117 protein-coding genes, 1 other RNA gene, 1 pseudogene and 3 other annotated features (1 of these 122 running past the window's edge) are annotated in these 115,343 nt (G+C 53.4%); of the genes and pseudogenes, 95 read left to right on the top strand and 24 right to left on the bottom strand.

Annotated elements, in window-relative coordinates:
- Window positions 1-39: 39 nt before the first annotated feature.
- Window positions 40-585, top strand: coding sequence for a hypothetical protein (locus KNP71_RS00005; protein ID WP_214829745.1), 546 nt, complete (start codon window positions 40-42; stop codon window positions 583-585).
- Window positions 586-677: 92 nt separating this feature from the next.
- On the opposite strand, the gene KNP71_RS00010 is transcribed toward KNP71_RS00005, so the two are convergent.
- From KNP71_RS00010 to KNP71_RS00025, 4 genes are all read right to left on the bottom strand, one after another.
- A complete protein-coding gene (locus KNP71_RS00010) occupies window positions 678-962 on the bottom strand; it encodes a putative quinol monooxygenase (RefSeq protein ID WP_214829748.1) in 285 nt (94 codons plus the stop codon).
- Between the two features lie 15 nt (window positions 963-977).
- Window positions 978-1,616, bottom strand: a complete 639-nt coding sequence (locus KNP71_RS00015; RefSeq protein ID WP_214829751.1) for a nitroreductase family protein — start codon at window positions 1,614-1,616, stop codon at window positions 978-980.
- A 23-nt stretch (window positions 1,617-1,639) separates the two neighbouring features.
- Window positions 1,640-2,050: a MarR family winged helix-turn-helix transcriptional regulator gene (locus KNP71_RS00020; RefSeq protein ID WP_214829753.1), complete on the bottom strand. Its 411-nt coding sequence runs from the start codon at window positions 2,048-2,050 to the stop codon at window positions 1,640-1,642.
- Window positions 2,051-2,169: 119 nt separating this feature from the next.
- On the bottom strand, window positions 2,170-2,922 hold the full coding sequence (locus KNP71_RS00025) for a hypothetical protein (protein WP_214829756.1): 753 nt from the start codon (window positions 2,920-2,922) through the stop codon (window positions 2,170-2,172).
- Between the two features lie 179 nt (window positions 2,923-3,101).
- Here KNP71_RS00025 and KNP71_RS00030 point away from each other — a divergent pair, with 179 nt between their 5' ends.
- The 16 genes from KNP71_RS00030 to mnhG all read left to right on the top strand — a co-directional run bounded on the left by KNP71_RS00030 (window position 3,102) and on the right by mnhG (window position 16,771).
- Window positions 3,102-3,503, top strand: a complete 402-nt coding sequence (locus KNP71_RS00030; protein ID WP_021066814.1) for a GntR family transcriptional regulator — start codon at window positions 3,102-3,104, stop codon at window positions 3,501-3,503.
- The gene (locus tag KNP71_RS00035) at window positions 3,478-4,359 is read left to right on the top strand and encodes an ABC transporter ATP-binding protein (protein ID WP_021066815.1); all 882 of its coding nucleotides are present in this window, start codon (window positions 3,478-3,480) and stop codon (window positions 4,357-4,359) included. Before KNP71_RS00030 ends, KNP71_RS00035 begins: the two co-directional genes overlap by 26 nt.
- Window positions 4,349-5,482 carry an ABC transporter permease subunit gene (locus KNP71_RS00040; protein WP_131471057.1) on the top strand — a complete coding sequence of 378 codons (1,134 nt, stop codon included), beginning with the start codon at window positions 4,349-4,351 and terminating at the stop codon, window positions 5,480-5,482. Before KNP71_RS00035 ends, KNP71_RS00040 begins: the two co-directional genes overlap by 11 nt.
- Window positions 5,483-5,493: 11 nt before the next feature.
- A complete protein-coding gene (locus KNP71_RS00045; protein WP_029595873.1) occupies window positions 5,494-5,961 on the top strand; it encodes a DUF4825 domain-containing protein in 468 nt (155 codons plus the stop codon).
- Between the two features lie 137 nt (window positions 5,962-6,098).
- Window positions 6,099-7,772: an AMP-binding protein gene (locus KNP71_RS00050; protein ID WP_214755724.1), complete on the top strand. Its 1,674-nt coding sequence runs from the start codon at window positions 6,099-6,101 to the stop codon at window positions 7,770-7,772.
- 80 nt (window positions 7,773-7,852) lie between these two features.
- On the top strand, window positions 7,853-8,431 hold the full coding sequence (locus KNP71_RS00055; RefSeq protein ID WP_021066819.1) for a fatty acid metabolism transcriptional regulator FadR: 579 nt from the start codon (window positions 7,853-7,855) through the stop codon (window positions 8,429-8,431).
- Between the two features lie 80 nt (window positions 8,432-8,511).
- Window positions 8,512-9,285, top strand: a complete 774-nt coding sequence (locus tag KNP71_RS00060; RefSeq protein ID WP_021066820.1) for an electron transfer flavoprotein subunit beta/FixA family protein — start codon at window positions 8,512-8,514, stop codon at window positions 9,283-9,285.
- 13 nt (window positions 9,286-9,298) lie between these two features.
- Window positions 9,299-10,264, top strand: coding sequence for an electron transfer flavoprotein subunit alpha/FixB family protein (locus KNP71_RS00065; protein ID WP_131471059.1), 966 nt, complete (start codon window positions 9,299-9,301; stop codon window positions 10,262-10,264).
- A 107-nt stretch (window positions 10,265-10,371) separates the two neighbouring features.
- Entirely contained in the window at window positions 10,372-10,686 is a 315-nt protein-coding gene (gene trxA, locus KNP71_RS00070) for a thioredoxin (RefSeq protein ID WP_021066822.1), read from the top strand.
- 278 nt (window positions 10,687-10,964) lie between these two features.
- Complete coding sequence (locus tag KNP71_RS00075) at window positions 10,965-13,403, top strand: Na+/H+ antiporter subunit A (protein ID WP_131471060.1); 2,439 nt, start codon at window positions 10,965-10,967, stop codon at window positions 13,401-13,403.
- On the top strand, window positions 13,387-13,827 hold the full coding sequence (locus KNP71_RS00080; protein ID WP_131471061.1) for a Na(+)/H(+) antiporter subunit B: 441 nt from the start codon (window positions 13,387-13,389) through the stop codon (window positions 13,825-13,827). The genes KNP71_RS00075 and KNP71_RS00080 overlap by 17 nt, the downstream gene beginning before the upstream one ends.
- Window positions 13,827-14,168, top strand: a complete 342-nt coding sequence (locus tag KNP71_RS00085; protein ID WP_131471062.1) for a Na(+)/H(+) antiporter subunit C — start codon at window positions 13,827-13,829, stop codon at window positions 14,166-14,168. The genes KNP71_RS00080 and KNP71_RS00085 overlap by 1 nt, the downstream gene beginning before the upstream one ends.
- The gene (locus KNP71_RS00090) at window positions 14,161-15,645 is read left to right on the top strand and encodes a Na+/H+ antiporter subunit D (protein ID WP_131471063.1); all 1,485 of its coding nucleotides are present in this window, start codon (window positions 14,161-14,163) and stop codon (window positions 15,643-15,645) included. The genes KNP71_RS00085 and KNP71_RS00090 overlap by 8 nt, the downstream gene beginning before the upstream one ends.
- A 7-nt stretch (window positions 15,646-15,652) precedes the next feature.
- Window positions 15,653-16,138, top strand: a complete 486-nt coding sequence (locus KNP71_RS00095) for a Na+/H+ antiporter subunit E (RefSeq protein ID WP_131471064.1) — start codon at window positions 15,653-15,655, stop codon at window positions 16,136-16,138.
- The gene (locus KNP71_RS00100) at window positions 16,135-16,434 is read left to right on the top strand and encodes a Na(+)/H(+) antiporter subunit F1 (protein ID WP_131471065.1); all 300 of its coding nucleotides are present in this window, start codon (window positions 16,135-16,137) and stop codon (window positions 16,432-16,434) included. Before KNP71_RS00095 ends, KNP71_RS00100 begins: the two co-directional genes overlap by 4 nt.
- The gene (mnhG, locus tag KNP71_RS00105; protein ID WP_131471066.1) at window positions 16,412-16,771 is read left to right on the top strand and encodes a monovalent cation/H(+) antiporter subunit G; all 360 of its coding nucleotides are present in this window, start codon (window positions 16,412-16,414) and stop codon (window positions 16,769-16,771) included. The genes KNP71_RS00100 and mnhG overlap by 23 nt, the downstream gene beginning before the upstream one ends.
- A gap of 108 nt (window positions 16,772-16,879) precedes the next feature.
- Here the strand turns inward: mnhG and KNP71_RS00110 are convergent, their stop codons facing one another.
- Window positions 16,880-18,193 carry a dihydrolipoyl dehydrogenase family protein gene (locus KNP71_RS00110; protein ID WP_131471067.1) on the bottom strand — a complete coding sequence of 438 codons (1,314 nt, stop codon included), beginning with the start codon at window positions 18,191-18,193 and terminating at the stop codon, window positions 16,880-16,882.
- A gap of 72 nt (window positions 18,194-18,265) precedes the next feature.
- Here KNP71_RS00110 and uvrC point away from each other — a divergent pair, with 72 nt between their 5' ends.
- Together uvrC and KNP71_RS00120 are read left to right on the top strand one after the other, a co-directional pair.
- Window positions 18,266-20,050 carry an excinuclease ABC subunit UvrC gene (gene uvrC / locus KNP71_RS00115; RefSeq protein WP_029595863.1) on the top strand — a complete coding sequence of 595 codons (1,785 nt, stop codon included), beginning with the start codon at window positions 18,266-18,268 and terminating at the stop codon, window positions 20,048-20,050.
- On the top strand, window positions 20,047-20,853 hold the full coding sequence (locus KNP71_RS00120; protein WP_214755727.1) for an aminoglycoside adenylyltransferase domain-containing protein: 807 nt from the start codon (window positions 20,047-20,049) through the stop codon (window positions 20,851-20,853). Before uvrC ends, KNP71_RS00120 begins: the two co-directional genes overlap by 4 nt.
- Before the next feature lie 48 nt (window positions 20,854-20,901).
- Here KNP71_RS00120 and KNP71_RS00125 read toward each other — a convergent pair whose 3' ends face one another.
- A complete protein-coding gene (locus KNP71_RS00125) occupies window positions 20,902-21,294 on the bottom strand; it encodes a YslB family protein (RefSeq protein ID WP_235045180.1) in 393 nt (130 codons plus the stop codon).
- 223 nt (window positions 21,295-21,517) lie between these two features.
- On the opposite strand from KNP71_RS00125, the gene KNP71_RS00130 reads away from it, so the two are divergent.
- From KNP71_RS00130 to hemB, 19 genes are all read left to right on the top strand, one after another.
- Entirely contained in the window at window positions 21,518-22,135 is a 618-nt protein-coding gene (locus KNP71_RS00130) for a succinate dehydrogenase cytochrome b558 subunit (protein ID WP_021066834.1), read from the top strand.
- A 15-nt stretch (window positions 22,136-22,150) separates the two neighbouring features.
- A complete protein-coding gene (gene sdhA / locus KNP71_RS00135; RefSeq protein ID WP_131471070.1) occupies window positions 22,151-23,908 on the top strand; it encodes a succinate dehydrogenase flavoprotein subunit in 1,758 nt (585 codons plus the stop codon).
- 8 nt (window positions 23,909-23,916) lie between these two features.
- A complete protein-coding gene (sdhB, locus tag KNP71_RS00140) occupies window positions 23,917-24,705 on the top strand; it encodes a succinate dehydrogenase iron-sulfur subunit (protein ID WP_207391685.1) in 789 nt (262 codons plus the stop codon).
- 9 nt (window positions 24,706-24,714) lie between these two features.
- Window positions 24,715-25,155, top strand: coding sequence for an acyl-CoA thioesterase (locus KNP71_RS00145; protein ID WP_131471072.1), 441 nt, complete (start codon window positions 24,715-24,717; stop codon window positions 25,153-25,155).
- A 71-nt stretch (window positions 25,156-25,226) separates the two neighbouring features.
- A complete protein-coding gene (locus tag KNP71_RS00150; RefSeq protein WP_021066838.1) occupies window positions 25,227-25,490 on the top strand; it encodes a phosphocarrier protein HPr in 264 nt (87 codons plus the stop codon).
- Between the two features lie 116 nt (window positions 25,491-25,606).
- On the top strand, window positions 25,607-26,413 hold the full coding sequence (gene racE / locus KNP71_RS00155; RefSeq protein ID WP_031200117.1) for a glutamate racemase: 807 nt from the start codon (window positions 25,607-25,609) through the stop codon (window positions 26,411-26,413).
- Window positions 26,406-27,155 (top strand): ribonuclease PH, encoded by a 750-nt coding sequence (gene rph / locus KNP71_RS00160; protein ID WP_131471073.1) that lies wholly within the window; start codon window positions 26,406-26,408, stop codon window positions 27,153-27,155. Before racE ends, rph begins: the two co-directional genes overlap by 8 nt.
- A complete protein-coding gene (locus tag KNP71_RS00165) occupies window positions 27,152-27,742 on the top strand; it encodes an XTP/dITP diphosphatase (RefSeq protein ID WP_131471074.1) in 591 nt (196 codons plus the stop codon). The genes rph and KNP71_RS00165 overlap by 4 nt, the downstream gene beginning before the upstream one ends.
- A 5-nt stretch (window positions 27,743-27,747) precedes the next feature.
- Window positions 27,748-28,260 (top strand): metallophosphoesterase family protein, encoded by a 513-nt coding sequence (locus tag KNP71_RS00170; protein WP_131471075.1) that lies wholly within the window; start codon window positions 27,748-27,750, stop codon window positions 28,258-28,260.
- Between the two features lie 541 nt (window positions 28,261-28,801).
- Entirely contained in the window at window positions 28,802-29,707 is a 906-nt protein-coding gene (locus KNP71_RS00175; RefSeq protein ID WP_131471076.1) for a hypothetical protein, read from the top strand.
- Between the two features lie 88 nt (window positions 29,708-29,795).
- Window positions 29,796-31,088: a trigger factor gene (gene tig, locus KNP71_RS00180; RefSeq protein WP_021066844.1), complete on the top strand. Its 1,293-nt coding sequence runs from the start codon at window positions 29,796-29,798 to the stop codon at window positions 31,086-31,088.
- 210 nt (window positions 31,089-31,298) lie between these two features.
- Entirely contained in the window at window positions 31,299-32,567 is a 1,269-nt protein-coding gene (clpX, locus tag KNP71_RS00185) for an ATP-dependent protease ATP-binding subunit ClpX (protein ID WP_021066845.1), read from the top strand.
- A gap of 70 nt (window positions 32,568-32,637) precedes the next feature.
- On the top strand, window positions 32,638-34,938 hold the full coding sequence (gene lon / locus KNP71_RS00190) for an endopeptidase La (protein WP_214829759.1): 2,301 nt from the start codon (window positions 32,638-32,640) through the stop codon (window positions 34,936-34,938).
- A gap of 3 nt (window positions 34,939-34,941) precedes the next feature.
- Complete coding sequence (gene yihA, locus KNP71_RS00195) at window positions 34,942-35,538, top strand: ribosome biogenesis GTP-binding protein YihA/YsxC (RefSeq protein WP_021066847.1); 597 nt, start codon at window positions 34,942-34,944, stop codon at window positions 35,536-35,538.
- Window positions 35,539-35,652: 114 nt separating this feature from the next.
- Window positions 35,653-36,831, top strand: coding sequence for an AI-2E family transporter (locus KNP71_RS00200; protein WP_021066848.1), 1,179 nt, complete (start codon window positions 35,653-35,655; stop codon window positions 36,829-36,831).
- Window positions 36,832-37,016: 185 nt separating this feature from the next.
- Window positions 37,017-38,360: a glutamyl-tRNA reductase gene (hemA, locus tag KNP71_RS00205; RefSeq protein ID WP_021066849.1), complete on the top strand. Its 1,344-nt coding sequence runs from the start codon at window positions 37,017-37,019 to the stop codon at window positions 38,358-38,360.
- A gap of 60 nt (window positions 38,361-38,420) precedes the next feature.
- The gene (gene hemC, locus KNP71_RS00210) at window positions 38,421-39,338 is read left to right on the top strand and encodes a hydroxymethylbilane synthase (protein ID WP_029595855.1); all 918 of its coding nucleotides are present in this window, start codon (window positions 38,421-38,423) and stop codon (window positions 39,336-39,338) included.
- Complete coding sequence (locus tag KNP71_RS00215; RefSeq protein WP_029595854.1) at window positions 39,331-39,996, top strand: uroporphyrinogen-III synthase; 666 nt, start codon at window positions 39,331-39,333, stop codon at window positions 39,994-39,996. The genes hemC and KNP71_RS00215 overlap by 8 nt, the downstream gene beginning before the upstream one ends.
- Window positions 39,993-40,997, top strand: coding sequence for a porphobilinogen synthase (gene hemB / locus KNP71_RS00220; protein WP_214829762.1), 1,005 nt, complete (start codon window positions 39,993-39,995; stop codon window positions 40,995-40,997). Before KNP71_RS00215 ends, hemB begins: the two co-directional genes overlap by 4 nt.
- Window positions 40,998-41,164: 167 nt before the next feature.
- Here hemB and KNP71_RS00225 read toward each other — a convergent pair whose 3' ends face one another.
- Window positions 41,165-42,280 (bottom strand): RNA-guided endonuclease InsQ/TnpB family protein, encoded by a 1,116-nt coding sequence (locus KNP71_RS00225; protein WP_214829765.1) that lies wholly within the window; start codon window positions 42,278-42,280, stop codon window positions 41,165-41,167.
- A gap of 228 nt (window positions 42,281-42,508) precedes the next feature.
- Between KNP71_RS00225 and hemL the strand changes: the two genes are divergently transcribed.
- The 5 genes from hemL to KNP71_RS00250 all read left to right on the top strand — a co-directional run bounded on the left by hemL (window position 42,509) and on the right by KNP71_RS00250 (window position 48,510).
- Window positions 42,509-43,813, top strand: a complete 1,305-nt coding sequence (gene hemL / locus KNP71_RS00230; protein ID WP_058763202.1) for a glutamate-1-semialdehyde 2,1-aminomutase — start codon at window positions 42,509-42,511, stop codon at window positions 43,811-43,813.
- Between the two features lie 47 nt (window positions 43,814-43,860).
- Window positions 43,861-44,080, top strand: a binding site (T-box leader).
- Window positions 44,081-44,135: 55 nt separating this feature from the next.
- The gene (locus tag KNP71_RS00235; protein WP_029595851.1) at window positions 44,136-46,787 is read left to right on the top strand and encodes a valine--tRNA ligase; all 2,652 of its coding nucleotides are present in this window, start codon (window positions 44,136-44,138) and stop codon (window positions 46,785-46,787) included.
- 94 nt (window positions 46,788-46,881) lie between these two features.
- A complete protein-coding gene (locus KNP71_RS00240; RefSeq protein ID WP_214755729.1) occupies window positions 46,882-47,658 on the top strand; it encodes a hypothetical protein in 777 nt (258 codons plus the stop codon).
- Window positions 47,659-47,676: 18 nt separating this feature from the next.
- Window positions 47,677-48,024: a short-chain dehydrogenase gene (locus KNP71_RS00245; RefSeq protein WP_214829768.1), complete on the top strand. Its 348-nt coding sequence runs from the start codon at window positions 47,677-47,679 to the stop codon at window positions 48,022-48,024.
- Between the two features lie 138 nt (window positions 48,025-48,162).
- Entirely contained in the window at window positions 48,163-48,510 is a 348-nt protein-coding gene (locus KNP71_RS00250) for a hypothetical protein (RefSeq protein ID WP_029595848.1), read from the top strand.
- Between the two features lie 200 nt (window positions 48,511-48,710).
- On the opposite strand, the gene KNP71_RS00255 is transcribed toward KNP71_RS00250, so the two are convergent.
- The 3 genes from KNP71_RS00255 to KNP71_RS00265 form a co-directional block, all read right to left on the bottom strand.
- Window positions 48,711-48,911 (bottom strand): hypothetical protein, encoded by a 201-nt coding sequence (locus tag KNP71_RS00255; protein WP_029595847.1) that lies wholly within the window; start codon window positions 48,909-48,911, stop codon window positions 48,711-48,713.
- Window positions 48,908-49,084, bottom strand: coding sequence for a hypothetical protein (locus KNP71_RS00260; RefSeq protein WP_158001045.1), 177 nt, complete (start codon window positions 49,082-49,084; stop codon window positions 48,908-48,910). The genes KNP71_RS00255 and KNP71_RS00260 overlap by 4 nt, the downstream gene beginning before the upstream one ends.
- 88 nt (window positions 49,085-49,172) lie before the next feature.
- Window positions 49,173-50,609 carry a protein adenylyltransferase SelO gene (locus KNP71_RS00265; RefSeq protein WP_214829772.1) on the bottom strand — a complete coding sequence of 479 codons (1,437 nt, stop codon included), beginning with the start codon at window positions 50,607-50,609 and terminating at the stop codon, window positions 49,173-49,175.
- Window positions 50,610-50,717: 108 nt separating this feature from the next.
- Here KNP71_RS00265 and KNP71_RS00270 point away from each other — a divergent pair, with 108 nt between their 5' ends.
- Both KNP71_RS00270 and KNP71_RS00275 read left to right on the top strand, forming a co-directional pair.
- Entirely contained in the window at window positions 50,718-51,962 is a 1,245-nt protein-coding gene (locus KNP71_RS00270) for a bifunctional folylpolyglutamate synthase/dihydrofolate synthase (RefSeq protein ID WP_214829775.1), read from the top strand.
- Window positions 51,963-52,006: 44 nt separating this feature from the next.
- Window positions 52,007-53,590, top strand: a complete 1,584-nt coding sequence (locus KNP71_RS00275) for a hypothetical protein (RefSeq protein ID WP_214829777.1) — start codon at window positions 52,007-52,009, stop codon at window positions 53,588-53,590.
- A 44-nt stretch (window positions 53,591-53,634) separates the two neighbouring features.
- On the opposite strand, the gene KNP71_RS00280 is transcribed toward KNP71_RS00275, so the two are convergent.
- The 3 genes from KNP71_RS00280 to KNP71_RS00290 are packed head-to-tail and all read right to left on the bottom strand — an operon-like array spanning window position 53,635 to window position 56,271.
- A complete protein-coding gene (locus KNP71_RS00280; RefSeq protein ID WP_131471083.1) occupies window positions 53,635-55,296 on the bottom strand; it encodes a hypothetical protein in 1,662 nt (553 codons plus the stop codon).
- A 14-nt stretch (window positions 55,297-55,310) separates the two neighbouring features.
- On the bottom strand, window positions 55,311-55,874 hold the full coding sequence (locus KNP71_RS00285) for a PilW family protein (protein WP_214752524.1): 564 nt from the start codon (window positions 55,872-55,874) through the stop codon (window positions 55,311-55,313).
- Window positions 55,822-56,271 (bottom strand): prepilin-type N-terminal cleavage/methylation domain-containing protein, encoded by a 450-nt coding sequence (locus KNP71_RS00290; protein ID WP_214752526.1) that lies wholly within the window; start codon window positions 56,269-56,271, stop codon window positions 55,822-55,824. Before KNP71_RS00290 ends, KNP71_RS00285 begins: the two co-directional genes overlap by 53 nt.
- A 163-nt stretch (window positions 56,272-56,434) precedes the next feature.
- Here KNP71_RS00290 and KNP71_RS00295 point away from each other — a divergent pair, with 163 nt between their 5' ends.
- The 11 genes from KNP71_RS00295 (at window position 56,435) to radC (ending at window position 67,079) form a co-directional block, all read left to right on the top strand.
- Entirely contained in the window at window positions 56,435-57,661 is a 1,227-nt protein-coding gene (locus KNP71_RS00295; RefSeq protein ID WP_214829781.1) for a G5 domain-containing protein, read from the top strand.
- Window positions 57,658-57,939, top strand: coding sequence for a hypothetical protein (locus tag KNP71_RS00300; protein WP_214829785.1), 282 nt, complete (start codon window positions 57,658-57,660; stop codon window positions 57,937-57,939). Before KNP71_RS00295 ends, KNP71_RS00300 begins: the two co-directional genes overlap by 4 nt.
- Window positions 57,940-57,949: 10 nt before the next feature.
- A complete protein-coding gene (locus KNP71_RS00305) occupies window positions 57,950-59,599 on the top strand; it encodes a GspE/PulE family protein (protein WP_251132731.1) in 1,650 nt (549 codons plus the stop codon).
- 4 nt (window positions 59,600-59,603) lie between these two features.
- Entirely contained in the window at window positions 59,604-60,638 is a 1,035-nt protein-coding gene (locus KNP71_RS00310; RefSeq protein ID WP_021066866.1) for a type IV pilus twitching motility protein PilT, read from the top strand.
- 4 nt (window positions 60,639-60,642) lie between these two features.
- Entirely contained in the window at window positions 60,643-61,860 is a 1,218-nt protein-coding gene (locus KNP71_RS00315) for a type II secretion system F family protein (protein WP_214829791.1), read from the top strand.
- 142 nt (window positions 61,861-62,002) lie between these two features.
- The gene (locus KNP71_RS00320) at window positions 62,003-62,500 is read left to right on the top strand and encodes a prepilin-type N-terminal cleavage/methylation domain-containing protein (RefSeq protein WP_214829794.1); all 498 of its coding nucleotides are present in this window, start codon (window positions 62,003-62,005) and stop codon (window positions 62,498-62,500) included.
- A gap of 86 nt (window positions 62,501-62,586) precedes the next feature.
- Window positions 62,587-63,339, top strand: a complete 753-nt coding sequence (locus KNP71_RS00325; protein WP_214829796.1) for a prepilin peptidase — start codon at window positions 62,587-62,589, stop codon at window positions 63,337-63,339.
- A 12-nt stretch (window positions 63,340-63,351) separates the two neighbouring features.
- A complete protein-coding gene (pilM, locus tag KNP71_RS00330) occupies window positions 63,352-64,995 on the top strand; it encodes a pilus assembly protein PilM (protein WP_214829798.1) in 1,644 nt (547 codons plus the stop codon).
- Window positions 64,992-65,699 (top strand): hypothetical protein, encoded by a 708-nt coding sequence (locus tag KNP71_RS00335; protein ID WP_058763221.1) that lies wholly within the window; start codon window positions 64,992-64,994, stop codon window positions 65,697-65,699. The genes pilM and KNP71_RS00335 overlap by 4 nt, the downstream gene beginning before the upstream one ends.
- A 139-nt stretch (window positions 65,700-65,838) precedes the next feature.
- Entirely contained in the window at window positions 65,839-66,426 is a 588-nt protein-coding gene (locus KNP71_RS00340; protein ID WP_251132723.1) for a Maf family protein, read from the top strand.
- 29 nt (window positions 66,427-66,455) lie between these two features.
- On the top strand, window positions 66,456-67,079 hold the full coding sequence (radC, locus tag KNP71_RS00345; protein ID WP_251126235.1) for a RadC family protein: 624 nt from the start codon (window positions 66,456-66,458) through the stop codon (window positions 67,077-67,079).
- A gap of 135 nt (window positions 67,080-67,214) precedes the next feature.
- On the opposite strand, the gene KNP71_RS00350 is transcribed toward radC, so the two are convergent.
- A complete protein-coding gene (locus KNP71_RS00350; protein ID WP_029595829.1) occupies window positions 67,215-67,532 on the bottom strand; it encodes a recombinase family protein in 318 nt (105 codons plus the stop codon).
- Between the two features lie 591 nt (window positions 67,533-68,123).
- On the opposite strand from KNP71_RS00350, the gene KNP71_RS00355 reads away from it, so the two are divergent.
- The 17 genes and pseudogenes from KNP71_RS00355 (at window position 68,124) to KNP71_RS00435 (ending at window position 80,875) form a co-directional block, all read left to right on the top strand.
- On the top strand, window positions 68,124-68,801 hold the full coding sequence (locus KNP71_RS00355) for a hypothetical protein (protein ID WP_029595827.1): 678 nt from the start codon (window positions 68,124-68,126) through the stop codon (window positions 68,799-68,801).
- A 46-nt stretch (window positions 68,802-68,847) separates the two neighbouring features.
- Window positions 68,848-69,036, top strand: coding sequence for a hypothetical protein (locus KNP71_RS00360; RefSeq protein ID WP_029595826.1), 189 nt, complete (start codon window positions 68,848-68,850; stop codon window positions 69,034-69,036).
- Between the two features lie 326 nt (window positions 69,037-69,362).
- A pseudogene (locus KNP71_RS00365) lies at window positions 69,363-69,665 on the top strand (JAB domain-containing protein); the annotation flags it as partial.
- Between the two features lie 53 nt (window positions 69,666-69,718).
- The gene (locus KNP71_RS00370) at window positions 69,719-70,171 is read left to right on the top strand and encodes a hypothetical protein (protein ID WP_353049130.1); all 453 of its coding nucleotides are present in this window, start codon (window positions 69,719-69,721) and stop codon (window positions 70,169-70,171) included.
- Between the two features lie 127 nt (window positions 70,172-70,298).
- Window positions 70,299-71,135, top strand: a complete 837-nt coding sequence (locus KNP71_RS00375; RefSeq protein ID WP_029595824.1) for a DUF2785 domain-containing protein — start codon at window positions 70,299-70,301, stop codon at window positions 71,133-71,135.
- Window positions 71,136-71,339: 204 nt separating this feature from the next.
- Complete coding sequence (locus KNP71_RS00380) at window positions 71,340-72,377, top strand: rod shape-determining protein (protein ID WP_021066877.1); 1,038 nt, start codon at window positions 71,340-71,342, stop codon at window positions 72,375-72,377.
- 13 nt (window positions 72,378-72,390) lie between these two features.
- On the top strand, window positions 72,391-73,281 hold the full coding sequence (gene mreC, locus KNP71_RS00385) for a rod shape-determining protein MreC (protein WP_021066878.1): 891 nt from the start codon (window positions 72,391-72,393) through the stop codon (window positions 73,279-73,281).
- A gap of 1 nt (window position 73,282) precedes the next feature.
- Window positions 73,283-73,777 carry a rod shape-determining protein MreD gene (gene mreD, locus KNP71_RS00390; RefSeq protein WP_052013683.1) on the top strand — a complete coding sequence of 165 codons (495 nt, stop codon included), beginning with the start codon at window positions 73,283-73,285 and terminating at the stop codon, window positions 73,775-73,777.
- Between the two features lie 5 nt (window positions 73,778-73,782).
- On the top strand, window positions 73,783-74,451 hold the full coding sequence (locus KNP71_RS00395) for a septum site-determining protein MinC (protein WP_021066880.1): 669 nt from the start codon (window positions 73,783-73,785) through the stop codon (window positions 74,449-74,451).
- Between the two features lie 5 nt (window positions 74,452-74,456).
- Entirely contained in the window at window positions 74,457-75,314 is an 858-nt protein-coding gene (minD, locus tag KNP71_RS00400) for a septum site-determining protein MinD (protein WP_021066881.1), read from the top strand.
- A 42-nt stretch (window positions 75,315-75,356) separates the two neighbouring features.
- Entirely contained in the window at window positions 75,357-76,682 is a 1,326-nt protein-coding gene (locus KNP71_RS00405; RefSeq protein ID WP_214829802.1) for a ribonuclease E/G, read from the top strand.
- 55 nt (window positions 76,683-76,737) lie between these two features.
- Window positions 76,738-76,809: a sequence feature (ribosomal protein L21 leader region), on the top strand.
- 15 nt (window positions 76,810-76,824) lie between these two features.
- The gene (rplU, locus tag KNP71_RS00410; protein WP_016508528.1) at window positions 76,825-77,133 is read left to right on the top strand and encodes a 50S ribosomal protein L21; all 309 of its coding nucleotides are present in this window, start codon (window positions 76,825-76,827) and stop codon (window positions 77,131-77,133) included.
- 3 nt (window positions 77,134-77,136) lie between these two features.
- Window positions 77,137-77,472 (top strand): ribosomal-processing cysteine protease Prp, encoded by a 336-nt coding sequence (locus KNP71_RS00415; RefSeq protein WP_031200131.1) that lies wholly within the window; start codon window positions 77,137-77,139, stop codon window positions 77,470-77,472.
- Between the two features lie 12 nt (window positions 77,473-77,484).
- A complete protein-coding gene (rpmA, locus tag KNP71_RS00420; RefSeq protein WP_016508537.1) occupies window positions 77,485-77,766 on the top strand; it encodes a 50S ribosomal protein L27 in 282 nt (93 codons plus the stop codon).
- A 75-nt stretch (window positions 77,767-77,841) separates the two neighbouring features.
- On the top strand, window positions 77,842-78,282 hold the full coding sequence (locus KNP71_RS00425; protein ID WP_021066884.1) for a Spo0B domain-containing protein: 441 nt from the start codon (window positions 77,842-77,844) through the stop codon (window positions 78,280-78,282).
- On the top strand, window positions 78,283-79,572 hold the full coding sequence (obgE, locus tag KNP71_RS00430; RefSeq protein WP_021066885.1) for a GTPase ObgE: 1,290 nt from the start codon (window positions 78,283-78,285) through the stop codon (window positions 79,570-79,572).
- A gap of 16 nt (window positions 79,573-79,588) precedes the next feature.
- A complete protein-coding gene (locus KNP71_RS00435) occupies window positions 79,589-80,875 on the top strand; it encodes a hemolysin family protein (RefSeq protein ID WP_256442330.1) in 1,287 nt (428 codons plus the stop codon).
- Window positions 80,876-80,918: 43 nt separating this feature from the next.
- Here the strand turns inward: KNP71_RS00435 and KNP71_RS00440 are convergent, their stop codons facing one another.
- From KNP71_RS00440 to KNP71_RS00455, 4 genes are all read right to left on the bottom strand, one after another.
- Entirely contained in the window at window positions 80,919-81,695 is a 777-nt protein-coding gene (locus KNP71_RS00440) for an NUDIX domain-containing protein (protein ID WP_131471096.1), read from the bottom strand.
- 124 nt (window positions 81,696-81,819) lie between these two features.
- Window positions 81,820-82,401: a DedA family protein gene (locus tag KNP71_RS00445; protein ID WP_131471097.1), complete on the bottom strand. Its 582-nt coding sequence runs from the start codon at window positions 82,399-82,401 to the stop codon at window positions 81,820-81,822.
- 104 nt (window positions 82,402-82,505) lie between these two features.
- Complete coding sequence (locus tag KNP71_RS00450; protein WP_021066889.1) at window positions 82,506-83,045, bottom strand: transcription repressor NadR; 540 nt, start codon at window positions 83,043-83,045, stop codon at window positions 82,506-82,508.
- On the bottom strand, window positions 83,023-84,153 hold the full coding sequence (locus KNP71_RS00455) for a cysteine desulfurase family protein (RefSeq protein WP_021066890.1): 1,131 nt from the start codon (window positions 84,151-84,153) through the stop codon (window positions 83,023-83,025). Before KNP71_RS00455 ends, KNP71_RS00450 begins: the two co-directional genes overlap by 23 nt.
- Window positions 84,154-84,249: 96 nt before the next feature.
- Between KNP71_RS00455 and KNP71_RS00460 the strand changes: the two genes are divergently transcribed.
- The 9 genes from KNP71_RS00460 to KNP71_RS00500 all read left to right on the top strand — a co-directional run bounded on the left by KNP71_RS00460 (window position 84,250) and on the right by KNP71_RS00500 (window position 93,740).
- Entirely contained in the window at window positions 84,250-85,683 is a 1,434-nt protein-coding gene (locus KNP71_RS00460) for an L-aspartate oxidase (RefSeq protein WP_214829804.1), read from the top strand.
- Complete coding sequence (gene nadC, locus KNP71_RS00465) at window positions 85,637-86,506, top strand: carboxylating nicotinate-nucleotide diphosphorylase (RefSeq protein ID WP_021066892.1); 870 nt, start codon at window positions 85,637-85,639, stop codon at window positions 86,504-86,506. Before KNP71_RS00460 ends, nadC begins: the two co-directional genes overlap by 47 nt.
- Window positions 86,469-87,548, top strand: coding sequence for a quinolinate synthase NadA (nadA, locus tag KNP71_RS00470; protein ID WP_021066893.1), 1,080 nt, complete (start codon window positions 86,469-86,471; stop codon window positions 87,546-87,548). The genes nadC and nadA overlap by 38 nt, the downstream gene beginning before the upstream one ends.
- Before the next feature lie 83 nt (window positions 87,549-87,631).
- Window positions 87,632-88,219 carry a Holliday junction branch migration protein RuvA gene (ruvA, locus tag KNP71_RS00475; RefSeq protein WP_021066894.1) on the top strand — a complete coding sequence of 196 codons (588 nt, stop codon included), beginning with the start codon at window positions 87,632-87,634 and terminating at the stop codon, window positions 88,217-88,219.
- A 10-nt stretch (window positions 88,220-88,229) separates the two neighbouring features.
- Window positions 88,230-89,225 carry a Holliday junction branch migration DNA helicase RuvB gene (ruvB, locus tag KNP71_RS00480; protein WP_021066895.1) on the top strand — a complete coding sequence of 332 codons (996 nt, stop codon included), beginning with the start codon at window positions 88,230-88,232 and terminating at the stop codon, window positions 89,223-89,225.
- 20 nt (window positions 89,226-89,245) lie between these two features.
- Window positions 89,246-90,289: a tRNA preQ1(34) S-adenosylmethionine ribosyltransferase-isomerase QueA gene (gene queA / locus KNP71_RS00485; protein WP_214827233.1), complete on the top strand. Its 1,044-nt coding sequence runs from the start codon at window positions 89,246-89,248 to the stop codon at window positions 90,287-90,289.
- Window positions 90,286-91,431 (top strand): tRNA guanosine(34) transglycosylase Tgt, encoded by a 1,146-nt coding sequence (gene tgt / locus KNP71_RS00490; protein ID WP_021066897.1) that lies wholly within the window; start codon window positions 90,286-90,288, stop codon window positions 91,429-91,431. Before queA ends, tgt begins: the two co-directional genes overlap by 4 nt.
- 83 nt (window positions 91,432-91,514) lie before the next feature.
- Window positions 91,515-91,793 carry a preprotein translocase subunit YajC gene (gene yajC / locus KNP71_RS00495; RefSeq protein WP_021066898.1) on the top strand — a complete coding sequence of 93 codons (279 nt, stop codon included), beginning with the start codon at window positions 91,515-91,517 and terminating at the stop codon, window positions 91,791-91,793.
- A gap of 186 nt (window positions 91,794-91,979) precedes the next feature.
- Window positions 91,980-93,740, top strand: coding sequence for a methyl-accepting chemotaxis protein (locus KNP71_RS00500; protein WP_021066899.1), 1,761 nt, complete (start codon window positions 91,980-91,982; stop codon window positions 93,738-93,740).
- 40 nt (window positions 93,741-93,780) lie between these two features.
- On the opposite strand, the gene zupT is transcribed toward KNP71_RS00500, so the two are convergent.
- Window positions 93,781-94,635, bottom strand: coding sequence for a zinc transporter ZupT (gene zupT / locus KNP71_RS00505; RefSeq protein WP_021066900.1), 855 nt, complete (start codon window positions 94,633-94,635; stop codon window positions 93,781-93,783).
- A 218-nt stretch (window positions 94,636-94,853) separates the two neighbouring features.
- Here zupT and secD point away from each other — a divergent pair, with 218 nt between their 5' ends.
- The 8 genes from secD (at window position 94,854) to aspS (ending at window position 106,184) form a co-directional block, all read left to right on the top strand.
- Window positions 94,854-96,155: a protein translocase subunit SecD gene (secD, locus tag KNP71_RS00510; RefSeq protein ID WP_131471102.1), complete on the top strand. Its 1,302-nt coding sequence runs from the start codon at window positions 94,854-94,856 to the stop codon at window positions 96,153-96,155.
- Complete coding sequence (gene secF, locus KNP71_RS00515; protein ID WP_125318020.1) at window positions 96,145-97,068, top strand: protein translocase subunit SecF; 924 nt, start codon at window positions 96,145-96,147, stop codon at window positions 97,066-97,068. Before secD ends, secF begins: the two co-directional genes overlap by 11 nt.
- 101 nt (window positions 97,069-97,169) lie before the next feature.
- The gene (gene recJ / locus KNP71_RS00520) at window positions 97,170-99,461 is read left to right on the top strand and encodes a single-stranded-DNA-specific exonuclease RecJ (RefSeq protein WP_214829806.1); all 2,292 of its coding nucleotides are present in this window, start codon (window positions 97,170-97,172) and stop codon (window positions 99,459-99,461) included.
- Between the two features lies 1 nt (window position 99,462).
- Window positions 99,463-99,981 carry an adenine phosphoribosyltransferase gene (locus KNP71_RS00525; RefSeq protein ID WP_021066904.1) on the top strand — a complete coding sequence of 173 codons (519 nt, stop codon included), beginning with the start codon at window positions 99,463-99,465 and terminating at the stop codon, window positions 99,979-99,981.
- A 191-nt stretch (window positions 99,982-100,172) separates the two neighbouring features.
- Window positions 100,173-102,362 (top strand): RelA/SpoT family protein, encoded by a 2,190-nt coding sequence (locus KNP71_RS00530; RefSeq protein WP_021066905.1) that lies wholly within the window; start codon window positions 100,173-100,175, stop codon window positions 102,360-102,362.
- A 16-nt stretch (window positions 102,363-102,378) separates the two neighbouring features.
- Window positions 102,379-102,822, top strand: a complete 444-nt coding sequence (gene dtd, locus KNP71_RS00535) for a D-aminoacyl-tRNA deacylase (protein ID WP_021066906.1) — start codon at window positions 102,379-102,381, stop codon at window positions 102,820-102,822.
- Between the two features lie 38 nt (window positions 102,823-102,860).
- Window positions 102,861-103,095 (top strand) — a binding site (T-box leader).
- Between the two features lie 39 nt (window positions 103,096-103,134).
- On the top strand, window positions 103,135-104,415 hold the full coding sequence (gene hisS, locus KNP71_RS00540) for a histidine--tRNA ligase (protein ID WP_021066907.1): 1,281 nt from the start codon (window positions 103,135-103,137) through the stop codon (window positions 104,413-104,415).
- Window positions 104,412-106,184 carry an aspartate--tRNA ligase gene (gene aspS / locus KNP71_RS00545; protein ID WP_131471105.1) on the top strand — a complete coding sequence of 591 codons (1,773 nt, stop codon included), beginning with the start codon at window positions 104,412-104,414 and terminating at the stop codon, window positions 106,182-106,184. Before hisS ends, aspS begins: the two co-directional genes overlap by 4 nt.
- 40 nt (window positions 106,185-106,224) lie before the next feature.
- On the opposite strand, the gene KNP71_RS00550 is transcribed toward aspS, so the two are convergent.
- The 3 genes from KNP71_RS00550 to KNP71_RS00560 form a co-directional block, all read right to left on the bottom strand.
- Window positions 106,225-107,076: an alpha/beta fold hydrolase gene (locus KNP71_RS00550; RefSeq protein WP_251130759.1), complete on the bottom strand. Its 852-nt coding sequence runs from the start codon at window positions 107,074-107,076 to the stop codon at window positions 106,225-106,227.
- Window positions 107,077-107,161: 85 nt separating this feature from the next.
- Window positions 107,162-107,380 (bottom strand): hypothetical protein, encoded by a 219-nt coding sequence (locus KNP71_RS00555; protein ID WP_125318019.1) that lies wholly within the window; start codon window positions 107,378-107,380, stop codon window positions 107,162-107,164.
- Window positions 107,353-107,703 carry an iron-sulfur cluster biosynthesis family protein gene (locus KNP71_RS00560; protein ID WP_021066911.1) on the bottom strand — a complete coding sequence of 117 codons (351 nt, stop codon included), beginning with the start codon at window positions 107,701-107,703 and terminating at the stop codon, window positions 107,353-107,355. Before KNP71_RS00560 ends, KNP71_RS00555 begins: the two co-directional genes overlap by 28 nt.
- Window positions 107,704-107,821: 118 nt before the next feature.
- On the opposite strand from KNP71_RS00560, the gene KNP71_RS00565 reads away from it, so the two are divergent.
- Complete coding sequence (locus KNP71_RS00565) at window positions 107,822-109,534, top strand: ABC transporter ATP-binding protein (RefSeq protein ID WP_214798959.1); 1,713 nt, start codon at window positions 107,822-107,824, stop codon at window positions 109,532-109,534.
- A gap of 91 nt (window positions 109,535-109,625) precedes the next feature.
- Entirely contained in the window at window positions 109,626-110,660 is a 1,035-nt protein-coding gene (locus tag KNP71_RS00570; RefSeq protein ID WP_214829808.1) for a zinc-binding dehydrogenase, read from the top strand.
- A 44-nt stretch (window positions 110,661-110,704) separates the two neighbouring features.
- Here the strand turns inward: KNP71_RS00570 and KNP71_RS00575 are convergent, their stop codons facing one another.
- Complete coding sequence (locus KNP71_RS00575; RefSeq protein WP_214829811.1) at window positions 110,705-111,349, bottom strand: YczE/YyaS/YitT family protein; 645 nt, start codon at window positions 111,347-111,349, stop codon at window positions 110,705-110,707.
- A 344-nt stretch (window positions 111,350-111,693) separates the two neighbouring features.
- Between KNP71_RS00575 and KNP71_RS00580 the strand changes: the two genes are divergently transcribed.
- The 3 genes from KNP71_RS00580 to KNP71_RS00590 all read left to right on the top strand — a co-directional run bounded on the left by KNP71_RS00580 (window position 111,694) and on the right by KNP71_RS00590 (window position 114,032).
- Window positions 111,694-112,908, top strand: a complete 1,215-nt coding sequence (locus KNP71_RS00580; RefSeq protein ID WP_214829814.1) for a DASH family cryptochrome — start codon at window positions 111,694-111,696, stop codon at window positions 112,906-112,908.
- Window positions 112,909-112,982: 74 nt separating this feature from the next.
- Window positions 112,983-113,169, top strand: a non-coding RNA gene (gene ssrS, locus KNP71_RS00585) — 6S RNA.
- A 95-nt stretch (window positions 113,170-113,264) separates the two neighbouring features.
- Window positions 113,265-114,032, top strand: a complete 768-nt coding sequence (locus KNP71_RS00590; RefSeq protein ID WP_214829817.1) for a tRNA threonylcarbamoyladenosine dehydratase — start codon at window positions 113,265-113,267, stop codon at window positions 114,030-114,032.
- Window positions 114,033-114,056: 24 nt separating this feature from the next.
- On the opposite strand, the gene KNP71_RS00595 is transcribed toward KNP71_RS00590, so the two are convergent.
- A protein-coding gene (locus tag KNP71_RS00595) for a replication-associated recombination protein A (protein WP_214829820.1) crosses the window boundary here: on the bottom strand, window positions 114,057-115,343 show its 3' portion. The gene runs 21 nt beyond the window's last position; only the last 1,287 of its 1,308 coding nucleotides appear in the window; its start codon lies beyond the right edge, outside the window; it ends in the stop codon at window positions 114,057-114,059.

Below are 115,343 nucleotides of genomic sequence, written 5' to 3' on the forward strand. Positions count from 1 at the left end.
TGGCAAGTCCTTTTTCTTTTCTAAAATAGGAGTGCAGAGTTGTGTACGTTTCCGTTGCACACTTCTGCACTCCTATTTTGCATTACACAACCCAAGGATATTTATCCTGTTCTTTCTGTATCCACATTAAATCTAATCCCATCTTGCGGATCATGTAACACTTTAAAAAAGACTCTATCTGGGGAAAATCTATTTATTCATCCTTATTTTGATGAAATTTCAGACTATGAATGGCTATTTATGAAAATAACTTTTAATGATCACGGTATTTCTTTTGATTTTGAGGTTAAAGTTCCGAGCTATGTAGAAAATCATCAACTTTATGAAGAAAAACTAAAATTCCAAATGAGTGAATTAAAAATATTTAATATATATATCGGTAAAGCAAATGTATTTCATCACTCTAATATAGGTGCCTTTATTTTAATGATGGATAGTTTAGGTGAGTTAAAATTTAGGGAAATAATAAAAAAGTATTATGACGACGCTGCTAAAATGAATAAAAATAGTTTTGAAGCGGCTTTTTACAGAGCTATATACGGGTTAAAAGATTATAAATTGTACTTTTCATATAATTCCTATTGAAAATAAAATGAAAAAAGAATTTATTATTTTGAACTGAAAAGACCTTAGCAGAAGAGGAATTTGCTAAGGTCTTTTTGTTAAGACATTAAGTATTATTTCACTTCCGTCACATGGAGAACCGGCTTCGCCGTCACATAGTTGCCGACGTTTTGGGCGAACGCGATGAGGTCCGGGTTTTGGTTGTGTTGCTCGACGGCCGCTTGGTCTGCCCAGTTCTCGATCATGACGAAACGGTTCTCTGAAGTCGTCGATTGGAACAGTTCATAGTTCAAGCAACCGGCTTCTTGTTTCGACGAGTCGATGAGCTTGTTGATGTCTGCCAAGAAGTTGTCAAACTCTGTTTCTTTTACATCAAAGATGGCGTTGATTAGGATCATGTGGGGTTCCTCCGATTATTTGAATGATGTGATGGTTTCAGCGTCGAGACGGACCGATTGGTAGCCTTCTTCTACTGCTTTACCGACCGAGAGAATCATGACCGGCACGTAGCGGTCTTTGTCTAAGCCGAACGCTTCCGCGAGTTGGTCTTTCTCGAAACCGCCGATTGGGTTCGTGTCATAACCATGAGCACGGGCGACGAGCATGAATTGCATCGCAGCGAGACTCGAGTCGATTTTGACGATGTCGTTCATCTCTTGTTTCGACAAGTTTTTGTAGTATGGGAGGATGGCAGCGAGCTGTTGGTCGCGTACTTCTTGTGGCATCTTGCCTTCCGCGACAGCTTGGTCGTAAATCTCTTCACCGAACTCGTAGCATTCCATGTCGCCGAAGATGAGGACCATCGCAGCCGACGTGTCGTTTTGACGGACGTTGAAGCGGATGAGCGGCTTGAGCGTCTCTTTCGCCTCTGGGCTCTCGACGACGACAAAGCGCCACGGTTGCATGTTGACTGAAGACGGGGCCGTTGTCGCTTCCTCGATCATTTGAAGCATTTCAAGTTGTGAGATTTTGACGTTCTCGTCGTAGACGCGGATCGATTTGCGACCGAGCATCACGTCAGTGAATGTGTTGTTTTCGAATGTAGTTGCCATGGGGATTACCTCTTTCTCTCTTGTTATAGTTGGTTGAGCTTTTGCAACAATCCGGACAGTTGCTGAATCTCTGACTCGGACAAGACGTTCGTGATCAAATGCTTGCCGCGGTCGTGGTCTTGCTCGCAACTGTTCAAATCGTGCTTGGCTTCCTCGGTCAAATGGACGAATACTTCGCGATGGTTCGCGGTGTTCCGTTCCCGGCGGACGTAGCCCTTTTCTTCAAGAATCTTCAAATGGCGGGTGATGGCCGCATTGTCGATTTTCATCGCCTGCTGAATCTCGCTTTGCGAACAGACGCCCTTGTCATGCACGATCATGAGCATCTCGTAGCGGGTCAGGCTGAAGCCCGTCTCTTTCTCGAACGAGGTCGCGACGCGTTGGTCCGCCAGTTTGATTTGGTACAGCAGTCGGCTGATATCTCGTAACTCCATCTCTGGTGTCTCACCCCCTCATTTGATAAGTCAATTGTTGACTCGTCAAATGTAAAACATTCGCGATGTCCTGTAAAGGAGAATGCTCACAAAAAAAACCATTCGCTCGTGCGAATGGTTTACTCCTCATATTTCGTGCCGTCGAAATGATAGTCATGGATGAACGTCGTCTCGTCGAAGCCATACAGTCGGTCGTGGCGATTCAAGTCCTCGATCGTCTGCAGTTCATGCATCGCCGGTTCTCCCGGTAAGGAATCGCGGGCGACGTTCAAATACCGCTCGGTGAAGTCGTCATCCTCATACGGTGTCCCATCGAATGAGAAGTGAACCGAATAGACGTCGTCCTCCAAAGCACGAATCACGTCGAGCATCCGTTGTTTCTGTGCATCAGTGTTCGCCCAGTCCTCGTGGAACATGACCGACACGTCCAAGAACTCTTTCGACTCGACGTCGAAGACGGACGTCGGGGTAGGGCGTACAGTCGTCGCAACGCCTTCATCCACACCGGTCGGCACACTCGCGCGAACCGTCTCTGCCTCCGTCAACAAGTCGAGTTGCTCGAGTCGCTCCTTGAACGTGTCTTCGGCCTCTTGTTGCCAGACATGTTCGAGCACGTTGTCATGGATCGTTTGATCAGACCGATACGTCTCGGCCCAATAGTCCCCTTCGAGTATCGGATCGGTCAGCGTGAACTCGGCCGCATAGCCGCCCATCTTCCAGTCGCGCTTGAGCGTGACCTCGACGTCCTCTCCATATGTATCTTCAATATAGGATGCGTATCGTTCTTCCTCATCTTGTTTTGCATACGTCGACCAAGTCGTGCCAAGCGCGGTCACGGCGACAGCGGTCGCGACTAACCATCGTTTTCTCATTTTTGATTCACCTCTCTACCAATGTACCTGAAATGGAAGTGTACTACCTCGGTCCAAAGTCGTATTCAATTTATTACCAAATACCTGTAAACTGAAAGTGCCCTTGAAGAACTAATATCTTTACGTGTACTAATACATATAATACACTTAAGTTACGTACACAAGAAAGGGTGTGACCCATGTTATATAAAATTGATATGAAGAGCGCGGAACCGCTGTATGAACAAATCGTCAACCAGACGAAAGCGCTCGTCATCCGTGGCATCTTACGTCCAGGGGATAAAGTCATGTCGGTGCGTGAACTCGCGACCGACCTCGTCATCAATCCGAACACGGTCAGCAAGGCGTATCAGGAACTCGAACGGCTCGGCTTGCTCGAGATGCATCGCGGCCGCGGGACGTTCGTGTCCGAGGACTGGATTGACCAGGACTCGCCGCGCGCGCCGATCCTTGAAGCAATCAAAAAGCTCGCCATCGACTGTCATTACGCCAACATTGAGCTCACCGAAGCGCTGACGTTATTTGAGACAGAGTATAAGAAAGTAGGGGAGAACCATGCTGACAGTACAGCAACTGAGTAAGACGATCGATCGCCAGCAAGTGTTAGAAGATATCGACTTCACGGTCGACTCGGGTGAAATCATCGCGCTCGTCGGCCGGAACGGGGCCGGCAAGACGACATTGCTCCGGACGATGGTCGGCATCATTCGGCCGGATAAAGGCGATGTCCGCTACGGACCGTCAAGCATCTTTGAGAAAGCAGAGTTGAAGCGTGACGTCATCTTCGTCCCGGATTCGGCCGATGCCCTCAAACATTATACGATTAACGAGGCGGCTGCGCTCTACGAATCGATTTATCCATCGTTCAACCGATCGATTTTCAGAGAGACGCTCACTCGCTATAACATCGACAACAAGAAGATTCGCCAGCTCTCGAAAGGGCAGAAGGCGATGGTGACGCTCTCGCTCGCGTTCGCCGTCCAAGCGAAATATTATCTGCTCGATGAACCGACGGACGGACTCGACGTCGTCGCCAAGTCGGACGTTTTGAAGCTGATGATCGCCCAAGTCGAGGCACGGAACTGTTCCATCATCGTCTCGAGTCACCAGTTACATGAGCTCGAACGAATCGCCGACCGCATCATCATGATCGAGAAGGGCCGCGTCAAGGCGATCATGTCGCTCGAGGAGGCGCGCGAGACGAGCGTCAAACTGCAAGTCGTCTTCAACGACCAAGTACCGGTCGAACTGCTCGAGCGCAAGGACATCGAAATCATCAATGTGACCGGACGCGTCGCCTTGTTCATGGCGAAAGAACGGACGAAAGAGCTCGATACGTTCGTCGATGCGCACGACCCGATGCTCGTCGAAGAAATCCCGATGTCGCTCGAAGACATCTTCCGGGTCCAATTAGGAGGTGAGGCAAGTGTCTTTTAAAGTCCTATTAAAGAAAGATTGGAAACAAGTCTCGATTTTGTGGATGTTGCTGGTTTTTCTCGGAGTGATTGCGTTCACGGTACCAGTTTGGTCACAAATGCAATACTTTGACCAGGAACTTCGTAACATTCAAGAAAATCCAGATGAATATGCCGATTGGATCGATGGGGATTCGTCTGATTTGTCCGTCCAAGACTTTTTTAATGAAAATAATGGGACAGGCTATTGGATTGGTGACTTACAATCGCTCATACCGATGGGTGGGGTATTGTTTTTATTCGTTATTTTTGGTGCTCTCATGGCATCCGTCTTGATTGGAGCAGAACGGAACAGTCAAATGTCCGATTTCACGATGTCTCTCCCGTTCACAAGGAATCAGCTTTACATATCGAAATGGTTAATTGGAACGGCAGGAATTATTGTATCGTCTGTGCTCGGTGGTACGCTCATGATAATGATGATTCGCTTCTCGGACTACGCGTTTTTAATGGAAGGAAGCACGAATCGAGTCATCGCGCTTGTCGTTCTTTTGATGCTTAGTGGTATCTCTTTCTTCTCAGCTGCTCTATGGATGGGATCGTTCGGAGGAGAATCGATTTCACAGGTGATTTGGACATTCATTGCGTTAGTCTTCCCAATTGGTTTGATTGCGCTCGTGCAAGGATCTGTCTATGCGTTTTCACAACAGTATGATTCGAGGTATGCATTCTTCGACGATTTGTTCCAGAGTACGTTTTTACGTGTTTTGTCGCCATTCTCTAACTTGGCAAACGTAGACATGTATCAATACTTTACTAACCAAGCTGAATGGCAGAAATTCTTAGCAATTGCGCCATGGAGCGCACTAGCTTTCATCGCATTATCATTCGGACTCGGCCTTTGGATGTTCAACCGAGCACCTCAAGAAAACAACGGACGATTTTTTATGTTTTCGAAATGGCTATGGCTGATCCACATCATCATGGTTCTCTGTTTCGCCATGTTAGGAGGAATCGTTCTCTCAGCATTCTCGATGCAGTCAGGTTTTGCACTATACATCGTTGGCTTCCTGATTGGCGGCTTCATCGCTCACTTGCTCGCCAAACGGTTGCTTTACCGCTTTAACTTGAAACTAAAATCGTAAGGAGGATTCTCATGAAACGGCTCAGTCTGCTCGTCGCCTTGCTCGTCATGCTCGCGGGATGCGGGGATACCCATCGACCGAACGCCTTCCAATACAAAGATTCATACGTCGGGGACAACAGCGCCGTCTCGGGCATCGCCCAGACGTTGCCGATGCATGACTGCTACAAGTCGATCGAGCTACAGACGTCGAAGCGGCCGTACGGCTTGACGGTGCGCTATAGCGACCCGGAAATCGAGCGCATCGAGCAAGAACGGTTGGCAATCCGCAACGCGGCGACGTATTTCACGCTCGTCCAAAACGCGGAAATCGTTCGCTTCGCCTTCCCGAACCGGACGTACGCATTCTCACGCCCGGAGATGGAGGCGTGGCTCGACATCGACTTCTCGACGATCAAGTGGGAAAAAGAGTTGAAGGACCGCTTGGACGAGAAAATCAGCAACGAAGAACAGACGGAAGCCTATTTCAAGAGAATCTGAACGTGTGCGGAAACTTTCATCCGCACACGTTTTTTCGATATTTTCTGAAAATTATCGGGTAAAGGGTAGATGAAAGCGTTTTCTTGGCATTATAATAGAGTTAACTGAATGACTATTCATTCCAAGGAGGAAAAGCGATGAACAAACCGTGGTTGCAAGATTATCCAGCTGACATGCCGAAAACGATTGACTATGAGGTGAAGCCGCTCTATGATGCGCTATCCCGAGCCGCGACCGATTTCCCGAACAAGACCGCCATCTCCTTCATCGGCAAAGAGTTGACGTTCGCTGAAGTCGACGATGCGGCGAAACGGTTGGCGACGATGCTTCAATCGAAAGGGCTGCAAAAAGGGGACCGTGTCAGTCTGATGCTCCCGAACTGTCCGCAATTCGTCATTTCGTTCTATGCGGTCCTGTACGCCGGCGGTACGGTCGTCCAGACGAATCCGCTCTACACGGAGCATGAGCTCGAGAACTTAATCACGGACTCCGGTGCGAGCATCATCGTCACGCTCGACCTCCTGTATCCAAAATCACTTCGTGTGAAGCAGAAGACGGACGTCAAAACGATTATCACGACGAGTATCGCCGACTATCTGCCGTTCCCGAAAAATAAGCTGTATCCCATCAAAGTGAAGCGCGAGAACAATATCGTCATCGATACGACAGGTTCGGTCGCGTTCAAGGACTATAAACAGTTCGATCCAATCACGCCGGTTGCGGTCGACCCGAAAGAAGACGTCGCGGTGCTGCAGTATACGGGCGGGACGACGGGACTGCCGAAAGGCGTTATGCTGACCCACTTCAACTTGACGGCGAACGTCGACCAGATTTCGAACTTCTTCTATAGATATAACCGTGGTGATGAGAAACGCGTCTTATGCGTCGTGCCGTTCTTCCATATTTACGGCATGTCGTGCTGTCTGAACTTCGGGATGGCGAACGGATATGAGCTCGTCCTCGTGCCACGCTTCGACGTCACCGACGTCCTGAAGACGATCAATAAGAAGAAACCACACTTCTTCCCGGGCGCCCCGACGATGTACGTCGGTATCCTCAATGACCCGAAACTGAAGAAATACGACTTGTCGTCAATCGAGGCGTGTATCTCGGGATCGGCCCCGCTGCCGGTCGAAGTACAGGAGCAGTTCGAGAGCATCACGGGCGGACGCATCGTCGAAGGCTACGGCTTGTCGGAGACGTCACCGGTCACACATGCGAACTTCTTATGGGATAAACGGATTGTCGGCTCAATCGGGGTGCCGTTGTCGGACACTTCTGCTAAAATTGTAAAGGCAGACGGAGAGACACTGGCCGATATCGGCGAGATCGGGGAGATCATGCTGCACGGTCCGCAAGTCATGAAAGGGTACTGGCAGAAGCCAGAAGAGACGGCAGCCGTCTTGAAGGACGGATGGCTCGCGACCGGTGACCTCGGCTATATGGGCGAGGATGGATTCTTCTATATTGTCGACCGGAAGAAAGACATGATTATCGCCGGAGGCTTCAACGTCTATCCGCGTGAGATTGAAGAAGTGCTATACGAACATCCGGCCGTCAAGGAAGCTGTCTGTATCGGCGTACCGGACCCGTATCGCGGTGAGACGGTCAAGGCGTTCATCGTGACGCGTGACGGCACCAGCGTGATGGAAGAAGAGCTCGACAAGCACTGTCGCGAGAAGCTCGCAGCGTATAAAGTACCGAAGCTGTATGAGTTCCGGGAAGAGTTGCCGAAGACGTTCGTCGGTAAGATTTTACGTCGTGTCCTCGTCGACGAAGAGAAAGCGAAACAAGTGAAACAAAGCAGTTGACACAAGCGCGTCACATGATAGAATAATAAATGAATGAACCATCATTCATTTTTAAGCAGCGGTAAGGAGCTTGGGTGTTTATGACAAAGAATGGATCAAAAAGTGACCGCATTATCGATGCGGCAGTGAAAGTGATTGCGGATCATGGCTATCACGGTGCAAAGGTGACGGCCATCGCCAAAGAGGCGGGCGTCGCCGACGGAACGATTTATCTGTACTTCAAAAACAAGGAACATCTGTTGATTGAATTGTTCCAGACGAAGATGGGCCTGTTCATCGACTACTCGAAACAACAAATCGAGCGGGAGACGACGGCCGGCGACAAACTGTATCAGTTGATTGAGTCGCACTTGAAGCAACTATCGGCCGATTACGACCTCGCCGTCGTGACGCAAATCGAGCTCCGGCAGTCGAACTTGGCGCTCCGACAAAAGATTAGCGAAGTGCTCAAACCGTACTTGAACTTAATCGATGCGGTCGTACAACACGGAATCGACACCGGCGAATTCGATCGCGATCTCGACTATCGACTCGCTCGGCAGATGATTTTCGGCACGATCGACGAAGTGGTCACGAGTTGGATGGCGAGCGGCTTCAAGTATGACTTGATGTCGACGCTACCGAAAGTACACCATATGTTAAAAAAAGGGCTTGCTTAACCGTAAGCCCTCTCGCTAGCTCAAAAAATGAACGCTGATTCATGAATGATGGTGCGAACAACTTATAAGGGGGAACTACGATGAATATTTTTGTATTGCTGAAGCGTACGTTCGATACAGAGGAAGCGATTCAGCTCGAGAATGGGGAAATTCAAGAAGACGGCGCTGAGTTCATCATCAACCCGTATGACGAATATGCGGTCGAAGAAGCCATCCGTAAGCGTGACGATCTCGGGGGAGAAGTCACGGTCGTGACGGTCGGACCGGAAGACGCGGACAAAGAACTTCGGACGGCGCTCGCGATGGGTGCGGACAAAGCGGTCCGCATCTCAATCGAGGATGACGTCGAGGACGCAGACCATGTGACGATTTCGAAAGTGCTCGCCACGTACTTGAAAGAGCAAGCGCCAGATCTCATCTTCGCAGGGAACGTCGCCATTGACGGCGGTAGCGGCCAAGTCGCACCACGTGTCGCTGAACTGTTGGACATGAACTACGTGACGACGATCACGAAGCTCGACATCGACGGCACGACAGCGACGGTCACACGCGACGTCGAAGGGGACACTGAAGTGATCGAAGTGGCGCTCCCGCTCCTCGTGACAGCGCAGCAAGGATTGAACGAACCGCGTTACCCGAGCCTTCCAGGCATCATGAAGGCGAAGAAGAAGCCACTCGAAGAACTCGAACTGTCGGACATCGACCTCGATGAAGACGAGATCGAAGCGAAAATCGAGACGATCGAACGTTTCTTGCCAGAAGAGAAGAAAGCTGGGCGCATCCTTGAAGGGGATACGTCGTCACAAGTGAGCGAGCTCGTTCAATTACTTCGCACGGAAGCAAAAGTCATTTAAGGGGGACACATAGATGAAAGCTTTAGTACTCGCAGAAGCGCGTGAAGGCGCGTTACGGAACGTATCATTTGAAGCAATCGCTGCAGCGAAGCAATTGACGGACGACGTGACGGCAGTCGTCATCGGGGATGACGTCAAAGCACTCGCGACGGAACTCGGGGAGTACGGCGCGGGTCGCGTCCTCGTCATCGAAGACGAGCGTCTCAAGCACTACACGCCGGACGGTTATGGGCAAGTGCTCCGCCAAGTCATCGACCAAGAGTCACCGGACATGATCGTGCTCGGTCATACGGCACTCGGGAAAGACATCGCCCCGAAACTCGCGGCGCGTCTTGACGCAGGTCTCATTAGTGACGTCGTCTCAATCGAAGGGTCAGGCAAAGAAGCCGAGTTCGTCCGCCCAATCTATTCAGGGAAGGCGTTCGAGAAAGTGAAATTCAAAGACTCGGTCATGTTCTTCACGATCCGCCCGAACAACATCGACGCACTTCCGCGTACGGCCGGGGCGAGCGCTACGGTCGAGACACCGAGCGTTGAACTGAAAGACCTCGCCATGATCGTCAAAGAAGTCGTCCGCAAGGCGACCGGCAAAGTCGACTTGTCAGAAGCGAAAGTCATCGTCGCCGGTGGCCGTGGTGTCAAGAGCGAAGACGGCTTCAAGCCGCTCGAAGAGCTCGCTGAACTGCTTGGCGGGGCCGTCGGTGCTTCACGTGGAGCATGTGACGCCGACTATTGCGACTACGCGCTTCAAATCGGTCAGACCGGCAAAGTCGTCACGCCGGACCTGTATATCGCCTGCGGCATCTCGGGCGCGATTCAACACTTGGCCGGCATGAGCAACGCCAAAGTCATCGTCGCCATCAACAAAGATCCGGAAGCGAACATCTTCAGCGTGGCCGATTACGGCATCGTCGGCGACTTGTTCGACGTCGTCCCACTCTTGACGGAAGAGTTCCGCAAACACCTCGTCAATAGCTGATATGCAGAACGTTTGGGGAAACGTACCCTCCGTGGTATACTCTGAACATGAAATGCATGAGGGTGCTTCATCCGGCTCTCACATCTTACTGGGGAGGTATTTACCAAATGGCTATTAAACACGCAACGACTCAAACATTTGAACAAGAAGTAAAAGAGGGCGTCGTCCTCGTCGATTTCTGGGCAGCTTGGTGTGGACCGTGCCGCATGATCGCACCGGTACTCGAAGAGCTTGACCAAGAGATGGGCGACCAAGTCCAAATCGTCAAACTCGACGTTGACGAGAACCCAGAAGTAGCGGGCGCTTTCCAAATCCAAAGTATCCCGACACTTATGATGTTCAAAGACGGACAACCTGTTTCGAAAACAATGGGCTTCCAACCAAAAGAAGCACTCAAAGAGTTTATCGCGACAGCACAATAATGCCCAAAACAACCGCTCGGGTTTCCCGTCGGTTGTTTTTTTATACGCCATTCTAAAATTGAATCGTGAGATTTTTTTTACATTTTCCGACGTGTTCTTTCATATTTAAAAGTTTTAAAATGATTTAGAATTGTGAATAAACGGGGAAGTTTTTATCATGGCTAAGAACGGAAAATTTACGTTATACTCATGTAGAGACGTGATGTAGTCAGATGAACCTACTTTTAGGTTCACCTTGTTACAGCACTTGTACGACTCTGTTCGAAGGAGGAATTTTCTTGTCGGTGTTACATCTCGCAATTTTATTGCCGCTTCTGGCGGCGCCGTTTATCCCGTTTCTGTTTCGGGCTTTGAAACGAATACATACGGGTTGGTTTGTGTTGGTCGTGCCAACGCTGTTGTTCGTGTACTTTTTCCGTTTTATCAGCGTCACGAGTGACGGGGGTGTCGTAACTGAAACGGTACGATGGATGCCATCGCTCGGCATCAACTTCACGGCGTATGTGGACGGTCTCGGTCTTTTATTCGCGCTCCTCATTACGGGGATTGGAGCGCTTGTTGTCTTGTATTCAATTTATTACTTGAACAAAGACAAAGAATCGCTCGGTCATTTTTACGTCTACTTGCTCCTCTTCATGGGCGCGATGCTTGGTGTCGTCCTATCTGACAACATGGTCGTCATGTACATGTTCTGGGAATTGACATCAATTTCGTCATTCCTGTTGATCGGGTATTGGTATGAAAAAGAGCGTTCCCGTTACGGGGCGCGCAAATCGATGCTCATCACTGTTTTCGGTGGGCTGTCGATGCTCGGTGGGATCGTGGTTCTCGAGTCGATCGTCGGCTCGTTCAGTATCCGTGACATGGTTGCAAACCAGGCGTTGATTGCGGAGAGTCCTTTCTTTATCGCAGCGATGATTCTCATCTTGCTCGGCGCCTTCACGAAGTCGGCGCAATTCCCGTTCCACATCTGGTTGCCGGACGCGATGGAAGCACCGACCCCGGTCAGTGCATATCTCCATTCGGCGACGATGGTCAAGGCCGGTCTCTATCTCGTTGCACGGATGAGCCCGGTGTTCCAAGAGTCACCGATCTGGCTCTGGACGATTGCAGCGGTCGGGACGTTCACGTTGTTCTGGGGTTCATTCAACGCGGTCAAACAGACCGATTTGAAAGGAATCCTCGCCTTCTCGACCATCAGTCAACTCGGACTCATCATGTCGCTCCTCGGCCTTGGTGCCGCGGCGCTTCATTATGACGGTATGGATGATAACATCTATATGGTCGCGACGATCGCGGCAATCTTCCACTTGATCAACCACGCGACGTTCAAAGGGTCTCTGTTCATGATGGTCGGGATTGTCGACCATGAGACGGGGACACGTGATATTCGCAAACTCGGCGGTCTCATGACCGTCATGCCGATCACGTTCACGATTGCCGTCATCGGTTCGTTGTCGATGGCAGGGTTACCGCCATTTAACGGCTTCCTCAGTAAAGAGATGTTTTTGAAGGCGACGACGAAGGTGTTCTCGATGGACTTCTTCGCGCTCGATACAATTGGTATCTTGATTCCGGTCGTCGCGTTCATCGCGAGCGTGTTCACATTCATCTACAGTTTGATCATCTTCACACGGACGTTCATGGGCAAAGCCCAATTCGACAAGTTGCCGAAACAGCCGCACGAGGCCCCGATTGGGATGCTGATTCCGCCGGCGATTCTCGCCATCCTCGTCGTCGTGCTCGGTTTCGTGCCGAACGTGTTGTCGAACTCGCTCATCAAGCCGGCCGTCGAGTCAATCTATCCGACGCTCGTCGCGAGCGGTCAAGATGTGAAGGTCGATATTTACTTCTGGCACGGATTGACACCTGAACTTTATATGACGATCGGGGTCATCTTGCTCGGGACGCTCATGTTCTTCACGATCAACAAGTGGATGGGAATCTATAATCGGATCCCACACCGCATGACGCTCAATGGCATGTATGACGGGTCGCTCGTCTGGTCGAATAACGCGGCGTACCGCTTTAAAGACAACTATATGACCGGTTTCATCCGCTCGTACTTGATTTACATTTTCGTCTTCATGTCGGGGATGCTCTTGTTCTCGATGTGGTGGTACGACTTGTTCAACTTCTCGTTCGGCGAGTTGGCCGAGATTGCGCCATATGAATATGTGCTTGGTGCCGTCATTGTATTGAGTGCTCTCGCAATTCTGTTCATGCGCTCACGCCTCCCGGCCATCATCTTGCTTGGTGTCGTCGGATATAGCGTTGCGTTGTTCTTCGTCTTCTTCGAAGCGCCGGACCTCGCGCTTACCCAGCTTGTTATCGAAACGGTGTCGGTTGCGTTGTTCCTGCTCGTGTTTTACCACATGCCTGACATCAGCAAGAAAGAAGCCCGGATGCGCTTCAAAGTCGGCAACGCCATCGTGTCTGTCCTTGTTGGGGTTACGGTCATGATGCTTAGTTTCATGACATTGTCGAATAGATCACTTAGCTCGATTTCGGAATACTATAAAGAAAACGTATACGATTTGGCTGCCGGTAAGAACATGGTCAACGTCGTCCTTGTTGACTTCCGTGGCTTTGATACGTTGTTCGAGATTATCGTCCTCGCGATTGCTGGTCTCGGTATTTATACGATGATTAAGTTTAGAACGACCGTACAACGCACGAAAGGAGACGATGCAAATGGACATGAAGCCAAAAAGTAATAAACGTGTCAATGACGTCATTTTACAGACGGCAGCGGTGATTATTTTCTTCATCATTATCGTCTTCTCGATTCACTTGTTCTTCTCGGGTCACTACTCACCAGGCGGTGGTTTCATCGGAGGTTTGATGACAGCAGCGGCACTCGTGCTCCTGCTCCTCGCCTTCGACTCGAAGACACTTGCCACAGTGTTGCCATTCGATTATCGACGCATGACGGCACTGGGGGCGCTCATCGCCGTATTGACCGCGATGCATTCGATTTTCTTTAACTTGCCGTTTTTAACGCACGCCTACGATAAATTCGATTTGCCATTGCTCGGTGAAGAGACACTCCATACAGCGATTGCGTTTGACCTTGGGGTCTACTTAGTCGTCATCGGTGTCACGATGACCATCATTCAAACGATTGGAGAGAGTGAATAATGGAAATCTTCGTTAGCATCATTATCGGTGCCTTGACGATGTGTGCAGTCTATATGATTCTCTCAAAGAGTTTGTTGCGCATCATCATCGGTACGGCATTGTTTAGTCACGCCGCTCACTTGCTCGTCTTGACGATGGCAGGATTGAAGACAGGCGCCGCACCTGTCCTTGTAGACGGCGTGACCGATTATACCGACCCGTTACCGCAGGCGCTCGTTCTTACGGCGATCGTCATCAGTTTCGGGGTGACCGCGTTCTTCTTGGTACTTGCTTACCGCGCCTATCAAGAGCTGAGCACGGATAATATGGAGGAAATGAAAGGAACAGAATCGAATGATTAACTTACCTGTGTTTCCGATTGTCATCCCTGCGCTTGCGGCAATCATCATGATGTTCCTGCCAAAGAACGTTCGCCTTCAACGCGGCATGGCACTCGGGTCAATTGTTATCACGTTACTTGTATCACTTTTATTGGTGCATACCGTATCACAAGAGGGCATTCTGACCCTCAATCTCGGGAATTGGCCGGCGCCGTTCTCGATAACCCTCGTATCGGACATGTTATCGGCGTTGCTTGTCACGACATCGACGCTACTCACACTCTTCATTGTCTGGTTCGCCGTCCATTACTTCTCGGTCGCTTATGAGGAGAATTACGTGTACGTGGCGATGCTGTTTTTACTTGTCGGTGTCAATGGGGCGTTCACGACAGGTGATATCTTCAACTTGTTTGTCTTCTTTGAAGTGTTCTTGATTTCGTCATACGTCTTGATCGTCCTCGGCGGCAAAGGTGTCCAGCTACGCGAGTCGATTAAATACTTGCTCGTCAACGTGATCGCTTCGGCGCTGTTCGTCATGGCGGTCGCCTATCTATACGGTGCGGTCGGGACACTAAGTCTAGCGGACCTTGCTCAGAAGATTCCGCTTGTCGACAACCCGAACGTGATCTCGGTCATTGGGGTTATGTTCATCATCGTCTTCGGATTGAAAGGTGCGCTCGTGCCGCTCCATTACTGGTTACCGGGATCGTACGTCGTCGCTCCGACACCAATTCTCGCTTTGTTTGGTGCACTTCTGACCAAAGTTGGGGTCTACTCGATTCTTCGGACGTATACGCTCCTCTTCGACGTGAACGGTACGTTCTTGCAGACTTTTTTAATCGTCCTTGCCGTGCTCACAATCATCACAGGGATGGTTGGGGCAATCGCTTATAATGACGTGAAGCTCATCATCATCTACAACATTATGATTGCCGTCGGGGTAATTCTGTATGGGATTGCAATCAATACGCAGACATCACTCGAGGGTGCGCTCTACTACTTGATTCACGATATGATGATCAAAGCGGTGCTGTTTATGCTCGTCGGGATAATGATTGGCATTACTCGCTCCGGTCAGCTTCGCGATATGGGAGGATTGATCACACGCTTCCCGTTGTTCGGCTGGGCGTTCTTCATCGCAGCGCTCTCGCTTGCCGGGATTCCACCGCTCAGTGGCTTCTTCGGAAAGCTTCTCATCATTCAAGGTGGTGTCGGGGAAGGGGACTTGTTCGGACCGATTCTCGTCCTCATCTCGAGCCTGTTCGTCTTGTTCTCGGTCATCAAGATTTTCTTGTACGGCTTTTGGGGAGAAGAACGCAAGCATTATGACGGACCGCTCGTCCCATATACGAGCCGACTGCTCGTCCCGGTATGCCTGTTGCTTGCTGTGGCGGTCGCATACGGTTTCGGAGCCGAGCTGATGCATCCGTATATTACCCAGGCAATCGAACCGCTCACACAACCAGAACTTTACATCGATGCCGTACTAAAGGAGTGACAACGAGATGGCCTATCAAATCTTAATCAACTTTTTCTTGGCGTTCATCTGGATGTTCCTCACGGGATCGTTCACGACGTACGGTTTTCTCATCGGGTATTTGCTCGGTTTGCTCGTCATCTTCATGATGCGCCGCTTTTTCCGGGAGTCCGGTACCAATTTTTATTTTACACGCGTCATCAAGCTCGTGAAGTTGTTGCTCATTTTCTCGCGCGAGCTCGTCATGGCGAACTTTGAGGTGTTGCGCCTCGTCTTGAGTCCGAAACTTGAAATTCAGCCTGGTATTTTCCGATACGAGACGTCGCTCAAGTCGGGCTGGAAAATCAGCCTCTTGTCGATGCTCATCTCGTTGACACCAGGGACACTCGTCGTCCAAGTATCGCAAGACAATAAGATCCTCTATATCCATGCTCTTCATATGCCGGATAAAGAGGCGCTCAAGCAGGACATATATGATAACTTCGAATCAAGCATTAAGGAGGCGACGGAATGATGCATTGGTTAGACGTTTTGATTTATATCTCACTTGCCATCCTTCTCATCGCGATGCTGTTCATGTTGTATCGGGTTGTGAAAGGGCCGACGACACCAGACCGCGTCATCGCCCTCGACTCGATCGGGATTGCCCTCATCTCCGTCGTTGCGCTCTTGTCGATTTTACTGGACACGACGATGTTCTTTGAGGTCATCCTCTTGCTCAGTATTCTTGCCTTCATCGGGACAGTGGCGTTCTCGAAATATCTAGAGAGAGGAGCGATTATCCATCATGACCGCGACAATGATCTTTGATATATTGACCGGTGTATTTACAATCATCGGGGTGTTCTTCACTGTCGTGGCGGCAATCGGCCTCCTCCGGTTGCCTGACATCTACTCGCGAACTCACGCGGCGTCGAAGTCGGCAACACTCGGTGTCATGTTCGTCCTGTTCGCGGCGGTGCTCCATGTCTGGGTCGACCAGCGTGTCTTCGATGCCCGTCTCTTACTTGGATTGTTTTTCGTCTTGTTGACGGCACCCGTCGGTGGTCATTTGATTGCACGGGCGGCACATGCGAAAGGCTTACCGCTCTGGAAAGACTCGCTTCAGGACGCGTTGAAAGAAGATAAGGATAAAGGATTGGAATGATAAAAAAGACTCGCTGCGGCGAGTCTTTTTTATGTGTGACAATCGGCTGTGCAGAACCGTTCATATTGTGAGCTCCTCTAAGTTGATTGTCGTATGTTGGAGAAAACGTTAAATTAAATAGCTCAAGTCGGACGCGGACGTCGGATAGGCGAACTCCAAGTGTTTGACGTGTTGATGGGTGATATTGTTTTGTATAATGAACGAGAACAAGTTGATCAGTTCCGGCGCGTGTTGCCCGATCAAGTGGGCCCCGAGCACGTGTCCGTCCTTGCTGAGCAAGATGCGGGAGAACGCCGTCGTGTCGTTGATGCGCTCATACGTGAGGAAATGGGACAAGTCGTTGTCTTTACACTCGTAGTCGATGCCTTGCGCCTTGGCCTCGTCGACCGTCAGCCCGACCTTGGCAATCGGTGGTGTCGTGAAGACGACCGTCGGGGCGGGGCGCTCGGGGAGCGGACGCGTGTTGTTGCGGAGCAGGTTGAGCGCGGCGATGCGACCTTCCTGTCCGGCGAACGGGGTGAGGGCCGGGTTACGGCTCTTGGCGACGTCTCCGGCCGCATAGACGTTCGGATTCGTCGTCTGGAGAAACTCGTTGACCAAGACGCCGCCGTGGTCGGACTCGATGCCGGCCGCATCCAAGCGAAGTCGCTCGATGCTCGGAATCCGCCCGGTGGCGTTAAGTACGAGCCCTTCAAGGGTAGAGTCATCTGATAGTGTCACGACGTCGCCATTGATGTCGACCGGTTCGATTCCATAGCGGACATCGATCCCGATTTGAATCGTCTCATCGACAAGCCGTTTGACGACTTTACGGTCGAATGGCTTCAGCGCCCGCGACCGGACGAGGAGCGTCACGTCACATCCGAACCGGCGCAGAATATGGGCGAACTCGAAGGCGATATAACCGGCTCCGACGATGATGACGTGTTGCGGTAACACCTCAAGGTCGAAGACGTCGTTGCTCGTGATGGCAGCGTCTCCGCCGGGAATGTCGAGTGGACGCGGAATTTGCCCCGATGCGATCAAGAATTGATGCGCCGAAATTTCATGTCCTCCGATGACAATCGAGTCTTCATCGATGAAATGTGGTTCGCCTTCGAACAAATCGATGCCGTGTTCTTGCCAATGATGCATCTTCGTCGTCGGGACGGCAAAACGGTATTCGTCGACACGATGTTTGAAGGCGTGCCAGTCGAGCTTGAGTTCGCCGGTCACACCGAGCGGTTTCATCCGTTCGGCCCGGGCAATCAGGTTGGCTCCTTCCGCGAGCATTTTTTTCGGGTCACACCCGCGCTGCGGACATGTCCCGCCGAACGTCCAATTCTCGACAATCGCAATTTGTTTACCGGCGTCACGTAACACGCTGGCGGCCTGGCTCGCTGCCGAGCCGCTGCCGATGATGATGACATCGTACCGTTTCATTCAAAAACCCTCCCTCTGAGACTTCATCAATTTTTTCCCGTCTGGAAGGAACCTAAACTGAGGTGATCGAATTTGAGTCATTCTGACCACATTAAACATAAATTGGCGCTCCTCCCGGATGAGCCCGGCTGTTACTTGCATAAGAACGAGTACGGCGAAATCATTTACGTCGGGAAAGCGAAAAATCTGAAAAACCGGGTCCGGTCGTATTTCACCGGGGCGCACGACATCAAGACGATGCGGCTCGTGGCCGAGATTCGCGATTTCGAATATATCGTCACGGCGAGCGAACTCGAGGCACTCCTGCTCGAGATGACGCTCATCAAAAAGCACGACCCGAAATATAACATCCGCTTGAAGGACGACAAGTCGTACCCGTATATCAAAATCACGAACGAGCCGTATCCGCGACTACTCACGACGCGGAAGCTGAAACGGGACGGCGGCTTCTATTTCGGTCCGTATCCGAACGCCTACGCCGCCAACGAGACGAAGCGGTTGCTCGACAAGCTGTATCCGCTCCGGAAATGCCAACCGATGCCGCGCAAGCTCTGTCTGTATTACCACATCGGCCAGTGCCTCGGACCGTGTGAGCTTGCCATCGACACGGACGAGCAAAAAGAGATCGTCCAAGAGATTCGACGCTTCTTGAACGGGGAGACGAGCGAGACGCTCGCCAAACTTCAAGTCGACATGGGACAGGCTGCCGAAGACATGCAGTTCGAACGCGCCGCCGAGCTCCGTGACCAAATCCGGGCCGTCGAATCGATTATGAACAAACAGAACATGATTACGGCCGACCCAACAGCACGCGACGTCTTTGGCTACACACTCGACCGCGGCTGGATGTGCGTCCAAGTGTTCTATATGCGGGGCGGCAAGATGATCGAGCGCGACGTATCCCTGTTCCCACTTCATGGGGAACCGTCCGAGGAGCTCGAGAGTTTTATCGTCCAGTTCTACGAGCAGAACGTCTTGCCGAAGGAAGTGCTCGTCCCTGAGATCGTCCGCATCGATCTGTTGAACGAGGCGATCGGCACGAAAGTGATGCAGCCGAAACGAGGGGCGAAGCGACAGTTGCTCGACTTGGCGACGAAAAATGCAGGCATCGCCTTGAACGAAAAGTTCGAGTTACTCGCCCGCGACGAAGAGCGGACGCTCCTCGCCATGCGTGAGCTCGGTGAGGCGATCGGTATCCCAAACTTGTCGCGCGTCGACATCATCGACAACGCCAACATCCAAGGGGCGGACGCCGTCTCGGCGCTCGTCGTCTTCGAGGATGGCAAGCCGCTCAAGAAGGAATACCGGAAATACAAGATTCGTACCGTCCAAGGACCGGACGACTATGAGACGATGCGAGAGGTCGTGCGCCGTCGGTTCCGCCGTCTGTTGACGGAAGAGAAACGTCTGCCGGACCTGTTATTGATTGACGGGGGAATCGGGCAATTGAACGCCGCCCTCGATGTGCTGCAAAACGAGTTCGGGCTCGACTTGCCCGTCGGCTCGTTGAAGAAAGATGACCGTCACCGGACGAGCCAGCTCTTGTTTGGGGAAGGCGGCGGGGTCGTCGAATTGAATTCACGCTCGAGCGCGTTCTATTTGCTGCAACGTATGCAAGACGAGGTCCACCGCTTCGCCATCACGTTCCACCGCAGCCTGCGGACGAAGAAGATGACGAAGTCGGTGCTCGACGATATCCCGGGCGTCGGACCGAAGCGGCGTCAGCAGTTGATTCGTCATTTCGGGTCGATGAAGCAGATCCGTCTCGCCTCGCTCGAACAGTTGAAAGAAGCGGGTCTGCCGGAGAAGTTGGCCGAGACCGTAATCCAATACGTCCATGAGGAGACCGATGAATGAACCGAGACGCATTAGCCGATTTTCCAGACGAGACATCCCCTTTTATCGAACAGTTTATTCGTGGACTTAGTGACGTGACGGACGCGATTCGACATGCATACGTGCACGGGTCTTTGACGATGGGAGGCTTTCATCCGCGACAGAGCGACGTCGATTTACTGTTCGTGAGCGACCAAGACCTGTCGGACGAGGAACGGCTCGGTTTGATGCGACTGTGCCTGGAGACTTCGACGCAGCCTTATCCGCTCGAGCTGACCGTGCTGACGGAACGAGCGTTACAAGAATGGGTCCATCCGAGTCCGTTCGAGTTTCATTATAGTGAGCAATGGCGCATGCGGTTAGAAGAAATGTCAATCGATGAACTGCTCCATGAGCAACGCGGAATGACGGATCCGGATTTGGCCGCCCATCTTAAAGTCATTATGGAGCGGGGCCGTGTCTTGTTCGGGGCTCCGCTGCATGAGTTGTTGCTCGGGTTTGAGGATGGACATTACCGAGAAGCAATCAAGGGCGACGCGTTGGATTGCTTCAGCTCGCTCGAGAATCATCCCGTGTATAGCGTACTGAATCTCGTGCGGGTGATGGCCTATGAGATAGATGGACGTGTGCTCGCCAAACGAGAAGTGCTCGATTGGGCAAAGCGACAACCGATTCCGCCCGATCTCCTGCATGTCATTCAAAAAGCGGTAGCGGCGTATGCGGGCGAAGACATGACGTTCTCAAGGTCGGAGCTCATCGAGTTTCATTTCTTCGCCCATGAGCGCCTCTTCCCGCATGAAGAGATGGATGAGTTAGAGGATTAACTCAAAAAGAAAGAGCCGATGCGGTGTAAAAATCGCATCGGCTCTTCGTCATTCATACGTATCTTTTCGGTCTAGTTGGACGGTGATGTGGACGGCCTTGCGCGTCACGTCGGCATATCCTTCGGCGACGCATTGGAAACGACCCGCAATCTGTTCGGCTAAGAAGCCAGCCTCGAGCTGGAAGTAGCCCGTCGCCTTCTCTTGGGTTGCGGGTGGGGGCGTGAGCTCGAACAAGAATTTATTTCCTTTTTCTTTCAACAGCGTCAAATCTCCCCAGCCGGCCTCACTAAAGAAGGCGCTCAGTTCCTCATTGGGCATGACCGGGAACTTGCGTGCGACCCGTTTACCCGACCAATAGATGACTTGGGCGTAATCGTCCCCAAGCAAATCCGTCAACACATAATCGCGCAACAGTTCGATCGCGAAAGTGGGTTGGCTCATCGTTTCCATCTTCTTCCATCACTCCAATCTCTCTATACCATTATAACGACGAATCGGCTTTTGGTCACCGGGTATTTTGCAAAAGAATGTGTCACAAATCGGTCAGGTTGTCTTGTCATACAAAATTCACAAGAGTAGAATAGGAGACAGAAAGCTATATTTACATTTGAAAACGCTTTTATTTACAAAACGAGCCAAGGGCTCGTACAAAGGGGGAACTAGAATGGCTTCGCAGCGTGACTATTTCAGTCGTAAAGTCCATTCGCTACTTGGGGTCATCCCAATCGGCCTGTTTTTGATCGTCCACTTGTCGGTCAACTACTATATCGTCGATGGGGTGGAGTCGTTTAACAAGGCAGCAAAATTCATGGAGAGCTTACCGTACTTGTACTTCCTTGAAGTCACCATCATCGCTTTGCCGATGATTTTCCACGGCGTGTATGGCGTGTATTATGCGTTTCTCGGTTCGATTAACACGAATCGTTACTCATACGCGCGTAACTGGATGTACATGCTCCAACGATTCACGGGCGTCTTCCTCGTCATCTTCATCGCATGGCACGTTTGGGAAACGCGCTTGGCGAAGTTGCGTGGCGTTGAAGTGAATGCGGAGATGATGCAAAACATCGTCGACAATCCGCTCATGCTTATCTTCTACATAGTCGGGATCCTCTCGGCTACGTTCCACTTCGCGAACGGTCTCTGGTCGTTTGCCATCACGTGGGGGATCACACAGTCGCCTCGTTCACAGCGCTTCATGAGCTACGTCTCAGGCGCGGTCTTCTTGGCACTATCTTTTGTCGGCATCCGTTCAATCTTGACGTTCGCTGGCATCTTGTAATAGGGGGAAAAGTACATGGCAAATCAAAGTTTGATCGTCATCGGTGGCGGTCTAGCTGGACTCATGGCGACAATCAAGTCGGCTGAGATGGGTGTTCCGGTAAAACTATTCTCGCTTGTACCGGTCAAGCGTTCACATTCAGTTTGTGCACAAGGCGGCATCAACGGTGCCGTCAACACGAAAGGGGAAGGGGATTCTCCTTGGCAACACTTCGATGATACGGTCTATGGGGGCGACTTCCTCGCCAACCAACCGCCAGTCCAAAAGATGGCGGAAGCGGCACCGAAAATCATCCACATGTTCGACCGGATGGGCGTCATGTTCAACCGGACGCCGGAAGGTCTTCTCGACTTCCGACGTTTCGGCGGCACGCTCCATCACCGCACGGCTTACGCCGGTGCGACGACAGGGCAACAGCTTCTTTACGCACTAGACGAGCAGGTCCGTCGCTATGAGGCGCAAGGGCTCGTCGAGAAGTATGAAGGCTGGGAGTTCCTCCGGGCCATCATCGATGAATCAGGCGTATGCCGTGGTGCGGTCTGTCAGGATTTACGCTCGATGGAAATTAAAGCGTTCCCATCGGATGCGGTCATCCTTGCGACAGGTGGCCCAGGAGTCATCTTCGGTAAATCGACGAACTCGGTCATCAACACCGGCCAAGCGGCTGGAGCGGTTTACCGTCAAGGCGCGGTCTACGCGAACGGCGAGTTCATCCAAATCCACCCGACGGCGATCCCAGGGGACGACAAGCTTCGTCTCATGAGTGAGTCAGCACGTGGTGAAGGCGGACGTGTATGGACGTATAAAGACGGCAAACCATGGTACTTCCTTGAAGAGAAGTATCCGGCCTACGGAAACCTCGTGCCGCGTGATATCGCGACGCGTGAGATCTTCGACGTCTGCGTCAACCAGAAGCTCGGCGTCAACGGCGAGAACATGGTGTACCTCGACTTGTCGCATAAAGACTCGAAAGAGCTCGACATCAAACTCGGCGGTATCCTCGAGATTTACGAGAAGTTCGTCGGCGACGACCCGCGGAAAGTCCCGATGAAGATTTTCCCGGCCGTTCACTATTCGATGGGCGGACTCTGGGTCGATTACGACCAAATGACGAACATCCCAGGGCTATTCGCTGCCGGTGAGTGCGATTACTCGATGCACGGTGCCAACCGTCTCGGTGCCAACTCGCTCCTCTCGGCTGTATACGGCGGGATGGAAGCCGGTCCTGCGGCCGTTCATTACATGCGCGGTCTCGACCAAGCGACAGAGAGCGTGCCAGAAGCACTCTTCAACTTCAACGAACGTGAAGAAATCGAGCGGTTCAACGACATCCTCGCGATGGAAGGTACGGAAAACGCGTATCAAATCCACCGTGAGCTCGGCGAACTCATGACCGACAACGTCACGGTCGTTCGTTACAACGATAAGCTCGAAGCGACGGATCTCAAACTCCGTGAACTTCGTGAACGCTATAACAACATCTCCGCGACCGATACGGCCCGCTGGAGCAACCAAGGGGCATCGTTCATCCGACAGCTCGACCACATGCTCGACCTCGCACGCGTCATCACACTCGGCGCCTTGAAACGCGATGAGAGCCGTGGGGCTCATTACAAACCGGACTTCCCGGAACGTGATGACGAGCGCTTCATGAAGACGACGATGGCACGTTATAACAATGGGGAAGTCGATATCTCGTATGAAGAGATCGACGTTTCGTTAATCCCGCCACGTAAACGGGATTACTCGAAGAAAGGGGCGAAGACGAAATGACGACGCCGATGCAAGCAGATCAAAAAGACATTCGTTTTATCATTGAACGCCAGGACGGGCCGGATCAACCGACCTATACGGAAGAGTTTACCGTCCCGTACCGTCCGAATATGAACGTCATCTCGGCACTGATGGAAATCCGCCGGAACCCGGTCAACGCGAACGGGGACAAGACGACACCAATCAACTGGGACATGAACTGTCTCGAGGAAGTGTGTGGCGCTTGTTCGATGATCATCAACGGCAAGCCGCGCCAATCGTGTACGGCACTCGTCGATAAACTCGAGCAGCCGATCCGTCTTGCTCCGATGAAGACGTTCCCGGTCGTCCGTGACCTTCAAGTCGACCGTCAGCGCATGTTCGACGCGTTGAAAAAAGTGAAGGCTTGGGTTCCGATTGACGGGACGTACGATCTCGGACCAGGACCACGGATGCCAGAGAACAAGCGTCAATGGGCGTATGAACTATCGAAATGTATGACGTGCGGTGTCTGCCTCGAGGCATGCCCGAACGTCAACGACAAATCGAGCTTCATCGGACCGGCCGCCATCTCGCAAGTCCGTCTCTTCAACTCGCATCCGACCGGCGCCTTCCATGCGGAAGAACGTTTGGAAGCGCTCATGGAAGACGGTGGCCTCGCACAGTGCGGAAACGCACAAAACTGTGTCGAAGTTTGTCCGAAAGGCATTCCGCTCACGACGTCTATCGCTGCGATGAACCGTCAGACGACGCTTCACTCGTTCAAATCGTTCTTCGGTAGCGATAAAGGCCGCACCGGTTCTGCGGTTGAGGCGTAAGGGATCCGGATGACGAAGTACTTCCGGGAAGCCGATTGGGAAACACGTGTCAGAGCAGGGGTCGCGCTAGATGTCAAAGTCCGATTTTCGGAGTGCGACCCGTACGGCCATATGAATAACACGATTCCGTTCATCTATTTTGAGGATGCGCGCATCGAGTTGCTTGAAGCGACTGGGTTCTCGTTGAAAGATGGGTTCGTCGTCGTGGCGGACGCTCAGTGTGACTATGTCCGCCAGGTGATGCCGCGCCAACCGATCAAGGTGTATGCCAATGTCTTGACGGTCGGAAACACTTCATGTGATATTCATTACGGGGCATATGATGGAGAACAGCTCATGTTCGCGGGGCGCACGAGCCTCGTGCACTTGTCGAAATCCGGTCGTCCGACCGAATGGACTCCAGAATATAAAAATCGCTTGCAGAATTTTTGCGAATCCGCTATCATTTGATAATGAGTTCACAAACAATTATTTTGCAGGTCCGCCTGTAGAATTGAAATTTGAAGGGAGACTATCACGTCATGGAAAAAACGTTCACAGTCGTTGCAGATTCAGGAATTCACGCTCGTCCAGCTACACAGTTGGTTAACACAGCTTCTAAGTTCCAATCAGATATCAACCTTGAGTACAACGGTAAGACAGTAAACCTCAAGTCAATCATGGGTGTTCTTTCACTCGGAATCGCTAAAGATTCTACAATCAAAATCACTGCAGCTGGTGACGATGCAGAAGAAGCGGTTAACACGCTTTCTGACATGCTCACAAGCGAAGGTCTTGCTCAGTAATTGAGCGACGGACGAGGCGGCCAATCGGCTACCTCGTCTTTTTTGTTTGTCACGAGACCGTTTCTTTTTCAGAATCGGCTTTTTTGGTAAGATAGATGGGAATGGAAGTGATGATCATGAAACGAGCGATTGGAGTACTCGATTCAGGAGTTGGCGGCTTGACGGTGGTCAAAGAACTGATGCGCCAACTACCGAAAGAAGAAATTATCTATATCGGCGACACGGAACGGTGCCCGTATGGCCCGCGCCCGCACGATGAGATTGAAGCCTATACGTGGGAACTGATTGAGTTCCTGTTAAGCAAGAACGTGAAGATGATCGTCATCGCCTGCAACACGGCGACAGCAGTCGTCTTGAAAGAGGCGCGCAAACGCCTCAACATCCCGGTCATCGGTGTCATCGACCCGGGAGCCCGCGCGGCCGTCAAAGGGACGCGCAATAAACATATCGGCGTCATCGGTACGAAGATGACGATCGAGAGCAACTCGTACGAGACGGCGCTCCGGCACGTGGCCGGCGAGATTGATGTGTACTCGCTCGCCTGTCCGCCGTTCGTCCCGCTCGTCGAAGCCGGCGAACTCGACGGGGAACGCGTCCGCGCAATCGTTGCCGAGACGATTCGGCCGCTCCAATCTTCCGAGATGGATACGCTCATCCTCGGGTGCACGCACTATCCGTTGCTCGCGCCGGTCATTCAAGACGTCGTCGGACCGGACGTCCACTTGATTTCGTCCGGTGACGAGACGGCGCTCGAAGTGGCGGCCATCCTGGACTTCAAAGAGCTCGAGAACGACCTCGACACGGTCCCGGCGCACCAGTTTTATGCGACGGGGGACGTCGTCATCTTTGACCGGCTCGCGACAGAGTGGCTCGGTCAGCCCGTGAGAGCGGAGAAAGTAGAGGTGTCCGGTGTCGATGCGTAACGAACGAAAACAGGACGAGCTCCGGCCCGTCGAAATCGTTCCTCATGTGAACAAGCATGCGGAAGGATCGGTCCTCATCTCGATTGGGGACACGAAAGTCATCTGTACGGCGACGGTCGAAGAACGCGTCCCGAACTTTTTGCGCGGCAAGAAGCAAGGCTGGATTAACGCCGAGTACGCCATGCTTCCACGCGCGACCGGCAACCGTACGGTACGTGAGTCGGTTCGCGGGAAACAGTCGGGCCGGACTATGGAGATTCAGCGTCTCATTTCCCGGTCGCTCCGCTCGGTCGTCGATTTGGAACGGCTCGGCGAACGGACGATTTGGATTGACTGTGACGTCATCCAAGCGGACGGGGGCACGCGCACGGCCTCGATCACCGGCGGTTTCTGCGCCCTCGTCCTCGCGGTCGATGCGCTCATCCGTCAAGGCAAGCTTGACGACACGCCGATTAAAGAAGGCGTCGCGGCCATCTCGGTCGGACGGACCGACGAATTGCTCCTTGACTTGAACTACGAAGAAGACGCCGCGGCTGAGGTCGACATGAACGTCGTCATGACGGCGAGCGGACGTTTCGTCGAAGTGCAGGGCACGGGGGAAGAGGCGACGTTCACGTTGCTCGAGATGAACGAGATGCTCCAGATGGCCCAGAGCGGGATCGAGACGCTGTTCAAGGCGGCTGAAGACGCGCTCGGTGCCTCATGGTGGTATGTCGGGGAACAATTGGAGGAGACAACATGAAGTTGATTATTGCGACACATAACGCAGGAAAAGTGAAAGAGTTGGAGGCGATGTTGACGCCGCTCGGCTTCGAGGTCGAGTCATTGCTCGACTATCCGGACGCGCCGGAGACGGACGAGACGGGCACGACGTTCGAAGCGAACGCCGAACTGAAAGCGAAGGAAGCGGCCCGTTACTTCGGCCATGCCGTCCTCGCTGACGACTCGGGGCTTGAAGTCGACGCGCTCGACGGGGCACCGGGTGTCCATTCGGCCCGCTTCGCCGGACCTGAAAAATCGGACGCGGCGAACAACGCCCTCTTGCTCGAGAAGTTGAACGGGGCGACCGACCGGACGGCACGCTTTATCTGTGCCCTCTGTCTGGCCAAACCATCAGGGGAGACGTTGACGGTACGCGGTACGATTGAAGGGACGATCGGCTACGCGCCGCACGGGGAGAACGGCTTCGGTTACGACCCGCTCTTCATCGTCCCGTCGCTCCATAAGACGGCAGCAGAACTTGAACGCGACGAAAAGGCGGCGGTCAGTCACCGCGGTCAAGCACTACGAAAGTTAGAGGCAGAAATCATTCCGTTCATGAAAGGGTGACCCGTATGCGTTTTCTCGTAGTCAGTGACAGTCACGGATTGACAGAAGAACTATCGATCATCTTTAATCGGCACGAACAAGAAATTGACGACGCGTATCATTGTGGCGACTCGCAACTCGCGCTCGTCGACGAGCACCTACTCCCGTATCACACGGTGCGCGGCAATTGCGACTTCGGTGGCGACTTGCCGCTCGAGCGAATCGAGGAGACGGCTGAAGGCACGATTCTTATCGTCCACGGCCATCACCACGACGTGAAGTACGACTTGAACCGGTTGCGTTATCGGGCCGAAGAGGTCGGGGCGAACGTCGTGTTGTTCGGCCATTCGCACGTCGCCGGAGCGTTGATTGAGGACGGGGTGCTCTATGTGAACCCGGGCTCGATTCGGATGCCGCGCGGACGGAGTGACAAGACGTATGTACTGATGGATCTCGAGAACGGGCAGGCCAACGTCCGCTTTTATCGGTCTGAGGACGGTTCAGTCGTCGAGGATCTCGATGTGAGCGGAAAGCTGTGACGGAATGAAAAGAAGGAATTGACAGCAAACCATTTTTCTATTATAGTTTTCTTGTCAATGTCCCAATAGCTCAGCTGGATAGAGCAACGCCCTTCAAGACAAATAGGAGCCTTTATAGGGAAACAGAAACCTATGGAGTGGACGACACTATATCGGTGAAGCCTTAACAGATCATGCTGATGGTAATACCGAGGAAACTTATTTCCTTTCGGGGACAAGATGGTTCGAAGGACTAAAGGTCATCCTTTAGAGGTAGAGCCATTGAAGGAGCACCTTGCTCGTGAGGTTCCGTAGAGACTACACGTGTCGCACCTGAAATGGTGAAGATATAGTCCAGACTACAAACAACACACGTTGGTGGCGAAAGCCATGGTGGTAAGCTAAGGCGTCGGTCGGGGGTTCGAATCCCTCTTGGGACACTTCCATTTAAAATAGAGATAGCCTCCACGGAGGTTGTCTCTTTTTTCGTTTTTCGGGGTATTGATTGACAACGAATCGATTCCTAACGGAAGATGGAGATGAATGGAAAGGGTGTGGAGAGATGGCAAAAGAGAAAGCGTACCCGTTTCCTGGGAACTGGTCGCGGCTTCAGAAGATGATTCAAGAGGCGGACACGGCCGGAGAACGGCAACGGGTCGAACCGATTCTGTGGGATTGGTATGAGGCAGTGCCCGGTGATCCCTTTGTTTTCATGGAACTATTCCAATGTCTGATGGAACGTCCGGAAGAACCGGAGACGCTTGAGAAACTCGAAGAACTCGTCACGACTCAGATGACGGTCGCAGAAGAACCTGCAGCCGGCGGGCTTCAAATCGCCCAGTATTACATCATGCGTGACCAACCGTTCGAGGCGGCCCATTGGATCAATCTCTATCTCGAATGGCAAGAGAAGACCGATCACGTCAACACACAAGCACATCAAGTACTGCAAGTGTTGAAGTTGACCGAGTTCCCGGCCGCGATTGCCAAAGTGAAGCGAATCCTTCATCGAGGCGGAATCGGCGAACAGATCGAGACGCTTGAACACGTCCATTTCAATATCGACGATGTCCTCGACAACGTCTTGAAAGAGCTCCTCGTCGCGGAACGTCCAAAGTTGATGAAGTTGATCGTGCTCCAAAAAGCGTTCGACGAGTTGTCGGTCATCGAATGGACCGATCTCGGGACACGGCACCGATTGACGCAAGACGAGGCGACCGTGCATACGCAAGCGTGGGAAGCGATGACCAATCAATTGCAGCGGGTCGTGTACGGTGACGAGATTGCGACACAACTGCTTATGAATTACATGTACACGCACTACCCGTTCACACCACGAGAAGCGTCTGACGTGGAGGTGGCGCTCGGACAGGCGAAAACGGCCATCTTGCAACACGAAGAAACTGACGGCCTAGCAGCGGAAATCCTCGAGGCGGACATGCGTTTCACCGAGGCGTTTCTAGACTAAATCCTTGTGTGCAGTCGCCGGATTTATGTTATAATACGGATTGTTGTACATTCTTGTACGTATAAACGAATTGTTGGAGGGACTTAGCATGACAGCAAAATGGGAAAAAACATCAGGTAGCCAAGGCGTACTCACGTACGAAGCACCTGCAGAAGCTTTTGATAAAGCAGTCGACGCCGCATTCAAAGATGTCGTCAAAACTTTGAACGTGCCTGGCTTCCGTAAAGGGAAATTGCCACGCCCAATGTTCAACAAAATGTACGGAGAAGAAGCACTCTATCAAGATGCGCTCGATATCCTCTACCGTGACACAGTTCAAGGTGCGGTCGAAGAAGCTGGTTTCGAACCAATCGCTCTCGAAAACATCGATGTAGACGGCACGCTCGAAAAAGGCAAACCTGTAACGTTCAAAGTAACGTTCGTCGTTGAGCCAGAAGCTGAGCTTGGCGAATACAAAGGTCTCGAGTACGAAGCTGTTGAAACAACAGTCACTGACGAAGAAGTTGCAGCTGAACTTGACGCGCTTCAACAGCAAGGCGCAGAGCTTGCTGTCAAAGAAGGCGCAATCGAAAACGGCGATACAGCTGTCTTTGATTTCGCAGGTTTCGCTGACGGAGAGCAATTCGAAGGCGGCACGGCTGAAAACTACACGCTCGAAATCGGTTCAGGCCAATTCATCCCTGGATTCGAAGAGCAAATGGTCGGCTTGACGGCTGGCGAAGAAAAAGACGTTGAAGTAACATTCCCTGAAGAGTACCACGCTGATAACTTGGCGGGTAAACCAGCGACATTCAAAGTCAAACTTCACGAAGTCAAAGCGAAGCAAGTTCCTGAGCTCGACGACGAGTTCGCAAAAGACATCGACGAGTCAGTTTCATCACTCGACGAGTTGAAAGCGAAAATCCGTGAGCGTTTAGAAACTGCGAAGAAACAAGAAGCGGAAGGCACAATGCGCGACCAACTCGTCGAGCAAGCAACAGCTAACGCAACAATCGACGTACCTGCAGTACTCGTTGACCAAGAAGTAGATCGCATGGTTCAAGAGTTCGGCACACGTGTTTCTTCACAAGGAATCGACCTCGACATGTACTTCCAGCTTACTGGAACGACTGAAGAAGCGATGCGCGAAGAGATGAAAGAGCAAGCTGAAGAGCGCGTTAAAGCTCGTCTCGTCTTGAAAGCAATCGCTGAGAAAGAAGCGATCGAAGTGTCTGACGAAGATGCTGAGAAAGAACTCGAAGAAATGTCTAAACTTTACAACATCGCACCGGATCAACTCCGCACGATGCTCGCGCCACAAGGCGGAATCGAGACACTTAAAGGTGACCTCAAATTCCGTAAAGCGATCGACGTTCTCGTTGAAAACGGGAAAGCGAAGTAATCGGATGACAGAAGGACGGCTGCCTAGCAGTCGTCCTTTTTTTCGTCACGACACTTTGCATGTGTTTATCTTTGATGAAGTGATTTGTTCATGCTACAATTATTGCAACGCAGAGATGTAAATGTCTTTTCACGGTGCATGCGCACCTGGGAATACAAATAGGCGATTTATCGCACTTACATCCATTTTCATTTAGAAGGGGTGTACCGAATGTTCAAATTTAACGAGGAAAAGGGGCAACTCAAGTGCTCGTTTTGCGGAAAATCGCAAGAACAAGTCCGTAAATTAGTCGCCGGTCCTGGCGTATACATTTGTGACGAATGTATCGAACTTTGCAATGAAATCGTTGAGGAAGAGCTCGGTGTGGAGGAAGAAGTCGAATTTAAAGACATTCCAAAACCACAAGAGATTCGTAACATCCTAGACGATTATGTCATTGGTCAAGACCGCGCCAAACGTGCGCTTTCAGTAGCTGTCTATAACCACTATAAACGCATCAACGCCGGTGGCCGTTCTGATGATGTCGAACTTTCGAAGTCGAACATCGTCATGATCGGACCAACGGGTAGCGGTAAGACGCTTCTCGCTCAGACGATGGCTCGCGTCTTGAACGTCCCGTTCGCAATCGCGGACGCGACGAGCTTGACGGAAGCCGGTTACGTCGGGGAAGACGTCGAGAACATCTTGCTCAAGTTGATTCAATCGGCTGACTATGATGTCGAGAAGGCTGAAAAAGGGATTATCTACATCGATGAAATCGATAAGATTGCCCGTAAGTCGGAAAACCCATCGATCACGCGTGACGTATCGGGTGAAGGCGTTCAGCAGGCACTTCTTAAAATTTTGGAAGGTACGGTCGCAAGCGTGCCGCCGCAAGGTGGACGTAAGCATCCGCATCAAGAGTTCATCCAAATCGATACGACGAACATCTTGTTCATCGTCGGCGGCGCGTTCGCTGGCATCGAAGCGGTCGTCAAACGCCGCATCGGGAAGAAAGTCATCGGATTTGGGAACGACCAAGAAAACCGCGAGTTGACGCAAGAAGACTTGCTCGCCCGCGCGCTTCCGGAAGACCTTCAGAAATTTGGATTGATTCCTGAATTCATCGGTCGTTTACCGGTTATGGCGACGCTCACGACGCTTGACGAGGAAGCACTCGTCGAAATCTTGACGAAGCCGAAGAATGCTCTCGTTCGTCAGTACGAGAAAATGCTCGAACTCGACGATGTCGAACTTTCGTTCACAGACGAGGCGTTGGTTGAAATCGCCAAACTTGCGATTAAACGTAAGACAGGCGCACGCGGTCTCCGCTCGATTATCGAAGAAATGATGCTCGATGTGATGTTCACTGTCCCATCGCGCGACGATATCGAGAAAGTCATCATCACGGATGAAACGATTACGGGTCTTGCCGGTCCGAAATACGTTCTTCGCGATGGTACTGTCGAACAGACAGGCGACAATAAAGAGACAGCATAATTTTGAACGAAAAAGGCTCAAACACTCGGCACATCCGAGTTTTGGGCCTTTTTGCACAGGAGGCGTTGTAATGGAACAATTACCAATCCTTCCTTTGCGTGGAGTCGTGGTGTATCCACTCATCGGAGTGACAATCGACGTGGGGCGTCCGCTCTCCCTACGGGCACTCCTTGCCGCAAAGGAACACGAGACAGATTTGATTGTTGTGACACAAAAAGAGACGGGGAAAGAATCACCTGAACCGGAAGACTTGTACGCGATCGGGACACGAGTCCATATCGCCAAGATGAGCGAGCTGTCGAACGAGACGGTCCGCGTCCGTTTGGTCGGGAAAGAACGCGTCAAGATCAACTCGATCGAAGAGACGAAGGAAGGCTGGTTCGCAGACGTCGAGCCACTCGAACTCGTCGAGGGGGAAGAAGTCGAGCGCACGGCACTCGTCCGCTTATTGAAAGAACAGTTTGGCAAACTCGTCGGCTCCATCAAAGGATTATCACCGGACGAGCGCCGTCGTTTCGAGATGTATGAACGGCTCGAGTCGTTGACCGATTATATCGCTTCGAAGCTCGACGTCGACGTCGATATCCGCCAAGCGATGCTCGAAGAACCGGATGCGGTCAAACGCGGTTTGGAACTGCTCGAGATTATGACACATGAAGTCGAAATCATCGAGCTCGAGCAAGAGTTGCGTGAACGGACGAAGAAGACGATCGAACAGGCACAAAAAGAATACTATTTGCGCGAGCAGATGAAGACGATTCAGCAAGAGCTCGGCGACCAGTCGCAAGAGTCTGAACCGAACCGTCTCCGTGAGAAACTCGAGGCGCTCGATTTGCCGGAAACGACACGGAAGAACGTCATGCGCGAAGCCGAGCGGTTGAACGTCGTCCCGGCGACGTCACCTGAGTACGCCGTCATCCGCAACTACCTCGACTGGATCGCCTCGCTGCCGTGGGGCATCGAGACGGAAGATAAACTCGACGTCAAACATGCGGCCGATGTGTTAGATGACGACCACTATGGTCTCGAGTCGGTGAAAGACCGGATCCTCGAGTACTTGGCCGTCCGACAGTTGACGAACTCGCTCCGCGGGCCGATTCTGTGTCTCGCCGGACCTCCAGGGGTCGGGAAGACGTCGCTCGCCCGCTCAATCGCGTCAGCGCTCGAACGGAACTTCGTCCGCGTCTCGCTAGGCGGAGTGCGTGACGAGGCCGAGATTCGTGGGCACCGTCGCACATACATCGGTGCGATGCCAGGCCGCATCATCCGTGGTTTGAAACAGGCCGAGAGCAAGAACCCGGTGTTCTTGCTCGACGAGATCGACAAGATGGCGTCCGATTTCCGGGGTGACCCGGCGTCGGCCATGCTCGAAGTGCTCGACCCGGAACAGAACGTCTCGTTCTCGGACCACTATATCGAGGAACCGTTCGACTTATCGAACGTGCTCTTCATCGCGACGGCGAACGACGTCTCGCAAATTCCGGCGCCGCTCCTTGACCGGATGGAACTCATCCAAATCGGCGGCTACACGGAACTCGAGAAAGTCGAGATCGCCAAGCGTCACTTGGTACCGAAACAGTATAAAGAGCACGGCTTGAAGAAGAGCCAGCTCACGATTAAAGAGGACGCACTTTACGAAGTCGTTCGCCGTTACACGCGTGAGGCCGGTGTCCGGAACTTGGAACGCGTCATCGGTTCACTTTGCCGGAAAGCGGCGAAGCAAATCGCCATCGGCGAGAAGAAACGCGTCACCGTCTCATTGAAGAGCCTCGGCGACTACCTCGGGAAACCGAAGTACCGCTACGGCAAAGGGGAGACGGAAGACTCGATCGGTGCTGTCACCGGACTCGCCTACACGGCGTTCGGGGGCGACACGCTCACGATTGAAGTCGCACTCGCACCTGGTAAAGGCAAGCTCCAGTTGACGGGGAAACTCGGTGACGTCATGCAAGAGTCGGCGCAGACGGCGTATAGCTACGTCCGTTCAAACGCGGAACGGTTCGGGATTGACCCGACGTTCTACGAGCGCCAAGACGTGCATATCCACGTGCCGGAAGGTGCCGTCCCGAAAGACGGTCCGTCGGCGGGGATTACAATCGCGACGGCGCTCATCTCGGCGTTGACCGGCAAGAAAGTCCGCCGTGACATCGGGATGACCGGGGAAATCACGCTCCGCGGCCGCGTCCTGCCAATCGGTGGATTGAAAGAGAAAGCGCTCGCCGCACACCGAGCCGGCTTGACGACCATCGTCATTCCGAAAGACAATGAGCGTGACATCGATGACATTCAAGACACCGTCCGTGAGAAACTGACGTTCGTCCCGGTCACGACGCTCGATCAAGTATTAGAAGTAGCATTTGGAGGAAATTAAATAATGAAAATCACTAAAGCAGAATTTGTCACGAGTGCCGTCGCACCTGACCATTACCCGATTCATGAGTTACCGGAAGTCGCACTCGCCGGACGTTCGAACGTCGGGAAGTCATCGTTCATCAACAAGATTTGTCAGCGCAAAGCACTCGCACGGACGTCTTCGAAGCCAGGGAAGACGCAGACGCTGAACTTCTTCAACATCAACGATGAAATCATGTTCGTCGACGTGCCGGGCTATGGCTACGCGAAAGTCTCAAAGACGGAGCGGGAGAAGTGGGGCATCATGATGGAGCAATATTTGACGTCACAGAGCGCGCTTCGCGGCGTCGTCCTGTTGGTCGATATCCGTCATGAGCCGTCAAGTGACGACGTGACGATGTACAACTTCTTGAAGCATTACGAGATTCCGGTCATCGTCGTGGCAACGAAGCTCGATAAAATCAAAAAAGCGCAGCGTCAAAAACATGAAGCGGCCGTCAAACGCAAGCTTCAGTTTGAATCGACTGACCGGTTCGTCGCATTCTCGGCGGAGACGGCAGAAGGCAAAGACGAAGCGTGGAAAGCAATTTATGATTTATTGACACGCGAAGAAGATTGACCGAAGACGAGGGCAACCCCTCGTCTTTTTTGTTTTCAGGGTTACGAGAGCGGGTAATTATCGTATAATTGTCCTAATTACATAAGACAAGAGAATAGAGAACGAGGTGGAAAGATGCAAATCATGTTTCAGAACAAATGGTACCGCTTCTTATTTTGGACGCTGACGATTTTCTTGGTCATCTGGGTCGGGACGGAAATCTCTTTCGTGTTCGAACCGATTCAAGTTATTTTGGCGCTCGTCACGGTACCGCTCATCATTGCTGGACTTTTCTATTATTTCTTAGTCGGGATCGTCGACTTCTTAGAAAAACGGATGGACGGCAAACGGCCGCTCGCCGTCGGGATTACGCTAGGTGGACTCGTGTTGATCTTTACGCTCGTCTTCAGCATCCTTGGCCCAGTACTCGCGGAGCAGGTGACGTCACTCGTTAACGCGATGCCGAGCATTGCCAAGGAATTGCAGGTACAGGCGTTCGCCGTTCGTGACTCGCTCATGCAAAATGAGTTCTTGTCACGCTTCATCGCCGAGAATGACGATATGTTCACCGACTTCACGAACAACGTGACGTCGTATCTCGGAGACGTCTTCGGGAATGTCGCGTCATCGTTCGGTCGTCTTGTCGGCTTCATCACGTCGGCCGTCATCACAATCGTCGTCATTCCATTCATGCTTTTGTATATGTTACTTGACGGGAAACGTCTTCCGGACTCAATCGTGAAGTTGTTGCCGTCGAGCTATGAGCGTGAGACACGCAACATCTTACATGACATGCATACGACGGTTAAAAACTACGTCCATGCCCAGTTGATCGTGGCGTTCTTCGTCGGAATCACGTCGCTCATCGGATTATGGATTATCGGACTCGACTATGCCATCCTACTCGCGCTCTTTATGATGGTGACGAACATCATCCCGTACGTCGGACCGTTCCTCGGTGCGGCACCGGCCGTTGTCGTCGCTTTCATCCAAGATCCGATTAAAGTGCTTTGGGTCATCGTCGTCATCATCATCGTCCAACAGATCGAATCGAACGTCATCTCGCCGCTCATCCAAGGCAAGTCACTCAAGGTGCACCCGCTGACGATCATCATCGTCTTGCTCGTCGCCGGGAACTTGGCCGGGATTATCGGGATGCTCATCGCGGTTCCGTTCTACGCGGTGGCGAAAGTCGTCGTTCAAAATATCGTCCGCATTTACAAGCTGAGGGAACGGAAACATTACCTCGAAGCGGAGGAAGAAGAAAAGACCCAAGAGAGTACAATCATCACCGATCCATCCTCTTTAAAATGAGGAATCAAGTAGAAATGGTCTCTATGTCCGTTTCTACTTTTTTTTGTCACAAAAAGTTCTTAAATTATTTCACAAAAATCGAACAGAAGATTATAGTTCCTAAATAAAAATTGTTATAATGTACGGTAGAGATGTGAAAAAGAAGAGACAACCGTCGGTGGATTTTGGATGAGGGGAAGAGGTACATGCATATTGTCGTCGTTGGACTAAATAACAAGACAGCCCCTGTCGCGATTCGGGAGCAGTTCTCGTTTGGGGAGCAAGAAATCGTGGATGCGATGATTGCACTTCGCGAAGAGAAAAGCATATTTGAATCGGTTATTTTGTCGACTTGTAACCGAACAGAGCTATATGTCGTCACAGACCAGCTCCATACGGGTCGTTATTATACAAAACGGTTTTTAGCGAACTGGTTTGATTTAGAGATGGACCAATTCACCCCTTATTTATCGATTCGTGAAGGAGAAGAGGCGATTCGCCACTTGTTCCGCGTCACGTCTGGACTCGATTCGATGATCATTGGGGAAACACAGATTTTAGGACAAGTGAAATCGAGCTTCTTCCGCGCCCAAGAGAACGGGACGACGGGAACGGTGTTCAACAAACTGTTCAAAGAAGCCGTGACGCTCGCCAAACGTGCCCATACTGACACGCAAATTGGGGAAATGTCGGTATCGGTCAGCGCGGCAGCAGTCACGCTCGCCCAGGAAATGTATTCGTCGCTCGATGATAAACAAGTCGTCGTCGTCGGTGCGGGTGAGACAGGCGAGTTGACGACGCTCAACTTGTTCGAGGCCGGTGCGAAACAGATTGCCGTCTTTAACCGGACCGAGAGCAAAGCGAAAGCGGTCGCTGACAAGTTCAAAGGCCGGGCCCACTCGATCCGTGAGATTGCTTGCGGCTTGCTTGACGCTGATATTTTAATTAGCTCGACCGGTGCGAAAGAAGCCGTCATCGCCTATGATGACGTCGCCGCAGCACAACTGCTCCGCCGGGAACGTCCACTGTTGTTAATCGACATTGCCGTGCCGCGAGATATCGATCCAGCGGTCCGGGCGCTTCCGGGCGTCCACTTGTTCGATGTGGATGACTTGAACGGCATCGTCAATAAAAACTTGGCGGCCCGTCTCATCGAAGCCGAAAAGATTGAAATCAAAATCGATGAGGCGATTCAAGAGTTCCAAACGTGGCTCATCACGCTTGGTGTCGTGCCGATCATGAATGAATTGCGCGCCCGTGCGCTCAACATTCAAGAAGAGACGATGGAAAGCCTCGAGCGCAAGCTCGATCATCTGTCGGACCGCGATAAAAAAGTCATCGGCAAGCATATGAAGTCAATCATCAACCAGATGCTTCGTGAACCGATTGATTACATCAAAGACGCCGCTGCGCAACCAGATGCGAACACACGCATCAATCAGTTCGTGGAGACGTTCGGTCTAGATGTCGACGTCCCTGACGCCGAACCGGAAACGGAAGAAGCCGAAGCGATGTCAGCGAAAGCACCACTTCGCGCCTTGATGCGCTAATACAAAACAAAAAAAGGCGGCGGATCTCGTCGCCTTTTTCTATGAAGGGGATAACCGATCATGCGTAAAATTATCGTCGGCTCACGCCGCTCACAACTTGCGATGACACAGACGAAATGGGTCATCGATCAATTGAAGAAAGCCGGGGCTCAAAACGAGTTCGAAATCAAAGAGATCGTGACGAAAGGGGACCAAATCGTCGACGTGCAACTCTCGAAAGTCGGCGGCAAAGGGTTGTTCGTCAAAGAGATTCAGCAACAGATGCTCGCCGGGGACATCGATTTCGCGGTCCACAGCATGAAAGACGTCCCGGCCGAGTTGCCGGAAGAGCTCTATATCAGCTGCATGCCGAAACGCGTCGACGCCCGTGATGTGCTCATCTGCGAGAACGGCTATACGCTCGAGACGCTCCCGGAAGGTGCCGTCATCGGGACGAGCTCACTGCGCCGCGGTGCCCAAATGCTCGCCGCTCGCCCGGACTTCGACATTCAATGGATTCGCGGGAACATCGACACGCGCCTCAAAAAACTCGAGACAGAAAACTTCAACGCCATCTTGCTCGCTAAAGCCGGGCTCGAGCGCATGGGTTGGACGGACCGCGTCGACTTCGAAGCGCTTGACGCCGATATGATGGTCCCAGCCGTCGGACAAGGTGTACTTGCCATCGAAAGCCGGAAGGACGACGCTGAAGTGACGGCAATTCTACAATTGCTCCATGACGACGTGACGGCGAAAGCCGCAACAGCGGAGCGGACGTTCCTCAAGGCAATCGAAGGCAGCTGCCACGTACCGGTCGGCGGTTATGCGACGGTCGATGGCGACGACGTGACACTCACAGGCCTCATCGCCTCGGTCGACGGCAAAGAAGTGCTCCGTGTGACGAAGACGTCGTCAGACGCGGTCGCACTCGGGAAAGACGTAGCAGACGATTTGCTCGGACGCGGCGGGCGCGAAATTCTCGCCTCGGTCAATGCGTGACGTCTGGTACACAGGGACAAAACGACTGACCGCTTCGCAGCGAGCCCGGCTCACCGCGAGCGGTCTTTCCGTTCATCACGTCCCGCTCATCGAGACGAGATTGACGCACAACCAGATGCCGATCAGCCGATTCGATTGGCTCGTCGTGACGAGCCAGACAGCGGTACCGGCGCTTTGTGACGTCCCACGTGACGTCAAAGTCGCGGCCGTCGGCGAGAAAACGAAACAAGCACTCGAGGCCGTTGGATTCACCGTCGCGCTCATGCCGGAGACGTTTACGGGCGAGGCGTTGTTCCATGACCTTGCAACTGTCGTAAAGTCAGACGAGGTCGTCTTGTTCGCCCGGGGCGACTTGGCGAACACGGCGCACATGACGCAACTCGAAAACGTCCACGACTGGGTCGTCTATGAGACGATTGGCCGTGAACTGACAGAGACGGAAGTCGAGGCGCTCGAAGGAATCGAAGCGCTCCTCGTGCTCAGCCCGTCCGCCGTCCGGGCGCTCACGCCATATCTCGACCATTTCCACGGGACGTGGTACGCCATCGGTGAAGTGACCGAGCGCGCCGTCCGGGAAGTGTCGACGTTACCGGTCCGAGTGCCTGAGTGTTATACTATGGATGCATTAATACAGTGTATAGGGGAGGATTTTTCATGAACCAGTTTGACCGTCATCGTCGTCTTCGTTCATCGAAGTCAATGCGTGCACTCGTACGTGAAAATCATGTTCGGAAAGAAGATTTGATTTACCCGCTCTTCATCATCGAAGGGACAGACATTAAACGCGAAGTCAGCTCGATGCCGGGCGTCTTCAACTTCTCGCTCGACCGTCTCGAGGACGAGATCAACGAGATCGTCGACCTCGGTATTCAATCGGTGCTCTTGTTCGGCGTACCTGAACATAAAGACCCGGAAGGTACGGAAGCGTATCATGACCACGGCATCGTCCAAGAAGCGATCCGTAAAGTGAAAGCGTGGGCACCACAGCTCACGGTCATCGCCGACACATGCCTGTGCGAATATACGTCGACAGGCCACTGTGGCATCGTGAAGAACGGTGACGTCGATAACGACGCGTCGCTACCACTTCACGTCCAGACGGCCATCACGCAAGCGCAAGCAGGCGCTGACATCATCGCGCCGAGCTCGATGATGGACGGCTTCGTCGCCGCGATCCGTGAAGGACTCGACCAAAACGGTTTCAACCATATCCCGATCATGAGTTACGGCGTCAAGTACGCATCGGCGTACTACGGACCGTTCCGTGACGCAGCGCAATCGGCACCTGGTGAAGGCGACCGCAAAGGCTATCAGATGGACCCGGCCAACCGCCGTGAAGCGTTCCGCGAATCACAATCGGACGTCGAGCAAGGCGCCGATTTCATGATCGTCAAACCGGCGCTCGCGTTCATGGACATCATCCGTGACATGCGCGACTCGCTCGATATGCCGATCGTGGCGTATAACGTGAGCGGAGAGTACGCCATGGTCAAAGCGGCTGCTTTGAACGACTGGGTCGATGAGCAACGCATCGTCATGGAGACGATGGTCGGCTTCAAACGGGCCGGTGCGGACCTCATCGTCACATATTTCGCAAAAGACGTCTGTCGCTATTTGGAAGGAGACTACGCGTCAACAACCCACCACTTAACGAACTGACGGTCCGTTTGAAGCGGGGGCTTGCGTCCGTCGAGGACCCGACGGCGCCTCTACCCTCGTAGAGTGCGGTTACGCTCGTTCCTGCCCGGTAGTGCGGACGGCGCTTGCGCCTCCTACCTTCGTGTGGCGGAACATCGGGACGGCCGACCTCGCCCCTGCCACGGGAGTCATGCTCCCGTGGCACCTGCACCGATGTGTTCGATGCCTTTCTGATGCAGGTTCATCGCGCCGACCCGGTCGTCGTTCGACCGGTACCGGCAGTTCTTGCATTGGAAGAGGTGCAGCTTCTTGTCCCGGTTCGCCTTCTCGGTGTGCCCGCATGTCGGGCAGGTCTGGGAGGTGTGTCTCGGGTCGACGACGATCACCTTCTGTCCGTTCAACGCGGCCTTGTACGCGAGCATTTGACGGAACTGGTAGAACGCCCACGACACGGAGACGTAGCGGTTTCTCGCGCGCACCTTCTCTGTGGCGGCACGGATGCCGGTCAGGTCCTCCAACACGAACAGCGTGCCCCTCGGGTGTCGGTCGACGAGTGCCTTCGTGACCTGATGGTTCACATCGGTCACATAACGGTTTTCTCTCGAGCCGAGCTGTCTCAGCCGTTTGCGGGCCGACGGGGTCTGCCGTCGTTGCAGCTGCTTGCGGGTCGCTTTGAACGTGCCTCGCTTGTGCTTCACCGTTCCTCCGTCGTAGAAGGCGGTCTCGCCCTGGCTGTCGTACGTGACCGCCAGGAAGTTGATGCCGAGGTCCACGCCGACGACGTTGGTGACACGGGCGTCGGCGAGTTCGGGGAACGCCTTCGTCACGGGGATGTGCAGGAACCATTTCCCGTGTTTGTGCACCAGTTTGGCCGTGCCGAACCGCCACGTCCCGTTGAAGTACCGCCTCATGCCCTTGCGCGCATAGTCCAGCTTGATCCGGCCGTCCAGCGTGTTCACGCTGAACCGGTCCCGGGTGAGCGAGTAGTCGCGGTTCCAGACGAGGTCGTACTCGGGGCGCTTGAACTCGACCCGGGACCACGCGTGCCCGTTCGACCTCGCCGACTTGTATCTGGCGACCACCGTCTTCATGACCGACTGGGCCATTTGGCTCTTCAGGCCGAAGCGTCGCCGGATCTCGGCATAGTGCGCGTCGTTGAGGCTGACCTGGTCCAGGTCCCCCGTCTCGAAGACGTGTCCCGACAGCCAGTCACAGGCCGACCGGTACGCGTCCATCGTCGTCCTCAGGGTAGCCACTTGAGAGGCTGGGACATAGATTTGTATTTTTGCAGTGATTGTAGACATGGTGCTCACCACCTTTCGCTACATAAACGATACCCGTTTTTTTAGCGGAGAATGAATTGACTTAACTCATAGAAGGGAGGAGGCAAGGTAGGAGTTCATAAGCGGTTATCATGCACATGTTTAGCATGATTGTGTCCCATACCGAAAATGATGGAAATTCCTCCCCCCACTAATCGTCGGGCTGTGCCCGGGACACGATTGGAGTAGGGGTATCCTTGCCGATTAAAGATGACCTACAAACAAACACGCTCAGAAGCGGCGTTCGAACAAGCACGTCCGCTCATGCCGGGCGGGGTGAACAGCCCGGTCCGTGCTTATAAATCAGTCGGGATGACGCCAATCTTTGCTGAACGCGGCGAAGGCTCGCGCGTCTACGACATCGATGGCAACGAATATATCGACTACGTCCTCTCATGGGGACCACTCATCCTCGGCCACCGTGACCCTGTCGTCACGAAGGCGATTCAAGAGCAAGCTGAAAAAGGCTGGACGTTCGGGACACCGACCGAGCTCGAAACGAAAATGGCCGAGCTCGTCATCGAGCGCGTCCCATCGATCGAGATGGTGCGCATGGTCAACTCGGGTACGGAAGCGACGATGGCGGCTCTCCGCCTCGCACGCGGCTACACGGGCAAGACGAAAATTTTGAAGTTCGAAGGCTGCTACCACGGTCATGGCGACTCGCTCCTCATCAAGGCCGGTTCGGGCGTCGCGACGCTCGGTCTCCCGGACTCGCCGGGCGTACCGAAAGACTTGGCGAGCCAGACGCTCACGGTGCCATATAACGATTTGGATGCTCTCCGCATCGCCTTCGAGAAGTTCGGCGACGATATCGCTGGTGTCATCGTCGAACCGGCGGCCGGTAACATGGGCTTCGTGCCACCGCAACCTGGCTTCCTCGAAGGACTCCGCGAGATCACGGAACAATACGGCTCGCTCCTCATCTTTGACGAGGTCATGACCGGATTCCGGGTCGGCTATAACTGTGCCCAAGGCTACTTCGGCGTGACGCCGGACTTGACGTGCCTCGGGAAAGTCATCGGCGGCGGCCTTCCGGTCGGTGCCTATGGCGGGAAACGCGAGATTATGGAACAAATCGCGCCACAAGGACCGATTTACCAGGCAGGGACGCTCTCGGGTAACCCACTCGCGATGATCGCCGGCTACACGACGTTATCGCAACTCAAGCCTGAGCACTACGCCGAGTTCGAACGCAAAGCGGACCGTCTCGCTGAAGGCTATACGAAAGCGGCCGAGAAGTATAACATCCCGCACGACACGAACCGGGCCGGCTCGATGTTCGGATTCTTCTTCACGAATGAGAAAGTGACGAACTTCGAGAAGGCGAAGACGGCGAACCTCGACTTGTTCCGCGCTTACTATCAGAAGATGGCGGCGCGCGGCGTGTTCTTGCCACCGTCACAGTTCGAAGGATTGTTCCTCTCGACCGTTCACACGGACGAAGATATCGACTTGACGCTCGCAGCGGTCGACGCGACGTTCAAAGAGCTGCAACAAGAGTTTTCATTGTAATCTTGACGGAAACAGCTTCTGTCGCTACAATTGTTTAACAGATACGAACAAAAGCTACGATGAGGAATAGTACGCAATCAACATCCTTTTTCAGAGACGCGGCCGCTTGGTGTGAGGCCGCGAGGGATGGTGCGGAAGTCGCCTCGGAGCTGACCTTTTGAACGAAGTAGGAAGGTCCGGTCCATCGACCGTTATTCGATTTTGAGGGCGCCACATGTGGCGAACTAAGGTGGTACCGCGGAAGATACGGCTTCTTTCGTCCTTAGCGTTAAGGACGAGAGTAGCCGTTTTTTTGTCCACATTATTAGAGGAGGTTGGGCATATGGCCAACGAGACAAACGAAATCACCATGCCGACGAAGTACGATCCAAGTGCGACGGAAGCGAAATGGTATGACTACTGGTTAGAGAACGACGTATTCAAAGCAGACGAGGACGATTCAAAACAGCCGTACACGATTGTCATCCCGCCACCGAACGTAACAGGGAAACTTCACCTCGGACACGCGTGGGACACGACGCTCCAAGATTTGCTGACGCGCCTCAAGCGCATGCAAGGCTATGACGTCCTCTGGCTCCCAGGGATGGACCACGCCGGGATCGCGACACAAGCGAAAGTCGAACAGAAGCTCCGTGAGGACGGCATTATGCGCTATGACCTCGGACGCGAGAAGTTCCTCGAGAAGACGTGGGAATGGAAAGACGAGTACGCCGATACGATCCGTGCCCAATGGTCAAAACTTGGCCTCGGTCTCGACTACTCACGTGAGCGCTTCACGCTCGACGAAGGACTCTCGAAAGCGGTCCAGGAAGTGTTCGTCCGCCTCTATGAGAAAGGCTTGATTTACCGCGGCGAATATATCGTCAACTGGGACCCGGCGCAAAAGACGGCCGTTTCGGATATCGAAGTCATCTACCAAGAAGTCGAAGGCGCGTTCTATCACATGAAATACCCGCTCGCTGATGGCTCAGGCCACATCGAGATCGCGACGACGCGTCCGGAGACGATGCTCGGCGATACGGCCGTTGCCGTTAACCCGAAAGATGAGCGTTACGCGCACCTCGTCGGCAAGACGATCATGCTTCCGGTCATGAACCGCGAGATTCCGATCGTGGCTGACGACTACGTCGACATGGAGTTCGGTACAGGTTGCGTCAAGATCACACCGGCGCACGACCCGAACGACTTCGAGATCGGGAACCGCCACGAGCTCCCGCGCATCCTCGTCATGGACGAAGGCGGCAAGATGAACGAGAATGCTGGCAAGTACGAAGGGCTCGACCGTTTCGAATGCCGCAAGCAACTCGTCAAAGACCTAGAAGCAGACGGCACGCTCGTCAAGATTGAGCCACACACGCACTCGGTCGGTCACTCGGAACGTTCAGGCGCAGTCATCGAGCCTTATCTTTCGAAACAGTGGTTCGTCGACATGGAGCCGCTCGCGAAAGCAGCGCTCGAAGCGCAAGGACATGACGATACGAAAGTCAACTTCGTCCCAGAGCGGTTCGAAGGCACATACCTCCGTTGGATGGAGAACATCCGTGATTGGTGTATCAGCCGCCAACTCTGGTGGGGTCACCGCATCCCGGCTTGGTACCACAATGAGACAGGTGAGATTTATGTAGGTAAAGAAGCACCGGCGGACAGTGAGAACTGGCATCAAGATGAAGACGTGCTCGACACATGGTTCTCGTCAGCGCTTTGGCCGTTCTCGACGATGGGCTGGCCGGATACGGACTCGGCAGACTTCAAACGTTACTTCCCGACGAGCGCGCTCGTCACGGGTTACGACATCATCTTCTTCTGGGTATCTCGCATGATTTTCCAATCGCTCGAGTTCACTGGGAAGCAGCCGTTCAACGACGTGCTCATCCACGGTCTCATCCGCGACTCGGAAGGCCGCAAGATGTCGAAGTCGCTCGGTAACGGCGTCGACCCGATGGAAGTCATCGACCAATACGGCGCGGACTCGCTCCGCTGGTTCCTCCTTACGGGATCGACACCAGGGAACGACCTTCGTTTCTATTGGGAGAAAATCGAATCGACATGGAACTTCGCGAACAAGATTTGGAACGCGAGCCGTTTCGCCCTTATGAACATGGACGGCATGAAGTATGAGGAGATCGATTTGTCAGGTGAGAAGACGCTCGCTGACAAGTGGATTCTCACTCGCTTGAACGACACAATCGACCAAGTGACACGTCTCGTCGACAAGTATGAGTTCGGCGAAGCCGGCCGTTACTTGTACAACTTCATCTGGGAAGAGTTCTGTAACTGGTACATCGAGATGGCGAAACTCACGCTCTACGGTGAGGACGAGGCTGCGAAAGCGACGACGCGTTCAGTGCTCGCGTACACGCTCGACTCAATCATGCGTCTCATGCATCCGTTCATGCCGTTCCTCACAGAGGAAATCTGGCAGCACTTGCCGCACGAAGGCGACTCGATTGTCCGTGCGAGCTACCCGACACGCCGCGACGAGCTCCACTTCGCGGACTCGGTACCAGCGTTCGAAGCGGTCATGAACGTCATCCGTTCGGTCCGTAACATCCGTTCGGAAGTGAACGCCCCAATGTCGAAACCGATTCAGCTCTTCATCTCGACGTCGGATGAGGCGACACAAGATTACTTGAGCGCGAACGAAACGACAATCGGCAAGTTCACGAACGCGACCGAGCTCGAAATCGGACGTGGCTTGACGGCTCCTGATAAGTCGATGTCAGCCATCATGACGGGTGCGGAACTGTTCATCCCACTCGCTGACCTCATCAACTTTGAGGAAGAAATCGCCCGTCTTGAAAAAGAAGTGGCGAAGTACGAGAAGGAAGTCGAGCGCGTTCAGAAGAAACTCGGCAACCCAGGCTTCACTGGCAAGGCACCGGCTCACGTCATCGACGAAGAGAAGGCGAAAGAGAAAGACTACCTCGACAAACGTGACGCAGTCCGCGCCCGTTTGGAAGAGTTGCGTAAATAATGAATCAACCTTCTTTGGAGACTTGTTCTCCGAAGAAGGTTTTTTTGTCGTTTGGTGGAATTTAGGAGAGGAGACGATATAAAGGTGGTGTGACATGAGACGAATCGGAATGATGTTAAGTTTGGCAGTTATGGGACTGAGTGGGTGTGTGGCGGAACGAGCTGAACCGATCGAACCGACGGAATCAGGAGTGACAATTAATGAAAGTGCAGAAGAGACGTCTTCCAAGGATATTCCCGTAACGACGGACAAAGAAGTGTTCGGCTCGATGATTGAGGACGTGCCAAAAGGGACCGTTCGACTAGTTGATGCGGTCACGGCCCAATACACACTTCAATATACAGATGGTACGTCCGAGCGACCAGCGAGAGACGGTGTAATCTATGAAACCGTCATCGATGATCTCGGGCTCATTGCCATTAAGTTACCAAACCGCGACGATTCGTTCGGCGTATTCAACTATTCACGGGACGAGGAGTGGGGGTTGCACGGGATTCAAAACTTTACGATTCCCGAGGCGGCCGAAAAAGTCCGACACGGGTTGGACTTGCCTGAAGAAGAGCTGTTTGTCGACAACTTCGAGATGAGTCAGCTCGAGCGGCCGGTGGAGATGTGGACGTTGTATGATGAGACGCAATGCATCACGATTTTAGTGACCGATGCTTTCAGTGTGGCTGACGGAGAATTGATTGAACGGCGTGACGTTTCGAATGAGCGGTATCGCTTGAATCAACCGGAAGGGAACGGCTTGTTTTACGTAGACCAGGGCAAGCTCATCGTCGTGACGGGCAATGTGTCGGAAGAGGTGTTGCTCGACCTTTCGGACTCGCTACCGGAGGCGTGGTCGGTGGATTTTCCAATTAAAGAATAAATTGAAGCAGGCGAAAGGATGAGTTCTAATTTGCCAGTGCACGAATTTGATTTATGGGAACGAACATTGAAAGCACCTACACGTAATCCAGATTATAATGGCTACACTGAGGTTGATGATGATTTTATCCAAGAGCTTATGGAAGCGTGCTCGATTATGCGGACCTATTTTCATTCGTATCATCGTCCTGATCTCGGGCTGGATTATTACGGAACTACCCTCATCCCAAACGAATCGTTATCGATGTTTTATGACATCGTCACGCAGTCACGTGTATTCCATCGTTCAGAAGAGTTGAGCGATTTGGCGAGTCTCATCATTCAAGCCGAACGCGAAGGCAAAGACTTGGTTCATTTTGGGATTTAACGGACTAAGAAAATAATTATACATTGCCATTCGTTACATAGACTCTCATTGAGAATGCGTGTTAGGAACGTAGGTCGAAACTTGGTTAAGTCGATGAAGGTATTTAAAGTGTACATATTTTTACAGGGAGGGATGGTCATGCCATACACGCACGAATTCGGTGTATTGGATTCAACAAATCGTCAATCATCATATGATACGTATACACCTGAACACTTCGATTGTGTCTCGGTGGATGGGGAGTGGGTGGATGAGTTTATCGAGGAGCTGAACGAGATGCGCACGTATTTCCACTCCTATGACCGTCCTGGATTCGGATTAGACGAATGCGGGATCACGCTCATTCCATATGAGTCACTGGCGCTGTTCTATCAAGTCGTCAAAGCGATGATGTACACGCATGAGTCGGAACAACTGAATCGACTTATTTCCAAAATCACACAAGCCCAAGTAGACAAGAAGGACATGATTCATTTCGGACTATGAGTCTATAGAAAAGAACAACCCCGAGCATCGTCATCGATGTTCGGGGTTTCGTTTGCGTTCGATGTAGATTATGCCAAATACAGTGGCGGCAAACAAAACATGCAAGAGGAGCGGTTGAGGATAACCAATGCGGAATAGGTGCATGGCATAGACGACATAAAGGATGCTTCCGAATCCTACCAAGACGGAATAAAGAACCTTCATACGTCTTCTTCCTCCGGTTCTGTCCAAAACGGAAGACGACCGGTTGTCACGAAATACGAGGACGTGAGCAGGACGCCGATTGCGAGTCCAGTTACTTGCGGCTGAATCGGCTGACCCGTAAATGACAGATAAAAACTGTAGACGAGATAGGACGTGGATAAGACGATGATTGCCATGAGCAAGATAGTCATCTTCATTTCGATTCATTCCATTCAAGGTTATTCAAATGTCTCATCAAGGTGGAAAAGGAAACAGCAAAGAAAAAGGCAGGCATTAGCCAGGCCCAGTCATCTATGAATGGTCCTTGCAATAGCTCGATTGACATCAAGCAGGCAAACCCTAACGCAATGAGTGAAGTGAGTAGAAGCATGTTGAACCTCCTAAAAGTGATGTTATCTACTTTACGCTCGAAAATGAAAAAGGTTCCAAAAAAAACCATCCTGCCGAAGCAGAATGGTTCACGTGCCACAAAACGTCTGATACGGATACGTCCGTGGTGGTCCTGATGAGATATAACGTCCGAAATCAGCTTCATAATCGTAAGGCTTCCGCAATACGTCGAGCAGTGCATGCGTCGGACCGAAGTCACCACGTTCGGCTACCATGAGGGCGGCCTCGACATGATGGTTGCGCGGAATGACGGCCGGGTTATGCTGACGCATGAGCCGGATGACGTCCTCATCAGGAAGACCTTGCTCTCCGAGGCGTTTTTGCCAAGCGGACAGCCACGCCTTGCCATCATCTTGCTTAGCAAAGGCAAGCGAATTTGTGTCGCCGAGTGTGAGCGCGCGGAACGTGTTCGTGAAGTCAGCCTCAGACTCCATCATGAGTCGGAGCAACTCGTCTGTCAGTTCATCGTCGCCATCTTTTCGGACGTAGAGCCCGATTTTATGGGCGAGGCCAGTAAAGTATGCTTCTTTATACGTTTCCGTGTAGTCGTTCAACAGTTTATTGGCGATATCGACGGCGGTTTCTTGCGTGTCAGCGAGGAGCGGCAACAGCGTCTCGGCGAGGCGGGCCAAGTTCCACGACCCGATATACGGCTGATTCGCATAGGCGTAGCGTCCCTCGCGGTCGATGGAGCTGAAGACGGTGTTCGGGTGATACGTATCCATGAATGCACATGGTCCGTAATCAAGACCTTCACCGCTGATGAACGTGTTATCCGTGTTCATGACGCCGTGGATGAATCCGACGAGTTGCCAATCCGCGATGAGCTTCGCTTGGCGGGTGATGACGCGGCCGAGGAACTGTTCATAGCGATTCGGCTGTCCTTCAAGATCAGGGTCGTGGCGCTGAATCGCATAGTCGGCGAGAGCGATGACGTCATCAATCGATCCGGCCGCAGCGGCATATTGGAACGTACCGACGCGCAAATGGCTTGCCGCGACGCGCGTCAAGATGGCACCATGCTTCGGTCCTTGGCGCATGATCGGCTCACCGGTCGTGACGACGGCGAGCGCCCGGTTCGTCGGGATGCCGAGGGCGTGCATCGCCTCACTGATGAGGAACTCGCGCACCATCGGTCCAACGGCGGCCCGTCCATCGCCTCCACGCGAATACTCGGTCGGACCTGAGCCTTTCAATTGAACATCGACACGCTTTCCGTTCGGGGCGACATGTTCCCCGAGCACGAGTGCTCGTCCGTCACCGAGCATTGTGAAATGGCCGAACTGGTGGCCGGCATACGCTTGTGAGAACGACGTCTCCGTCTGGCGATTACCGGCAAAGAGTGCGACGTCTTGACGTGCTTCGGCGTCGAGTCCGAGTGTCTCGGCGAGCGCTTCGTTCCAAAGGACGAGCTCGGGCTTATCGACCGGATGGACCGGTCCCCGGTCGTAAAAGATGTCACGGAGATCGAGGTAGGTCGCCTCGAAGTTCCAATTAGTTGTCATGGTGATTCCCCCTTCTTCGCCTCGAGTATAGCACAGCCGATTCCTTGCATAGCGCTTCGCGAATTTTGGTAAGATGAGAGGGAAGTGTGAAAACAGGAGTGATGGAAGATGGAGACGAGACTAGACGTATTAAAATGGCTGAACGGGCAGCTGCGGTTCGGGATTAAGCCGGGCCTGAAACGAATCGAGTGGATGCTGAACGCGCTACAAATCAAGGAATTGCCGTCGATTCACGTGGCGGGGACGAACGGGAAAGGGTCGACGGTCGCTTTCTTGCGGGCCATGGCGACGAAACAGGGCTTGAACGTCGGGACGTTCATCTCGCCATACATCATCCAGTTCGAGGAACGGATCATGTTGAACGGGGAACCGATTCGAGAAGAGGACCTCATCCGCATCGCCAATAGAGTCCGTGACTGTGCGAACTCGTCACCAGAGACGTTGACGGAGTTCGAACTGCTGACGGTCATGGCGTGGCTCTATTTCCATGAGCAACAGCCTGACCTCGTCATTTGGGAAGTCGGGCTCGGAGGACGTCTCGACTCGACGAACGTGTTACAGAAGCCGCTCGCGACAATCGTGACGTCGATCGGGCATGACCATCAAGGCATCCTCGGTGACACGCTTGAAGAAATCGCGCTCGAGAAGTTCGGTATCATGAAGTCGGGTGTCCCGATGTTCCATAGCTTGACGGAGAAGCGATTGATTGAGTTGCTCGAACAACAAGGTGAGACGATGGACGCGTCGATTCACGACGTCACGCCGCTCGTCTCATCCGTAGAGGATGGGGCCGACACGGTCGTCACGTATGATGGGATGCCTCCGGTGACACTCGGATTGACCGGACACCATCAAGCGTATAACGGAGCGTGTGCTGTCGCCGTCGCGCGCCATCTCGGCTGGAGAACAGAGACGATTCAAGCGGGACTCGAATCGGCGCAACATCCGGGACGCTATGAGCTCGTCTCAAGACAGCCTCGTATCGTACTCGATGGGGCGCATAATGCCGAAGGCGTCGCCGCACTCGTCGAACAGCTGAAACTTGAGCGTGACGTGACCGTCCTTGCCGCCATTCTTGCCGATAAGGACCGGGAAGCGATGGTCGCGTCGCTCCAGAAAGTGGCGGGCGTCTATGAGACGACGTTCGATTTTCCGCGTGCCCGGACGAAAGACAGTCTGATTGCGGATGGTGCTCGTTACGTGGACTGGCAGGATTGGTTGGCTGCGTGGTTCGAAGCACCGAAATCCGAGACGCTCGTCGTGACCGGGTCTCTCTACTTTATCAGTGAAGTCAGAACCTATTTCCAAAGTTTGAAAAAAACCGCTTGTGAACAGGAAGAAAAAGGGGTATGAATTAACTGAAGAAGTGTGATGACAAACCGACTGGAGGCACAACGATGAAGAGGCAGCTAAGATCCAAGTACGGGTTCCTCATAGTAATAGGGATGGTCTTATTGTTGTTCGCGTATACATCAACGTTTGCGAATAACGGGAACGGAAGAGGAAATGGGAACAATAACGGCAATAATGGTAACGGTAATGGAAACAAACAGGGCATTGTTTTTCAAACGGATATTAAAGATGAGACAATTCGAACAGTTACACCAGAAGCTGTGCTCATAGGAGACAGTTTTGATTTGACATATGACTTGTCATTGAATAACATTCTTGATTTTACAAACGGTCCGAACATCAATTCTTACAAGTATGTAGAATGGGCTGTGACAATTGAAGAGACAATTCCAGAAGGATTATCTGCAGTCGTAACTCCTTCAACAGCTCACAATTTAAATTTTGATCCTAAAACACGTCTCTTAACGGGAACAATCAATGTACTCTGTGGAAAGAAAAACTCCGGACTTGAATCTTGTAATGATTATAAGAATGCAGCATTCTCTGACCTCATCACCGTCAAATTGATTGCAGAAAAACCGGGTAGTTATACGTTCGAAAACGGACGGTATGCCTATTCGTTGGAAGCTGACCATTCTGGGAATGGGAGCGGTGCGCAAAAACATAATCGTTCGTTCACTGATGCTGGGAGTGGCTTCACAAAAACGACGGTGACGGTAGAAGAACTGAAAATCAACGTTCCAAGTGAAACGACGATTTATTTGGGGAATTCAAAAACGGTAGAAGCTAACTTAGCGACTGTGAAAGCGGCGATTCCACCAAATGCGAAACTCACATGGGAAATTGATAAGTCCAGTTTCGTAAATCAAACGAATTCAACGAATCAAAGCGTTACGTTAAAAGCGTTGGATGCCGGTGAGGCGACTGTGAAAGCCGTTTATGAATACGCGAACGGTCAAAAAGTTAAATCAAATGATATGAAGGTTGTCGTAAAACTACCGGATTTATCATTAACTACAAATGATCAAGAACTTTGGGTGTACAAAAATGAAGCAGGAACATTGGTTAAGCAACAGACTTTATTGACATTGGAACAATTGGTGGAAGATAAACAAGCTCTTGCCAATCCGCTTGCTGTAAAATGGAACGCTGATTCGTCCGCCTTGAAAATTCTCTCAAGTCAAAACACGTCTGCTACCGTACAAGCCGAGCATGGGAGTACGAGCAACGTTTCGGTCGTTGCGAAATTAAAGGATTATATCGGACAGACGATGCCTGTCTTGATTAACGTGAAAGAGTATCCACAAAAAGTCTCGACACCGAACGTCATTCTCTACATGACAGACAGCCCATATAGCTATCCGGTCAAATTCTGGCCGGAGACGGCAAACGTGACGGGTTACGGTTTGACTGTCCTCGAAGGAACGGATGTCATGACCGCAAAAGATGGCGTATTGACACTCTTGAAGCCGGGTATCGCGAAAATCGGTCTGGTCACAGAGGACGTCAGTGTATCATTTAAAGCAGGAGAAGGTCCGAAAATCATCAGCCAAACGTTCTACGTCCGCGTCAAAGCAGGTACGGATCCGAACCCAGGAACCGAAGATCCGTCTGGCGATTTCTATTAATCTCAATCATAGAAAAGAGGCTACTCGTGAGAGCAGCCTCTTTTTCATTTCTTCAATTGTTGACCGACGAACAGTTGGAGCTGGTTTGTGACCGGGAGCGTGTCGATTTGGCGGAATACACCCTCATTATATTCCATGACGAGACGTGAATCGTCGACGTCTGGAGAGGCAATCACATTCCCAGGAGCGAAATAAGCTTGTTTATTCGCCTGTTGCGGTAATGATTTAAACGAACCGCGGAATGTGTTTACTTCGAGCGGCCCTTTACTATACAGACCGCCTTTCATGTTGACAATGGAGCCGACAGAATAGAGTCGAGTCGGTTCAGTCGAAGCGCTGTACATAAATGCTTGGAGCGTCGAAGAACTGTCCTGGAATTCATTGATTCGATTCAATAAAATTTTTCCTTCGGCGAGCAGGACGAGTGAACTGTCATTCGCACCAGAAGCGACCGGCAATAAATCCGCGCGATCAATGAACGCGTCTCCTAATGTATAAACGGTCGTATTGAACGCGACTTTCCCACGAATCGTCAAATCCCCATTAATGATTAGTGGGCGGCTAATGGTGATGGTGTCTAATGCGTCGATGGTGACATCTCCGTTTAAGAGAAGCGGGACGGTGCTGTTCGTAATCGACTTGGTGATGACCATCGGACCTGTCACACCTACTGGAAGATTGACGAGTTGTAACGTTTGGACCGAATTGAGCTGGCTGGAATCGATAAACTCGGTCGGCCGTTCACGTGGCGTTGTCTCTCCATCGACGACGTAAGTTTGCTTGAGAAAGGGTGAAATCGTCGATGTCGGGATTAACGTTGATTGAAACAGCGTTTGCTTCGGTGAATTGGTATAAGGCAATTTACCGGCAGTGGCACGGTGTCGGTTCGCGAACTGGATGACCGAGTAATTCAAGTTAAAGCGAGAAAAGGTACTCTCAACCGGACCAATCTCAGGTTCATAGTTCACACCAGGCGTGGTCGAATTCGTGAAATAGTTCGGCGTCTCGCAGCCGTCGCACGTCGCCCCGTTTCCGAGGTCAATGCGGCCATCGAGATAAAACCGGCTCGAGGCGCTATTGTTCAGCGTGTTGATTTGGTCTTTCAGTTGGTACTTCGCGTCGCGTTCGAGTGCGAGCTTTGTCCCCGCAAACAAGTTCCCTTCAATCTTCGGTGGACCGTTGACCGTCAACGTGTCGTCCGACCCGAGCACGTAATAGAGGAATGACGGCAGCGCCGTCACATACACTTCTTGGCTATACGAGCTCGTCTGCATCGGCTGTTCCGGTTTCGCTTTCGTCGTCCCGGTCGCGGTCAACGTGAGCACCGTCGTGAACGGGGCGTTCGCCTGGTCCGCTGTCGAGCGAGTGATTGAGTAGCGGATATCGTTATCGCCCGATTGGCGCGTTCCTGCATACAACGTATCTTGTTTGAGTACAGTCTCGACTTTCGCCTGGAACAATTGCTCGTTCTCCATATATGGTTGGACGACATTCGCATCGTGGAGCGGGAACGTCGCTCGGAGGTCGGCGACGAGCACATCGAGCACGCCTTTGACGTCGGTATCGAGCTGCGTCTCGTCGACACGGAGATTCGTCTGCTTGTTCGTGGCCAAGTTGACTTGAATCGCTGCGAGCGAGAGGACGGCGAGCGCCGCCATCGTCACGAGGACGAGGATGAGGACGTAGCCTCGTTCATCTTGTTTCATCTGGATCCCTCTTTTCATAACGGGATGGTACTCGTAAACGTCTTGGTGAGCGTGGCATCGTCGCGCGAGGCGAGCGTCACTTGAATCTCCATCAGTCCGGACACGATGTAAGCCTCGCGTCCGCTCCTTGCGTCCGTCACTTCGTCCTGAATGTCGATGGTGACGGCTTGGACGGTGACGTCAGGGTTGTCTGTCACGAAACTTGACGGGGCGAGCTCGAACACGGCGTCTTCCATATAGTCGCCTTGACGGTACAAAATGCCTTCCGTCGAGATGCGCGGGGAATGGAGACGATGGAACGAATATGTATCCCCGTTGACGGTCAAGGCGTCGAACTCGGTTTGGTTGATGTCCTGGAGGACGCTTGTGATCAAGTAGTCGGCCTCACTCCGGAGCGAGCTCGTGTCGTTCGTCAGACGGAAACCGAGCGAGCCGGTCAAGAAGACGGTGATCACGATTCCGGCAAAGATGGCGGAGATGACGAGCGCGAGCAATAACTCGACGAGCGTGACGCCGTCCTCACGGTCACGGAAGCTCTGGAACGTCCGTCTCAGGGAATTTATCTTGAAGCGTCGCATTCGTCACCACTCCTTTCAACGTGATGGGTTTGAGCAACGTCTCCGAGGCGACGGTAATCTCGACGTTGACGAGGTCAGCGGGCGGTTCGTTGCCTGGAGAGAGGATGGTCACATCGAAGGCGCGCCCGTTGATGGTGACGTCACACAAATCGCAGACGTTGGCCGGCGTCTTCTGGAGGATCGAGATGTCAATCGGGTCTCGCGTTTCGGCCGCCCGACGCTTCAACGTGTTGAGCGTATTTTGGGCGACTTGGTTTGCCACGGTCCGGTCAAGATCCGAGGAGGTGATTCGCAAGCTTTGGGAGAAGATATTCATGAGCGATAATGCCAGGATCGAGACGACAACAATCGAAACGAGCACTTCGACGAGCGTGAAACCTTGTTCGGAACGGTCCACCGCATTGACCTCCTTTTCAAAATTCATTTAATGATAGGAAAAAAGAGACTTTTAACCTGAAATAATTGTTATTTTCTGTACAATGCATATTATACTAAAGTTACAGTGGGAACGGATAGTAATTCAAAAGTCTCATTTGACTTGAAATAGAGGGGGAAATGGAATGAAGCGATATGGGATGCACCTGTTCATCCTGGCGGGGCTAGTCCTGCTCGTGTCGTTGCCGACGATCGGGCTCGTGAACTATCTCGATGCCTCGGCGAAGACGACTGCTACATATAAAGAGACGACCGTGGCCGGCATCGACGTGTCGGGGATGACGAAAGAAGAAGCGGTCGTCCGAATCGAGAACGCCATCAAAGACTTCAACAACACGCCGTTCACGGTGACGCTCGTCGATGGGACGGCGATCGAGGTCGGCAAAGATGTCGTCTCGTTCAACGTCGACGCGACACTCAACGCGGTCACTGAATCGGGTACATATCCGCTCGTCACGACGGTCGACGAAGAGCGATTGACACCGTACTTAGAGAACCAACCGGTGACGCTCTCGATGGTGACACCGCCGCTCGTCGAATCCGCCTCGAATTTGAACTCAGACGTCGTCCTCGAGATGACGGCGACGGAGAGTGAAGTCGTCGCTTCGATCACGGTCAGTCCGACGCCAGCGATGCGCTCGGCACTCGAACGGATGAATGGCTTCGAGATGGAAGCCGGGGACATCTTCAGCTTGAAAGCGTTCGGGGAAGATTTTGAGGCGCTCAGCACGCTCGGTTCCTCGATGTATCAATTGTTCGCGGCGACACCGTTCCAAATCCTAGAACGGGTCCAACATGAGACACTCCCGACCGGCATCGAGCTCGGCTATGATGTCAAAGTCGACGAGCGCTCGAACTTCGCCGTACAGAACACGGAACAGACACCGTACGCGCTCATCGTGATCGAAGAAGGGAACGCGATGACGGTCCAATTGCTCGGTAAGGTATTCGTTGGAGCGTACGAGTCGCGCGTCGAAGACGTGACGAGCGTCCCATATCAAAACATCGTCCGCTTCTCGCCGTCACTCACAGCCGGCAGTTCGTCTGTGACCCAATCCGGTCAGACCGGGGAATCGGGCAAATTGTATCGTGTTCGTATCACGGATACGGGCGAGTCGCTCGAACTGCTCGGGTTTGATTTTTACGAGCCGATCCCGGAGATCGTGACGAAAAGTTCCGTCCCGCTCCCGCCTCCTGAACCGGTCGAACCGGTGATTCCGACTTTCCCGGACGAATCACTGAAAGATGACCCGTTCGATGACGATGTAGAGGATGACGGATTGAATGAGTTTGAAGAACAACCACCGGTGTATGACCAAGACCCGGTGCCAAGTGAGGGGGCAGTCGGATGATCGGTTATTTGATTTTGATCGCCTTTTGGGTACTTGCCACATTGACCGTGTTCGCCTTGTCGATTCCATACGTTCGGAAGCGGGAGACGAAAGGAGTCATCTCGTTACTCGTCGCCGTGCTCTCGCTCGGCGTGTATAGCCTGTATGTCGAAGGGCTCGAGCGGACGTGGTGGGCGTGGGTCCTCCTCGCCCTCGGTTTGGCCGGCGGTGCGGCACTCAGTGCGTTCATCGAACAGCGAGACGTCGCACAGCAGGTACCACAGAGGATGGTGAAGTAAGTTGAGACGAATGAAGAAACGGCTCGGCGAGATGCTCGTCGAGGCGGGGATGATCACGCAAGCACAGCTAGACGAAGCACTTACTCAAAAGCGGACCGGGGAGAAACTCGGGGACGCGCTCATGCGATTGAACTATTTGACCGAGACGCAACTGATTCAAGTGTTGCACGAGCAGTTGAACGTGCCGGTCATTTCATTATATTCAGAAGACATCAATGTCACCGTGACGAAACTTGTCCCGAAAGTCATCGCCCAAAAACATGACATCATGCCGATTTCGTTACAAGGCAATACGCTGTTCATCGCGACAGCGGACCCGCTCGATTTGATCGCCATCGATGACGTGCGTCTGCAGACGGGGATGAACATCGAGGTCGGGATCGCCACACGCGAACAGATTCGTAAGACGATTAGCCGCTTTTACGAGATGGACGCGTCACTCATCGAGATTTTAAAAGAAGAAGCGCCTGAACTTGACCGGGAAGAGACCGCATCGCGTGATGACGCACCGGTCATCCGACTCGTCAACCAGCTCTTCTTGAGCGCCATCGACCAGCGCGCCTCAGATATCCACTTCGATCCGCACGAGAAGCAGCTGCATGTCCGTCTTCGAGTCGACGGTGATTTACGAACCGAAGCCATCTATCCGAAGAAGATTCAAAGCGTCATGTTGACGCGCCTCAAGGTCATGAGTAACCTAGACATCACCGAGAGCCGCTTGCCGCAGGACGGACGCATCAAATATACGCTTCGGGGCCGCCCTTACGACTTCCGCGTCTCGACGCTCCCGACGATGTATGGCGAGAAAATCGTCATCCGGGTGCTCGATTCATCGGAAGGGTTGACCGATTTGACGAAACTCGACTTCGGCGACGAGAACGAGGTGGTGTACCGCGACATGCTGAAACGGCCGAACGGGATTATCCTCATCACTGGGCCGACCGGTTCAGGGAAGTCGTCGACGCTCTATGCGTCGCTGCGCGAATTGAACGATGAATCGAAGAACATCATCACGGTCGAGGACCCGGTCGAGTATCAGCTCGACGGCATCAACCAAGTCCAAGTCAACGCCAAGGTCGGCTTGACGTTCGCGTCGGGTCTCCGTTCGATTTTGCGACAAGACCCGAACATCGTCATGGTCGGGGAAATCCGTGACACCGAGACTGCCGAGATTGCCATCCGGGCATCATTGACCGGTCACTTGGTGTTATCGACGTTACATACGAATTCGGCCATCAGCTCGATCACTCGCTTGATCGACATGGGGGTCGAACCGTTCCTTGTCGCCGCCTCGACGTCCGGACTTGTCGCCCAGCGGCTCGTCCGTCGCGTCTGTCGGGACTGTGGCCACGAACAGCCCGTCTCGAAACGGGAACAGGAACTGTTTGCGGCTGAAGGCGTCCCTGTCGAACGGATCATGCGCGGCAACGGATGCGCGTCATGTAACTTCACGGGGTACCGCGGCCGGCTCGCCATCCATGAGGTCGTGCCGATTGACGAAGGATTGCGCCGATTGATTATGAACCAAGCGACGGAGGCCGAGATGGTCGCCTATGCGAAAGCACAAGGCGTCCGCTTCCTCCTCGCCGATGGACTCGAGAAAGTCGCACTCGGGCTGACGAACACCGAAGAGATATTGAGAACAGTGATAACGGAGTGAGCCTATGATCCATCAGTCGATTGAAGTGATTTTAACGAAAGCGGTCGAACAACGCGCCTCGGACATCCATTTGACCGCCGGCTCGCCGCCGATCATCCGGGTCGACGGCAGTCTCATCACGATGGGTGACGAGAAAGTGTTGCCGCTCCATATCGAGAGCTATTTGAAAGAGATTATGACCGAAGAAATGCGGGGCCGGCTGGAGATGCAGCGCGATCTCGACTTCTCGTTCGGAGTGCCGCGCGTATCGCGGTTTCGTGTCAACGCCTATTACCAACGGGGCACGGTCGCCATCGCGTTCCGGTCCATTTCCGGGGAAATCCCGACGATGAACGAGCTCGATTTGCCGCAAGTGTTAAAGCGGTTGATTGAGAAGCCATACGGGCTCATCCTTGTTACGGGTCCGACCGGGTCGGGGAAGTCGACGACACTCGCCGCGATGATTCACGAGATCAACCGCACGCAGCGCAAACGTATCATCACGCTCGAGGACCCGATCGAGTATTTGCACTCGCACGACCAGAGCATCGTCGACCAGCGTGAGATTGGCTCCGACGTCATGAAGTTTGTCGACGGGCTTCGGGCCGCGCTCCGGCAAGACCCGGACGTCATCTTGCTCGGGGAGATGCGTGACCTCGAGACGATTTCGACGGCGATGACGGCTGCCGAGACGGGCCACCTCGTCATGGCGACGCTCCACACGTCGAGCGCGATGTCGACTGTCAGCCGTGTCATCGACGCGTTCCCGGCCGAGCAACAGGACCAGATTCGGACCCAGCTCGCCAACGTCCTGCTCGGTGTCGTCAGTCAGCGTCTTTTCCCGCGCGTCGACGTGCCGAAAGGTCGTGTCGCTGCGATGGAGATTATGATTGGCAATCCGGCCGTCGCCAACTTGATTCGGAACGAGAAGGAGTTCCAACTCCCGACCGTCATCCAGACGAACCGGCAGAACGGGATGCAGACGATGGACATGGCGATTGAACAGCTCGTCCGTCAAGGCGTCATCAACCCGAACGCCGTACCAAATGAAGAGAGGTGACTGAATGGCCATCTTCCAATATGAAGGCAAACTGCTGAACGGAAAGCGTAAGAAAGGGCGGGTCACCGCCGTCTCGCTCCGAGAGGCGAAAGAAAAACTGCGGCAAGAATCGATTCTCGTCACCGAGCTCGCTGAACTCGAGTCGACCGGATTGAATAAAGAAGTCAACCTGCTCCCCGAGCGGGTCAAGATTGAACATTTGATTATGTACGTGCGTCAGTTCGCGACGCTCATTCGGGCCGGCGTGCCAATCGTTCGGGCCACATCCATCTTGCGCGTCCAGACCGAATCGAAAGTGTTGAAGAAGACGCTCAGCCAAGTCGAGGATGATTTACGCGAAGGGATCGCCTTCTCGGAAGCGATCAAGAAACACCCGCGTGTGTTCTCGAACTTCTTCAGCTCGATGGCACTCGCGGGTGAGGCGAGCGGGAACTTGGAGGAGGCGCTCGACCAAATCGGGCTCCAGCTCCAAAAACAGTATGACGTCAAACGGAAAGTCATCTCGGCGTTGACATACCCGCTCGTCGTCTCAATCGTCGCCATCGGTGTCGTCGCCTTCTTGATGGTGAACGTCGTCCCGACGTTCGCGAGCATCTTCGGACAGCTCGGCGGGGAACTCCCGCTCATCACGCGCATCGTCGTCGCCGTATCCGATTTCGTCGCCGCCTATTGGTGGCTCATCTTCGGTGGGGCCCTTATCGCCTTGCTCGTCTTCACGTGGATGTTGAAGCGCGACAAGGAACGGTATGTGATTGATGGATTGTTGTTGAAGATGCCGATTTTTGGGCCAATCGTCTTAAAGTCACAAATTGCGTTATTGACGCGAAGTTTGGCCGTCTTGCTTCAAGCGGCGGTCCCGATTTTATCGGCAATCGAGATCACCGAGAAAATCGTCTCGAACCGGGTCATCCGCAAAGGTCTTGCTCAAGCACGCAAGATGATGGCGCAAGGGATTCCGCTCCACGAACCGCTCGAACGGAACGATAGCTTCCCGCCGCTCATGACGCAAATGATTGCGGTCGGCGAGGAGAGCGGGGATTTGGACTCGATGTTGAACGAGGTCGCGGAGTTTTATGAGACCGAGGTCGAGACGACGACAGACCGCCTGAAATCGATCATCGAGCCACTGTTGATTGTCGTCTTGGCGAGCATCGTCGGCGTCATCGTCATCGCGATTGTCGTCCCGATGTTCCAAATTTATGGCGATATCCAAAATCAGTAGAAATTTTTTATTTATTTGCAGATTTGTATCTTTTCAATCCTATTTTTTGAATGTATAGTAAAATTGTTCTACTTAGTATTAGGTCAAAGGTAATGCATGCAGCACACAACACAGCACAACACACAAAAGGGGAGAATGAATCATGTTAGAGAAAATGAAAATGATTTGGCAAGATGCCAAACAATTGAAAGATGAGCGCGGACTCACACTCGTCGAGTTGCTCGTCGTCGTCGTTATCTTGGGGATTATCGCAGCCATCGCTGTTGTCGCGATTGGTGGAATTATCGAGAACTCGAAGAAGGACGCGATGGTTGCCGATGCGAAGCAGATGGTGAGTGCAGCGAAGTTATATACTGCTTCTAACCCGGTCGATAAAGCAACGGTTTTAGATTATAAAGCAACGACAAATACTGCAGCGACAACAGGAGACAATCCACAAGCAGCTGTTGTTGGAACAAAATCTTATATTAGCGACATGAAAGATCCATTTGGCGGCGCAGACTACACAACTGCTACTGTCAAAGTAACACCGAGTAGTGGAAATTACACTTATCAAGTAAACTTAGCTGGGACAGAATTTAAGTTTGTTGATAAAGCTACAGATGCTTTGAAAAAAGACTCTTTGGCTGAAGTAAACTAAGAAACTCCGGCTGGCGCTGGGCACTCGCTCAGCCTAGCCGGTTTTCTTTTTTTGGCATATACTTACAAGTAAGGAAGTGACCTTGATTGGTTGAACTTATTGGACTCATTTATAGCCTCGTCCTCGGGGCCGTCATCACGTCATTCACGAACGTCGTCGGGCTCCGCGTGCCACGCAAACAGTCCATCGTCACACCGCGCTCGCACTGTCCGTCATGTGGACACGTCTTATCCGCTTGGGAACTGATTCCGGTCTTCGGTTACGTGTTCCTGCGCGGGAAATGCCGCGGCTGTGGCGGGCGGATCGCGCCGACGTACCCGCTGTTTGAACTGCTCGGAGCGGTCGGTTACGCCTATAGCTTCTGGCTGTATGGCTTTAGCCTCACGACGCTTCTCGCCTTCGTCTTCTTATCGACGCTCCTCGCCTTGGCGATGTCGGACTTGTCGACGATGCTCGTCCCGAACATCATCTTGCTGTTCACGGCACCGGTCCTCATGTTGCTCGCCTATAGCGCGGGTGTGGTCTGGTGGAGCCCGATTGCCGGGGCTGCACTCGGTTTCGCTGTCCTCGCCACCGTTTTTTTCGTCTCCAAAGGGGGACTTGGGGCCGGCGATGTCAAACTATTTACAGTAATCGGGCTCGTCCTCGGGCCGCGCGACGTCCTCGTCGCACTCTTTTTATCGAGCTTGATTGGCGCGATTGTCGGATTGACGCTCATTGGCTTGAAGCGGATGGATCGCAAACAGCCGATTCCGTTCGTGCCGTCGATCGCACTCGGCACGATGCTGACGTTTTGGTTCAGCGAACGCTTTTTTGATTGGTATTTTGATTTGATGTAGGGGGAAACCAGCATGAGCCGGTCTATAGAGAAAGGAACGGTCGCGTATTTCTCGTTCGATGCGCTCAGCATCCACGGGGCCGTGATTAAACAAGGCGTGTTCAAACGCAGCGCGTCCGTCCAATTGGCGAAAGGCGCCTACGTGGGGGGACGGATTGAAGACGAGAACGCATTCGGTCTCGCCTTCGATGAACTGTGCCGTAAACTGAAAGTACGAAAAGGGATGGTCTGTGCCGTCGATATGGCTGAGACCGAGGTACTGTCCCGTAAAGTCGAGATTCCATCGACGATCCCGAAAGATGAGATTCGCGGCTATCTGTTCATGGAGATCGGCAGCTCGATCATCTTGCCGTTCGACGACGTCGCCTTTGACTACGAGGTGCTCGGCGAGACGGAGACGAAGACCGAGGTCATGCTCCACGCCGTCTCGGTCGATTTGACGAAAGCAATCCGCGCCTACATGAAGAAACGTGGATTCCAATTGAAGAAAATCGTCCCACGCCCGGTCGCGATCGCGAACGGCGTGAGCCGACTCGAGACGCTCGACCCGCTCAAATCGACACTCCTCTGGCACGTGACACCGTTCGCGCACCAGTTGCTCGTCCTCGAGGAAGGGCAAGTCCGGTTCATCCGGGCCATCGAGACCGACCTCCCGTACCGCGCCGAGACGACGGATGGAATCATCACGTATACATATAGCGGCTCGAAGGAGACGCTCGCGACGCAGACGGACGAGTGGTTGAACGAACTCGCACGCTTCCTCGACTTCTATCGCTACTCGCTCCGGACGGACGGTCGTCCGATTGACGAGTTGCTCGTCTCGGGGACGGTCCCGAACCTCGACGACCTCGTCCGGACGATTGAAAGCGAGGCGATGGTGCCGGTCAAACGGATCGACGACCCGCTCCCGCTCTCTCACGCTACACCGTTGTCGCACCAGATGTTGCCGCTCCTCGGAATGGCGACGCTCGACAAAGAGCACGACGCCAACTTCATCAACTCGACCGATGTGACACTCCGGTGGCCGATTATCGCGAGCCTGCTCGCGCTTTTGATTGGCGGCGGGGCGACCGGTTACTTGTTCTATGAAGTGAACGAATTGAAGCAGAACGAGGCACAGCTCGAAGAACAGTTGCAGCTCGTCCGCATCTATCAGACCGAGCAAGTGAACTCGAAGGGACAGCAAGTCTTGTCGCTCGACCAGACGGTGACGGCGCTCACGGCCGAGGAGAAGTTGGCCGTGCCGGCGCTGCGGGCCTTGACGGAACAACTGCCGCCGACGGGCTACGTGTTGACGTATAATTACGCCGACGGTTCGCTCATGAGCGTGCGCACCCAGTTCGAGACGCTCGCCGATTTGAACGTGTTCCAACGCTCGCTCTTGAACGACGTACGGTTTGAGAACGTAAAACTGCTCGGCGTGACGACCGAGACGAAAGCGGAGACGGAACAGGAAGAGACGGATACCGAAACGGATTCGACGCTGTCGCCGAGTGTGCTCGATTCGACGAACGAACCGCTCCCGCGTTACATCGGTGAGTTCACCTTCACGTTCCTCGACGTCGAACCGGAGGCACCGGAAGGGGAGACCCCAGACGGTGAGACACCAGACGGCGAGACGGAAGAGACGACCGATGAGGAGGTGGTGAGCGAATGAAACGCTCGACGATTTATTTGATTTTCACAATCTGTTTGTTCGCGGCCATCGCCGTACCTTCTTATTTCGGTTACCAGTACTTCATCCACCAAGGCAACGTCAAATCGCTCGAGCGGGAACTGTCGCTCGAACAGACGAAGCTCGAACTGTTGCGCCAAGAAGGCGAAGTCGTCGACGTCGCCGACTCACAGCGCCTGCAGACGCGCGTCCCGACCGAAGCAGCCCTTGACACGGTCGTCGAGACGTTGTCGCAGGCGAGTCAACTGTCGGACGTCCGTGTGACGAGCATCGCTTTCGCCGACGGCATCATCGCCGAATCAGAAGTGCCGGAAGACATCGACGAGCCGGAACCGAACGACGTGAGCGCGACGGCTGAACCGGCCGAACCGGTCGAAATCACGCCGGTCAACGCCTCATCGGTCCGCTCGACGGTTTCGCTCCAAGCGGACACGTACGAGTCGCTCGTCTTGTTCCTCGAGTCGGTCGAGTCGATGAACCGGATTCACATCTTGCGCACGGTCCAGTTCACCGGACCGACAGAGACGGGACCGAACACGACCGAGACGGCCGAGCCGCTCGACTTCACGGTCGAACTCGACGCGTTCTATCGTCCGGACCTCGATCAACTCGTCGAGGACCGCTATGTGCCGGCCCAGACGTTCACCCCGAAAGACATCCCGGTGTACGACTATACGACACCATAATCCGAGCGTCCCTTCGAAAAGAAGGGACGTTTTTTTGAGGCGTCGTGGATTGTAAACATCTGCCCGTTTGCCTACAATCAACAGTGAAGTGTGATACGGGAAAGAAGCCCGTTACGCACATATGGAAGGAGTCGCTACAATGAAACCAACACAGAAACGTGTCATCCTCGCCTCGATGTCGCCGCGGCGGACCGAGCTGTTGACCCAGGCCGGGATCACCCATGAGGTCATCCCATCGAACGTCATCGAAGGGACGAACGGACGGGAACATCCGGACGAGTATGTCGGGCGCCTCGCCCGCGAGAAGGCGATGGACGTCGCCCGCGACAACCGTGACGCCGTCGTCATCGGCTCAGATACGGTCGTCGTCTTAGACGGGACGATTTTAGAGAAGCCGAAAGACCGGGACGACGCGCGGGACATGCTGCGACGCCTATCGGGGGCGACACATGAAGTGCTCACCGGCGTCAGCATCATCGGGCCCGAGCGGCAAGACTTGTTCGTCACGACGACGCACGTCACGTTCATCGACATCCCGGACGCGTGGCTCGACGGCTACCTCGATTCGACGGAGCCGTATGACAAGGCCGGTGCCTATGGGATTCAAGCGTCGGGCGGTCTGTTCGTCGAACGGCTCGAAGGGGACTTTTATAACGTCGTCGGTCTGCCGATCCGTCCGCTCGTCGAGACGCTCGAGCGACACGGGGTATCGCCGCGCTTTCTGTGAATGAAGCGAAAGTTGGTGAAGGAATGACCATGGTGCTCGACCGAAGTGTTGAATCCGCGATCGCTCGGCTGCTCCAAATCGGGGGCAGGGGTGGCGACCCGCACGAGACGGCCCGACGGCTGTCCGACGTATATCCGACGCTCCGGGCGCTGTCGCAGGCGTCCGTTAGCGACCTCTGTCAGATCGAGGGCATGACGAAGAAGAAAGCCGAGCAGTTGCTCGCGGCGTTCGCGATCGGTCTCCGATATGTCGAGGAACCGAAAGTGGAGACGCCGACGATCCGTTCGCCGCAGGACGCCTATGAACTGCTCTGTGATGAGCTCCGGCTGTTGAATCAAGAGCATTTCATCTGCCTGTATTTGAACACGAAGAATCAGCTCATTGCTCGGAAGACGTTGTTCGTCGGCGGGCTCAATTCGTCCATCGTCCATCCGCGCGATGTGTTCCGCGAAGCGCTCAAACTGTCGGCCGCTTGTTTCATCGCCGTCCATAACCATCCGAGCGGGGACGCGACCCCGAGCCGGGAAGACATCGAGGTGTCGGAGCGGCTCGTCGAGGCCGGTCATATCGTCGGCATCGCTTGTCTCGACCACGTCATCATCGGGGAGGACCATTACGTCAGTATGAAGCAGCGCGGGTATATGAATGGCTGAGGAAGGGGAGGTAGGCATAAAAATGTCTACTTCTTGTTGATTGAATGGTTTTAATTCATTTCTTGCTTTTTCTAGAGACTCATAAAGCTTTCCTTGCTCATGATTTCTTCATGGGTGCTTTCATACACCTCATCATTACATTGCATTGCTCCGTAAAACACTGGTTATGCCAATGTGCCATTTATAATCTCTGCGCGGTTTATACGAAATGTTCTGCGTATACATTGATAGTTGGCGGAAGCTATAACCTTCTTTAACCTTACGCACCATGAGTTTTACTGCCTCAATCTCGTCTGGATTTACTTCCAGGCGTTTTTGATTGTTCTTACTGAAACCGTAAAGAGCGGGAGCGGACCATGCGCCTTGTCTTGCTTTTTCAATCTGACCGAGCTGTACACGTTCACCTAAGTTGGTAGATTCCCATTCAGCTATTGCAGCTACAAATGAGAGCAAAAGAACTATCTTTGATTACTCCAGAGCAAAGTAGTTATTTCTGGAGAGTGATGAATCAGAAAAAATACAGGCAGATAGAACCTCTTGACGATATAATCCCTATTGCTACTCCTGTAAAGTTTAAGAGTATTCTCCAAGTACTAGATTGTAATTTGTTATTGACGATTGAGGAGCTTGTTTCAAACTTTTATGCTTCTGATTCCAAGTCTTTGCATGCTCTTACTGGAATCGAGAGTGAATTTTTCAAAGTGAATCTGAAATCAAAAACTACAGCAGCCGTGTCTGACATTCAATCACTTAGGAAGCTCAAGTCAATGTAGTAAAAACCATCTTAACTGAATTTCCCCATAAAGTTGGACCTGAAAATCCGGCTTTTATGGAGTAGTTCATCCGGGTGGTTTTTGTTTGCACTTATTTAGTTATTCAATATCAATAGCAAAATAGTTCGTTAGGCTGGAGTAATTATTTTGTAAGTATCTAAAGCCCGATAAAAAGTATTAAGAGGTTGAAAAAAATGGTAATTCACAATAATATTTAAACATAAGTTACCTTTTTGTGGGTAATTTAAATAGAGGTACAGGGGGAAATGAAGTGAAGAAGTTAATCGGGATTTTTTGTGCTATGATGCTAATGATAGGAACCTTAGTTCCATTCCAAAAAGCATCTGCAGAAAGTGGCACAGAAGGAAGTTTAGAAGAAACCGTTCAAGTGGTACTCTATTCAGACGACACCAAAGTAATTATGTCTGAAGTTCCAAAAGAGCACGTAGTAGAGTACCAAGCTAAGCTCGAAGATCCAGCATTTAGAAATTCAGAAATCCAAAAAAGTGTAGGTCCAGAAGAAAATCTAACTGCTCCTACAAAGTTAGCTGCTTCTTTATCAAAGTCTAGCATTTCACCAATGGCCGTGGTTCAACCACCATCCGGCGGTACATCTGGTTATGTAAGATATTTTCGTAAGGCTGAAGTGATAAGAGTAATTGATTCGATTGACAATAAGTTTGATTGGCCATTTTATATCTCTAATCCTTTATCAGATAGTGCTGCAATTTATGCAATTACACGTATTGCTGGTATGTCGAACTTCACGGGTATTGCCGCGACTGTGACTGCTTGGACTGCATCTGATTTGATGAATCGTCAAACTTCGTGGTGGAAAGATTCAGCTATTATGATACTTAAAGGTACTATTACTGGAGTAAAGTTAACAGTTAAACCAAATACGACATCTAATTATCCAGCGGCATACATTACACTTGTAAGATATTGATCTTTAAAAAGTTTAGTAAGTCTTTGGTTTATTAGGAGGAAATAAAGTGTCTAAAAAAACTAAGATTAACCTAATAGGGTGGCTATTTCTTATATTCCTTGGAATTAGCAAAGCATTTTTTGACGAACAGCTTTCAATAATTACTACAGGTCTTGGTGGTTTGATTTGTATTATTATCGCCGCATCCATGATTTTTTATGGTGGCAATAAGAAGCCTAAGGCTGTGGATAATTGAATAACAAAAAGAAACTCATCAGATGCGATGAGTTTCTTTTTGTTTGAGTATATTATTCAACACTAATCGTCCAGTTGCCATCGGCCGTAATATTGAAGAAGTAAACTCCTGCATCATCGACGCGTTGGACCTGCGAGCCCTCATATGCACCAATTTCGTTTGCAAGACGTACATTGCCGTTAGCCTAGACTGAGCTGCAAAGTTAGATTGGCAATCATGAGTGAAGCTGAGTGTTTGAGCACCGTCTTATAATCCATGAATAAAATGGAAGCAAAATGAATAGAGAGTATCCAAAAGTCATTAATAGTATTTATATCTAGTCTAAATGCCTGTATTTGAACACGAAGATTCAGCTCATCGCCCGGAAGACGTTGTTCGTCGGCGGGCTCAATTCGTCCATCGTCCATACGCGCGATGTGTTCCGCGAAGCGCTCAAACTATCGGCCGCTTGTTTCATCGCCGTCCATAACCATCCGAGCGGGGACGCGACACCGAGCCGGGAAGACATCGACGTGTCCGAGCGTTTAGTCGAAGCGGGCAATATCGTCGGTATCGCCTGCCTCGACCATTTCATCATCGGGGAGGACCATTACGTCAGTATGAAGCAGCAGGGCTACATGAACGGTTGAAACTGGAATTTATTTTCCAAACGAGACATCAGTTTGCTATACTGGCATACGAGGTGTTTACATTGGAAAAATTGATTTGGTTATTGATGCTTGTCGTCGCACTCGTCGCAAGTTTTGTCCGGCTCGACCCACGCGTACTATCACTTCTCGTATTCGCGTTGTTCGTCTTCATCAGTGTGGTACTGTTTCGACGGTTCCAACGAGAAGATCATTGGCTAGACCGCCTGTCCCCGCTTGTCGGTGTCGGCATTGGGATTGGTGCTTGTATCGCGTATGCGGCTCTATTTGTCGCCTGGTTCAATTCCTCGCTCGACCTTCAAGTGTGGCGAGTCATTCCGCAACTCGTCTTCATGTATGCCGGAATTTACGTGTTCGTCGTGACGACGTCGAGCTTTATGGCGGGGGCGACCCGACAAAAACCGTCGCGGTTCTTTCGCCCGGTATTGATCTTCGCGGTATTCTTTTACGCGGCCATGCTATTGCTCCCGCTCCAACCGGGCCTCTAAGTATGTTTCGAACGTAGCAGGCGCATCCACGCCTGCTTTTTTGTGTTGGGAGGAGTCATCAAACATAGTGTCGAACACCGAGAGTATGCGTTTACATACGACTAACTGAGAGGGAATGTGATCAGACATGAGTGAGGAAACCATCTACCAAGAACAGAATTTGAAATTGATATTGACGGACATCAAGGACGGGACGGTTCGGTTGCACGACTTGGACGAGGAGCGGGTGATCCAATCGATGCTCCATCACATCGGCTCGACGGACCCTGAACTTCGAGATCAGTTGATTTACACGGTGTTTTATCGATTCATCATCGAAGACGAACAACTGACGAACGAACAGTTGACGGAGATGTTCCAAACGACGCTCAAATACCACTTGTTTTACGGCATCGGGGAGACGGCATCGGATACCGTCTTCACACGGGCGTTCTCGACGCTGTTGATCGCCTTGCTCGTGTATCAAGACCGGCAACGAGGATTTTTATCCGAGACGGACATCGACATGTTGAAGGCGAAGCTCCTGGCGTATCTCGATTGTGAAATCGACACGAGAGGCTATGTACCTGGGAAAGGCTGGGCCCATTCGATCGCCCATGTGGCCGATGCCTTCGACGAGCTCGCTTTGCATCCGCACCTCGATGAGACGGAATACGGGGATATGCTCGCGGCGCTATGGAACAAGGTGATGATTCCGAGCGTCTATGTGCATGACGAGGACGAGCGCCTGCTGAATCCCATCTTCGCCTTGCTCGGGCGCGGGATGGACGAACATGAGCTGATCGTCCTGTTAGAAGATTTGCCTGCCCGATTGCGCGCGCAAAAACAGCAACTCGAGCCCGAGTACTATTGGCACGTCGTCCATAACGTGAAAACGTTTCTGAAGAGCTTTTTCGTGAAATTGGCGGACGTGAATCGCCCGAAGCTTCAAGCCGCCGTCTCCGAGACGTTGCAGCAGATTTGACGAGAACCCGGAACAATCTAGGCAGGCGCTTACACGCGCTTGCTTTTTGATTTGCGTTTTTGTCGAAAAGAAGGCACACTAATATACGGTGAGACAGGACTGAGATGAACGTTATTGTAAATAACCTGTAATCGAATGAACGTTTTCAAACATGATTTTTCCGTTATAATAAAAAATAGTGTAACCAAGAGAGGAGCAGCACGTATGTTTCGTAGTTTTAACCGAGAAATCGGAATCGACCTTGGAACGGCAAATACGCTCGTTTATGTAAAAGGTCAAGGCATCGTTGTTCGTGAACCGTCGGTAGTGGCGTTCCGTACAGATACAGGTAGAATTGAGGCCGTGGGTAACCAGGCCAAGGATATGATTGGACGTACGCCGGGTAACGTCACGGCACGCCGTCCGATGAAAGATGGGGTAATCGCCGATTTCGAAACGACAGCGACGATGATCAAATACTTCATGGAGCAAGCTCAGAAGTCGAAGAGCGGTTTGTTCTCATCGAAAACGAACGTCATGATCTGTGTGCCAAGCGGCATCACGTCAGTCGAAAAACGTGCCGTGGAAGACGCAGCCAAGCAAGCGGGCGCGCGTGAAGCGTACACAATTGAAGAACCGTTCGCGGCAGCAATCGGTGCCGGTCTCCCAGTTTGGGAACCGACAGGCTCGATGGTCGTCGATATCGGTGGCGGTACGACCGAAGTCGCAGTGATTTCACTCGGCGGCATCGTGACGAGCCAATCGATTCGTGTCGGCGGTGACGAAATGGATGACGCCATTATTCGTTACATCAAAAACAAATACAACCTCATGATCGGGGAGCGGACGTCAGAGACGCTCAAGATGGAAGTCGGTTCGGCTCGCATCGACGCTTCGAACGAAAATGAGAAAATGGAAATCCGTGGTCGCGATCTCGTGACAGGTCTTCCAAAACAAATCGAAGTCTCGGCTGCTGAAGTGTGTGAAGCACTCTCGGATACGGTCGAAGCGATCCTTGCAGGCGTGAAACAAACGCTCGAGCAGACGCCACCGGAACTTGCGGCTGACGTCATGGACCGCGGCATCGTCCTCACAGGCGGTGGAGCACTCCTTAAAAACTTGGATGACGTGATCTCGGACGAGACACACATCCCGACACTCGTCGCGGATGAACCGCTCGATTGCGTCGCCATCGGGACAGGAAAATCTCTTGAAATGATGGACGTCCTCCGTTCAAAATCAGGCATCTCGTCGCGTCGATGAGTGGTGACACACGATGAGCCGGTTCGTACGGAATAAAAAGCTCATCATCACGCTGATCGGTATCATCTTATTCGTAGTAATCTTGGGGGTTTCGATTCGAGGACGGTCGGAATCCGCCTGGTACCAGGACGTCACGCGTGATGTGGTCGGAACGTTCCAACGAGTGTTCACGGTGCCGATCGGCTGGATGGACAGTACCGTGTCCTCGATTTCGAACGTACGCGATATTTATGAAGAGAACCGTCAATTGAAACAACATTTGACGAAATACGCGGAAGTGTCGGTCGAAGCCGATGACCTGCGCCGTGAGAACGAAGAATTGCGGCAAATGGTCGAGGCGGCCGATACATCGCTCCGTGACTTCGATTTGATTCCCGCCGAAGTGATCGGGCGCACGCCGAACGACTGGCAGCGCTATGTGACGATCAACGTCGGGGAAGAGCGCGGTGTCGAGAAAGGCATGGCCGTCACGGCCGCCGGCGGCATGGTCGGTCGCGTCATTCAAACGAGCGCCTACACGTCGCAAGTGCAACTCCTCTCGGACAACAACCGGACGAACAATGTCTCGGCCGTCGTCAAGGACGAGGACGGCAAAGCGACGTACGGGACGATTGACGGCTTCGACAGCGAGACGAACGAGCTCTTCTTCACGAAGGTCTCGAACAGCGTCAAGTTGAAAGAAGGCGAAATCGTGTCGACGTCAGGTCTCGGTGGCCGTTATCCGGCCGGTCTTGTCATCGGAACGGTCGAGTCGATCGAGACGGATGAATATGGCGTATCTCAAGTCGCCCGCATCAAACCAGAAGCGGACTTCAACGAGTTCTCGCAAATGTTCGTCATCAATCGAACGCTCGACGAACCGTTCTTGACGGGTCCCGAGGAAGGAGGAGCAGCGGGTGAGTAACATGAAAGTGTTCATCGCCCTGTTCCTCCTCTTTCTTATTGAAGGGACATGGGCCGCCATCTTCTCATGGCACTATGTGACGCCGTTCTTGTATTTGACATTGATCGGCTTGATGTACGTCGGTTTGTATGGTCGCTTCGAGGCGGCGTTCGGATTCGGGCTCGTCTTTGGACTGTTGTATGACATCGTCTACACCGACTTGCTCGGAATTTACTTATTTACTTTTTCACTCATTCCTCTCTTAGTCAGCTTCGTGTTAAAATATATAGGTGAGAACTTCTTCTCGGTCGTCATCACGTTCACGTTCATGATTCTCGTATTTTCCTTCGGGATCTTTAGCGTCATGACGGCGGTCGGTGGGACGACCATGACCATTCAAACACTATTAGTTGAACAGATTCCAGGGACGCTCGTCGCCAACGCTGTCGCCATCGCATTGTTATACGTGCCGATGACACGATACGTGGCGCCGCGACCTGTAGCGAAAAGAGGGTAGCCATGATGGAGCGTAAACGACATATTACGATAAAAGGACATCGCAACGGTATTGCAATCCACTTCAATCCACGGAGTGGCATCGATGAGGTGCTCGGAGAGCTTGAGGCCACGTTACAAGAAATGGAGCCGCCCTCTGGGAAGATTGCACTCAAATTGCACGCGGGTACTCGTTATTTAGACGAGGAGCTGTCACGTCAAATTCGTGAAGTCGTCGCTCGTCATGGCGTTTTTTATATCGAGGAGCTATCGAGCGAGGTCATGTTGACCGAAGAAGCGAAAGCGACCTACGGCAAAAAGACGTTCCACTACCATAGCGGGACGATTCGAAGCGGACAAGTGCTCGATTTCGATGGCTCGGTGCTCATTATCGGAGACATCAACCCTGGGTCCGAGGTTCGGGCGACGGGAAGTATCTATTGTTTAGGGACGATACGAGGAAATGTGCGTGCCGGTGTCGAAGGATGGGAGGAAGCGGTCATCACCGCCAGTCTACTCCATCCGAAGTTTTTAGCGATCGGTGAACACGTGCTCGCGTCGGACGACGGCGAAGAGCTTCCGGAGATCGAGATGGGATGCGCATATCAGACGAATCAAGGTATTGAAATGACGCGTCTCCGTCAAGTCATGACTGGGCTGAAAGACGCATATGCAATGGAATTACAGAGAGGGTGAGTTTGATGGAGCAAGTAGTAGAGCCTGTACATACAGCGAAAGAAGTGAAGAAAGGTCGGTCCATCGTCGTGACGTCGGGGAAAGGTGGCGTCGGGAAGACGACCACGACCGCGAACCTCGGGACCGGCCTCGCATTGTCTGGTCACTCGGTCTGTCTCGTCGATACGGATATCGGTCTTCGTAACCTCGACATCATCTTAGGACTCGACAACCGCAGCATCTATAACCTCGTCGACGTCATCAACGGCCAATGCAAATTGCATCAGGCGCTCGTCCGTGACAAGCGGTTCGAAGAGATGTATCTCTTGCCTGCGGCCCAGTCGAAAGACAAGACATCGGTCCAACCGGAGCAAGTGAAAGAAATCATCGACCAGTTGAAGACAGAATATGATTTCGTGTTGATCGATTGCCCGGCCGGCATCGAGCAAGGCTTCATGAACGCTATCGCCGGCGCCGATGAGGCCGTCGTCGTGACGACGCCTGAGAAGGCCGCCGTTCAGGACGCGGACCGCATCATCGGGATGCTCGAGCAAGCGGAACATGTCGCTGCGCCGAAATTGATCGTCAACCGCGTCAAGAACCACCTTGTGGAATCAGGGGACATGCTCGACATCGATGACATCATGCGCATCTTGTCGATCGACCTGCTTGGCGTCGTCGTTGACGATGAAGAAGTCATCGCCGCCGCGAACCGCGGGGTACCTGTCACGATGAACCCGGATAACAATGCCGGACAGGCGTACCGCAACATCACGCGCCGGATTCTTGGGGAGTCGGTGCCGCTCATGTCGATTCAGACCGAACAAAAACCGGTCGGCTTCTGGACACGACTCATGATGAAATTTGGAATGAAAAAAGCCTAAGGCAACGAAAGTTGCCTTTTTGTGTCGAAAGGAGAGACGCATATGCGATTGATCTATGAACGGACCCCGTCCATCGAACGGGCCATGCTCGTCGACGGGGAGCGTCTGCTCGAAGTCGAGGAACGCTTCATCGACCAACTGTCGATCGGGACGATTCTCGAGGCCGCGATCGAACGGATTCATCCGTCGCTCGGCGCCGCGTTTTTGACGACCGGCGAGACGACGCTCTTCTTGCCAATTGCCGAGACGCTGAAAGCGCTCGAGGCGTATCCGGACGTGCCAGCCATCGGTCAGGCGGCCGTCGTCGGTGAGAAGCGACTCGTCCAAGTGACGAAAGAAGGCATCAACGGCAAACACCATAAAGTGACGGAGAACATCCGCTTCGGCGGACGGTATATCGTCTACTTCCCTTATGGTCGGCGCCAGTTGTATAGCCGCAAGCTCGATTTCGTCACCCAGGACCGGTTATCGAAAGTGTTCGACCTCGAAGAGGCAGAAGGGTTGTTGTTCCGGACCGAGTCGGGGCAGGCAAGCCCTGAAGACCTTCAAGAAGAGCTCGACTTGCTCCGGACGCGTGCCAAGGACGTCATCACGGCACGCGGGGGACAGGATGAGCTGTTGTGCGAACAGTTCGTGCGACGCCATGCGGTCGAATCGGTCGTGTTGAATGACAAGGAAGCGCAGGACCGGTTGACGCGGCTCGAGGTCAACGTCGAACGTCACATCGGCAAAGGCCGGATGAAAGAAGCGGTCCGGCTCGACGGGGCAATCGAGAAGCTCGGCCAGCGTGTCGTCTGGCTCGAAGGCGGTTCGTACGTCTTGATTGAACAAGTCGAGACGATGACCGTCATCGATGTCAACAGCGGCAAGAACGTCGCCGTCAAAGACAAGGGTCGCGCCGCCGACACGATTAACGAGGCCGCGCTCTACGCCGTCATGGAACAGCTCCGGTTACGCAATATCGGCGGTATGGTCGTCATCGACTTCTTGAGGGGGTCAAAGGATGGACAGGCCCGGCTCTTGAAGAAGATGAAAGAGCTCGGTGCCCGCGATCCTCGCCGTGTCGAAGTGTACGGCTTCACGCGCATGGGCTTGTTCGAACTGTCGCGAGAACGAACCGGACGTTCGATGCAAGACCGGATGACCTATAACGGTAACCCGTCGAAGCTTGCCGTCTTCTCGCAGCTGGAGCGGACGCTGATGGAGCTCGCGCCTCAAGCCGAGGGTGTCGTCGTGACACTCCCGAGCAAGTGGCATGACGCGTCGTGGGACGGTTTTGACTGCACGGTCTTGCTCGTCGACGGAGAACCGGATGTGGCGTTCTATGGGACGCTCGAGGAATGTCAAAATTTCGTATCTCGTCATTGACAATGATTGAACGAGAGTGGTATTATCTATAACGTTAGTTCGTTTGGAAGCACCCAAATGGCTACAACCGCACAGAACGGGTTGAAATGGTTTCGCCCTGCCCTGGATGGCGAGTCTGAGTTTAATAAGGAGGTGCACGTATATGTACGCAATCATCAAAACTGGTGGTAAGCAAATCAAAGTTGAAGCAGGTCAAGAGATCTACATCGAAAAACTCGATGCTGATGTCGAGGGTACTGTAGAATTCGGTGAAGTTCTTTTCGTTGGTGGTGACGATGTTAAAGTCGGAGCTCCACTCGTAGAGGGCGCTAAAGTCGTAGCAACTGTCGTTAAACACGGTCGCGCGAAGAAGATCACTGTCTTCAAAATGAAAGCTAAGAAAAACTACCGTCGTAAGCAAGGTCACCGTCAGCCTTACACGAAAGTTCGCATCGAGAAAATCGAAGCGTAAGCTATGATTCGAGTAATGGTCAGACGAGACGAGACGAAGTCGATTCGTTCCGTTGAAGTGACAGGTCACGCCAACTTTGCTGAACCCGGTTCTGATTTGGTCTGTGCCGGCGTTTCTGCCATCATCTTTGGGGCATATAACGCTGTCGAGGTACTTGCCGGTCAATCGCTTCTTGTAGAAATGGCAGACAAAACAGAGGGTGGCTACTTTTATGTCGAGACATATCCTGACGTATCACCGGAGGACATGACTCGCACCCAACTGTTATTAGAAGGGATGCTCGTGCAACTAGACACGATCGCCCATAGTTACGGTGATTATATCCAAATTGAACAATAGGAGGTGGACCTCATGTTACAATTGAACCTTCAGTTCTTCGCATCGAAAAAGGGAGTAGGATCGACTAAAAACGGTCGTGACTCGATTTCGAAACGCCTCGGCGCTAAACGCGCTGACGGACAGACTGTTTCAGCTGGATCGATTCTCTACCGTCAACGCGGTACGAAAATTCACCCAGGTGAAAACGTCGGCCGTGGTGGCGACGACACATTGTTTGCAAAAGTTGACGGCGTAGTACGCTTCGAGCGTCTTGGTCGCGACAAGAAACAAGTGAGCGTTTACCCAGTTGCGTAAGTAGAACCACGCAGAAGACTCTAGCCACTTATTTGGTTAGAGTCTTTTTTACTAGTTTTACTAGGAGAGGATTGCATGAACTCACAAGCAGCACTGAAACTATTATCGACCGTCCGTCACGAATGGATGAATCGGCTTCAGATGATCTCCTTGTACGCGGCGCTCGAGCCTGAAAAACTTGAGGAGCTGTACGAGCGATATCGTCAGCACGCCGACGAGGAGAGTGCGCTCATTCGCTTGGACATGCCGACGACGAGTCTCGTCCTCATGCAAGCGAACTGGGAAGGGCGGTTGACCTATAAGGTATCGGCCGACCGCGTGTCGCTAGACGACGCGCGCGTGGCGGACAAGCTTGTCCGTCTTCTGTCAGGAACGGATGGACCGATTCATGTGACGTTCACGGACGGACTGATGGTCCGCGTCTTCGGTCACGTACCGGACGACGTGTTCACGTCAGATGAAGTGTACGAGCAAACAGTAGAATGTTCTACGTTCGTTATAAAGGAGGGGAATTAAATGTTTGTCGATCAGGTTAATATTTTTGTAAAAGCTGGAGACGGCGGTAAAGGGATGGTTGCATTCCGCCGCGAGAAGTATGTTCCAGACGGTGGACCAGCAGGAGGAGACGGAGGTCATGGTGGTGACGTCGTCTTTGAAGTAGAAGAGGGATTACGTACACTCGTTGATTTCCGATTCTCGAAAAAGTTCATCGCCCATGACGGTGAAAAAGGGATGTCGAAAGGCATGCACGGACGAAAAGCGAAGCCGCTCGTCGTCAAAGTCCCACCAGGTACGATCGTGTTCGATGCACAAACAGATACGGTCATCGCCGACCTTACCGAGCACGGCCAACGGGCCACGATCGCCAAAGGTGGACGTGGGGGCCGCGGGAACTGTCGTTTTGCGACGCCATCTAACCCGGCACCAGAGATCGCCGAGAACGGGGAGCCAGGTCAAGAGCGTGAATTGCGCCTTGAGTTGAAATTGCTCGCTGACGTCGGTCTTGTCGGATTCCCGTCAGTCGGGAAATCGACGCTCTTGTCAGTCGTCTCGTCGGCACGCCCGAAAATCGGCGCGTACCACTTCACGACGATCACACCGAACCTCGGTGTCGTCAAGACGGCAGACGACCGTGACTTCGTCATGGCCGACCTTCCTGGACTCATCGAAGGGGCGAGCCAAGGCGTCGGCCTCGGTCACCAATTCTTGCGTCACATCGAGCGGACGAAAGTCATCGTTCACATGATCGATATGAGCGGCATGGAAGGGCGCGACCCGTTCGAAGACTACACGACGATCAACCGCGAGCTCGAGTCGTACAACTTACGTCTCCTCGAGCGTCCGCAAATCGTTGTCGCCAACAAGATGGACATGCCGGATGCGCCGGAATTACTTGAAGAATTCCAGAAGAAAATCGGAGACGACGTCAAAGTCTTCCCGATCTCGGCACTCGCCAAAGAAGGACTTCGCAACCTGCTCATCGAAGTAGCTAATCTTGTAGACTCGACACCTGAGTTCCCACTCGAAGAGCTCGAAGAGAAGACGGCCACACCACGTGTCGTTTATCGTTACGAGAAGGAAGAGAAGGGGTATCAGATTCATATTGATGAATACGAACGCTTCGTGATCACAGGGCCTCGTATCGAGAAGCTCTTCAAGATGACGAACTTCGATCACGACGAATCCATCAAGCGCTTTGCGCGTCAAATGCGTCAAATGGGCGTCGATGACGACCTTCGCAAATTAGGTGCCGAAGACGGTAGCGTCGTCGCCATCTTGGACTTTGAATTCGAATTCGTCGAATAATCTTTTTAATTAGGAAATGGAGTGTGAAGTAAACGTGGACCCTGTGCCCTCGTCTAGTTTAATTCTTTATGTAGTTTTAGTTATGTTGTCAGCTTTCTTCTCTTCTGCCGAGACCGCGCTTTCGAGTGTGAACCGTGTCCGGATGATTCGTATGTCGGAAGATGGGGACAAGGGCGCCAAGCGCGTCCTTCACCTCGTCGACCGCTTCGACGATACGCTCTCGACGATTCTCGTCGGGAACAACATCGTCAACATCGGGGCAGCGACCGTCTCGACAGCCATCGCCACGAGTATTTACTCGGGCGGGACTGGCCTCGTCATCTCGACGTTCGTGACGACTGTCATCATCTTGATCTTCGGTGAGATTTTACCTAAGTCGCTCGCGAAAGAGTTCGCCGAGAAGTATTCGCTTCTCATCAGCGGCATCTTGCTGTTCCTCGTCAAAATCTTGAAACCGATCACGATGATTTTCACTGGCTTGAAAAAGCTCGTGCTTCGTCTGTTCGGTATGAGTACGAAGGAGCCGTCGGTGACGGAAGAAGAGTTGAAAGTGCTCGTGGATATGGGAGAAGAAGAAGGGGTGCTCGGCGAGACCGAAGCGGAACTCGTGCATAGCGCCTTCGCCTTCAACGACATCACTGTCGACGATGTGTTGACGCCGCGGATTGATATCCTCGCCGTCGACATCGACGATACGCTCGAAGAAATCAAAGACACGATCTTTAGCGGTGGGCATTCTCGTCTACCGGTATATAAAGACTCGATTGACAACGTCATCGGGGTGTTGTCAGAACGTGATTTCCTTCGTTCGATGATGCGGGATGAAGTGACGGACGTTCGTTCGCTCATTCGTCCGCTCACATACGTATCACCGCAGACAAAATTAATTGAACTGCTCCCAGTCCTTCAGCAAAAACAATCGCACATGGCGATCGTCCTCGACGAGTTCGGTGGGACGGCCGGCCTCATCACACTCGAAGACATGCTCGAGGAGCTCGTCGGAGACATTTGGGATGAGCACGATGAGTCGATCGTCTATCTCAAACGACTCCGTGACGGGGTCTACGAGTGTATGGCCGACATGGATGTCGATGAATTTGCGGATGACATGGGAATTAAAGAACCTGAAGTAGATGCCAACACGATGGGTGGTTGGATCGTCGAACTGTTAGGAGACATTCCAGAGAAAGGTGCGCGTGTCACGTATGAAGACATGACGTTCACCGTTCTCCACGTCGAAAAGCGTCGGATTCGCAAATTGCTCGTCGAAACGGGTCAATCCGAAGCGGCGGAACAAGCGTAAACGAACAGAGGAGGGATCGCCAACCGGCGGTCCCTCCTTTTGTTTATACAGTGTGGTGGCGCTCGACGCGTTCGAGCAGCTCGTAAGGGCGTACTTTATAGATGGCGTGCGGCATATACGTCGGATCGATCGCATCAAGCAGGCGCATCTGGAAGTGATTGCGCTTGATATAGTCGCCGACGTTCGAGGCGTCGACCTTGAAGAAGCCGACTTCTTGCGTCTCACCTTCCTGCGGTTGCAGGTCGCCCGAGACGTAGCGCGCGCGGAACGTGACACAGAGTACGCGTGAGGATACGTTTTGATAGATGCCGGTGATCCCGTCGACCTCGATCTCAATCCCGGTCTCTTCTTTTACTTCGCGATGCACGGCGTCGACGATCGATTCATGTTCCTCGACTTGTCCGCCCGGCATCTCATACGTATCGTTCCGGTGCGTGTTCTGAACGAGGAGCACCTCGCCGTCGGCGTTCGTGACGTAGGCCGTCACGGAGACGATGGTGCGCGGTGGTGTGTAGTGACCGGTCGGCATCATGAACTCCTCGCTCGACTTGATATATAAATCTTTGCCGAGACGGGCCCGCTTCTTCATCGCCTCGCGGCGCAGGCTGCTTGAGCGGTAATCGCGTTCGACTTGTTCGTAATGCTCGCGGTCACGATATTCCCAGAGGGCCATGACCTCGTCCTTGTCTTCGGTCACCCAACGACCGACGAGACGGGCGCCGTGCGATACCTGTATCGGATACAGGTATGTATGGAAAAACTCGGTGAATTCATCTAAGCGTTCAGGACGGATGGTGTACGTTTTTCGACGATGGAACATGGTAATTCCTCCTTTGAAGGTGGTAATCTCTATTCCGAGAAAAAAACGCTTTCCTCACTATTCTTAATTCGGTACCAGATCCGATTTTCCCTCTATTCAAAAAAGTCAGCTCGAGCGAATCTGCTCAGGCTGACTTTTTAAATAGACGCGGATTCGCGCGGATATAGCGGATGAGGACATATAGTCCGATGGCGGTGCCGACGTACGGCAAGAACCCGTGCGTGACTTCGCCGATATGACGCCAATTGCTACCAAGCATCATCCCGAGTTTGACGAACACGAACGACCAGACGGCGAAGACGACGACGGTCACCGTCAAAAATTTCCGGAACGACAAGCGCATGACGCCGGCGCTGACGGCGAACAGCTGGCGCCAAATGACGCTCAGACAGACGATCCAGGCGCCATACGTATCGAACCATGTCTCGGCGCGTTGTTGCTTCGCCTCACTGATGCGAAATGACTTGTAGAGCCGAAGGGCGACAGGACGACCGCCGTAACGGCCAATCCAATAGAGAACGATTTGACTGAGGACGATCGCCGACCACGCGAGGAGGAAGACGAGCAGGAACGAGACGTCGAGAGAACCGATCAAGTGGCCACCGTAGGCGAGCACGAGCTCATTCGGGATGAATTGGATGAAGATACCGAGCGGGACGCTGAAGACGCCGCAGCCGAGCAACAGTTGTTCAAAGAAATGCCACATGACCGTTCCCTCCTTTCCAAATTTTGTACGGTCTTTGTTCCATCCATCAGTATAACGGACATGGACCGAAAGCAAAAGAAAAGATGTCACGTATTTGTGACATCTTAGTCGAGCTCGGAGACAAGGACGCCGAGCCGCTCGAGTTCCGAGACGGCGGCATCGATGGCATCTTCGCTATCGGCCTCGAGCGTGTGGATATGCAAGCCACCCGTCAAATGCGAAAGTGGGGCGGCCTGGTTCGCCTCGACCCGTTCGAGGAAAGCACGGACGTCGCGACGGCTCTTCACCATCAACTGGCCCGTCAACGAACCGTAGACCGGATGATCGATGATGACGTCCCGAATCGTGACGCCTTCGTCGACGATGGCGTTCATTTCGGCCTCCATGGCCTCGGCCTCGTGACGACAGACGATTTTACGGGTGTAGGCGGACGGTGACGACTCGCCCGGTAGATAGACGTATCCACGGGCGGTCGCGACGATTTGATGGCCCTTCGCCTTCAAGAGCGACAAGTCTTGGACGACGACTTGTCGGCTGACGGCGACACGGCGGGCGAGTTCGGAGCCGGTGATCGGCTCGGAACTCTGTTCAATCATTTCCAATAATGTGCGCCGGCGTTCTTCACCGGCTAAGCGTTTGTTCATAAGATCCGACTCTCCTTGCTAAAGTGACGATGGCTTCGGCGAGTGCCGTCGTGGCTTCGACGGTCGTGTCTTCACCGAAGGAAATGCGGACGAGGCCGTGGCAGGCGCTCGTCTCATAGCCGAGTGACTCGAGCATCCGGTTCGGTCCGTTCTGGCCGGCCCGACAGGCCGAGCCTGCCGAGACTTGGAAGCCGAGACCGTCGAGTTCGGTCATCCACCATTGTCCGTCCCGCTGATTCGAGACGAACGAGAAGATGGCGGGACTCTGCTGGTCGAACTCGAGCCAGTCCACGTAAGACGATGTCTTCTCTTTCAAGATAGCACGAAACGCCAAGAAATTTCTTTCATGACGTGTCCGTGCCTCGTGCCGATCGGTGAACGCTTTAACGAACGCACAGATGCCGGGGACGTCAATCGTGCCGGGACGAATGCCGTACTGATGGTGTCCCGGATAATAGGGCGGTGGCAACAGCCGTTCCATATAGAGGCCGCCGACGCCTTTTGGACCGCCGACCTTATGGGCGCTGAACGAATAGGCGTCAATCCCGTCGACCGAGACAGGAATCTTGCCGAGCGCCTGGACGCCGTCGATATGGAGCAACACTTTCTTATATTTCAATTGGCAGAGGATGTTGTGGAGCGGCAGCGTCCATCCGGTATCGGAGTTGACGTGCTGGAACGTCACGAGCCCGATATCACGGTCGAGCAGACGCGTGAACGTCTCTTGGTCGAAGCGACCGTCTTTTAGTTTCAACCGATGGACGGTCACGCCTTCCGCTTCCCATTCGTCGAGAAGGAGGGCGACCGAGTCGTGCTCTTGCCACGACGTGATGACTTCACTGCCTTTCATGCGCTTACGGAGACTCGTTAGCGCGATATAGTTGCTCTCCGAGCCGCTGCCGGTGAAGAGCAACTTCCCGCGGAGCATGTCGAGCCCGAGAGCCTGCTTCACCAAACGCCTTGCCTCGGTCAAGTAATCTTCGGCCATATATCCGTGCGTGTGGAGGGAAGACGGATTACCGTATACGCTCCGCGCCATGGCGACGTAATGGTCGAGGGCGGATTTTGTCATCGGGTGCGTCGCCGCATAATCAAAGTAACGGTTCATCGTAAAGTTCCCCTTTTCTTATGTTGTCTTCTTCACAAAATTATGCGAAACTAGTTTACAAGTCAACATTACATATGAAAAACAGGTGATATACAGATGTCTTTACAGTTTGAACGGGTCGATGTGTTGATTATCGGGGCCGGATTGGCCGCTGTGACGGTCGCCCTCCATCTGCCCCGGACGTTGAACGTCCTGCTCGTCGCCAAGCATGAAGTGACGAGTGCGAACTCGGACTTGGCTCAAGGCGGAATCGCTAGCTCGTACTTGGAACCGTCGAGCGTCGACCATGAGCGGGATACGCTCGTCGCCTCGAAACTTGCGGCCGTACCCGACTGTGTTTATACACTCGTCGAGGAAGGGCGGACGGCGATTCAGGAGCTGGAGCGGTTCGGCGTCGTCTTCGATCGCGACGCGACTGGCTACGCGGTCGGTCGGGAAGGTGCCCATGGCATGAATCGAATCTTTCACGTCGGTGGCGATGAGACGGGACGGCACGTGATGGCGACGCTGCGGCGTCAACTGCCTGACAATGTGACCGTCATGGAGCATGTCCTGATCGATACGTTGACGAAAAGCGATGGCCGTGTGAGCGGGGCGACCGGCTTCAACGGTGAGACGCGCCTCCACGTTCAGGCCGGGGCCGTCGTCCTCGCGACCGGTGGCATCGGCGGTCTGATTGACTGGACGTCGAATTGTCGCTCGGTCACAGGAGATGGGCTCGTCTTGGCGGAAGCGGTCGGGGCACGGCTCACGAACTTGTCCCGGATTCAGTTTCATCCGACGCTACTCGCGGTCGATTCACCCCATCTCGTGACGGAAGCGCTACGCGGGGCGGGAGCCACGCTCGTCGATACGTCCGGGAATCATGTGATGGGACAACATCCGCTCGGTAGCCTCGCCCCGAGGGATGAGGTCGCACGAACGCTCACGAACCATGTGGGACCGGTGTACTTGGATACGAGTCGTGTCGAACGGCTCGATGAGAGGTTCCCGAAACTGGTGGCGACATGTGACGCGCACGGCATCGACATCCGGCGCGTCCCGGTCCGGCCGGGACTGCATTTCCACATGGGCGGTGTCGACGTCGACGCCTATGGACGAACCAAGGTAGCGGGACTATATGCGGTCGGGGAGGTCGCCGATACGGGCGTCCATGGGAAGAATCGACTCGCGTCAAACTCGTTACTTGAATGCTGGGTGTTCGGGAAGCGGGTGGCGGCGACGATGACTTTGGAGGAGAAGCCGTTCGCGGTGAACGAGACGACCGTATTTGAGGTTTCAGATGATCTGTTCGGCCGCTATCGGCAACAGATTGGGGAATGGCTGACAATCTCGCCGCAACTCGGCAAAATCGTAAGTTTCTTAGAAAATACCCAACAACTGCCACGGACGAAACACGTGACAAGACAATTAAGTGAACAGACATTGAGTATAGAAGCGGCACGGCTTTTGGCTCGTGCCATGATGAGGACGGAGGATGGTTATGAACAAGATTGCTTTGCGCGAACAGCTGACGGCATTTCTACATGAGGACATCGGCTTTGGCGATATCTCGAGCGGACTGATCGATCAGCGCGAGACGTCATTCGCCACGGTCACCGCCAAAATGGATGGGGTGTTCTGTGGCATGGATGTCGTCCTGGAGCTGGCCCAGATGCAACGGCTCGTCGTCGAGTCATGCCAACCGGACGGCACGGTTGTCTCGACTGGAGATGAACTGTTCACGTTGCGGGGCAAGACACGGACGCTCCTCGAGACGGAACGGGTGTTATTGAACCTTATCCAACATTTGAGCGGGATCGCCACGATGACGCGGCGCTGCGTCGAACAGCTCAATGACCCGACGATTGCCGTCACGGACACGCGCAAGACGACACCTGGACTCCGCATGCTCGAGAAGCATGCCGTCCGTTCGGGTGGTGGGAAGAACCACCGGCTCCGGCTCGACGATGCCGTCATGATTAAAGACAACCACATCACGGCACTCGGTGGGATCACGAACGCGGTCGCCCGGGCCCGGATGCTTGCTGGCCACACGACGCCGATTGAAGTCGAGGTCGAGACGCTCGAACAGTTGCATGAGGCGATTGCGGCGGACGCCGACATCATCATGTTCGACAACCGGACGCCAGAAGAACTGAAGGCGTGGCGCGCGCTCGTCCCAAGTCATATCAAGACGGAAGCGTCAGGCGGCATCACGGTCGAGACGATCGCCTCGTATCGCGGTACGGGCGTCGACGTCATCTCAATCGGGCAGTTGACCCATTCGGTGACGGCGCTCGATTGTAGTTTAAATCTCGTAGGAGGAATCAAACATGCAGTTACTCGGAACGATGCCAGCGCTATACGCTGACTTGACGGTTGAACAGATGGAACAACGGATTGAAGCCATTAAAGCACGGCTCGGCAGCCGCCTATTTTTACCGGCCCACCACTATCAAAAGGACGAGGTCGTCCAGTTCGCGGACGCGACCGGAGATTCGCTCCAGCTCGCACGGCTCGCCGAACAGATGAACGAGGCCGAATTCATCGTCTTTTGCGGCGTCCACTTCATGGCCGAGACGGCCGACATGTTGACGCGTGACGACCAGCTCGTCATCTTACCGGATATGCGGGCCGGGTGTTCGATGGCCGACATGGCTGATATCGATCAGACGGAGATTGCGTGGGAAGAGCTGACCGATACGTTCGGCGACAGTATCGTCCCGATCACATACGTCAACTCGACAGCGGCCATCAAGGCATTCGTCGGCAAGCATGGCGGGGCGACGGTCACGTCGTCGAACGCCCATGACATCGTGCGTTGGGCACTCGAAGCGGGCGAACGGATCTTGTTCTTACCGGATCAGCATCTCGGACGCAACACGGCATATGACTTGGGCGTGCCGCTCGAGGCGATGGCCGTCTGGGACCCGCTCCGGGAACGACTCGTCTATGAAGGCGATATTGAGGACGTCCGCGTCATTTTATGGAAAGGGCATTGCTCGGTCCATGAGAAGTTCAACGTCGCCCAAATCGAGGCGTTACGGAAGAACGACCCGGAGCGACGCATCATCGTCCATCCCGAGTGCACGTTCGATGTCGTGCAGGCAGCGGACGAGGCCGGGTCGACGTCATATATCATCGACCAGATTGAGGCGAGCGCGCCGGGGACGAAGTGGGCCGTCGGCACCGAGATGAACTTGGTCAATCGACTTGCGGCGACGCACCCTGAGCTCGACATCAATTCGCTCAACCCGTACATGTGCCCGTGCTTGACGATGAACCGAATCGATTTGCCTCATTTGCTCTGGGCGCTCGAGTCACTCGAGACCGATCCCGTAAATATTATTCGCGTCGATCAAGAGACGACAAAGTGGGCGACACTCGCCCTCGAGCGGATGCTCGCACGCTAAGGACAGGCAATCGCCTGTCCTTTTTTCGTGGCGACGGTTATGGTACAATGAATGCAGTTTTCCTATGAAGAGGAGATATGACCGTGATTGAATTCGTAAAAGGCTCCGTCGCCTATGTGTGCGCGGAATATATAACGTTGGATGTTTCGGGCGTCGGCTACAAAGTACATGTGCCTAACCCGTTTTTTTATCGTGAACAAGACGAACATGTAATCGTATTTACGCACCATTACGTGCGCGAAGATCAACAGACGCTGTACGGTTTCCGTTCACGTCGCGAACGCGAACTGTTCAATAAATTGCTCGGCGTCAACGGAATCGGACCGAAAGGCGCACTCGCGATCGTCGCCTCGGGCGATATGGATGCGCTCATCGACGCAATCGAGACTGAGAACGAGAAGTATTTGATGAAGTTCCCAGGTGTCGGCAAGAAGACGGCGAAACAGATGGCGCTCGACTTGAAAGGCAAGCTGTCCGAGCTCGCCCCGGATTATGTACCGAACACCGGACTGTTCGCCCAAGGCGCGTCCGAACTAGACGAGGCGTGCGAAGCGCTCGTTGCGCTCGGTTACTCAGAGCGTGAGATCACCCGTGTCCGCAAGGAACTGAATTCAGAAATATTGACGACAGACGCTTACATAAAGCGCGCCCTGCAATTGCTATTGAAATAAGGAGGAGACCATGGACGAACGATTGTTGTCACAATCCCATCAACAATATGAAGACTCTGAAGAGTGGAGCTTGCGTCCGCAAAAGTTCGAGCAATATATCGGACAGGAGAAGGCGAAAGGAAACTTGTCGATCTTCATCCAAGCCGCGAAGCTCCGCAGCGAAACACTCGACCACGTCCTCCTATACGGTCCCCCGGGACTCGGAAAGACGACACTCGCCCAAATCATCGCTAACGAGATGGGTGTCGGCATCAAGACGACGGCCGGCCCGGCCATCGAACGTCCGGGTGACCTCGCCGCAATCCTCTCGACCCTCGAACCGGGCGATGTTCTGTTCATCGATGAGATTCATCGCTTGAGCCGCACGATTGAAGAGATCCTCTATCCGGCGATGGAGGACTACTGTCTCGACATCGTTTACGGACAAGGCGAGATGGCGCGAAGCGTCCGCATCGACTTGCCACCGTTCACGCTCGTCGGCGCGACGACGCGAGCCGGCATGTTGTCGGCCCCGCTCCGTGACCGCTTCGGTGTGACATTAAAGCTCGAATACTACGAGACGCATGAGCTCGCCGCCATCGTCAGTCGGACGGCCCAACTGTTCCGCCTGTCAATTTCACCAGAGGCGAGCGGTGCCATCGCGAAACGTGCACGCGGCACGCCGCGGATTGCCAACCGGCTGTTACGCCGGGTTCGTGATTTCGCCCAAGTAGCAGGAACGAAAGAAATCGATCCGGTGCTTGCCTCAGACGCACTCGACCGGTTACACGTCGACGCCCTCGGGCTCGACGAAGTCGACCACCGGCTCTTACGGGCGATGGTTGAACGGTTCGGCGGTGGACCGGTCGGACTCGAGACGCTTGCCGCGACGATCGGGGAAGATGCCCAGACGATCGAGGACGTGTATGAGCCGTATTTGTTGCAGCAAGGTTTCCTGCAACGGACGCCGCGCGGCCGCATGATCACCCAGTACGCAAAGACGCATTTTGGCTATGAAGAGGAGTAAACGATATGCAAGACATTCAATTGAACGTAAACGATTATGATTTTGACTTACCGGAAGAACTGATCGCCCAAGTACCGCTCCTCGATCGGACGAGCTCACGACTGCTCGTCCTCGACCGCGACACGGGCGACATCGAGCATCGCCACTTCCGCGACGTGCTCGAATATTTACAGGCAGGCGATGCCCTCGTCGTCAACGACTCGCGCGTGCTCCCGGCTCGACTGTTCGGGGCGAAGCAAGAGACGGGCGGGAAAGTCGAGCTTCTTCTTTTGAAGCAGACGGAAGATGATGTCTGGGAAGCGCTCGTCAAACCGGCGAAGAAAGTGCGCGTCGGCGCCATCGTCGAGTTCGGCAACGGATTGCTCCGGGCCGAATGCGTCGAAGAGCTGCCGGAAGGGGGACGCCGCTTCAAGTTCGATTATGACGGCATCTTCTATGAGATTTTAGATGAGCTCGGCACGATGCCGCTCCCGCCATACATCCGTGAACAGCTCGACGACCAAGACCGTTATCAGACGGTGTACGCCCGTGAACGCGGGAGTGCGGCCGCACCGACGGCAGGTCTTCACTTCACGGAAGAACTGCTCGCAGCGGCAGAAGCGAAAGGCGTCAAGTTGATTCCGCTCACGCTTCACGTCGGGCTCGGCACGTTCCGTCCCGTCACGGCGGATACGATTGAAGAACACACGATGCACAGTGAGTATTTCGAGCTGTCGGCCGCTTCGGCCGAGGCGCTCCGTGACGTCCGTACAAACGGCGGCCGTATCTTCGCAGTTGGGACGACATCGACCCGGACGCTCGAGACGATCGTGCGCGACCATGGGGATTTCGTCGAGTCATCGGGCTGGACGGACATCTTTATCTACCCAGGCGTCGAGTTGAAGGCGATTGATGGACTGATCACGAACTTCCATCTGCCGAAGTCGACACTCGTCATGCTCGTCTCGGCGTTCGCGTCGCGCGACATCATTTTGAACGCGTACCGCACGGCGGTACAAGAACGTTACCGCTTCTTCAGCTTTGGAGACGCGATGCTCATCACGAGGAAGGAAGAGAACAAATGACCAAACACGCAGTCACATACGAACATATCCACACATGTAAACAGACGGGAGCGCGGCACGGAATCGTCCATACGCCGCACGGCTCGTTCGAGACACCTGTCTTCATGCCGGTCGGCACGCAGGCGACCGTCAAGACGATGGCCCCGGAACAAGTCAAGGCGATGGGAGCGAACATCATCCTCTCGAACACGTATCACCTTTGGATTCGTCCAGGACACGAAGTCGTCAAACAAGCCGGAGGCCTTCATAAGTTCATGAACTGGGACGGCGCGATTTTGACAGACTCGGGCGGCTTCCAAGTCTTCTCGCTCGCCGACCTGCGCAACATCCAAGAAGAAGGCGTCCATTTCCGCAACCACTTGAACGGCGACAAGTTGTTCTTGTCACCGGAGAAAGCGATGGAGATTCAAAACGCGCTCGGTTCGGATATTATGATGGCGTTCGACGAGTGCCCGCCGTTCCCGGCGACACATGAGTACATGAAGAAGTCGGTCGAGCGGACGAGCCGTTGGGCTGAGCGTTGCCTCGCGGCACACGAACGTCCGGAAGACCAGGCATTGTTCGGTATCATCCAAGGCGGCGAGTACGAAGATCTCCGTCGTCAAAGTGCGGCCGACCTCGTCTCGCTTGATTTCCCAGGTTATGCTGTCGGTGGATTATCGGTCGGCGAACCGAAAGACGTCATGTACCGCGCGCTCGAGTTCACGACACCGTTCATGCCGGAGAACAAGCCGCGCTACTTGATGGGCGTCGGTTCACCGGATGCGTTGATTGAAGGCTCGATTCGCGGCATCGACATGTTCGACTGCGTCTTGCCGACCCGAATCGCCCGCAACGGGACGCTCATGACATCGAAAGGCCGTGTCACGATCAAACATGCGAAACATAAGACGGACTTCGGCCCAATCGACGAGAAGTGCGATTGCTACACGTGTAAGAACTATTCACGTGCGTACGTCCACCACTTGATTCGTGCCGACGAGATGTTCGGGCTTCACCTCTGCTCGACACACAACCTTCACTTCCTCGTGAACTTGATGAGTCAAGTACGTCAAGCCATCCGCGAAGACCGTCTCTTGGACTTCAAGGAAGAGTTTTTCGAAGAATATGGGTATAACAAACCAAACGCCAAGAATTTCTAATTGTTCTGACAGCGATTATGTGACAACGTTTCAGTTTCACGGTATAATGAACCTGATATTGAAGGAAAGGGTGAATTTTACGCATGGAAACTCTCGTAGCACTATTACCGATGATCCTTATTTTCGTCGTGTTCTACTTCTTGTTGATCCGTCCGCAGACGAAACGTCAGAAAGAAGTACAATCGATGCAAAACGCGCTTGAGCGTGGGGATCACGTCGTAACAATCGGCGGCCTTCACGGCGTCGTCCACCAAATCGAAGACACACAAGTCACATTGAAATGTGACCAGTCACTCCTCAAGTTCAATCGCAGTGCGATTGCTGAAGTGACGAAAAAAGGCAACTCATCATTCGCTGAGTAACCAAACCACGCCTGACCATCCCTGGTCAGGCGTCTTTTTTTTGTCATACTTTGAAAAATGATTTATTTTTGACAAACTTCGTCAATCCGACGAATCATCCACCTTATTTCCAAAAATCAAATTGAATCGTGAAAACGTTTGCATTATCGTCAAGTTGAGAAGAATTGGAAAGAAGGAGAAGAAGACATGGATGTGAAACGATTGCTACGCCCACTCAAAAATTGGAAGGTACGACGTCGCCCTGACCGCGTGAAAGGACGCTCGTCGATGCGCCGTAAGATGGCGATGGCGCTCGTGCCGACACTGATCGCCTTATTGATCGTCGGTGCGCTCGGCTCGTATCAATTACAGAATGCGACGTCAGAGTATGACCGCGTCTTGAACGAGCGGCTCCAAGATATGCTCGTCGCCGAAGATTTGGCGTTGACCGTGACCGATGCCGAGCGTTATTTGAACTACTATCTGCTCGTCTCGAACCCGAAGACACTGATTAGTCTCGAAGCGGCGCAGACAAAACGTGACGAACTGATGGATACGCTCAAGCAGTCGTCGTCAGATTCGAAAGTCATCGCCTGGATCGGTGATCTTGAGAAGTTCAATCAACATCTCGACACGGAAATGGCGCGCGTCATCGACCTCCGTCAACAACAAGACGAGATCGGATACAAGACGGTGCTCAATACGAGCGTGACACCGACGACGGATCGCGTCCGGATGACGGTGACCGACCTCGTCACGTATCAAGGCGAAGCGCTCGCAGCTGAGTCGGAAGCGGTCCAGGCGAGTGCCGGGCAGTCGATCATCTGGATGGTTGTCATCAGCATCATCGGCGTCGCTGTCGGTCTACTTTCATTAGTAGCACTCCAAAAGTTGTTCTTGAAGCCGATCAATCGACTCGTGAACGAAGCGCGCGTCGTCGCCGAAGGTGATTTGACCGGGGGTGATATCGAGGTCGGTTCGAACGATGAGCTCGGTGACCTCGTCACGGCGTTCAACGATATGAAACGCAACCTTGTCGGCTTGATTCGTCAAGTCGGGGCGGCCTCAGACAAAGTGACGGCCTACTCGGAAGAACTGTATGCCAGCACGGACCACGTCGCCACGACGACGCAAGGTGTAGCCGGTCTATTTGAACAGATGAACCTTGCCGCCCAAGTGTCGGCGAAACGGGCCGAAGAAGGGACGTCCGGCGTCAATCAAGCCGTCGTCGGCTTGAACCAAATCGCCGCTGCCTCGCAAGGCGTGAACGAGCAGACGATTCATACACTCGAAGCGGCGAGTGGGGGACTGGAGACAATTCAGTTGGCCGAGCAGCAGATGCGGGAGATTCAACAAGCGAACGACTTGACGCAACAGATGGTCGAGCGCTTATCGAATCAATCGCTCGAGATTGAGAAAATCACTCGTTCCATCACGGCCATCACGGAACAGACGAACCTGCTCGCCTTGAACGCGGCGATTGAAGCGGCTCGGGCCGGGGAACACGGCAAAGGGTTTGCCGTCGTCGCGGCCGAGGTCAGAAAACTGGCCGAAGAATCGAAACAGTCGGCAAAACAGATTCAAGCGGTCGTCGTCGATATTCAGCGCGACACGTCGGAAGTCGAGGCGGCGTTCGATGTCACGAGCCAGCATGTGACAAGCGGTGTGATCCAAATGGGCGAAGTCGCCGGTGCGTTCCGTGAAATCGTCACCGTCATTCAAGAGACGTCCCGTCAAATGAGTGAGATTGCGGCAGCGACAGAAGAAGTAAGTGCGAACACGACCGAGGTCGCCGTCTCGGTCGAAGATATGTCAACGAACGCCGTCTCAACGCAACGAAGCGTCGAAGAGGCGGGCGCGAACGTCGAAGAGCAACTCGCCGCGATTCAAGAAATCAACGGCATCGCCGAGACGATGAGTCATATGTCGGTCGAGTTGAAAGACCTCGTCCACTTATTCAAGGCATAAAAACAGCGTCTCCTCGACAATCGAGGGGACGCTGTTTCGGTTACATTAACAAAATCAGGCTGGCTGCCATGACCATCATACCGGCGACCATGCCGTACACCGCATGGTGGGCCCGTCCGTATTCACGGGCGGCTGGGAGCAATTCATCAAGCGAGATGAACACCATGATGCCGCCGACAGCCGCGAAGATGATTCCGAACACCGTGTCGCTTAAGAACGGCATCAACAACAGGAAGCCGACGGCCGCGCCGAGAGGTTCGGCGAGTCCGGATAAGAAGGACAGTTTCAGCGCCTTCTTCCGAGAGCCGGTCGCGTAGTAAATCGGGACCGAGACGGCGATCCCTTCCGGAATGTTGTGCAGTGCGATAGCGATGGCGATCGCTAAACCGACGGCCGGGTCATCGAGAGCCGAGATGAACGTGGCCAAACCTTCCGGGAAGTTATGGATGGTGATGGCGAGTGCCATGAAGATTCCCATCTTATGAAGCCGCTGTTTCGTCTCGTGATTCAATGGGACGCGTTCGGTCGCCGTCGTCGCGAGTTCTTGGGACGACGGGTCGTTTTGCATCGTCTCGACGAATTTGACTTCATGCGGGTTCTCGGGAGACGGGATGAACTTGTCGATCAAGGCGATCAACAGCATACCGCCGAAGAACGCGAGGACCGTATAAAGTGTCCCGGTCTGCTCGCCATGGGCGCCGACGAGTTCATCGAGCGCTTTTGGGAAAATCTCGATAAAGGATACGTAAATCATGACCCCGCCTGAGAAGCCAAGGGACACCGACAAGAAGGCTGTGTTGGTCCGTTTGGCGAAGAAGGCGATCATACTTCCGATCCCCGTCGCGAGTCCAGCGAACAACGTCAGTAAAAAGGCATAGATAATCGTGCTATCCATTGAAAAGGACTCCTTTACGTGTAGTGTAAGTTGATAATCACATCATAGCTCAAGTTTTGCCCTAATGCAACTTTTAGTCGCATACGAAAAAAAAACGTGGGAAATCAACGCTCCCGTGTTACAATTTTAGGAAAACGATTGATAAATGTTTAGAATATTTGTAATGTTAACGAGAGAAGTTTTTTACGAGAACATGTGTTTAGAAAGGAATTTGTCGTATGTACAAAAAAGGGAATATCGCGATCTTTGCGGTCATCATGATTGCAACGATCCTACTCGCCGTCTTGACGACACCATGGGTCGTGAAGAACACGAACCTTGGCCTTGACCTCAAAGGCGGATTTGAAGTGCTGTACGAAGTCCAGCCGCTTGAAGACGGCGATGTCATCGATCAATCTGCGATGAATGCAACCGTTCGCGCTATCAACAACCGGGTCAACGTGCTCGGTGTGTCTGAACCGGACATTCGGATTGAGGATGATAACCGGATTCGTGTCCAACTCGCGGGTGTATCGAACCAAAACGATGCCCGAGAAGTGCTGTCGTCGACGGCGCAGCTTACGTTCCGCGACATCGATGACAACGTCCTGCTCGACGGAAAAGATCTCGCGCCGCGCGGTGCCTCAATCAGCTACGATCAGCAAGGCAACCCGGTCGTTGAATTGACGCTCCAATCGGCAGAACAGTTCGGTGAAGTGACGTCTGAGATCGCTCAGCGCCCGGCACCGGAAAACCGCCTTGTCATCTGGCTCGATTATGAGGAAGGTGACTCGTACGAAGAAGAGATTCAAAAAGAGAACTCGAAAATCGTCTCGGACGCTTCGGTCAACGGACCGATTCTTTCGGATAAAGCCATCATCTCCGGTGGGGATATCGACGCCGAGAGTGGTCAACGTCTCGCTGACATCTTGAACGCCGGGGCACTCCCGGTCAAACTTGAAGAGATTTACTCGACGTCGGTCTCGGCCCAATTCGGTCAAGATGCACTTGAGAAGACCGTGTTCGCTTCGGTCATCGGTGTCGTCGCTATCTTCTTGTTCATGTTGTTCTTCTATCGTTTACCCGGTCTCGTCTCGATCATCACACTCATTTTGTATATCAATTTGATTATGTTGTTCTTTAACGGGATTAACGCCGTCTTGACGCTCCCGGGGATTGCCGGTCTCGTCCTCGGTATCGGTATGGCAGTCGATGCCAACATCATCACGGCCGAGCGAATTAAAGACGAACTCCGCTCAGGGAAGTCGGTCCTATCGGCGTTCCGTGCCGGTAACCGTCGCTCGCTCAGTACGATTATCGATGCCAACTTGACGACGCTCATCTCGGCAGCGGTCTTGTTCTATTTCGGAACGAGTTCCGTCAAAGGGTTCGCGCTCATGCTCATGATCTCGATCGCGATGACGTTCATCTCGAACGTCTTCATCTCGCGCTATTTGATGCACCTCCTCGTCGCAAGTCGTCTCTTCGACAAGCGCAAAGGCTGGTTTGGTGTGAAGGAGAGTGAAATCCGTGAACTTTAAGCTCACTGAATTAAACTATATTAAACCGATGCGCACGTTGTTCCTCATCTCATGTGCCGTCGTCATCATCGGACTCGGGATTTTGTTCTTCCGCGGCTTGAACCTCGGAATCGACTTCGCGTCTGGAACGCGGGTCGAAGTCCAGACCGAGTCGCAAGTGTCGCAAGACGATTTAGCGGCCGCCTTCACCGAGGCAGGCGTGGATGAAGACATCTCTTCTGTCCAATATGCAGAAGGCGGGACGCTCGCGAACGTGACGTTCGTCGGGCAGCTCACTCAAGATGAAGTCGCTTCGGTGAAGACTGTGTTCACGGAGACGTTCGGGAACGACCCGAACATCAGCACCGTCTCAGCCGAGGTTGGCCGAGACATCGCCCGTAATGCGATTTATGCCGTCTCGCTCGCATCGCTCGGGATTATCTTGTATATCACGTTCCGCTTCCAATTCTCTTACGGTGTCGCCACCGTCGTCGCCATGCTCCACGATGCGTTCTTCATGCTTGTGGCGTTCTCGATTTTTGGCATCGAGGTCAACTTGTACTTCGTCGCCGCGATCTTGACGATTATCGGTTATTCGGTCAACGATACAATCGTTACGTTCGACCGGGTGCGCGAGAACATTCAAGCGTATGAGAAAGAACGGAAAATCAAGACGATGGACGAGTACCGTATGCTCGTGAACAAAGCGATTCAAGAGACGATCGTCCGCTCGATCAATACGGTCGTCACTGTATTGTTCACCGTCATCGCCTTGTACATCTTTGGTGCCGAATCGATTCGCGGCTTCTCGCTCGCGCTTCTCGTCGGCCTCATCATGGGAATGTACTCGTCGATCTTCATCGCTTCGTACCTTTGGTTGCTCATCAAAGGTATGTCGCTCAACAAAAAGAAATCAGCTGCCCCAGAGGCGTAACCACTGGTCTCCCGAATTAATCGGGGGACCTTTTTGAATGTCAAGACGGCACTTCACTCGCTCGTTCTGATATAATCTACAATTGATTGGAGTGAGGCATTATGTATCATGCGAAGAAACGTTGGGTGTATCCGGAGACGGATACAACGGCTGTTGAACTGTTACAGACAGAATTGAATATATCGGAGCAACTCGCGACGCTCCTCACACAACGGGGGCACCGCGACGTCGAGGCGGCCAAGGCGTTTTTATACGTCGAGGATGAATTGACGTTCCACGACCCGTTTTTATTTGAACAGATGCCAAAAGTCGTCGAACGCTTGAAACGGGCGGCTGACGAAGGCGAGATGGTGCTCATCTATGGCGACTATGACGTCGATGGCGTCAGCGCATCGGCCGTCATGTGGCACGCCTTGACCGAGATTGGCGTCATGGCGGAATGCTATATCCCGAACCGGTTCACCGAAGGCTACGGACCGAACAAAGAGGCGTTCAGCTGGGCCGCCGGTGAAGGGTTCACCCTCATCATCACGGTCGACTGCGGCATCTCGGGGATTGAAGAAGCGGCGCTCTTGAAAGAGCTCGGGGTCGACTTGATTATCACCGACCACCACGAACCGAAAGAGACGTTACCGGATGCGTTCGCTATCATCCATCCTCATATCGACCCGTCGTATCCGTACGACAAACTCGCCGGGGCAGGCGTCGCCCTCAAAGTGGCGCACGCCGTGCTCGACCGGATGCCGGACGAGCTTCTCGACTTGGCCGTCCTCGGCACGATCGCCGACCTCGTCCCGCTCGATGGGGAGAACCGTCTGCTCGCCAAGCTCGGGCTCAAGGCGCTCGATGATTCGAAACGCCCGGGTATTTTGGCGCTCCGTGAAGTGTGTGCGTTGACGGACGGGACATTGAACGAGGAATCGGTCGGGTTCGCGTTCGGTCCGCGCATCAACGCCGCCGGTCGTCTCGACTCGGCGATGCCGGCGCTCCAGATGTTGCTCGCCGAGAGCGAGGAAGAAGCGCTCGCACTGGCACAACAGCTCGACAAACAGAATAAAGAACGCCAAGACATCGTCAAGACGATCGCCAAAGAAGCGACGGAACTCGTCGAAGCCTCGATGACGGACGACCGCGTCCTCGTCGTCGCCAGTGAACGCTGGAACCCAGGCGTCGTCGGAATCGTCGCCTCACGTCTCGTCGAGGCGTACTATCGTCCGGTCATCCTCTTGTGCCATGACCCGAAGACAGGGAAGGCGAAAGGGTCGGGCCGGTCGATTGACGGTTTCGACTTGTTCAAAGAACTATCGAAGAACGAAGACATCTTGCCGCACTTCGGTGGCCACCCGGCCGCAGCCGGGATGACGTTGTTATCGGAAAACGTGGCCGAACTGCGCCGTCGTCTGAACGAACAAGCCGAATCGATTCCGGACGAGACGTTCGTCGCCCGCGTCAACGTCGACTTGAAGCTCGACGTGAACGATGTGTCGCTCGACTTGATTTCAGAGATTGGCAAGCTCGCCCCGTTCGGGATGGGTAATCCGTCACCGCGTGTCGTCGTGGCAGACGCTAGACTTCGCGACATCCGTCAAATCGGGCGCGACAACACCCATTTGAAGGTTCAGCTCGCCGGGGACAAGCGGGAACTTGATGGCATCGGCTTCGGTTTCGGTCACGTCGTCTCTGAAATCTCGAAGATGGCCCACGTCTCGGTCATGGGCAGTCTGCAAGTAAATGAATGGAACGGGATGCGCAAGCCGCAGCTCATGATTCAAGACATCCGTGTCGACGGGTTCCAAGTGTTCGATTATCGGGGCAAGAAAAATTCGCTCGACGAATTGAAACAGCTCCCGGGCGACACGACGTCGTTCATCTCGTTCCAAGGGCGGGACGACTTCCCGCTCCACGACCTTGATACGCCGCTCAAGCCGTTTGTCGTCTTGCTCGATTTGCCGGACGAGGAAGACGTATTGGCGGACTTGTTGACCGAGGACGTCGAACGCATCTACTGTGCGTTCGGACAAGGCGGCTCGTTCTTCGAGAAGTTGCCGACGCGTGAAGATTTCCGAACATACTACGTCCACATGGCGACGTGCGAACGGAAAAACCTGCGCGAAAACTTGATTCGTTTGTCAATCGAGCGAAAATGGTCAAAAAATACGATTCAATTTATGCATCAAGTATTCTCTGAACTCGAATTTCTTGTTACAATGGAAGACGGACTGCCTGGAGTGAATCCAGAAGCGCCGAAACGCGATTTGACCGAAGCGCCGTGTTATAAGCGCCGGGTCGGACGAGTCCAACTCGAGGAGCGTTTCATCTATGCGTCGTTGGCAGAACTGAAAGAGCGGTTACAATCATTGCGATCGAACAAGATGCAGGAGGCTTACACATAAAATGGATTTCAAACAGCATATTAAAGAAGTAGCGGATTACCCGAAAGAAGGAATCAGCTTCAAAGACATCACGTCACTCATGCAAGACGGGCCGGCTTACAAAAAAGCGGTCGATGAGCTCATCGCTTACGCTCAGGAGCGCGGTGCTGAACTCATCGCTGGTCCGGAAGCACGCGGATTCGTCGTCGGTTGCCCGGCAGCGTACGCACTTGAACTCGGGTTCGTCCCGGTCCGTAAAGAAGGCAAGTTGCCACGTGAGACGGTTCGCGTCGCATACGGCCTCGAATACGGCACAGACATTTTGACGATGCACAAAGATTCAATCAAACCGGGCCAACAAGTCGTCATCTTGGATGACTTGCTCGCAACAGGCGGCACGATTGAAGCGACCATCAAAATGATTGAACAACTCGGCGGCGTCGTCGCGGGGATTGGATTCTTAATTGAACTTGATGGACTTGGTGGACGTGAGCGTCTCGAAGGATACGACGTGTTCTCACTCATCCGTTACGAAGATTGACCTAGACGGGAAGCGATTAGCTTCCCGTTTTTGAATAGTTTTTGAGGAAAATAACCCACAACCTTTGACAGGTCGTCAGATTTTTTCGATAATAGAAAGTAAAATTAGAATATATATGTGTACGTTAACTACTACCATGCTTCGACTTTTCCGAGTCGATTGGAGCGGTAAGAAAAAGGGTGTCGAATGTTATGACCAAAAAACAAATCGTAAGTATTGAGGACCTTCTCGACGCGCTCGGGGAGTATATGGGTGAAGACGAGATTGCCGAAGTGAGACGCGCTTACGAATACGCAAAACTGCATCATACCGGTCAGTTCCGACGTTCCGGCGAACCCTACATTCTGCATCCGGTCCAAGTGGCCGGTATTCTCGTTGATATCGGGTTAGACGCGACGACGATTATCGGTGCGCTTCTTCATGATGTCGTGGAAGACACGGACATCACGCTCAAACAGCTCGCTGACGAGTTTGGGGTCGAGGTGGCCATGCTCGTCGACGGTGTGACGAAGCTCGGTAAAATCAAATATAAATCGAAAAAAGAAGAGCTCGCCGAGAATCACCGCAAGATGATTATCGCGATGGCTGAAGACGTACGTGTCATCTTGATCAAACTCGCCGACCGTCTGCATAACATGCGGACGCTTCAACATATGCCGAAAGAGAAGCAAGTTCAAAAAGCGGAAGAAACGCTCGAGATTTTCGCGCCGCTCGCCCACCGGATGGGGATCTCGACGATCAAATGGGAGCTCGAGGATATTTCGTTACGTTATATCAATCCGCAGCAATACTATAAAATCGTCTCGATGATGAAACAGAAGCGGACCGAGCGGGAAGCGCTCGTCACTTCGGTCATCACAGAAGTGAACACCGTACTTGAGGACGTGAGCATCGAGGCCGACGTCAACGGCCGTCCGAAGCACATCTACTCGATTTACAACAAGATGGTGAAGCATAAGAAAGAGTTCAATGAGATTTATGACTTGATGGCCGTCCGCATCATCGTCGATTCGATTCGCGACTGCTACGCCGTCCTCGGCATCATCCACACGCAATACAAGCCGATGCCGGGCCGGTTCAAGGATTATATCGCCATGCCGAAACCGAACATGTATCAGTCGCTCCACACGACGGTGATCGGACCGAAGGGTGAGCCGCTCGAAGTGCAAATCCGTACGAAGGACATGCACTTCATCGCCGAGTTCGGGATTGCCGCGCACTGGGCCTATAAAGAAGGAAAGAGTGTCGCGACGAACGGGTTCGATGAAAAGATCGCCCATCTGCGCGAGATTTTAGAGCTACAAAAAGATACGACCGACGCCGAGGAGTTCATGGAATCGCTCAAAGTCGATTTCTTCAGCGACATGCTCTACGTCTTCACACCGAAAGGGGACGTCTTCGAGTTGCCGAAAGGATCGGTCCCGATCGATTACGCCTATCGCATCCATACCGAGATCGGTCACCGGATGACGGGGGCGAAAGTGAACGGACGGATGGTGCCACTCGACCATAAACTCGAGACAGGTGACATCATCGAGATCATCACGTCGAAACATAGCTATGGGCCGAGCAAGGACTGGCTCAAGCTCGCCGTCTCGAGCCAGGCGAAGAACAAGATTCGCCAATGGTTCAAGCGCCAACAGCGTGAAGAGAACGTCGAGAAAGGCAAAGAGCTCGTCGACGTCGAGATTAAGAAGCTCGGCTTCGAGCCGAAAGAAGTGATCGATGACCAGTCGCTCGCCGTCGTCGTCGAGAAGTTCAACTTCGGGAACGAGGAAGAGATGTACGCCGCGGTCGGCTATCATGGCATCACGGCCGCCCAAGTCGCCCACAAGTTGACGGAGAAGCAGCGCAAAGAGCCAAAACTCGAGCTGTCGGACGCGATCAACGAATTGAAAGTCAGTCAGTCGCCGAAGAAGAAGACGGCCGAGGCCGGCGTCTCGGTGAAAGGGATTGACAACATGCTGATCCGCATGAGCCGCTGCTGTAACCCAGTGCCGGGCGATGAAATCGTCGGGTATATCACACGTGGACGCGGCGTGTCGATTCACCGGAAGGACTGCTTGAACATCATCAATGAGCAGCACCCGGAGCGACTCCTCACGGTCGAGTGGGAAGTCGGTCAGGCGAAGGAGAAGAACTATAACGTCGACATCGAGATCACCGGCTACGACCGTTCCGGTTTGTTGAACGACGTGCTCCAAGCCGTCTCGGCGACGAACACGAACATCGTGGCGGTGAGCGGACGCGGGGACCAGAACAAACAGGCCCGTATCTCGATGACGATCTCGATTCCGAACGTGAACCATCTGCAAAAAGTCGTCGACCGGATTAAGCAAATCTCGGACGTGTACTCGGTCAGCCGAGTCATGATGACGTGACGAAAGGAAGATTTCTGTGCGTGTATTGTTGCAACGAGTAAAAGAAGCATCCGTCACCGTCGATGAGGAGACGATCGGTCAAATCGAGGCCGGTTATTTGCTCCTCGTCGGGGTGACGCACGAGGACACCGAGACGGAAGTAAACTGGCTCGCCGACAAGGTGGCCGGACTCCGTGTCTTCGAGGACGCGGACGAGAAGATGAACTTATCGATTCAAGACGTCGCCGGCAAAGTGTTGTCCGTGTCGCAGTTCACGCTTTACGGGGACACGCTCAAAGGCCGTCGTCCCGCTTTCACGCAAGCAGCGAAGCCGGATATCGCCGAACGTCTTTACGAGAAGTTCAACGAGCGTTTGCGGACGCACGGGCTCGTCGTCGAGACCGGGAAGTTCGGGGCGATGATGGATGTCGCGCTCGTCAATGACGGTCCGGTCACGCTCATGCTCGAAAAAAACGCTTGACAGAAGCAGGCGTGATTCGGCATCATGAACCATATAACCTAACACCTACGATAAAGAAAAGTACGGTCACCCCACCAGCAAAGAGAGCGATGCCGAGGCTGAAAGCATCGACTGGATGATGACCCGAACGACACTTTGGAGGTGCTTCCTTGAACTCTTAGTAGGGGGAGCCGTTTCATCGGGCGTTAACCGATTTCGAGTGGCAGAGTATCGATTATGGCTCTGCAACGAGGGTGGTACCACGGGAAACTTTAACAGGCTCTCGTCCCTTTGCGGACGAGAGCCTTTTTGTATTCTAAGGAGGGAATTTAGATGAAAGCACCACGCGGCACACAAGACCTGCTTCCGGGCACGGTCGAGACGTGGCAGTATGTCGAAGAGAAACTACGCGACATTAGCGCCCGTTACAACTATAAAGAGATTCGTACCCCGATTTTTGAAACGACCGACCTGTTCACACGCAGCGTCGGCGAGACGACGGACATCGTCCAAAAAGAGATGTTCACGCTCGTCAAGAAAGGCAAGGACGAGTATACGCTCCGTCCGGAAGGGACGGCCTCGGTCGTCCGCGCTTTCGTCACGAACAAGCTGTTCGGCAGCCCCGACCAGCCGACGAAACTGTACTACATGGGACCGATGTTCCGCTACGAACGTCCACAAAAAGGCCGGTTCCGCCAACTGCACCAATACGGTGTCGAGGCGATCGGTAGCAGTGACCCTGCCGTCGACGCAGAAGTGATCAGCCTCGCCTACACGATTTACAAATCGTTCGGCCTGAAGCAAATCAAGGTCGTCGTCAACTCGCTCGGTGACGCCGAGAGCCGCAACGCTCACCGCGAAGCGCTCATCCGTCACTTCGAACCGGTCCAGCACGAGCTGTGCCAAGATTGCCAGACGCGATTGCACCAAAACCCGCTTCGCGTCCTCGACTGTAAAGTCGACCGCGACCACCCGTCGATGAAGTCGGCACCTTCGATTCTCGACTTCTTGAACGAAGAGTCGAAGACGTACTTCGAGAAAGTACTCGCGCACTTGGATGCGCTCGGCGTCGCTTACGTCGTCGACCCGACGCTCGTCCGCGGTCTCGACTACTATACGCACACAGCGTTCGAGATCATGTCAGAGGCAGAAGGCTTCGGCGCCATCACGACGCTATGCGGCGGTGGACGCTATAACGGTCTCGTCCAAGACATCGGTGGACCGGACATGCCGGGCATCGGTTTCGGGATCGGGCTCGAGCGTCTCATCCTCGCTCTCGAGAATGAAGGGGTGCTCCCGGCACTCGAGACGGGACTTGATGTTTTCGTCGTCGCCCAAGGCGGATCAGAAGTCGAAGTGACGGCGACACGCCTGTTGCAACTGCTTCGCATCGAAGGCTTCAAGGCGGACCGCGACTATCTCGGCCGCAAGTTCAAAGGACAATTCAAACAAGCCGACCGCTTGAACGCGAAGTTCACCGTCATCCTCGGAGACGATGAAGTCGAACGCGGCTCGGCCTCTCTCAAGGTCATGGCGACCGGGGAACAAGTCGACGTGCCGCTTTCGGCTGTCGCAGACAAAATTCGTGAACTATCGGAAGGAGCAGGACAATGATTGGACGCACACATATGAACGGCCGCGTGACAGAATCACTCATCGGCCAAGACGTACAATTGAAAGGATGGGTACAAAAACGTCGCGACCTCGGAGGCCTCATCTTCATCGACCTTCGTGACCGCACAGGCATCGTCCAAGTCGTCGTTCGCCCAGAAAACGAAGCGGTGCACAAGCTCGCCGAGTCGATCCGCAGCGAATACGTACTTGATATTAAGGGAACTGTCCTCGAACGTGAGAACAAGAATCCGAATATGCCGACCGGGAACATCGAAGTCATCGCCTCTGAAATCAACATCTTGAACGCGGCGAAGATGACGCCGATTCCAATCGGTGACGAGGCCGAGAACGTATCGGAAGACCTCCGTCTTAAATACCGTTACCTCGACCTCCGTCGTCCGGCGCTCCAAGAGACGTTCCGTCTCCGCTCGAAGGCGTCGAACACGATCCGTAACTTCTTGACGGAAGAGGAGTTCCTCGAAGTCGAGACACCGATTTTGACGAAGTCGACACCAGAAGGCGCGCGTGACTATCTCGTCCCAAGCCGTGTTCACGGCGGCGAATTCTACGCGCTCCCGCAATCACCGCAGTTGTTCAAGCAGCTCCTCATGGTGGCTGGATTCGACCGTTACTTCCAAATCGCACGCTGCTTCCGTGACGAAGACCTTCGGGCCGACCGTCAACCGGAATTCACGCAAGTCGATATCGAGACGAGCTTCATGGACGTCGAAGACTTGATGGCGATGATGGAATCGATGATGGGCCAAGTCATGGAAGCGACGCTCGGTCGCACGGACACACCGGCCAAGTTCGAGCGGATGACGCACGAAGAGGCGATGCGCCGTTTCGGTTCAGACAAACCGGACACACGTTTCGGTCTTGAGCTCATCGACGTCGCGGACGCTGTCACAGGTGCCGGCTTCAAAGTGTTCGACATGGCGCTCGAGTCAAACGGACAAGTCAAAGCGATCAACGTCAAAGGTGAAGCGGACAAGTTCTCGCGTAAAGACATCGACAAGCTTCAAGAGTTCACGGCCGTCTACGGCGCGAAAGGTCTCGCTTGGCTCAAAGTGACGCCAGAAGGCTTGAACGGACCGATCGCCAAGTTCTTCGACGAGACGTATGCTCAGAAGTTGATGGAAGCGACGAACGCAGAAGCGGGCGACCTGCTCCTCTTTGTGGCGTCAAAACCGACAGTCGTCGCCGACAGCCTCGGCGCGCTTCGCGTCAAACTCGGTCATGAGCTCGGGCTCATCGACGAGTCGAAATTCAACTTCCTTTGGGTGACGGACTTCCCGCTCGTCACGTTCGAAGAAGAAGACGGACGTTTCTACGCCAACCACCACCCGTTCACGATGCCAAACCGTGAAGACCTCCACTTGCTTGAGACGGATCCAGCGAGTGTACGCGCCCTTGCCTATGACCTCGTCTTGAACGGCTATGAGCTCGGTGGCGGATCGCAACGGATTTATGAGCGTGACATTCAAGAGCGCATGTTCAAATTGCTCGGCTTCACAGAACAAGAAGCAGTCGACCAGTTCGGCTTCTTGCTCGAAGCGTTCGAATATGGCACACCGCCACACGCGGGTATCGCGCTCGGTCTCGACCGTCTCGTCATGATCCTCGCGGGTCGTTCGAACCTTCGTGACACGATTGCCTTCCCGAAAACGGCGTCGGCGAGCGACTTGCTCACACAAGCACCAAGCCCGGTCGCGGACGCGCAACTCCAAGAGTTGTCGATTCGTACCGCATTGAAAGAGAAGAAATAAGCAATCAAAAGGAGGTTCGCCGCGGCGAACCTCCTTTTACTTACACGGAAACAGATGTGACCCAGTTTTCTTTGACTTCTTGAACGACACGATCTGGATTTTCCCAATGGAGCATGTGTGAAGCGGATGGGACGGGTTTGACGACGGCACCGGTCAATTCGGCGATTTGATTCGATGCATCGATTTTAAATGGCTCATCTGCTTCTGGAAGCGTCGCCCGCAACAGGATGATCGAGTTCGATTGCACCCGGCTTGAAAAATCGAGCACCTCATCGCGATACATCGATCGAATGATGGCTGCACCAGTTTTTCCGCGAGCGTGCCAATAGTAGCGGTTGTCTCTATGTACGGCAAGGTCTTGCGCGGCCAAATCTAGGAGTGGGGAACGTCTCGAGATCCCATCGTAGACCGCCATCGATTCGAATTCGCCCCAAGTCTCACAAAAAACTTCAAAATCTGTTTCGTAATACGCCGCCTCTTTCTCTGAAGAGCGTCCGCGCAGCCGCTTACTTTGATACCCACCATCGATCAAAATTGAACCGTCGACGCGGTCGCCTTGATCGATCAAATAGTAGAGGTGGATGAAAGACCCCCAGGAATGGGAGAGGAAATAAAAACGGTTCACATCAAGCATGTCGAGCACTTGATTCAGCCACTCACAAAAGCGAGGGAAGTCGTATGCATGGTCATCCTGAAAAGATTGGGACATCCCATGACCCGGTGCATCAATCGCAAGGATGCGGAAGTGGTGTTGTAGTTTGTCCGCAACTTCGATGAAACTGAGTGCTGTACTGCCGAGGCCGTGCAAACAAAAGATGACTGGCTTGTCGCGTTCGCCCCATTCGGTGACGCGGACATCGATGTCCTGGCAATGAATCATATAGCGTTTCAATTTCAAATTCCTCCAAATCGTATGTATTAAAAAAGAAGGGTCGACCGAATTGTCCGACACCTTCTCTTCATTTCTTTATCTGTTGTTAGTTTTCCTCTTGGTCATTCATCTTTTTCGCCGTTCGCTGAAGCGCGAATCCGAAGGCGAACAGCGAGGCGATCACGGCCGTCATCGTGTAGACCGAGTCCGCGAACGCCAGGTAAATGCCGAACAGGCCGAGCCCGAAGCTGAGGATAAACCAAAGCCAGAGGCTCGGATGGTCGCGTAACGCCTGCTTCATCGGCTCGGGACGTTCAACTGGCAACCGGTCCCATCGGTCACGAGTAAGTTCGAGTTGAACACTTGGCCGTTACTCTTCAAGACAAGCGTCCGTTTATCGTCACGATAGTCAATGATCATGTCCTCGTCCAAAAAGATTTTCGTCCAGTTCTTAATGAGAATCGGGCCGACGTTCGAATCAATCTCGACATCTTCTGGTGTCGTCTCGGTCACGTAGCGAATCTCGAAGATGCCGCTATTGCCACAGCCGCAACCTTCCGTCTCATAAAACAAGTGCATTTGTCCGTCACGGTCGCCTTTTAAGGCATCAATCCGCGCCTGAGCGCGTTCTGTAATCTGTACGTTCATGTGTATCACTCCTTAACTCTATTATACCTCGCTGGAAAAAAGATTGAAAAAGACGTGCTTCCCGTTTTCCACTTCCTGCAAAAAGGCGTAAACTATTTGTTTAGAAGGGGGAAACGACATGATCTCACGTTTTTTTAGTTATTACCGTCCACATAAGAAGTTATTCATCCTCGATTTCTCGTTCGCCATCCTCGTCGGCCTGCTCGAGCTCGGTTTTCCGCTCGCCGTACAATGGTTCATCGACGACCTGTTGCCGGGTGGGGAATGGAATTGGATTATCATCATCAGCATCGGCCTATTGATTCTTTACATACTCGCCATGATGATGCAGTACGTCGTCAACTATTGGGGGCATAAGCTCGGCATCAATATCGAGACCGATATGCGGGAAGAGCTGTTCACCCACATCCATAAACAGTCGTTCCGGTTCTTCGATAATCATAAGACCGGCCATCTGATGAGTCGGGTGACGAACGACTTGTTCGATATCGGCGAAGTGGCGCACCATGGTCCTGAAGATTTCTTCATCGCCATCATGACACTGCTCGGTGCGTTCGGAATCATGTTCTCGATCGACCCGCAACTCGCGCTCGTGACGGTCGTCGCCGTGCCATTCCTTGTCATCATGATCACGTACGCCAACAAAAACATGAACAAGGCGTGGCAAAAGATGTATACGAACATCGGTGAAGTGAACGCCCGTGTCGAGGACAGCGTCTCCGGCGCGCGTGTCGTCCAATCGTTCACGAACGAGACGTTCGAAATCAACCGATTCCAGAAAGACAATAACTTCTACCGCGGCTCGAAAATCGAGGCGTATCGAGTCATGAGTAAATCGCTTGCGGGCATTTATATTACGACGCGGCTCATGACGCTGCTCGTACTCGTTTACGGCGCCTATTTGACGTATCAAGGTCAACTGTCTTACGGGCAGCTCGTCGGGTTCATCCTCTATATGAACTTGCTCATCAAGCCGATCGAGAAAATCACAGCCCTCCTCGAGATGTATCCGAAAGGGATGGCCGGCTTCAAACGATTCACGCAACTATTGGACGAGGCGCCGGACATCGAGAACCGTCCGGACGCCGTCGACGTCACGGCACTGAAAGGCGACATCGCCTTCCAAAACGTCTCGTTCGGCTACTCGAACTATCGCCAAGTGTTGACCGACATCGACCTCGACATCAAGTCGGGTACGACGGTCGCCCTCGTCGGGACGAGCGGGGCCGGGAAGACGACGATTTGTTCGCTCATCCCGCGTTTCTATGACGTGACGAGTGGCGCCATCACAATTGACGGTATGGACATCCGCGATATGACGAAAGAGAGTCTGCGACGCCAAATCGGAATCGTGCAACAGGACGTGTTCTTGTTCGCGGGAACACTCCGTGAGAATATCGCTTACGGGAAGCTGGACGCGACCGACGCGGAAATTATGCATGCGGTCGAGAAAGCACATCTGAACTCGCTCGTCGAAGAGTTGCAGTACGGCCTCGATACGCAAATCGGGGAACGGGGCTTGAAGCTGTCGGGCGGACAGAAACAACGGATTGCCATCGCCCGGATGTTCCTCAAAAATCCACCGATTTTGATTTTGGACGAGGCGACGTCCGCGCTCGACACGGAGACGGAAGCGATCATTCAAGACTCGCTCAATGAACTCGCGGCCGACCGGACGACGCTCATCATCGCCCACCGCTTAGCGACGGTGAAAAATGCCGACCGTATCCTCGTCGTCACCGCTGACGGCATCGTCGAGGACGGGACGCACGATGAATTGAGCATGAAAGGCGGCGTGTTCGCCGGATTGCTCAGACGCCAACAACTATAAGGAATGGGCAGCCACCAATAATTTTTGGTGGCTGTCGTGCGTTAGTGGGGTATAGACAGGAATATAGTTGTGATGAGGAGGAAAACAAGTGATGAAAGCAATACAGGTCATCGGTTACGGTGACGTCGATCAATTACAAGTCGTCGATGTCGCGATTCCGAGCCTAAAACAAGGAGAAGTGCTCGTGCGCGTGAAGGCGTGCGGAATTAACAATACCGAGATTTGGATGCGAGAAGGGGCGTATGGGACGGACAAAGAGTCCGGCTGGCGGCCGGAAGGGGTCCAGTTCCCACGGGTCCCGGGTTCAGATATCACGGGTGAAGTCGTGAAGGTCGGCAGCGGGGTCGAGGAGACGATGGTAGGACGTCGCGTCATCCTGTTCCCGTTCACATCGAGCGGGCAGGACGGGGAAGAGCATATCGCTGACGATATGTCGTTCATCGGTTCCGAGTACGATGGCGGTTATGCCGAATATGTCGCTTGGCCGGCCGCACTCTGTTACGATATGCCGCTCGACAGTTTCGTCGATAGCGCCGTCTTCACGGTGAGCGGGTTGACAGCGTGGCATATGAATGAACAGATTGAGATTCAGCCGGGGCAGACGATTGTCGTCACCGGTGCGAGCGGTGGGGTCGGTTCGTTCAACGTCCAAATCGCGGCGAACGTGCATGGCGCGAACGTATTCGCCATCGTCGGCGATTTGAAAGATGAAGCGAAGCTGAAAGAACTAGGGGCGAGCCGTGTTTTTTCATACCGTTCCGAGACGCTCGCCGACGAGATTCTCGAAGCGAACGGGGGACCGGTCGATGCCGTGCTCGATGTCGTCGGCGATGCCTTGTTCGCGACATCGCTCGAGGTGTTGAAAAATGGCGGCAAGTTCTGTATTTCCGGTTCGGCCGGGGGTCAACAGACGAACCTCGACTTCCGGACGATGTATTTGAAACATATCACCATGTACGGCTCCGTGCTCGGCACGCGGGCCGAGTTCAAAGCGATGCTCGAGGCGATTGAAGCCGGGAAGATTCGGCCCATCGTCGACCGGACGTTCCCGCTCGCTGAGGCGCGGGACGCGCAGACGTACTTTAAGCAACGGGGCAAGTTCGGAAAAATCGTCCTCGTCCCATAACGAAAAGAGAGGAGACCGGACCGTGTCCGATGTCCTCTCTTTTTTTATGCCGCAATTTTCGCCCGGTCGATGACCGAGACGAGTCGCCGGAACTGTTCAAGCCAAAACTGGAAGAACGGGCCGATTAGGAAAATCGACAGCACCGTTCCGAAGAAGACCGGTCCGCCGAGCACCCAGCCGATGAGGCAAGCCGTCAGTTCCATCCACGTCCGCATCATGCGGACCGACGTGTTGAACCGATCGGCCAAGGCGAGCGTCAACCCGTCCCGTGGGCCGGCCCCATAACCGATGGCGACGTACAACCCGGCACCCATCCCGATGACGAAGATGCCGAGGATGAGCCAGGCGATGTTGAACGCGATGCCGTCGAGCTGCGGCAACCAATGCTGGTCGAGAATCAAGTTCATGAACACGCCGACGAAGACGGCATTGACGAGCGTCCCGAACTGGGGCCGAATCCGGTCCAGTATGTACTTGCAGAGGACGAGCAAGAGACCGACGAGCAAGATGATCGTCCCGACGGAAATCGGGGTGTGCCGGGCGAGCCCGAGATGGAGCACGTCCCATGTCGACACGCCGAGGTCGGCCGTGATCATCATCGACGACCCGAGGGCGAGCAGGAACAGGCCGCTCATGAATAACGCCCATTTCAAACTGATTCGTAAAGATTGTACCCATACCGCGTGCATGATGGTCGCCTCGATTCCCTAAAATGTTCCATCATCATATCATATCTCGTTTCCACGCAAGAAAAAAACGCCTCGGACGAGGTCCGAAGCGCTTGGCTCACTTTTTAGGTGTCGATGCTTTTTTTGCTTTGTTCTTTTTATAGTAATCGTAGACGAACGGTGCGACCGCCGTCGCGACTTTAATGAGTGTACCAAATTTACCTTTTCTAGCCATGTTGCTGCACCCCTTTCTGTTCTAATGATGTATATTCCACCTGTTTCGGAAATGAAAACATGTTTCCTACAGTTTCGTCTAAGCGAACACCGGCAGCCATGTCCCATAATGGGGGAAGGAGGCGAAAAAGATGAAGACGATTATCTGGTATCAAAACGATTTGCGGGTCGACGACCATCGTCCGCTCGAGGAGGCGCTCCGTCATGACGATCCGATTGAGGGCCATTACGTCATTGCGCAAGAAGAGCTCATTGAAAACCGCTTCGGCCATATTCCACTCGGGCCGCGGCGACTCCAGTTTTTAAACGAGGCACTCGACGACTTGGCCGGTTCGCTCGCAGCGCTCGGCATCCCGCTGTTCGTCCATGTCGGACATCCACTTGACGTCTTCGAACCGACCGACCGCTTGTTGTTCCAACGGTCGATCGGCTATAACGAACGGAGACGTGAACGTGAGGTCATGACCGCGTGGCAAGGCGAATGTCAGTCGTTCGACGGATTCACCCTCTATTCGCGGGACGAGATTCCGTTTGAGAAGCTACCATTCCTCTTCACCGAGTTTCGGAAAGCGGTCGAGGCTGATGCGAGACCGGATCGATTGGCCGAACGTTCGCCTGCGAAGGAATGGCGTGCCATCGATTTTCCGGTCGCTTATGAACAGCCGGGACAGGATGCACGGACTGCGTTCCCGTTCCAAGGCGGGGAACGGGCGGGGCGAGCGCGTCTCGCCGCCTATTTGGCCGGTCCGGTCCGAACGTACAAAGAGACACGGAACGGTTTCGGGGTCGACGACTCATCGAAACTGTCGGCTTATCTCGCCAACGGTTCGTTGTCACCGCGCCGGGTATTGCACGAGCTCGAGCAACATGAGCGGTCACACGGGGCGAACGAGTCGACGTATTGGCTCTATTTCGAACTGTTGTGGCGCGAGTTCTTCCAATGGGTCGCCCTCGAGCAAGGGAAGCGACTGTTCCGCGCCCAAGGCATCCGTTCGAAACAGAAGACATGGCGCGTGGACGATGACGTCATCGGGCGTTGGCAAGCGGGAGAGACGGGCGTCGACTTCGTCGATGCGTTCATGCGCGAATTGAACGCGACGGGATGGATATCAAACCGGGGCCGGCAAATCGTCGCGAGCTACTTTGCGAAAGAGCTCGGGCAGGACTGGCGCATCGGCGCATCCTATTTCGAATCGATGCTGATCGACTACGATGTGGCGAGTAATTATGGCAATTGGGCGTACCAGGCCGGCGTCGGCAACGACGCGCGGGACCGTCGTTTCAACGTCACGCGGCAACAAGATACGTACGACCCGACCGGTGCGTTTCGTAATAGCTGGTTGTGACGAAACTGTCATAAGAAGTCATCGTTTCTGATTGACTTCTTTTTATAGACAGGCTATAGTAAAGGCAACAGATGGGATACCTGAGGTGTACGAGAGCCGCCTTCGTTATTTTGAGCCAACACTTTGAATACGGGAGACCGAACTGCCATCCAGATCAACTGCCTCATCACGTGCAGGAGGACTTGTGAAGGGGACGCTAGGTCACCCACCTGCTTAAGCAGGTTCAAAAGCAGGGCATCGTCACGGCACTCCGGGCCCCATCGATTTTATTGCAAAAACGTCGCTAGACGTCTTTTTTTTGATTATAATTCCGAGTAAAATAGTGTGAGAAAATAGGATTCATTTGGAGGAAGAGTATGTTACACCAGTTTTCACGTAATGAGTTGGCCATCGGTCAAGAAGGTTTAGAAGCTTTAAAAGGTAAGACTGTCGCCATCCTCGGCGTCGGCGGTGTCGGGTCGTTCGCGGCCGAGGCACTCGCGCGGAGCGGAGTCGGACGCATCGTCCTCGTCGATAAGGACGACATCGACATCACGAACGTCAACCGTCAAATCCACGCGCTCTTGTCGACGGTCGGGCAACCGAAAGTCGAAGCGATGGGAACACGTCTCCTCGACATCAACCCGGAGCTCGAGCTCGTCAAATTGAAGATGTTCTATACAGAAGAGACGTTCGAAGACTTCTTCGCCCAAGACCTCGATTTCGTCATCGACGCTTCGGACACGATCATTTATAAGATTCATTTGATCGTCGAGTGCAAACGCCGGGGCATCCCGGTCATCTCCAGCATGGGCATGGCTAACAAGATGGACCCGACGCGCATCAAAGTCGTCGACATCAAGGATACGACGTACGACCCGATCGCCAAAATGGTTCGGACGCGTCTCCGCAAAGAGCGTATCCATAAAGGCGTCCCGGTCGTCTTCTCTGACGAGTCACCGATCGTGACACGCGAAGATGTGAACGAGGTCGTCGGCAAGAAAGATGCCCCGATCCGTAAAGCGAAGATGCCACCGAGTTCGAACGCGTTCGTCCCTTCGGTCGCAGGCCTCGTCGCTGCGGGCTATGTCATCAATCAAATGCTCGAGACAGCGGGTGTCGAGATCAACCGCATCCAGAAATAAAAAAACGACGCCGGCTCATCAGAGTCAGCGTCGTTTTTCCCAATAGTCGAGCCGTTTTTGCAGCTGTTGCTCGAAGCCACGGCTCGTCGGTGTATAATATTTAGGACGTTTCCGGGCCAGGTTTTCCGGCCAATAGTTTTGCGAGACGTAGCCATCTTTCTCGTCGTGCGGATACTTGTAGCCGGCACCGTTGCCGAGCTCACGCGCACCCGGGCTATGGGCGTCGCGAAGATGGACCGGTACCGGACCGCCCTCGACCGTGCGGACGTGATGGATCGCCTTGTCGATGGCGGTGATGACCGCGTTTGATTTCGGTGCCGTCGCAAGATAGAGGACGGCTTGGGCCATCGGGATGCGCGCTTCCGGAAAACCGACGTGTTCGCTCGCGCGGGCGGCCGCATCGACGATCACGAGCGCGTTCGGGTCACTGAGGCCGATATCCTCGGCCGCATGCACGTAGAGGCGGCGCATGATGAAGCGCGGTGATTCGCCGGCCTCAATCATGACGGCGAGCCAGTACAGGGCCGCATCCGGGTCGGAGCCACGAATCGACTTGATGAACGCCGAGATGACGTCATAATGCCGGTCGCCCGTCTTGTCGTACTTGATCGCTTTTTGTTGAATCGACTCTTCGGCCACTTCGAGCGTGATGTCGATTTTGCCGTCAACCTCGGGCGTCGTCAACACGGCCAGTTCGAGGGCGTTCAACAGCACGCGGTAGTCACCGTCCGCCATTTTGATATAATGATCCACGGCGGCTTCCGCGATGTGAACCGGATAATTGCCGAGTCCTTTCTTGTCAGACAGGGCCCGCTCCAAGACGACACGAAGTTCGTCTGGTCCAGGCGGTTCGAGCCGAAACACGGTCGCGCGTGACAGCAACGCCGCGTTGACCTCGAAACTCGGGTTTTCGGTCGTCGCCCCGATCAAGATGAGCTTGCCGGCTTCAAGTGCCGGGAGCAGGGCGTCTTGCTGCAGTTTATTGAACCGATGGATCTCGTCTAAAAATAAAATCGTTCGTTCTTGTTCGAAGTCGAACCGGGACTCGGCCTCACGGATGACACTTCGCAGTTCATCGAGTTTGGCCGTGACGGCGTTCAATTGGACGAACGTCGCTTTCGTATAATTTGAAATGACGCGGGCGAGCGTCGTCTTGCCCGTTCCCGGCGGTCCATACAGGATGATTGTGCCGAGGCGGTCGGCCTCGATGGCCCGGCGCAACAGTTTGCCTTCGCCGATGATGTGGCGTTGACCGATGACTTCGTCTAACGTTTCCGGCCGCATCCGGTTGGCGAGTGGGCCGCTATTCGA

The organism is Exiguobacterium sp. s56 (assembly GCF_018618255.1).
Taxonomy (GTDB): Bacteria; Bacillota; Bacilli; order Exiguobacteriales; family Exiguobacteriaceae; genus Exiguobacterium; species Exiguobacterium chiriqhucha.

Excerpts from the sequence above, each read along its gene's own strand:
- KNP71_RS00080 (WP_131471061.1), top strand. The coding sequence starts at position 13,387 with ATGAAGCCAAAAAGTAATAAACGTGTCAATGACGTCATTTTACAGACG.
- yajC (WP_021066898.1), top strand. The coding sequence starts at position 91,515 with ATGGAAACTCTCGTAGCACTATTACCGATGATCCTTATTTTCGTCGTG.
- KNP71_RS00455 (WP_021066890.1), bottom strand. The coding sequence starts at position 84,153 with ATGAACCGTTACTTTGATTATGCGGCGACGCACCCGATGACAAAATCC.
- KNP71_RS00250 (WP_029595848.1), top strand. The coding sequence starts at position 48,163 with ATGCCATACACGCACGAATTCGGTGTATTGGATTCAACAAATCGTCAA.
- KNP71_RS00565 (WP_214798959.1), top strand. The coding sequence starts at position 107,822 with ATGATCTCACGTTTTTTTAGTTATTACCGTCCACATAAGAAGTTATTC.
- KNP71_RS00335 (WP_058763221.1), top strand. The coding sequence starts at position 64,992 with ATGAAACGCTCGACGATTTATTTGATTTTCACAATCTGTTTGTTCGCG.
- KNP71_RS00425 (WP_021066884.1), top strand. The coding sequence starts at position 77,842 with ATGAACTCACAAGCAGCACTGAAACTATTATCGACCGTCCGTCACGAA.
- hemB (WP_214829762.1), top strand. The coding sequence starts at position 39,993 with ATGAACCAGTTTGACCGTCATCGTCGTCTTCGTTCATCGAAGTCAATG.
- KNP71_RS00310 (WP_021066866.1), top strand. The coding sequence starts at position 59,604 with ATGATCCATCAGTCGATTGAAGTGATTTTAACGAAAGCGGTCGAACAA.
- KNP71_RS00525 (WP_021066904.1), top strand. The coding sequence starts at position 99,463 with ATGGATTTCAAACAGCATATTAAAGAAGTAGCGGATTACCCGAAAGAA.
- KNP71_RS00560 (WP_021066911.1), bottom strand. The coding sequence starts at position 107,703 with ATGAACGTACAGATTACAGAACGCGCTCAGGCGCGGATTGATGCCTTA.
- KNP71_RS00580 (WP_214829814.1), top strand. The coding sequence starts at position 111,694 with ATGAAGACGATTATCTGGTATCAAAACGATTTGCGGGTCGACGACCAT.
- KNP71_RS00090 (WP_131471063.1), top strand. The coding sequence starts at position 14,161 with ATGATTAACTTACCTGTGTTTCCGATTGTCATCCCTGCGCTTGCGGCA.
- trxA (WP_021066822.1), top strand. The coding sequence starts at position 10,372 with ATGGCTATTAAACACGCAACGACTCAAACATTTGAACAAGAAGTAAAA.
- KNP71_RS00245 (WP_214829768.1), top strand. The coding sequence starts at position 47,677 with ATGAGTTCTAATTTGCCAGTGCACGAATTTGATTTATGGGAACGAACA.
- KNP71_RS00020 (WP_214829753.1), bottom strand. The coding sequence starts at position 2,050 with ATGGAGTTACGAGATATCAGCCGACTGCTGTACCAAATCAAACTGGCG.
- KNP71_RS00030 (WP_021066814.1), top strand. The coding sequence starts at position 3,102 with ATGTTATATAAAATTGATATGAAGAGCGCGGAACCGCTGTATGAACAA.
- KNP71_RS00530 (WP_021066905.1), top strand. The coding sequence starts at position 100,173 with ATGACCAAAAAACAAATCGTAAGTATTGAGGACCTTCTCGACGCGCTC.
- KNP71_RS00065 (WP_131471059.1), top strand. The coding sequence starts at position 9,299 with ATGAAAGCTTTAGTACTCGCAGAAGCGCGTGAAGGCGCGTTACGGAAC.
- KNP71_RS00340 (WP_251132723.1), top strand. The coding sequence starts at position 65,839 with ATGAAACCAACACAGAAACGTGTCATCCTCGCCTCGATGTCGCCGCGG.
- hemC (WP_029595855.1), top strand. The coding sequence starts at position 38,421 with ATGCGTAAAATTATCGTCGGCTCACGCCGCTCACAACTTGCGATGACA.
- obgE (WP_021066885.1), top strand. The coding sequence starts at position 78,283 with ATGTTTGTCGATCAGGTTAATATTTTTGTAAAAGCTGGAGACGGCGGT.
- KNP71_RS00035 (WP_021066815.1), top strand. The coding sequence starts at position 3,478 with ATGCTGACAGTACAGCAACTGAGTAAGACGATCGATCGCCAGCAAGTG.
- KNP71_RS00295 (WP_214829781.1), top strand. The coding sequence starts at position 56,435 with ATGAAGCGATATGGGATGCACCTGTTCATCCTGGCGGGGCTAGTCCTG.
- KNP71_RS00300 (WP_214829785.1), top strand. The coding sequence starts at position 57,658 with ATGATCGGTTATTTGATTTTGATCGCCTTTTGGGTACTTGCCACATTG.
- KNP71_RS00120 (WP_214755727.1), top strand. The coding sequence starts at position 20,047 with ATGAACCGAGACGCATTAGCCGATTTTCCAGACGAGACATCCCCTTTT.
- KNP71_RS00275 (WP_214829777.1), top strand. The coding sequence starts at position 52,007 with ATGAAGAGGCAGCTAAGATCCAAGTACGGGTTCCTCATAGTAATAGGG.
- tgt (WP_021066897.1), top strand. The coding sequence starts at position 90,286 with ATGACCAAACACGCAGTCACATACGAACATATCCACACATGTAAACAG.
- KNP71_RS00055 (WP_021066819.1), top strand. The coding sequence starts at position 7,853 with ATGACAAAGAATGGATCAAAAAGTGACCGCATTATCGATGCGGCAGTG.
- nadC (WP_021066892.1), top strand. The coding sequence starts at position 85,637 with ATGAACAAGATTGCTTTGCGCGAACAGCTGACGGCATTTCTACATGAG.
- KNP71_RS00590 (WP_214829817.1), top strand. The coding sequence starts at position 113,265 with ATGTTACACCAGTTTTCACGTAATGAGTTGGCCATCGGTCAAGAAGGT.
- hemA (WP_021066849.1), top strand. The coding sequence starts at position 37,017 with ATGCATATTGTCGTCGTTGGACTAAATAACAAGACAGCCCCTGTCGCG.
- KNP71_RS00255 (WP_029595847.1), bottom strand. The coding sequence starts at position 48,911 with ATGAAGATGACTATCTTGCTCATGGCAATCATCGTCTTATCCACGTCC.
- KNP71_RS00100 (WP_131471065.1), top strand. The coding sequence starts at position 16,135 with ATGATGCATTGGTTAGACGTTTTGATTTATATCTCACTTGCCATCCTT.
- KNP71_RS00215 (WP_029595854.1), top strand. The coding sequence starts at position 39,331 with ATGCGTGACGTCTGGTACACAGGGACAAAACGACTGACCGCTTCGCAG.
- KNP71_RS00500 (WP_021066899.1), top strand. The coding sequence starts at position 91,980 with ATGGATGTGAAACGATTGCTACGCCCACTCAAAAATTGGAAGGTACGA.
- KNP71_RS00440 (WP_131471096.1), bottom strand. The coding sequence starts at position 81,695 with ATGTTCCATCGTCGAAAAACGTACACCATCCGTCCTGAACGCTTAGAT.
- KNP71_RS00260 (WP_158001045.1), bottom strand. The coding sequence starts at position 49,084 with ATGCTTCTACTCACTTCACTCATTGCGTTAGGGTTTGCCTGCTTGATG.
- KNP71_RS00095 (WP_131471064.1), top strand. The coding sequence starts at position 15,653 with ATGGCCTATCAAATCTTAATCAACTTTTTCTTGGCGTTCATCTGGATG.
- secD (WP_131471102.1), top strand. The coding sequence starts at position 94,854 with ATGTACAAAAAAGGGAATATCGCGATCTTTGCGGTCATCATGATTGCA.
- KNP71_RS00110 (WP_131471067.1), bottom strand. The coding sequence starts at position 18,193 with ATGAAACGGTACGATGTCATCATCATCGGCAGCGGCTCGGCAGCGAGC.
- KNP71_RS00050 (WP_214755724.1), top strand. The coding sequence starts at position 6,099 with ATGAACAAACCGTGGTTGCAAGATTATCCAGCTGACATGCCGAAAACG.
- KNP71_RS00280 (WP_131471083.1), bottom strand. The coding sequence starts at position 55,296 with ATGAAACAAGATGAACGAGGCTACGTCCTCATCCTCGTCCTCGTGACG.
- KNP71_RS00575 (WP_214829811.1), bottom strand. The coding sequence starts at position 111,349 with ATGCACGCGGTATGGGTACAATCTTTACGAATCAGTTTGAAATGGGCG.
- KNP71_RS00165 (WP_131471074.1), top strand. The coding sequence starts at position 27,152 with ATGAAGTTGATTATTGCGACACATAACGCAGGAAAAGTGAAAGAGTTG.
- KNP71_RS00380 (WP_021066877.1), top strand. The coding sequence starts at position 71,340 with ATGTTTCGTAGTTTTAACCGAGAAATCGGAATCGACCTTGGAACGGCA.
- KNP71_RS00315 (WP_214829791.1), top strand. The coding sequence starts at position 60,643 with ATGGCCATCTTCCAATATGAAGGCAAACTGCTGAACGGAAAGCGTAAG.
- KNP71_RS00130 (WP_021066834.1), top strand. The coding sequence starts at position 21,518 with ATGGCTTCGCAGCGTGACTATTTCAGTCGTAAAGTCCATTCGCTACTT.
- KNP71_RS00015 (WP_214829751.1), bottom strand. The coding sequence starts at position 1,616 with ATGGCAACTACATTCGAAAACAACACATTCACTGACGTGATGCTCGGT.
- sdhA (WP_131471070.1), top strand. The coding sequence starts at position 22,151 with ATGGCAAATCAAAGTTTGATCGTCATCGGTGGCGGTCTAGCTGGACTC.
- KNP71_RS00010 (WP_214829748.1), bottom strand. The coding sequence starts at position 962 with ATGATCCTAATCAACGCCATCTTTGATGTAAAAGAAACAGAGTTTGAC.
- mnhG (WP_131471066.1), top strand. The coding sequence starts at position 16,412 with ATGACCGCGACAATGATCTTTGATATATTGACCGGTGTATTTACAATC.
- KNP71_RS00170 (WP_131471075.1), top strand. The coding sequence starts at position 27,748 with ATGCGTTTTCTCGTAGTCAGTGACAGTCACGGATTGACAGAAGAACTA.
- lon (WP_214829759.1), top strand. The coding sequence starts at position 32,638 with ATGGAACAATTACCAATCCTTCCTTTGCGTGGAGTCGTGGTGTATCCA.
- KNP71_RS00025 (WP_214829756.1), bottom strand. The coding sequence starts at position 2,922 with ATGAGAAAACGATGGTTAGTCGCGACCGCTGTCGCCGTGACCGCGCTT.
- rpmA (WP_016508537.1), top strand. The coding sequence starts at position 77,485 with ATGTTACAATTGAACCTTCAGTTCTTCGCATCGAAAAAGGGAGTAGGA.
- nadA (WP_021066893.1), top strand. The coding sequence starts at position 86,469 with ATGCAGTTACTCGGAACGATGCCAGCGCTATACGCTGACTTGACGGTT.
- ruvB (WP_021066895.1), top strand. The coding sequence starts at position 88,230 with ATGGACGAACGATTGTTGTCACAATCCCATCAACAATATGAAGACTCT.
- KNP71_RS00305 (WP_251132731.1), top strand. The coding sequence starts at position 57,950 with ATGAAGAAACGGCTCGGCGAGATGCTCGTCGAGGCGGGGATGATCACG.
- rph (WP_131471073.1), top strand. The coding sequence starts at position 26,406 with ATGCGTAACGAACGAAAACAGGACGAGCTCCGGCCCGTCGAAATCGTT.
- racE (WP_031200117.1), top strand. The coding sequence starts at position 25,607 with ATGAAACGAGCGATTGGAGTACTCGATTCAGGAGTTGGCGGCTTGACG.
- KNP71_RS00175 (WP_131471076.1), top strand. The coding sequence starts at position 28,802 with ATGGCAAAAGAGAAAGCGTACCCGTTTCCTGGGAACTGGTCGCGGCTT.
- hemL (WP_058763202.1), top strand. The coding sequence starts at position 42,509 with ATGACCTACAAACAAACACGCTCAGAAGCGGCGTTCGAACAAGCACGT.
- radC (WP_251126235.1), top strand. The coding sequence starts at position 66,456 with ATGGTGCTCGACCGAAGTGTTGAATCCGCGATCGCTCGGCTGCTCCAA.
- KNP71_RS00145 (WP_131471072.1), top strand. The coding sequence starts at position 24,715 with ATGACGAAGTACTTCCGGGAAGCCGATTGGGAAACACGTGTCAGAGCA.
- KNP71_RS00405 (WP_214829802.1), top strand. The coding sequence starts at position 75,357 with ATGCGATTGATCTATGAACGGACCCCGTCCATCGAACGGGCCATGCTC.
- KNP71_RS00265 (WP_214829772.1), bottom strand. The coding sequence starts at position 50,609 with ATGACAACTAATTGGAACTTCGAGGCGACCTACCTCGATCTCCGTGAC.
- KNP71_RS00235 (WP_029595851.1), top strand. The coding sequence starts at position 44,136 with ATGGCCAACGAGACAAACGAAATCACCATGCCGACGAAGTACGATCCA.
- KNP71_RS00395 (WP_021066880.1), top strand. The coding sequence starts at position 73,783 with ATGGAGCGTAAACGACATATTACGATAAAAGGACATCGCAACGGTATT.
- pilM (WP_214829798.1), top strand. The coding sequence starts at position 63,352 with ATGAGCCGGTCTATAGAGAAAGGAACGGTCGCGTATTTCTCGTTCGAT.
- KNP71_RS00435 (WP_256442330.1), top strand. The coding sequence starts at position 79,589 with ATGGAGTGTGAAGTAAACGTGGACCCTGTGCCCTCGTCTAGTTTAATT.
- KNP71_RS00200 (WP_021066848.1), top strand. The coding sequence starts at position 35,653 with ATGCAAATCATGTTTCAGAACAAATGGTACCGCTTCTTATTTTGGACG.
- aspS (WP_131471105.1), top strand. The coding sequence starts at position 104,412 with ATGATTGGACGCACACATATGAACGGCCGCGTGACAGAATCACTCATC.
- minD (WP_021066881.1), top strand. The coding sequence starts at position 74,457 with ATGGAGCAAGTAGTAGAGCCTGTACATACAGCGAAAGAAGTGAAGAAA.
- KNP71_RS00415 (WP_031200131.1), top strand. The coding sequence starts at position 77,137 with ATGATTCGAGTAATGGTCAGACGAGACGAGACGAAGTCGATTCGTTCC.
- KNP71_RS00060 (WP_021066820.1), top strand. The coding sequence starts at position 8,512 with ATGAATATTTTTGTATTGCTGAAGCGTACGTTCGATACAGAGGAAGCG.
- hisS (WP_021066907.1), top strand. The coding sequence starts at position 103,135 with ATGAAAGCACCACGCGGCACACAAGACCTGCTTCCGGGCACGGTCGAG.
- KNP71_RS00240 (WP_214755729.1), top strand. The coding sequence starts at position 46,882 with ATGAGACGAATCGGAATGATGTTAAGTTTGGCAGTTATGGGACTGAGT.
- mreC (WP_021066878.1), top strand. The coding sequence starts at position 72,391 with ATGAGCCGGTTCGTACGGAATAAAAAGCTCATCATCACGCTGATCGGT.
- KNP71_RS00320 (WP_214829794.1), top strand. The coding sequence starts at position 62,003 with ATGTTAGAGAAAATGAAAATGATTTGGCAAGATGCCAAACAATTGAAA.
- KNP71_RS00125 (WP_235045180.1), bottom strand. The coding sequence starts at position 21,294 with ATGAGCCAACCCACTTTCGCGATCGAACTGTTGCGCGATTATGTGTTG.
- KNP71_RS00570 (WP_214829808.1), top strand. The coding sequence starts at position 109,626 with ATGAAAGCAATACAGGTCATCGGTTACGGTGACGTCGATCAATTACAA.
- sdhB (WP_207391685.1), top strand. The coding sequence starts at position 23,917 with ATGCAAGCAGATCAAAAAGACATTCGTTTTATCATTGAACGCCAGGAC.
- KNP71_RS00085 (WP_131471062.1), top strand. The coding sequence starts at position 13,827 with ATGGAAATCTTCGTTAGCATCATTATCGGTGCCTTGACGATGTGTGCA.
- yihA (WP_021066847.1), top strand. The coding sequence starts at position 34,942 with ATGAAAATCACTAAAGCAGAATTTGTCACGAGTGCCGTCGCACCTGAC.
- KNP71_RS00285 (WP_214752524.1), bottom strand. The coding sequence starts at position 55,874 with ATGCGACGCTTCAAGATAAATTCCCTGAGACGGACGTTCCAGAGCTTC.
- KNP71_RS00445 (WP_131471097.1), bottom strand. The coding sequence starts at position 82,401 with ATGTGGCATTTCTTTGAACAACTGTTGCTCGGCTGCGGCGTCTTCAGC.
- zupT (WP_021066900.1), bottom strand. The coding sequence starts at position 94,635 with ATGGATAGCACGATTATCTATGCCTTTTTACTGACGTTGTTCGCTGGA.
- KNP71_RS00460 (WP_214829804.1), top strand. The coding sequence starts at position 84,250 with ATGTCTTTACAGTTTGAACGGGTCGATGTGTTGATTATCGGGGCCGGA.
- clpX (WP_021066845.1), top strand. The coding sequence starts at position 31,299 with ATGTTCAAATTTAACGAGGAAAAGGGGCAACTCAAGTGCTCGTTTTGC.
- mreD (WP_052013683.1), top strand. The coding sequence starts at position 73,283 with ATGAAAGTGTTCATCGCCCTGTTCCTCCTCTTTCTTATTGAAGGGACA.
- KNP71_RS00045 (WP_029595873.1), top strand. The coding sequence starts at position 5,494 with ATGAAACGGCTCAGTCTGCTCGTCGCCTTGCTCGTCATGCTCGCGGGA.
- KNP71_RS00450 (WP_021066889.1), bottom strand. The coding sequence starts at position 83,045 with ATGAACAAACGCTTAGCCGGTGAAGAACGCCGGCGCACATTATTGGAA.
- KNP71_RS00375 (WP_029595824.1), top strand. The coding sequence starts at position 70,299 with ATGAGTGAGGAAACCATCTACCAAGAACAGAATTTGAAATTGATATTG.
- KNP71_RS00225 (WP_214829765.1), bottom strand. The coding sequence starts at position 42,280 with ATGTCTACAATCACTGCAAAAATACAAATCTATGTCCCAGCCTCTCAA.
- rplU (WP_016508528.1), top strand. The coding sequence starts at position 76,825 with ATGTACGCAATCATCAAAACTGGTGGTAAGCAAATCAAAGTTGAAGCA.
- recJ (WP_214829806.1), top strand. The coding sequence starts at position 97,170 with ATGTATCATGCGAAGAAACGTTGGGTGTATCCGGAGACGGATACAACG.
- tig (WP_021066844.1), top strand. The coding sequence starts at position 29,796 with ATGACAGCAAAATGGGAAAAAACATCAGGTAGCCAAGGCGTACTCACG.
- KNP71_RS00270 (WP_214829775.1), top strand. The coding sequence starts at position 50,718 with ATGGAGACGAGACTAGACGTATTAAAATGGCTGAACGGGCAGCTGCGG.
- KNP71_RS00150 (WP_021066838.1), top strand. The coding sequence starts at position 25,227 with ATGGAAAAAACGTTCACAGTCGTTGCAGATTCAGGAATTCACGCTCGT.